A 115,343-nucleotide genomic window follows, 5' to 3' on the forward strand; every position below is an offset into this window, starting at 1 on the left:
GAACTCAGAAGTGAAACGCCGTAGCGCCGATGGTAGTGTGGGGTCTCCCCATGCGAGAGTAGGGAACTGCCAGGCATTATATAAGTGAAGAAGCCCCGCACGGAAGTGCGGGGCTTTTTTACGTCTGGATTTTGCTGTATTTAGCAGAAATGTTTATCATTTGTCCGCTTACTGCAACCCTGTCACCCCCGGATTCTTCCTCATAATCGCCAGCAACCCGCTGATTTTTCGATAATTAGCGACATGGCTCACAATAATAATCTCGGATTACCCCGCCTTTACCTCCAGTAGACTTAAATGCTTTACTCACTCCTTTAAACGCTGTTGATCAGCAAGGAACAGAGGTAAAGCATGACACCCAATAATAAAACTCAGACGGATGATACAAAGAAACGTATCTGGGCTATCGTCGGCGCGTCATCGGGCAACCTGGTTGAGTGGTTCGACTTCTATGTCTATTCATTCTTCTCGCTCTACTTTGCGCACATTTTCTTCCCGCAGGGCGACACCACAACGCAGTTGTTACAGACGGCGGGCGTTTTTGCGGCAGGATTTCTGATGCGTCCGATTGGCGGCTGGCTATTCGGCTATATCGGCGACAAACATGGCCGAAAAAATTCGATGCTGGTTTCGGTCTGTATGATGTGCTTTGGTTCGCTGGTGATCGCCTGCCTGCCCGGTTATGCAACGATCGGCGTGGCGGCTCCCGTTATTCTGCTGCTGGCGCGTATGTTTCAGGGATTATCGGTGGGCGGGGAATATGGGACCAGCGCAACCTACATGAGCGAAGTGGCTCTGGAAGGACGCAAAGGATTTTACGCCTCTTTCCAGTATGTCACGCTGATTGGCGGTCAGTTAGCGGCGGTACTGACCGTGGTGGTTCTGCAATTTCTGCTTACTGATGCAGAGCTGCGCAACTGGGGCTGGCGCATTCCGTTCTTCCTCGGCGCATTGCTCGCCGTTGTCGCATTATGGTTACGACGCTCTCTGGAGGAAACGTCAGATAAGGCCAGCCGTGAACATCGCGATGCAGGTAGCGTAATCGGATTACTGCGCAATCATCCCCGTCCCTTCCTGATGGTGCTGGGTTTCACCGCGGGTGGCTCCCTGAGTTTTTACACCTTCACCACCTACATGCAGAAGTATCTGGTTAACACATCAGGCATGGATCCAAAAACGGCCAGCGGGCTGATGACCGGGGCGCTGCTGGTCTTTATGCTGATTCAGCCAATAATCGGTGCGCTGTCAGATAAAATCGGTCGTCGCACTTCGATGATGATCTTTGGTGCGGGTGCGGCAATCTGTACAGTACCCATTCTGACCTTGCTGCAAAACGTGCAAAGTCCCGGCGTAGCTTTCCTGTTAATCATGCTGGCCTTGCTGATTACCAGCTTCTACACCGCCATCAGCGGCATTCTTAAAGCCGAAATGTTTCCGCCGCAGGTGCGTGCTCTGGGTGTAGGGCTATCTTACGCAGTAGCGAATGCGCTGTTCGGTGGGTCGGCGGAGTATGTGGCGTTGCTGATGAAGCAGCAGGGAATCGAGACCACTTTCTTCTGGTATGTCTCAGCAATGGGCGCAGTGGCGTTTCTGGTGTCGCTGCTGCTGCACAAGCGCGGTAAGGGGATTAAGCTTTAACAGGGCTACTGGCTCAGATTCCACAGGGCAATGCTGCTGGCTGCACCGGCGGCATCCCACGCGGAATCTTTACAGCTCCAGCCATTCGGACGGCTGTCATACCACTCTTTCCCCGCCCCAGGACTTAATGAAAACAGGATGCCAATAGTCTGGCTTTTCCGGCCAGAAAGAGGCTGGCGCTGACCATATTCATTGCCTTCAGCGGCCAGCGCGGTAGAAGCGAAAAGTGTTCCGCGTTATCCCGTCCGGTCCACTAATCTTCCGCCATATGGACGCATCCACTACACAACAGCACAGCAAGCAGTACAATTCGCATAATGGATGCCTTCATGGCCTCAGCGATTAAAGAATACGGCTGATCAGGCGATCGATACGTATCCGGCGCAGCCGGCGAATCAGTTTCCGCACTTTAGCGGGGTAATCGGCAATACTCTCAAGCTCACGGAAATGCGTCACTACCGTCGTGTTCTGTCGGATTAACGTCAACTCCTTCTCACGCTGAGCCGCTAATTCCTGATGAGGATCGTGGATCAGCACCGCATTTTCCAGATCGAGCCGCCAGGCACGCGGATTAAGGTTATTACCGGTAATCAGCTGCCATTCATCATCAACCCACATCCCTTTAAGGTGATAACTGTTATCGCCATCCTTCCACAGTCTCACAACCAGCTGATCGGTCGTAACGTAGTAGTGCAAACGGCTCATAAAGCGACGCAGGTTGATTTCATACAGGTATGGCAGCGCGCCAATAATTTTAAACGGCTGATCGGGCGCGATGTAGAAATCATTGGCTGTTTTATCACCGACGATGATCTCGACCTTTTTCCCCTGGCGCAGCAGGTGAATGATATTACGCACCAGCAGGGCGGGCATGTTGAAATAGGGGGTACAGATGATCAGCTTCTGTTCCGCACAGGGCATCAGGTGGAAAATGGTTTTATTGAGCAGGCTATGCTTACCCAGACCAACTAACGGCGTGACCGCCAGTTCATCGTTGCCGGCATTCCCTTCAAACTGATAATTGAAGCCGCGCAGATCCTGACGGAACTGACGTGTCTCATTTTTAATTTCAGGGCTTGAGGGGCGCTCAGCAAAATCGAGTCGGTTGACCGCTTCCGCCGACTTCAGATTGAGCGTGATCCAGTCATACATCGTATCGGTCAGCTGGGCATTACGGATAACCTGGTAGCGATCATAGCGATACTTATCATGCTGATGCAGGTAGACATCATTGATGCTGGCTCCGCTGTAGAGCAGCATATCATCAATAATAAACCCTTTTAGATGGAGCACGCCCAGCGCTTCACGGGTATTAACCGGGATACCATAAACCGGGATGGCGATATCCGGATAGCGGGTCGCCATCTCGCAATACCAGTCGGCATTGGTTACGCCTCGCGCTGCGCCAATCCGGCCACGCTGCGCACGGTGCCAGTCAACCAGAATCGAGATATCCAGCTCCGGCCGCGCCTGCTTCGCACTATAAAGCGCATCCATGACGGCACGCCCGGCGTCATCATTTTCCAGATAGAGCGCAACAATACAGATGCGTGACTGCGCTGCTGCAATCTTCTCCAGCAACGTCTGGCGGAATTCGGCAGGCGAGTAAAGTGTCGACACATCCGCAACGGATTGTGACAGTTTCGGCAGCTGTGCGAGGTGTTGTTGGTGTTTGTTACGTTTAAATTTAGACAACATCACAGTGCACTTCTTCTCTGTTCATTGCATGGCCTTTTGCCATCAAATCAGGGTTATAACCACAAATAATAACATCAACTCCGTCGATTCGAACGTTTTTTACCTTTCTCTACAAGGTTAGTTGATCTCATTCTGTAAAGGCAATTTCAGGCCGACAATACCGTCATCCAGTTGAATATCAACATGAAAATTGAGTTTTCGGGCCAGTGTAATCATGCCGCGGTTATGGGGCATGGTGATACCGTTCAATTGTTGCAAGCCGTGATGTCGGGTGTAACGAATCATTTTTTCCAGCAGACGACGGCCCATGCCTAATCCTTTCAGGTCGGAACGGACCAGCACCGAAAATTCCGCATCAATGTTATCCGCATCAGAAATAGCGCGGGTGACACCAATGATCTCAGGGCGTCCCTGATGCTGACGCACCGCCACAATCGCCATCTCGCGGTCATAATCGATCTGGGTCATATTGGCGAGGTCATCATGTGTAAACTCATTGATCTCACTGAAGTAGCGGTAGTAAAGATCCTCTTTAGTGACCTGACTGATGAAATCGCGCAGCAGAGGTTCATCTTCAGGCAGGATAGGGCGGAACAGGCAGAATTGCCCATCCTTTAACTCCACTTCTTCTTCCAGATGCTGCGGATAGGGGCGTATTGCCAGTCGTGCTTCGTTATCGCCGTGGAACGGAGCCAGCGTCAGAGTGACATCCAGCAGAGTAAAATCATTGCCCGCCGCCAGCAGCGGATGAATATCCAGTCGCTGGATCTCCGGGCAATCCACCACGAGGTTTGAGACCTGCACCAGCAACTGACTTAGACCGGGGATATCGAGCGGATTCAGGGCGCTGCGGCTGCGGATTTTGCCGCTCTTGATCGCCTGAATCACCAGATAGCGTGCCAGCGTCATATTCAACGGAGGCAGGGCAACGGCAGCCTGTTTATCGGCCTGCCATTCAACACCGCCTTCACCCAGCATAATGATCGGGCCAAACAGAGCGTCCTGTTCGACCACGACCCGCAGTTCCTGCGCGCCCGCACGGCTGGCCATGCTCTGAACCAGCAGCCCTTCGATACGTGCCTGCGGTAGTGTCTGTTTGACACGATCAAAAATAGCCTCGGCGGCATGCTCTACTTCGCTGGCATTGCGCAGGTAGAGCATTACGCCCTGAACCTCCGATTTATGGGCGATATCAGGCGAGCGCAGTTTCAGCGCCACCGGATAGCCAATCTGATCGGCAATCGCCACGGCCGCCGCACTGTCGCTGGCGATCCAGGTGGGCAGCGTCGCCAGCCCATACGCCTGCAGCACCGGCTGCACTTCGTGGGTATCCAGCGCGGTGATACCACGCGCCAGCGCCTGTGAAAGCAACTGGTGAGCATGGGCACTGTCCTGGTTTAGCGTGGCTGGCAGGGCAGGGGTTTCACGCAGCTGCTTCTGGTTACGCCGGTACTCAACCTGATGCATAAAGGCGGTGACAGTACCTTCCGGCGTGCGCCAGGTCGGTATACCCGCCTGCGTAAAGGCTCGACGCGCAGCCTGAGAAGAGAACTCGCCGCTCCAGTTTGTCAGCAGCGTCACCCGCTTTCCGCGCGGGTGACGGCCAATGGTGTCGATCAGATGTGTGGCCGTCTCAGTCGCAGGCGCGACCGCGCTTGGCGCATGAATAATCATTAATGCATCAAGTTCATGGCTGTTGAGCAGGATCTCCACACAGGCAGCGTAGCGCTCGGCGGTAGCATCATCTTTTAAATCCAGCGGATTACCGCGACCCGCACCCGCAGGCAACAGCGCCTCCAGCTGCTGACGCGTCTCATCGCTGAGCTGCGCCAGTTTGCCGTTACGGGCATAGAGCTCATCCAGCGCCAGCGCGGCAGGTGCGGCACCATTACTGATGATCATCAGCCTGTCGCCACGCAGCGGTCGCATATGACTTAGCGACTCAACGGCGGAGAACAGCTCATGGGTATCCTGGACCCGCAGCAACCCGGCGCGCTGAATGGCCGCATCCCAGGCGGCGTCGAGTCCGCTGTGAGTACCAAGCAGCGCCTGCGCTTCACGGCTGCGACCACTCTTGATAATCAATATCGGTTTATTACGCGAGGCACTGCGTGAGGCGGAAACAAAACGACGCGCATCACTGAGGTGTTCGAGATAGAGCAGGATGGCACTGGTCTTCCCGTCGCGAGCCAGAAAGTCGAGCAGGTCATCGACATCGGTATCCAGACTGTCACCCAGCGCGATAAACCAGGAGAAACCGAGATTACGCTGCTGTGCCCAGTCGAGAATGGTATTAGAAACGGCGGCAGACTGGGAGATAAACGCGATACGGCCTTTCTCTATTGGCACCGGCGAGAAGCTGGCATTCAGGCCCTGCCAGGGTGCCAGCAGGCCAAGACTGTTCGGTCCCAGCAAACGAATCTGCCACCGGCTGGCGCAGGCTTTGAGTTCCGCCGACTGGCTGGCGGGCGCAGAGAGAATAATACAGGCTTTGCAGCCTTTCTCGCCGAGCTGTTGCAGCAATTCGAGGTTTCGTTTTGAGTGAGTGCAGATCACCGCCAGGTCTGGCGCGAAAGGTAAGCTGTCGATGGTGGGCCAGGCCAGCACGCCACTGACCGCTTTATATTTTGGCGTCACCGGCAATACCGGCCCGCTAAAACCGCCCGCCAGCAGGTTACGCATCATAAAGTATCCGGCACGCCCTGGCGTTACCGAGGCACCAATCACCGCAATTGATTTAGGTCGTAACAGCGCTTCCAGTCCGCGTTGGCTCATCTCGCCCTCCAGAGATTGGGATTTGCGTGATTGTAAACGGTTTTTGCTGGCAGTGCTTCCGGGCAGATCGCAGGCTGAACATCCGAATCCTGGCATCTGTCAGAGCAGGCTTTCGCCTGCCAGGAGAAGAAGGATGAGGCTAAGCCTGTCCGGGATGATGCGGTTTTCCTGCCAGGTAGGCTGCGCGGAACTGATCGAAATGGTGAGATAGCGCCTCTGCCGCCAGCCCATCGCCCGCCTGCGCCAGCAGCGCCGCGGCGACTTCAGCGGTGCAGTGTTGACCTTCGCCGTGTGCCTCACGCAGCGTATAGCGCGAAGGCGTGCTGACATCCAGCGACATTACCGGCAGGGCATCGAGCCAGGGGCTTTTGCGGAACATTTTGCGTGCTTCGGTCCAGGTACCATCAAGCATAATAAACAGCGGTGGCTTGCCGCTGGTGGGTGGCGTTGTCAGCACCTCGCGACCGGGATCGGCATAGGATGCCGGGAAGACGACAAGCGGCTGATAATCGGGATTGCGCACGGCCGCCAGCAGCAGCGGATCCGGCTCGGTGCGTGACCAGCCAAAAGCCTGAGTATCCGGCAGAATATCGGCAATCAGACGGCCGGTATTGCTCGGCTTCATCGGCTCGGTATCAAACATCACCAGGCAGAAGCGGCTACGTGCAGACTGAGGCACGATATGACCGCAGAGACAGTTGGCCTCTGGCAGCAGACAGCCCTGGCAGCGAATGACCCGATTTCCGCGCGCGAGGAAAGGACGGGTGGCACGGGCCAGGCGTTGGGTGCGCAAGCGCAAAACAGCATTATCAGACATGAGTATTCAGGGCAGGAAAAACGTCAGTGTAATCGAAGCGCAGATGAAAAGGAAAAGGCCAGACTGGCTGGCCTCTTGAGATTAAAGTGATTCATCCAGCCATTCGTTAAACGGCGCTTTGGGCATGGCACCGTTCAGCATGTCCACCCGCTCGCCGTTCTTAAACAGCATGATGGTCGGAATACTGCGAATGTTGAAACGGGCGCTCAGGGCGGGTTCCGCTTCGGTGTTCACTTTAATGAATCGAACTTTTCCGCTGCGCTCACTGGCGACATCTTTAAACACCGGCGCAAAATTGACGCAGGGACCGCACCAGGGCGCCCAGAAATCGATCACCACCGGCAGATCGTCCTGCAGATATTTATCAAAGTTAGCGCTGGTGGCATTGACCACTTCGCCATCAAACAACGCATTTCCGCAGCGGCCACATTTCGCCGCGTCGGCAAGGCGTTCTTCAGGAACGCGATTGGTTGCCTGACAGGAAGCGCATACCGTATTCATAGGAACCTCTGGGGTTGAAAAGTGTCAGTCTGGTAATAGTTGTCCATTATGAAAGGGGGCGGATTTTCGCTCAATCTGGATTGCTCTATAGGTTCAATAGTTGATAGCTAAGCGCCAGCACATCAGGTAATCTGCGCGCTCTAAATGCAGGAGGAAGACATGAACGACGAATTTAAAGGCAAGAGCGGCAAGGTTAAGGTGATGTACGTGCGTGGCGAGGACGATAAAAGCGCGCGTGCGCCGAATCCTCGTACAGGCAAAGGTGGTCACTCTGCTGCCCGCCCGGATGATAATCGTCGTTCGTCTGGCCCCCGTACTGAACGCGGTCAGGAAGGCGGTCGCTCCGCTGGCCGTCGCAGCGACGACACCGGTCGCAGCAGTTCACCACGTCGTGACGAAGGCGGACGTGGCGCACCACGCCGTTCAGACGATGGCGCAGGTCGCCGCAACGATCGTGGCGATGATAGCCGTGGTGCCTATGGCAACAGCGATTCCCCGTGGCGTACCGTGTCACGCGCGCCATCAGCCGATCGTGCAGCATCGCCTGAGAGCGATAAGCCCGATCACGGCGGCATCAGCGGCAAGAGCTTTGTCGATCCTGAGCAGATCCGTCGTCAGCGTAACGAAGAAACCCGCGTTTATGGTGAGAACGCCTGTCAGGCGCTGTTTCAGAGCCGTCCGGAAGCGATTGTTCGCGCCTGGTTCATTCAGGAAGTGACCCCGCGTTTCCGCGAATCGCTGCGCTGGCTGGCGGCTAACCGCAAAGCCTATCACGTGGTAGAAGATGCAGAGATCACCAAGGCTTCAGGTACAGAGCATCATGGCGGCGTCTGCTTCCTGATCAAAAAGCGCATGGGTATGGCGGTTTCTGAATGGCTGAGTCAGGCAACGACCAAAGATTGCGTACTGGCGCTGGAAGATGTCAGCAACCCGCACAACCTCGGCGCGATTATGCGCAGCTGCGCGCACTTCGGCGTAAAAGGTTTGCTGATAAACGATGCCTCACTGCTGGAGTCAGGCGCAGCCGTGCGAACTGCAGAAGGCGGAGCTGAGCATGTGCAGGCTATCAGCGGTGCAACCTTCAGCGAAGGTCTGGAAGCATTCCGTAAAGCGGGTTACACCATCGTGACTACCTCCAGCCATCAGGGCACGCCGCTGGCGCAGGCTCAGCTGCCGGAGAAAATGGTGCTGGTGTTAGGTCAGGAGCGTGAGGGTCTTTCTGACACCGCGTTCAAACAGGGTGACATGAGCCTGTCGATTGGCGGCACCGGCAACGTTGAAAGCCTCAACGTCTCTGTTGCAACCGGCGTACTGCTCGCCGAATGGTGGCGTCAGAACGCATAAAAAAACGGGCCGAAAGGCCCGTTTTGCTGTGTGACATCAGTGCGCGCCACCCCCACCACCGCCTGCACCAAACGGCGGACGTGCAAACCAGATCAGGACCAGCAGGATCAGGAACACTCCCGCCGACGCCCAGAAGATTTCATTTGCTGAAATAATCAGTCCCTGATTGGTAATCTGCTGCGCGATATAGGCGGACGCCTGCTGCTGCGTCATCCCCAGGCTCTCCAGCTGGCTATACATCTGTTGCGAATTGACGTTGTACGGGGTGATCGACTCCGTCAGGTAGCTATGATGCATCGACTCGCGGTTAGTCCACATGGTGGTGGTAATCGACGTTCCCACCGAGCCAGCAAATGTACGCATAAAGTTCGACAGGCTGGAGGCGGCGGCCATACGCTCCGGCGGGAGTCCCGATAGCGTTATGGTGGTCAGCGGCATAAAGAAGCAGGCCACGGCAAAGCCCTGGATAAACTGCGGCCAGGCTGAGGCACCAAAGTCCATCCCCGGTTCAAACGTATACGCGCGCCAGTAGAAGCAGACGGCATACATAATGAAGCTGAACGTGACCAGCCGTCGCATGTCGAGCTTATGGGCAAAGCGACCAATGATCGGCGACAGAATCACCGGCAAAATCCCCACCGGCGCAGACGCCAGACCGGCCCAGGTTGCGGTATAACCGTAGACCTCCTGCAGCAGCTGCGGCAACAGCACTATCGAGCCGAAGTAGAGCATGTAAGCCAGACTGATAGACAGACAGCCGATGGTAAAGTTGCGCGACTTAAACAGCGACAGGTCAATGATCGGGTGATCGTCCGTCAGCTCCCAGACCAGCAGGACTGACAGCGCAATCACGGCCACTACCCCGAGCACGATGATCTCGGACGAGTTAAACCAGTCAAGCTCCTTTCCGCGATCCAGCATCACCTGCAGACAGCCGATCCCCACCACCAGCAGTACCAGCCCGACCATATCGATCCGCCGGATTTCGGTTTTAGTTTCCCGGCCACGCAGGGTTTGCAGCGTCAGTATCACCACCGCCACACCAATCGGCACGTTGATAAAGAAGATCCAGCCCCAGTGATAGTTATCGCTGATCCAGCCGCCCAGTATCGGGCCACAGATCGGTGCCACAATCACCGTCATCGCCCACAGCGATAGCGCAACACTGCGCTTGGCGGGCGGATAGTTGTTGAGCAGCAGACTTTGCGACAGCGGGATCAAGGGACCCGCGACGATCCCCTGAATGACGCGGAAGAAGATCAGCATCTCCAGGCTGTCTGACATGCCACACGCCCATGAGGCGATGGCAAACAGAATGGTTGACCAGGTAAAGAGCTTTACTTCACCGATGCGTTTTGCCAGCCAGCCGGTCAGCGGGATCGAGATCGCATTCGCCACACCAAACGAGGTGATCACCCAGGTGCCCTGAGAGTTCGACGCTCCCAGGTTCCCGGCAATGGTGGGGATAGCCACGTTAGCGATGGTCGAGTCCAGAACCTGCATGAACGTCGCCAGCGACAGCGCAATGGTCATCAGGACCAGCGGCATCCCTTCAAGCGGTTTTTGTGCCATTACAGCCTCCGCGTCATCATCCGGCGTTGGCGCGGACGATATCGGTGATCAGCTGATTGACCGGCGCAAGGTCAATCGCCAGTGCGTTGCTGCTGTAAGCGGCCTGCTGACGGGCGCTGGTGGCGAGTGCGCTACCTTCTTTGCTGGTGGTATCGATTTTAACCAGCGTGGAGAGGCCGATGCGCAGCGGATGTCTGGCGATATCTTCCTGATTCAGTTCGATACGAACCGGCAGGCGCTGAACCACTTTGATCCAGTTGCCGGTGGCATTCTGTGCTGGCAGCAGAGAGAAGGCGCTGCCGGTGCCCATATCCAGTCCGGCGACTTTGCCCTGATAAACCACTTCGTCACCGTAGATATCGGCAACTACGGTGGCAGGCTGACCAATACGCACGCCAGCCAGCTGGGTCTCTTTGAAGTTGGCATCGACCCACAGATTGGTGGCAGGGACGACAGCCAGCAGCGGGGTGCTGGTGGAGATTTGCGAACCGACCTGCACGCTACGACGGGAGATAAAACCATCCATCGGGCTGCGGATTTCAGTGCGCTGCAGCGCCAGCCAGGCGTCACGCAACTCAGCCGCGCTCTGTTGAACGGCTGGCTGATTCTCCAGCGAGGTATTGAGGATCATCGCCTGATTGGCATTGTATTGCTGAATCGCTACGTCCAGCTGCGCTTTGGCGGTGGCCACGGCATCACGGGCGTGCTGCAGCTCTTCACGGCCAATCAGATTAGCCGCACCTAATGGCTCGCGACGTTTCAGGTCGGCTTCGGCCTGTGCCAGCGCGGTCTGCTGCAGGGTAATGCTGGCCTGATACTGTTTGCCATTAATCATCAGCTGATGCGTCTGACGCACGCTGGTGGCGAGCGCCGTCTGCGCTTTTTCAAACGCCTGCTCCGCATCCGTTTTATCCAGTGAAACCAGCACATCGCCTTTTTTGACGAAATCGGTATCTTCAAACCAGACTTTATTCACGCTACCGGACACCTGTGCCATCACCTGCACCTGGTTACCCGCAACGTAGGCGTCATCCGTTTCCTGAAAATGGCGCAGGACCAGGAACCAGTAAACTCCCCAGGCAATACCAATCAGCACAAAGATCAGCGCCAGCACGATGAGCACACTTTTGCGCTTCTTCTTTTTACTGGCTGACGGTTGCGGGCTTTGTGCTTCTGCCGTTGCACTCATGTCTTTCTCCACGTTTTCCATTTAGTCGGGCGGCAGCAATCCATTTCCGCCTGCGCCCAAGTCGAAAAAGCCAGCGACTGAGCGCTGGCCAGATAAAAAGGGAATTAAAATAACGATTTCGACAGGTGATTGTGTCGCACTTATTGCTATTAGCGGGACAGCGAGGCGATCAGCTGATCTTCATCCATTTTATCAAGACGATTAAGCAGCTTACGAGTGATGCCTTCCAGCTGAGATTTCTCATCGACCGACAGCGACGACCAGAGATACTGCAGGCTCTGATGCTGGGGGGGCAGCAGCTGACGCAGGAAATCCATGCCTTTATCGGTCAGATGCAGGTGCAGGCAGCGACGGTCGTGATCGCTTTCGCGACGCTCAATCCAGCCGCGCTTTTCCAGCTCATCCGCAATGCGCGTCGCATTGGTGCGAGAAGAGCCAAGAGCAGAACTAAGCTCAGAAGGCTGAATGCTGTGGTTTTCCTGTGCATCCAGCGTAATCAACGCCATGAACAGGGTTTCATTAATACCCTGTGCTTTCAGCATCTTATTGCGGTTGTCCAGCAGTTTACCCTGCATATGCATACAGAGACGCGTCAGAATAATTTCCTGTAACGGAAAATCCTTATGGCGATTGGCACGGATGTTTAGCATCTGCTCAATGGGAGTAAACGAACTTTCCATTAAAAAAACCTCACTAATTGCAACTTGTATAATAACTATGGTGACAGGATAAGCGTAGTCACTTTTTGGCAGGTGATCGCTGACAGACTCACTATTCACCATCAAAGGTATTCCAGGCCATTCCGTGGCCCTGGGTCAAAAACCCGTACGTCCGGCGGCAGCCGCTGTGCCGGAACGTGATCAAAAAGGGGGCAAATTTAATAATATCGCGGGGAAAAATAACTGAAGTGAATAGGTTTGCTACTAACCATAACAAGCCTAATCATTTGTGACCAGACGCAATGCGCTGTCCGGGCAGGCTTCTGTTAATTTTTTCCGGCTCAAAGCGCGATCCAGTAGCCCAAATCAGCAGATTAACCATAGTCAGCAGCGCGCCAGCGCCACAGACGCCATACCAGCCCCAAAGATGGTAAGCGGTCGCGGAGAGCAGTGAGCCGGCCGCGCCACCCATAAAGTAGCTGGTCATGTAACCGGCATTAAGTCGGTTCCGCGCCTCCGGCATCTGCGCGTAGATTACGCTTTGATTGGTGATATGGACGGCCTGCACCGCCAGATCCAGCAAGAGGATGCCAACGATCAGCGGCGCCAGATGCTCCGCGCCCCAGGCAATGGCGGCCCACGACAGCAGCATAAGCAGCAGGCCCAGACGGGTGGTCAGCTTCGCTTTTCCCATGTCAGCCAGCGCGCCCGCCTGACGTGCGGCCAGCGCACCTGCGGCACCGACCAGCCCCAGCAAGCCAATCTCGCCTTCAGAGAAGTGATAAGGCGCGCCGGACAGCAGAAACGCCATTGAGGTCCACAGCAGGCTGAAATTGGCAAAGGAAAGACAGCCGGTCCAGGCACGGGTACGAATCACACGGTTGCCTGCATACAGGCGAAAGATGGAGGCCAGCAGTTGCGGATAGCTCATGGGCACGGACTGTTTTACGCGCGGCAGCGATCGCCATAGCGCCAGGGCCATCACCACCATTAGCAGGCTGGCAGTCCAGTAGACGGTACGCCAGCCGCCGAGTTGCGCCAGGCCGCCTGCCACGGTTCGCGCCAGCAGAATCCCCAGCAGCAGACCGCTCATGACCGTCCCCACGATTTTACCGCGCCGCTCCGGCTCGGCCAGCGTGGCGGCCAGCGGCACCAGGATTTGTGCGGCGACCGAGAACAGGCCGGTCATCACCGTGCCCAGCAGTAAAAAAGCAAAGGAGTGCGACAGGGCGATAATCACCATGCCCGCAGCAGCCAGCAGAATCATCGTCACAATCAGGCTGCGTCGTTCAAAACGATCGCCCAGCGGCACCAGCAGCAACAAACCGCAGGCGTAGCCGAGTTGCGCCGTGGTGACAATAAACCCGGCGAGGCTCACAGAGAGATCAAACTGTTGGGCGATGGTATTGAGCAGTGGCTGAACGTAGTAGTTACTGGCTACGCAGAGGCCGGTTGCTACCGACATCAGGACCACTAAAGCAGGCGTCAGCCCCTGACGAGTCGCATTCATAAACAGCATCGGTCGCTAATAATCATTTGAGGTTAATAATAACTCAAAAAACTATTTCACACGCATGTTTATTAACAGGCCATACCAGTCATAACAAGAGGTATAAACAATGGTAGATGATTTAAGCGGGGAGGGGAACGCGAGCGGGTTCAGGGAGCATACGCCCTTCGCAAAAAACGCAAAAGTTGCGCGATTACGCACCTCATCCCTGAGGTGCGCCCGTAGCCGGGCCAACGCTTTGCGCTGTTCAAAAACGCTTCCGGCGTTTTTGTCTATGGCCCGCGATGCTTTGCTACAGCCGTATGCTTTCTGAGCAAACACCTTTATTATCCGTAGCAGGTCATCCCGACCATCAGAAATTCCAGTCTTCATCTTCGGTTTCGACCGCTTTACCCATCACATAGGACGAGCCTGAACCGGAGAAGAAGTCGTGGTTCTCGTCTGCGTTGGGCGACAGCGCCGACAGAATAGCCGGATTCACCGCCGTCAGCTCCGCCGGGAACAGCGCCTCGTAGCCCAGGTTCATCAGCGCTTTATTGGCGTTGTAGTGCAGGAAGGTTTTCACTTCTTCTACCCAGCCGACATCGGCATAAAGCGCCTCGGTGTAAGCCACTTCATTCTCATACAGCGCCAGCAGTAGATCATAGGCGAACTGCTGCAGCTCTTCGCGACGCAGATCGTCAGCCGTGGCCAGCGCCAGCTGATATTTGTAGCCGATGTAGTAACCGTGCACCGCTTCATCGCGAATAATCAGGCGAATCAGGTCTGCAGTGTTGGTCAGCTTGCCACGGCTCGACCAGTACATCGGCAGCCAGAAGCCGGAATAGAACAGGAACGACTCCAGGAAGACGCTGGCGATCTTCTTCTTCAGCGGATCGTCGGCGCGGTAATGTTCCAGGATAATGCGCGCCTTGTTCTGCAGCGGCACATTCTCTTCGCTCCACTGATAGGCGGCATCCACATCCTGCGTGTTACACAGGGTGGAAAAGATCGAGCTGTAGGAGCGAGCATGCACGGCTTCCATAAAGCTGATATTCGACAGCACCGCCTCTTCGTGCGGGGTAATGGCATCGTCCATCAGTCCCGGTGCGCCGATTACGTTCTGGATGGTGTCGAGCAGCGTCAGGCCGGTGAAAACCCGGATGGTCAGCTGCTGCTGCTGTTTATCCAGCGACTGCCAGCCGGGCAGATCGTTGGAGAGCGGCACTTTCTCCGGTAGCCAGAAGTTGCTGGTGAGACGGTTCCACACCTCAAGATCTTTATCATCCTGAATGCGGTTCCAGTTAATTGCCTGAATCTGTTTGAGTTTCATCATTTTCATCACAGGGAGCAAGAGACGCAGCCCTGAACCTCCGTGCCCTGAAGCGCCATCTGACGCAGTCGAATGTAATAGAGCGTTTTGATGCCTTTTTTCCACGCGTAAATCTGCGCTTTGTTGATGTCACGGGTTGTGACGTCATCGCGGAAGAACAGCGTCAGCGACAGGCCCTGATCGACATGCTGAGTCGCTTCTGCGTAAGTATCAATAATCGCCTCCGGCCCAATCTGATACGCATCCTGATAGAGGTGGAGATTCTCATTAGTCATAAACGGCGCGGGATAGTAAACGCGGCCGGTTTTGCCCTCTTTGCGGATCTCGATAGGAGAGACAATCGGATGGATGCTGGAGGTGGCATGATTGATGTAGGAGATCGAACCGGTCGGCGGGATCGCCTGAAGGTTCTGATTAAACAGCCCGTGCTGCATAACCGCGTCACGTAGCGCCTGCCAGTCCGCCTGCGTCGGCAGAGTCAGTCCGGCATCGGCAAACAGCGTCGCAACGCGTTCCGTGCGCGGCAGCCATTCCCGCTGCAGATATTTATCAAAGTAGACGCCGCTGGCGTACTGCGAATCCGCAAAGCCGTCGAAGGTCTGCTGATGCTCCCGCGCCAGCTGATTTGAGGTGCGCAGCGCAAAGTAAGTAATGCAATAGAAGTAGAGATTGGTGAAATCCAGCGCTTCCGGTGAACCGTAGGCGATGCCTTCCCGCGCCAGATAGCCGTGCAGGTTCATCTGACCCAGGCCAATGGCGTGCGAACGGCGATTGCCTTCGGCGACTGAGGGTACGGAACCGATTTCGCTCATCATCGATACCGATGTCAGAGCGCGGATCGCCACATCCACGGTGTGCGCCAGATCGCGTGAATCCATGGCGTGCGCAATATTCAGTGAACCGAGATTACAGGAGATATCTTTGCCGATCCGACGATAGCTCAGGTCGTCATGGTACTCGCTGGCGCTGTTGACCTGCAGGATCTCAGAGCAGAGGTTGCTCATGTTGATGCGACCAGCAATAGGATTACTGCGGTTCACGCTGTCCTCATACATGATATAGGGATAGCCCGACTCAAACTGAATCTCGGCCAGCGTCTGGAAGAAGTCGCGTGGCTGAATATAGGTTTTACGGATGCGATCGTCTGCCAGCATCTCGTCATACTTCTCGCTGATGCTGATATCACCAAACGCCTGGCCGTAGATCCGCTCAACGTCATAGGGAGAAAACAGCGCCATTTGCCTGTTCTCTTTCGCCAGCTGGAAGGTGATATCAGGGATCACTACGCCTAGCGACAGGGTTTTGATGCGGATCTTCTCGTCGGCGTTTTCGCGTTTGGTATCCAGAAAGCGGAAAATATCAGGATGATGCGCATTGAGCCACACCGCGCCAGCACCCTGACGCGCGCCAAGCTGATTCGCATAGGAGAAAGCATCTTCCAGCATTTTCATTACCGGGATAACGCCCGACGACTGATTTTCAATACGCTTGATCGGCGCGCCAGACTCACGCAGATTCGACAGCAAAAAGGCGACGCCGCCGCCGCGTTTTGACAGTTGCAGTGCCGAGTTCACGGCGCGACCAATCGACTCCATATTGTCTTCGATGCGCAGCAGGAAGCAGGAGACCAGCTCACCGCGCTGCTGTTTGCCACAGTTCAGAAAAGTCGGCGTGGCGGGCTGGAATCGGCCGCTGAGGATCTCCTCCAGCAGCGCCCGTGCCAGCGTTTCATCGCCCTGAGCCAGCGTCAGTGCCACCATGCAGGCGCGCTGCTCAAAGGTTTCAAGATAGCGTTTGCCGTCAAAGGTCTTCAGGGTGTAGCTGGTGTAGTACTTCCAGGCACCCAGAAAGGTTTTGAACTCAAATCCCCAGTTCTCCGCCACCTCATGCAGCTCAAGCAGGAAGTCAAAGTCGTATTGATTAAGCATGTCCGCTTCGTAATAGCTCTCTGCTACCAGATAGCGTAAACGCTCGGCGCTGCTGGAGAAGGGGACGGTATTGGGTTGCACATGCTGCAGATAAAACTGACGTGTCGCTTCGCGATCCTTGTCGAACTGGATGCGGCCGTCAGCATCGTAGAGGTTCAGCATGGCATTGAGGGCGTGATAATCGAGCGTCACGCCGTTGAGGGTATCTGTTGTTGCCAAAATTGGGTTACTCCCGCTTTAACTTTCGCAATATCGTCAGGCGTTCCCATCAGCTCGAAGCGGTAGAGACAAGGAACCTGACATTTTTTTGCAATGATGCTGCCCGCCAGGCAGTAACCGGCACCGAAGTTACGGTTGCCCGCCGCGATCACGCCACGAATACCGCGTCGGTTCGCCTCATCATTAAGAAACTGAATCACCTGACCGGGCACTGCACCACGACTGCTACCACCGCCATAACTGGGCACTACCAGAATATAGGGCTGGTTGATATGCAGTTGCTCACGGGCATCAAGCGGGATGCGCCGGACGGGCAGGCCGAGGCGCGTCACAAACCGATGGGTGTTTTCCGACTGGCTGGAAAAATAGACCAGCGGGAACATGTGCTTAACCCCCGACGGCAGAAAGGGAGCGCAGAGTGGCGATCTTGTCCGGACGGAAACCGCTCCAGTGATCGTTATCTGCCATCACCACCGGCACCTGGCGGTAACCCAGTGATTTCAGGTTATCGATCGCTTCCGGCTGGCTGTCGAGATTGATCAGCTGATAGGCGATACCCTGACGGTCCATCGCATTTTTGGTCGCCGTGCACTGGACACAGTTATCTTTAGTGTAAATAATAATGCGCATGATTCGTATTTCCCTTTGTATGCGGTTCTGATGGCCGGGAACAAAGCGGACGCGGCAGGTTGCGGGCTTTATTGTGGCGAACATCGGATGTTGTGCTGATGAGGTAAATACTAGATGTAGTGGTTTTGGTGGTCAAGCCCACCAGATATAGGGTTTTATGATTTGCATTTGCGCAACAGAAGAAAAGCCAGCAGGGATGCGCCCTGCAGCCTGCAAAAATATTTTGTAAATGTCGCTGGCCAGAAAAAGGGCATAAAAAAGCCCTGCACAGGGCAGGGCTCAGGGAATTTTCTGGAGCTTAGCTTAGCGGCGTGAAGCCAGCAGCACACCCACGACGATACCGAACGCGGCACCGATACCGACACCGTGCCATGGCTTGTCATGGACATAGGTATCAACCTGCGCAGTGGCATCACGTGCAACCTGTGAAACACGGTTGCTGCCGCCATTCAGTCTTGAGCGGGTCTGTTTCAGCAGCTTTTCTGCCTGACTGCGGGCTGAATCCACTTCGTCTTTGGCGTCACTGCCGTAAGATTTCAACAGCGCTTCCAGTGAATCGGCCAGTTCGTTAACGTCCTGATTGATATCAATGTCATCGTTTTTTACAGTGCGATTAAACATTTTTTAGCTCCCTTTGATTTAAAAACGTAATACTAGTGTAGACGACCTTTTGATAAACGAGACGCGGGAGTGTTCTTTAGGGAAAATTCCGAATGCCCACTCTGTCATGCTGTTGTAAGGTTGCGAAGCTTTTGAAAGAGGAGAGGATCGAGCATGTATTTACGACCGGATGAGGTAGCGCGCGTACTGGAAAAAGCGGGTTTCGAAGTCGATGAAATTACCCCACGGGCCTATGGCTATCGCCGTGGAGAGAACTATGTATATGTGAATCGCGAAGCGCGCATGGGGCGCATGGCTTTAGTGATTCACCCGACACTGAAAGAGAAGAGCCAGCCGTTCGCTGAACCTGCTTCAGAAATGAAGACCTGCGATCACTACACCCAATTCCCTCTCTACCTGGCGGGTGATTCACAGGAACATTACGGCATCCCGCACGGATTCAGTTCTCGCATGGCGCTGGAACGTTATATTCAAAGCGTTTTCGGCTAACGCATCAGGCCCCGCCGCGACGGGGCACTGAACCGCCTCACCTTCCTCCCTGATTCCCCGCCGTTGCAATTACCGGCTGTGACGCGTATAAAATTGTCCCCTATAGATGTTTAGACGTCCATACGGATAAAAGTGATGAGCGAACAGCCAACTCCCTCGCAGGAACAATTTAAACGCACCATGAAAGTGCGCCATCTGGTGATGTTATCGCTGGGCGGCGTGATCGGCACCGGCCTGTTTTTTAACACCGGCTATATCATTTCAACCACCGGAGCGGCGGGTACGCTGCTCGCCTATCTGATTGGCGCGCTGGTGGTCTGGCTGGTAATGGTGTGTCTGGGCGAACTCTCCGTAGCGATGCCGGAAACCGGCGCGTTTCATGTTTACGCCGCGCGTTATCTTAGTCCGGCAACCGGCTACACCGTGGCCTGGCTCTACTGGCTGACCTGGACCGTCGCCCTCGGCTCCAGCCTGACGGCGGCGGGCTTCTGCATGCAGTACTGGTTTCCGCAAATCCCGGTGTGGATCTGGTGCCTGGTCTTCTGCTGCGCCATCTATCTGCTGAACGTTATCTCAACCCGCTTCTTTGCCGAAGGGGAGTTCTGGTTCTCACTGATTAAGGTGGTGACGATCGTCGCCTTTATCGTGCTGGGCGGCGCAGCGATGTTTGGCTTTATCCCGATGAAAGATGGCACGCCCGCACCGGGCCTGAGCAATCTCACGGCACATGGCTGGCTGCCCAACGGCGTACTGCCGATTCTGATGACCATGGTGGCGGTGAACTTCGCCTTTTCCGGCACCGAGCTAATTGGTATTGCGGCCGGTGAAACTCAGCAGCCGGAGAAAGTGCTGCCGCTGGCGATCCGCACCACCGTGGCCCGGCTGATTATCTTCTTCATCGGCACAGTATTTGTGCTGGCGGCGCTGATTCCGATGGATCAGGCTGGCATTGTGAAAAGCCCGTTTGTGCTGGTGTTTGAAAAGATCGGTATCCCGTATGCCGCTGACATTATTAACTTTGTGATCCTGACCGCTATCCTGTCCGCGGCCAACTCCGGCCTCTATGCATCCGGGCGTATGCTCTGGTCGCTGGCCAATGAAAATACGCTGCCGCGCGCCTTTGCCCGGGTGAATAAGCGCGGCGTGCCGATGCTGGCGATCACCGTCAGCATGGTGGGTGGTTTGCTGGCGCTGGTCTCCAGCGTGGTCGCGCCAGACACGGTGTTTGTGGCGCTGTCGGCTATTTCCGGTTTTGCGGTGGTCGCGGTCTGGCTCAGTATCTGCGCCTCGCATTTCGTTTTCCGTCGCCGTCATCTTCAGCAGGGCAAATCGCTAGCCGAGTTAGGCTACCGTGCGCCGCTCTATCCGCTGACGCCGATTCTGGGCTTTTTGCTCTGCCTGCTGGCCTGCGTCGGTTTGGCGTTCGATCCGACCCAGCGCATCGCGCTATGGTGTGGCATCCCGTTTGTTCTGTTTTGCTACGCCGCTTACCATCTGACCCACAAATCATCCCCGAAGCCTGAGGAGGCCAATGATGTCGCATAACCCTGTCGCGCAGGCTTTAACAGAGTCGCCATTGCTGATTCTGGATGGCGCGCTGGCTACCGAACTGGAAGCCCGCGGCTGCCATCTGGCCGATGCGCTCTGGTCAGCAAAGGTGCTGATGGAAAATCCTGAGCTGATCTATCAGGTTCACTACGACTATTTTGTCGCCGGAGCCCGCTGTGCCATCACTGCCAGCTATCAGGCGACGCCACAGGGGTTTGCCACGCGCGGTCTCGATGAAGCGCAGTCACTGGCGTTGATCGCCCAGAGCGTGGAACTGGCGCGACGCGCCCGTCACGACTATCTGGCGGTGCGGCCCGATGCGAAAACGCTGCTGGTGGCAGGTTCAGTGGGTCCGTACGGCGCTTTCCTGGCGGATGGTTCGGAATATCGCGGCGACTATGCGTTGCCGGAAGCGGAGATGATGGCGTTTCACCGCCCGCGCGTGCAGGCGCTGCTGGCGGCGGGAGCCGATCTGCTGGCCTGCGAAACCCTGCCTTCCTTTGCGGAAGCGCAGGCGCTGGTGAAGCTGCTGGCAGAATTCCCTGAAGGCCGTGCCTGGTTTACGTTTACCCTGCGCGACGCTGAACACATCAGCGACGGCACGCCGCTGTCAGAGGTGGTGAGCTGGCTGAATCAGCAGCCGCAGGTGGTAGCGCTGGGAATCAACTGCGTGGCACTTGAGAGCGTGACGCCTGCGCTGCAACAGTTGCAGAAGCTGACCGACAAGCCGCTGGTGGTCTACCCCAACTCCGGCGAGCAGTATGATGCCAGCAGCAAAAGCTGGCACTCCGCGCCGTCGGGCTGCACGCTGCACGACAAGCTGGACGAGTGGCAACAGGCGGGCGCGAAGCTGATTGGCGGCTGCTGTCGCACCTCACCCAACGACATCGCGGCTATCGCCCGCGCTTGTCAACCGCAATAAGCTGGCTGAATCGGGCGATGATAGCCCGATTGAGTCTGAGAGGGCGGTCTACACTCTGATCATTGATCACTCTGTGGACCCCTTCATGAAACAGCGAATTCTGGCTCTGGCCGCCGCGCTGCTGCTTAGCGGCTGTGCCACCATTGTTGGCACTGAAACCCAAATGGTACGCATCGACTCTCTGCCGCAGGGGGCGCGCTTTACCGTGCAGGACGAGCGTGGCTACGCCGTTGCGCAGGGTTTCACGCCGCAGACTGTTGAGCTGGCAAAATCCACCGGCCGCTATTTCGGCAAAAAGCACTACCTGCTGATGCTGGAAAGTCCGGGCTATGTGCCAGTTACGGTGCCGATCGAGGCACGCGCTAACCTCTGGTACCTGCTGGGCAACATTCCGCTGGGTGGATTCCCCGGATGGCTGCTGGTCGATCCCTTCTATGGAGGCATGTACGACCTCAAGCCGGAACATCCACGTCCCTTTATGAACCCGGTTGGCGCGCGCGGCTGATTACTGTGCGGTCGGCTTCACCATTCCGCCTGGCGTTTTATGGCGTTCCAGATACTGATGCTGGAAAATGCACATGCGGATGGTGTTGCGGTACTCCCCATTGATGAAAAACTCATGTTTAAGCACGCCTTCAATCTCGAAGCCGAGCTTGGTGTAGATGTGGATCGCTTTTTCGTTCTCCTGATCCACGATCAGGTAGAGTTTATAGAGATTCAGCACGGAAAAGCCGTAATCCATCGCCAGCTTTGCCGCCTGGGTTGCCAGCCCTTTGCCCTGATGCGCAGGATCGATAATGATCTGAAACTCGGCGCGGCGGTGCACATGGTTAATCTCGACCAGTTCCACTAATCCCGCTTTCTGCCCGCTGTGCTCCACCACAAAGCGACGTTCGGTCTGATCGTGAATGTGCTTGTTGTAGAGATCGGACAGCTCGACAAACGCCTCATACGGCTCCTCAAACCAGTAGCGCATTACGCTGGCGTTGTTATCCAGCTGATGGACAAAGTGCAGATCTTCCCGCTCCAGCGGACGCAGTTTTACCGTCATAGCCTTTTCCTCTCATGAAATAATGGCCGCGAGTATACCGCATCAGCCTGTCGCTGCGTTTTGCGTAGTTGCATATGGGTGCTGCTTTAGCGTGCAACCGTCAATAGCGTAGCGTGGCAATCAAAGCAGGCCGTGAGCGAACCGCGTACCGTCCGGCAGGTGAAAAGAGGCGTTAAAGGCCGATAAAGAGGGAAGTTAAGAAATGCGCGACGAGTGAAGCAGCGCCGGAAGGCAGATGAACGCCGTCCGGCCTGGGTTCAGGCAGAGATCTGCTCAATGATGCGGCCCTGCGCCATGCGCACCGCGCGATCGCACATGTGATCAATAACATCGGGATCGTGGCTGACCAGCACCATAGTCAGGCCATCCTGCTGTTTCAGATCGTTGAGCAGATTGAGGATCTCCGCCTGCACCGACATATCCAGTGCCGACGTCGGCTCATCCAGCAGCAGGATCTTCGGTTGCAGCAGCAGGGCGCGCACGATGGCGACGCGCTGACGCTGACCGCCGGAGAGCTGATGCGGATAACGATCTGCCAGAGCGGGGTCCAGTCCGACGTGACGGAAGCCCTGATCGATTCGATCGTTGATATTGTCGTGTTTCAGCAGCTTCAGCGGCTCCGACAGCGTGCGACGCAGCCGGTGACGCGGATGCAGCGAGGCATAAGGATCCTGGAACACCATCTGCACTTCCTGACGCAGCGCGCCGGTGAAGGCTTTGCCCGGTTGAACCTCGTGACCGGCAAGCTGCATCTGGCCCTGCCAGTGTGGGTTCAATCCCGCCAGCACCCACAGCAGCGACGACTTGCCGCAGCCCGATGGACCCACCAGACCAAAACACTCGCCAGCGTTAACTTCCAGATTAACCTCGTGCACCACGGTGCGCAGGTCATAACCCTGTTTGTGGGCGACACTAAGATTGTGTAACTCAATCATAATTCGCCTCCAGCGCAGCGCGATCCAGCACCGGTAAAGTCTGTCCGTGGGTCGCTTTGCCCGGACGGCAGGCCCACAGCGTGCGGGTGTAAGGGTGGGTCGCATGGGGCAGATCGGCAGCGGGCAGCGTATCCAGCAGCCTGCCTTTGTACATCACCATCACCCGCTCACAATGTTCCGAAACCTGCTGCAAATCATGGCTGATCAGCAGCAGTCCCATGTTGCGCGCTTCCACCAGACCGCGAATCAGCGCCAGCACCTGATCGCGCATGGCATGATCCAGCGCTGAGGTCGGTTCATCGGCGATCAGGAAGTCAGGATCGGTGATCAGGGCGATGGCCAGCATCGCGCGCTGGCCCATACCGCCAGAAAGCTGATGCGGATACTGCTGCATCAGACGACGCGGATCGGGCAGGCCGACCGCATCCAGCATTTCACACACTTTCTCTTTACGCTCGGCACGGCTCAGACGGCGATGCAGGATCAGCGGCTCTTCTACCTGCCAGCCTATGGTGCGCGTCGGGTTAAGGGCATATTTTGGGTCCTGCATCACCATCGCCACGCGGTTACCGCGCAGCTGGTTCCAGTGACGTTCACTCAGCGTGAGCGCATTCTCACCAGCGACCTGAAGCTGGCTTGCCTGCAGATGCAGCGCGGGTGAGAGTAAGCCCATCAGGCTGCGGGCAGTCAGTGACTTGCCTGAACCGGATTCACCGACCAGCGCCACACGCTCGCGGCCCACGGAAAAGCTGATGTTATCGACCAGCAGGGCTTCATCGCTGCGAATGGTCAGCCCTTCGGCATGGAGCAGATTATTTTGCATGACGGGTATCCAGTCGGTCGCGCAGGCCATCGCCTGTCAGGTTAAAGGCCAGGCTGGCAAACAGAATGGCCGCGCCCGGAGCGGCAGCAACCCACCATTGATCGAAGATCACTTTACTGCCTTCGGCGACCATCGAACCCCATTCTGCCGTCGGCGGCTGAACGCCCATACCGAGGAAGCCGAGGCCAGCTGCGGCCAGGATAATCCCGCCCAGGCTCAGCGCGGCGCGGACTACCGCAGTCGGCATGCAGAGCGGCAGGATATGACCGAACATCAGGCGAAAGCCGGTAATGCCCTGCATCCGCGCGGCGGCAAGGTAGTCGCTGCGGCGCAGTGCGAGTGTTTCAGCGCGGGCCTGGCGGGCAAACGGCGGCCAGCTGGTCAGTGCCAGTGCCAGCGCACCGTTCATCAGGCCAGGGCCGAGAACCGCCACCAGCGCCAGCGCGATCACCAGGTTCGGCAGCGACAGGAAGATATCGGTAATGCGCATCAGCAGGCGCTCAGTCCAGCCGCCAACGTAACCGGCGGTGATGCCGATCAGCAGTCCGGCCGGAATGGTCAGCACCAGGATCAGCGACACCAGCAGCAATGTCGGACGTGCGCCGTAAATCACGCGCGACAGCAGGTCACGACCAAAGCCATCGGTGCCGAACCAGTGCTGTGCCGACGGTGCCAGCAGGCGGCTCGACATGGTCTGCACATTCGGGTCGAACGGTGCAATCAGCGGTGCCAGCAGCGCCATCAGGATAAGAATCGCGACCAGCGTCAGCCCAACGGTTAACGACGTCACGCGTTGACGGCGACGGCGTGGCCGCAGCGTTTCGAGTTCAGAGAGTTGTTGCGTCATCGGGTTCTCGGATCGGTTAACCAGGTTAAAACATCCGCCAGGGTGTTAATCAGGATAAAGCAGCTGCCGATCAACAGGGTTGAGCCCAGAATTGCCGGTACATCACCGGAGAACAGTGCATTGGTCATGTAGCGACCCACACCTGGCCAGGCGAAGACGGTTTCGGTCAATACTGAGCCTTCCAGCAGGGTGGCGTAGGAGAGGGCGATCACTGTGACCAGCGTGCCCAGCACGTTAGGGAAGATATGGCGCAGCAGGATGCGTACCCGACCCGCGCCTTTTGCACGCGCCAGCACCACATACTCTTTGCTGCTCTCTTCCAGCAGGGCAGCACGCAGCAGGCGGGTAATGCCCGCCATCGCCAGCAGGCCAAGGATCACCACCGGCAGCCAGAGGTGCGCAATCGCGTTACGGAACATCTCCGGTTCACCCGACAGCCAGCTGTCGATCAGCACAAAGCCGGTCTTCGGCTCCAGGGTATAGACCCAGATATCATCCAGCCGTCCCGGTCCGGCGGACCAGTGCAGCACCGCATAAAACAGCAGCAGGCCCAGCAGGCCGAGCCAGAAAACCGGCACCGAGTAGCCCAGCAGCGAGATAAAGCGGGCAAGGTTATCGATCCAACTGCCCGGTTTCCAGGCTGCCAGCAGCGCCAGTGAGACGCCGAACAGCACCGCGAAGATCATCGCACAGGTTGCCAGCTCAATGGTGGCGGGGAAGGTGGTCATCAGGTCGCCGCTCACCGACTGATTGGTCAGACGGGAGACACCCAGATCGCCCTGCGCCAGATGTTCAACGTAGCGCCAGAACTGCATCAGCACCGGCTCGTCGAGTCCCAGGTCATGACGCACCTGCGCATAAGTCGCTTCACTGGCATGATCGCCGGCGATCTGCTGCACCGGATCAATCGGCGACAGATGCGACAGCATAAAGGTGAAGGCAAGCAGGCCAAGCAGCGTGACCAGCAGCGACAATACGCTACCGATCAGCCGTCCGCCACGCTGCCAAAAAAGCCGGGCGAACCCGGCTGAAGGAACAGACTGTGCCATTACTTAGTGACCTGCGAGTAATACACCATGTCAGGGTTAATGCCCTGTACATAGCCTTTCAGGTTGTCGCGCAGGGCGATCAGGTTCTTCGCCTGCATCCCAATCACATACGGTGAATTCTTCATCACTTCACGCTGCATCGCTTCATACAATGCCACGCGTTTCTTCGGATCGCTTTCCGCCGTCGCCGCAATGACCTGCTTGTTCAGCTCAGGAATGTGCCAGTCTGAACGGAAGGCGATAGTTTTGCTGCCATCTTCGGGGTTGTAAGCAAACGAGGCGGCATTGGTGTTCGGATCGAAATAGTCGGAGCCCCAGGCGTTCAGCGTCGCTTCATATTTATGTGCTTTCACGTTGGTCGAGACTTCTGAACTCAGGCCCGGCACCACTTCCACTTTCACGCCAGCTTTAGCGAAACTGCCCTGCAGCGCCTGCGCGATATCGAGATAAGGCGGCTGGTTGCTGGTGGAGAGCTTGAAGGTGACGTTGCTCAGGCCCGCTTTCTTCAGAATCGCTTTGGCTTTTTCCGGATCGTAGCTGTATGGCGTGTCGTTGATTGCGCCCAGGAAGCCCTTCGGCAGGAAGCTCTGATGCACGTCGAACTGGCCTTTCAGCAACTCACTGGCGATGCCTTTGTAATCCCACAGGTAACGTGCCGCTTCCCAGAAGGCCGGGTTCTTCATCGTCTCGTTCGCGCCGATGTTGAACTGGATGTAGTAGAGCGATGCCATTGGAATCGCTTCCGTCTTCACGCCTTTCTTGCCGTTCAGCGCAGCAATCTGATCGGCACCCAGGTTACGGGCGATATCGGCATCGCCCTGTTCCAGCAGCAGACGACGCGCAGCCGGTTCCGGTACGTTTTTGATCAGGATGTTCTTCATTTTTGGCGCGCCCGCTGGTGAGGTCGGGTTGGCGCTGAGCAGCACTACCTGATGCATCACCACTTTACGGATCTGGTACGGACCGCTGCCCGCTGAGTGGGTTGCCAGCCATGCGTTACCGAAATCGCCGTTCTTCGCGTTCGCCATCGCGGTTTTTTCATCAATGATGGAAGAAACCGGAGCAGAAAGCAGGCTCAATACGTAGGTCGGGCTGACGTTGGCAGTCCAGCTGATCTGCACATGATTGTCGTCGACCTTCTTCAGGAAGCCGTCGACGTTATCTTTGGTCCAGCCAAGCTGAGTCAGGATGAAAGAGGGATCGAGATTCAGCTTCACCACGCGGCCCAGTGAGAAGATCACATCTTCCGGACGCAGCGGGTTGCCGGTGGAAAATTTCGCATCTTTGCGCAGTTCAAAGGTCAGGCTGCGGTTGTCGCTGCCGGGCTGCCATGACGTCGCAAGCACAGGCTTCAGGTCCACCGGATTCTGCGGATCAGACTGCACCAGACGCTGATAGATGTTAGTAAAAGCCTGAACGCTGGTCAGCTCAAACCCTTTAGCCGGGTCGAAGCTGTCGGCGTCGTCAGTAGATTGTGCAATCACCAGCGTATCTTTCGGTGTTGCGGCCTGGGTTGTGAAGGCGGCAGCCAGCGTCAGAGCCAGCAATGATGGAATTATAGTTTTCATGAAATTTCCTTGCCTCTAAAAAGTTACGCGAGTTTACGAAAGGGCCGATGCGAAGAATAGTCGAATATGGGCTAATCATATGCAAAAAGGTTATAAGGATTGCCAGCCGGTTATAAGAATATCGCCATGCTGTTACCGAAGCGGCAACCTGAGCAGAAACAAATCCTCAACGAAACCATTATTCAATACGTTATTGCTTTACCGTGGCCTGGCTCTCTTTATAATGGCGGCAGATAACTTCAGGAGAATTCAGTTGGACAGTCACCCGAGATTAACCTTTATTCTGGCAAGCTGAATTTCCTCTGCTGCTTGCCAACCGGCGAGCAGCGATCCCCGCTTTAATTAACGATCGCGCTCCTTATTTTTAATCCTGTCATCACCAGGAGTGCGCGTTATGCTGCTGTTTATATTCGCTCTTTTTCCTCCGCCCCGTCTGGCGTAGCCCAGGCTGCGCCCAATCGCTGATATCAGACTTTTAAAACGCCGCGTATAACCGGCGTCAGGTAATCCTGCGCGCATCATTATTTTTTACGCAGGTGCAATAACCTGACTGTTTCTGAAAGTCACCCCATTAAATAACCCGGCCACGCCAGGTTTTATCCATGCACGTTTTTTCCCGTGCAGGACAACTATTGCTTTAAATCAGGGAGATGTCGAAATGAGCGACATGAAACTGGAACAGGTTGCGATCACTTCCACCGGCAACCGTAATGATAAAAAAAGTAAAAAAATGTTTGCCGTGGCGCAGCAGGCAGGCCAGCACGTTGAGATGACGCTGAACAACCTGCGCAGCCATCGTCAGGGGCTGACTCAGGCTGAAGCAGCGAAAAGATTGGCTTTGTATGGCCGTAATGAAGTGGCGCATGAGAAAGCACCTCCTGCGCTGATTCAACTGCTGATGGCGTTTAACAACCCGTTTATTTACGTATTACTGGTCCTGGCGCTGGTGAGTTTTGTAACCGACTACTGGCTGCCGCTGCGCACTGGCCAGGAGACCGATCTCTCCGGGGTGATCATTATCTGCACCATGGTGATGCTGAGCGGGCTGCTGCGCTTCTGGCAGGAGTTTCGTACCAACCGTGCGGCGCAGGCGCTGAAGTCAATGGTTCGCAGCCAGGTCACCGTGCTTCGGCGTGAGGCGGACAGCGAAACTGCGCAGCGCCAGGATGTAGATATGAGTGAACTGGTGCCGGGCGATATCATTCTGCTCAGTACCGGCGATCAGGTGCCTGCCGATGTGCGCCTGCTGAGTTCACGTAACCTTTTTATCAGTGAAGCGGTGCTGACCGGCGAGTCGCTGCCGGTTGAGAAACACAGCAGTGATGAGGGCATCCAGGGCGAAGGTCAGACCGCTAAGGAGCTGCTGGCGTCTCTGAATATCTGCCTGATGGGCACCAGCGTGGCTAGCGGCACAGCCAGTGCAGTGGTGGTGGCGACCGGTGGTGAAACCTGGTTTGGCTCACTGGCCTCGTCGCTGACCGGCAGCCGTCCGCAGACCGCGTTTGATCGCGGGGTGAACAGTGTCAGTAAGCTTCTAATCCGCTTCATGCTGGTGATGGTGCCGGTGGTGCTGCTGATCAATGGCTTCACCAAAGGCGACTGGATGGATGCGACGCTGTTTGCCCTGGCGGTCGCGGTCGGGCTGACGCCGGAAATGCTGCCGATGATTGTCAGCGCCAACCTGGCTAAAGGCGCGATTGCGATGTCACGTCGCAAAGTGATCGTTAAAAAGCTCAACGCCATTCAGAACCTCGGCGCGATGGATGTGCTCTGTACCGATAAAACCGGCACGCTGACCCAGGACACCATCCTGTTAGCGCATCATCTGGACGCGCGGGGCAATGAAGATGCAGAGGTGCTATTGCTGGCATGGCTTAACAGCGGCAGCCAGAGTGGTGTTAAAAACCTGATGGACCGCGCCGTGCTCAGCGTGGGCGATAGAATCATTTCACAGTCTCAGCGCAGCCAGTTTCAGCTGGTCGATGAGCTGCCGTTTGATTTTACCCGCCGTCGGGTGTCGGTGCTGGTGGAAGATCTGGCTCAGCATCGTTCACAACTGATCTGCAAAGGCGCAGTGGAAGAGATGCTGGCGGTGAGCACTGCCGTGCGGCAGGGCGACACGGTGGTTGCACTGGATGCGGCACAGCGTGCGGCGCTGCTGGCGCAGACCGAACACTATCATCAGCAGGGTTATCGTGTGCTGCTGGTGGCGACCCGTGATGGCGAATTGCGCGCGCCGCTCAGCGACAGTGATGAGCGCGATCTGGTTATCCAGGGGATGCTGACCTTCCGCGATCCGCCGAAAGCCAGCGCGGGTAAGGCGATTAAAGCCCTGCGCGACAGCGGCGTAACGGTGAAAGTGCTGACCGGCGACAATCCGCTGGTGACGCTGCGAGTCTGTGCCGATGTCGGGCTGACCGATCCGGCCATGCTGACCGGCGATCAGATTGAGGCGATGAACGATGATGAACTGGCGCAGGAAGCAGAGCGCTGCACCCTGTTTGCCCAGCTGACGCCGCTGCAGAAATCACGGCTGGTGCGTCTGATGCAGCAGAACGGTCACACCGTCGGCTTCCTTGGGGATGGCATTAATGACGCGCCAGCACTGCGCGCGGCCGACACCGGGATTTCCGTGGATAGCGCGGCAGATGTGGCGAAAGCCTCATCGGACATCATCCTGCTGGAGAAAGATCTGCAGGTGCTGAATGAGGGGGTACTCAAAGGACGCGAGACCTTTGGCAACATCATCAAGTATCTCAACATGACTGCCAGCTCGAACTTCGGCAACGTTTTCTCGTTGCTGGTGGCCAGTGCCTTTATTCCGTTTCTGCCGATGCTGTCGATTCATCTGCTGATTCAGAACCTGATGTATGACCTCTCCCAGTTGGCGTTGCCGTGGGACAAGGTTGACCGTGAGTTTCTGAATAAGCCGCGCAAATGGGATGCCGGCAACATCAAACGCTTCATGCTGTGGATGGGGCCGACGTCGTCAATTTTTGATGTCACCACCTTTGCGCTGATGTGGTTCGTATTCGGCGCTAACCATGCAGGCGTGCAGTCGCTTTTCCAGTCCGGCTGGTTTATCGAGGGACTGCTTTCTCAGACGCTGGTGGTGCATATGCTGCGTACCCGGAAGATTCCGTTTATCCAGAGTCGCGCCACCTTACCGGTGATGCTGACCACGCTGGCGGTGATGGCGTTGGGCATCCTGATTCCGTTCTCACCGCTGGGTGCGATGGTCGGACTGGTGCCACTGCCATGGCAATACTTCCCATGGCTGGTCCTGACGCTGTTCAGCTACTGCCTGGTGGCGCAGGGCATGAAACGTTTCTACATCCGTCGTTTTGGTCAGTGGTTCTAAGGAGGCGAAGATGAAAAAAAGCAGGCTCGATAAGGTATTTGTCGGCGTGATGATCATCGGCATAACTCTGATTGCGCTGACTGTCATCGTGCGGTGAGGGCGTTATGATAGTGCGATAGTTAAAAGGCAGCGAGTTTACTCGCTGCCTTTTTATTGATGCAATGACTACTCTTCGTCGCGATCACGGCTGGCACGCTGACGCTCGTAATATTCATCTTCTGCGGTGATGATCTCATCCATCAGAGAATCCATATCCACCACGCGTTCTTCTTCCACGAACTCGCCGGTAAGCGGGGTTTCCGGGGTCAGCTTGCCATCTTCATACAGCAGCCAGATCTCTTTGGCATAGCGCGTCTTCAGCAGCTGCGGAGCGAACTGGCCGTAGTAGGACGTGATGTTGTCTACGTCACGTTCGAACATTGACTCGGCATGGTTATTGGCCGCCGCATCAACCGCCTGTGGCAGGTCGATAATCACCGGACCCTGTTCATCCAGCAGCACGTTGAACTCGGACAGGTCGCCATGAACAATACCGGCACAGAGCATGCGCACGATGTTGCGAATCATGGTGTGGAAATCGGTGACCGCCTGCTCTTCGGAGAGCGTGACATCGCTGAGGCGCGGCGCAACGGAGCCATTGGCGTCGGTCACCAGCTCCATCAGTAACACACCGTCAATGCAGAGATAAGGCTGGGGCACGCGAACACCGGCGTTAGCCAGACGGAACAGGGCATCGACTTCTGCTGTCTGCCAGGACTCTTCCTGTTGCTTGCGGCCGAACTTCGTGCCTTTCTGCATGGCGCGCGCGTTACGGCTGTTACGGGTTTTACGTCCTTCCTGATACTGCACCGCCTGCTTGAAGCTACGCTGGGTCGCTTCTTTATAGACTTTGGCGCACTGCACCTTGCCGCCGCATAGCACGGTATAGACGTCTGCTTCTTTGCCGCTTTTCAGCCGCTGCAGGACATCGTCAATCAGGCCGTCATCGACCAGGGGCTGGATTCTGTTTGGGATTTTCATGCGGCTTTATACCTTATTTCACCCGCTTTTCGTATCACTTTGCGATGATGGAAAACATTGGCAGTGACTGAACAAAGTATCCGATTCTACCCTGGAAAGTCGCTTTGTGGGGATGAACCTTGATGACCTGCGCTTTTGACCTTTGTTTTATCATAAACAATGGATTAGGGGGGAGAGCAGGGCAGTTTTAACTGCCAGAGAGACGCTTTGTCGTTTATCAGCCCGGCGGGCGCGGATTTCGTGTCAAAAAATGTGCCTGAATACAGGCTGGTGGGGGCTTCATGGCCGAAATCCTGCAAACAGAATGTCGGCCTGCCTGCGGAATTACTTCAGGCCTTTAAGCACTTTAACCGTGCTTTCAATGTCGATTTCATCTTCGGAGAAGATCAGTGTCGTTCCCTGGAAGGTGGTGACCGCCAGCTTTTTCAGTGAGCGCATCTCACTGGCGTTCGGGTCAGACTTCGGACGGATATTATTCAGCAACAGACCCACTGACAGCACAGCGTTCTCTTTGTCCACACCGGCATCGACCGGGACTTCTTCGTTGTAGACCAGGTACGATTTAATCGAGGTGATCTTCAGCCGCTCGCCTGCGATATAGATATATTTGCTGGTTGGCGCGACTTTCACCGCATAGGCGGATAAGCCTTTGTTGTTGGTGGTGGGTTCAAACGTCACCGTTGCATCTTTCTTTATCAGATCAGGATTGGCGACCTTAATCACATGAAAATAGCGGTTATCACCGTTTTCATCTTTGATAAAGCCAAAACCTTTATCTTCAAACCAGGTTGTGATCGTTCCGTTCATCGCCATTTTTGCCTGCTCAATCTACTCAGTTTTTTACAGCGCGTAGTGTAAATCACAATGCCTGCGCAGACTATGCCTTTGGGGACAGCCCGGAGAATAATTTCAGCTCTTCAAAACACGCCTAAGGCAGTGCACAGCACTCTTTTGAGTGGTGCTCTGCTTATGTTACTCGTTGCCCCACTGGTTCAGGAACGAAGCGATCTCATCGATGCGTGCTTCATCGATCGCGGCTTCGCGTGCCATTTCCTGTTGCGACTCCTCACTGATCTCTTCGTTGTTAGTCAGACAGGTAATCAGTAGCTGAAAATAGCGTGCCAGGGCATCACGCTCGGTCTCACTGACCGGTTTGGTCGTTTCGGTCGCATATTCATCAGCAATGTCATAATACTTAAGGGGAATATCGTTATTCATTTGGTAACTCTCTGAGTAATCGCCTGTGATCGCGGTAGCCTGTCTCATCAGGCCTGATAAGCGGATGATTATTTCTTTTTTTGCTCTTCTTTGCAAAGGTCGGTTAAAGCAGGAAACTATCCTGTGCCATCTGATGCAATTGTGTTCTGAACAGTGGAATATCGTGCGGTTGTGCACGATAAAATGCTGACTCACTCCGGGAAGCAGGGTGAAGACATCTCGCAGTTTAGAGGAGATGGCATATCGACAAAGCACAGTATTTAGCTCTTCTTTATAACCATCGCTAAACAACCAGAATGTAATAGAGAATAGCCATCTTTTGCAGGGTTGATAATTTTAAAAATAAAAAATGCTTATATTATACATGCAGATACTTTTCCTCTACGCATATTGATATGTGGACAACGGTACGGACATGGGACGGAAAGCACTGTTTATAGATTAGGGTTCTTCGGGTAAAACGATGTTAGTCGTGGTCAGGAATCGTACTGGAACAGTTTGGGCGCTTCGTATTTTGTATATCGTAATCGAACGCTGTCCGAAAAATGGAGAAGATAGAAGTTCCTCCTCCCTGGTCGGGCAAGCTGGAGAGGGGAGGATGATTTTGTTGCTGTCTCTACGCGAGAGTGGCAAGTTTACCCGGATACGTCTTTTACAATATTTCCGTTTTCTTTCATACGATATATGCCACCGCTATTAATAAATGAAATCCCCATGTTTTTGCTGTGATTAACTGAAAAAACCCGGTGTTTATCAATGCAGTTTAGCGGTGGCGGCATATCGTCAAAGCATAATCTGTCGTATCCATCCGTTTCTTTGTAGCCATCGCCGAATAGCCAGAAAATCACAGTAAAATCACCATCTTTTTCTGGTCGGGGGACGTCATATATTTCTTTCAACATATTCCTGTTTTTCAGCCACCAGCTGATTTTACCTTTATCAGTAAATGGAAAGTTTCTTACCAAAACAGCACTGGAACCATGGCCTCTATGATGTACCGCGATAATCTCTACCGGACGCAGCGATAACCAGAGGCAGTAGCCGAAAATCCCCACCGCAACCAATAGAAGGGCGTAAAGCGTTTTCTTACTTTTTGCTTTCATTGCGGTTTCCCGTAATCTCTACAGTGGCTTCCATATTGGTCATGTATGGCTTAAAGCCAAACTGATTGTATCGCTGGAGCACAAAGCAGAGCCGAAAAAAGCGGAATTGGTTGAACCTGAATTTGAAATATCACCAACATCCACGCCAAAGTGATCCTGGACTTCATAATGCACCACCGCCCGGTAACGGTCATTATGAACCTGTAACGATTCTATAGTGATCTGTGTTGCCCAGGTGTCGTGGACAGTTATACGCATGCTATTAAACTTGTCGCTGGAAGCGGTCTGATTTTGGCAAGGTTTTTCGCATGGCTGGTGCAAGCCGTGGAAAAGGGATGATGTTACTACTACTTCCAGACGAGGGGAGTAATTATTTATATCTGGTTTTAAACATCTCGCCACTTTCTTTCACCCGATATATTCCATCATCGACCCAAAAAGCCGTTCCACTTTTTTTTCCATGTTTAACAAACATAAAAGAGTTTTTATCAATACAGTTTATTGGTGGTTTCATATCTTTAAAACAAAGCCTGTCGTAACCATCATCTTCTTTGTAACCATCTCCGAAATCCCAAAAAATGACAGTATAGGAGCCGTCTGAATCGGATTTTGGGATGCCGTATTTTTCTTTCAACATATCTTTGTTTTGGAACCACCAGTTTATTTTCTGTTTATCAGTGAAAGGGAATGTTTTAACTAAAACAGAACTAAAAGTGCCATTGTCATGCACAGCAATAATTTTAACCGGGCGTAGGTATATCCGGGTAGCGTAAGCAACTAATGCGCAGGCAGCTAAAAATAGTATTAATAATTTTTTTTTATTCTTGACCATCATTACGTTCCCCGGAAATTTCAATAGTAGCCTCAATGTTCGTCATGAAAGGCTTGAAATCAAACTGATTATAACGCTGGAGCACAAACCAGATACGGAATAAACGAAACTGGTTGAATCTGAATTTTGAAATATCGTCTATATCAAGCCCAAAGTGATCCTGCATTTTGTAATGTAGAACTGCACGGTAGCCATCATTATTAATCAGTAAGGATTTTATAGTAATATGTGTTGACCAGATGTCGTGAACGGTAATCCCCATACCATTAAAGTTATCCTGGAATCTGTCGAATTTTGGTAATTTACCCTGGAGGATAGCCGCTCTTAGAGCCTCTTTTTTATCCGTCGGAATGCAGTGTTGTTTCCAGTTAATGCTGTTTTTAAGTACATTTTTCAACAAAATAAGAGTGCTGTTTCTTGTCCTGTCATTGAGAATATGCTCCTTCAAAGCATTGTTCAGGTACATATTGCTGAAGCACGAACCATTGCCATGTTGCATATGGGTGATCATCTTTTCGATCAGGTGCTTGTACGGACCATAAACCGAGAACAAGCGCGATAACTCGCGGAATTCATCAAATAGGAGTGCAGCGCACTGCTGGCGGGTAATTTTCTCACCCTCTCCACGGGCGCCATAAAACATAGACTGTGGCTGAGTGAACGGGGTGATTTTCGCCAGGGTGTAAGGATTGGCTCTGGTGGAGATATCCAGCAAATGAAAATGCGCTTTTAACTGTGATTCTGATAAATCACCGCAGCGCATATCTTTAGCGTAGTAGTCGTCCATCCAGTTTTGCGTGGTAAATATCGTGCAGGGAAATTGTAATGCGGCCATTGGTATACATTCCTTGTAAGTAATCCCTTTGGGTATTCACAGGAATGATACGCTGACAGGCTGACATGTAAACACTGAGCTTTCTATTTTGCTCAAATTAGAGAACCAGCGGCGGTAGCTGTTTGAAGGTGCTGACTAATCCTTCTCCCCAGCCTTTACGGATAGTCGTAAAGTACGGGTGGTCTTCGGTAATGCGGTATTGCCGGGCATCGCTATAGCTATCAGAAGGGTAGATCATGACGTCGAGCGGCAGGCCAACGGACAGATTGCTGCGCAGAGTCGAATCCAGTGAAATCAGTGCGCACTGCATCGCTTGCTCCAGAGACATGTCGTAGTGCAGCACCCGGTCAATGATCGGTTTGCCGTACTTGCTTTCACCAATCTGGAAATAGGGCGTATCGCGGGTTGCTTCGATGAAATTACCCTGTGGGTAAATATGGAACAGACCAATATCATCCCCGTTGATTTGCCCGCCGAGCAGCAGGTTGCAACTGAAGTCTGTCGTGCTGCCATTCTGTTGTGCTTCACTGTCGCGCTGGATCACCTCACGAACCGTCTCGCCTATCAGAGAAGCGGCCTCATAGAGGCTGGAGGCATTCAGCAGATTGGGACAGTCGGCATTTCTGCTGCGGTGTCGCAGCAGACTGATAATACTTTGAGTGGTCGCCAGATTACCGGCAGTCTGAAGCACCAGCGTACGATCGCCGTCCTGATGAAACACATGCAGTTTTCGGAAGGTGGAAATATGATCCACGCCAGCATTGGTACGTGAATCGGATGCAAAGACCAGCCCGGATGACAGGCGCATGGCCACACAATAGGTCATACCACACTTCCCTTAAAAAATGATTTGCACGCCATAAGCGTGCATGAAGTTTTCACCATCAGCAAGTCGCTACAGGTCAATTTACATCATTTGTACGGCGGCAATCGCGCACATATCTTCGTATCCCCCGCCAATCCGTAAACCGCGTACCGGACAGGCATCCAGGTAATCAATCCCGACGGCAAGCTTAAGATGTTGATCAGGCATACGGGTATTGTTGGTGATATCAAAGCAGTGCCAGCGGTCTTCCATCCAGACTTCGGCCCAGGCATGGGTCGCGACATGGAGAGAATCTTTGCTGTGCAGGTAACCGCTGACATAGCGTGCCGGTATATTCAGGCTACGACAGCAGCTCAGAAAGACATGAGTATGATCCTGGCATACTCCGCTCCCCGCGGCGAAAGCCTCTGCGGCACTGTCGGTCACAAGGGTAGAGCCGGGGGTATATGGCATCCTGAGTAGCAGGTCCGCCATCAGGTTTTCCAGGGCGGCCAGAATCGCCTGGGGCTGATAATAGCGCAGGGCAAAAGCCTGAATCGCCGCATCGGGCTGGGTCAGCGGACTGTGGCGCAGGAAGACCAGCGGTGATAAATGCCCCTGAGCCTGATCTTCAATGCCGTGTTCAATCTCCACCACGCCGTGTGCCTGAATAGTGATGGACTCATGCGGTTCATCGAGTGTCAGCACATGCATGATGTTGCCGAAGGCATCGGTGGTGCACACCGCCTTATCCGGCAAGGTCAGTTTCCAGGAGAGTATGCGTTGATGAGGTGATTCCTGAGGCGTCAGTCGCAGGTACTGGATACTCCGTTGCACCGCCTGGTCGTAGCGGTAGTGCGTGTTGTGCTCAATGCTAAGTTTCATTGCGCCTCCAGATACGTGTGATGAATACTTTCGGCGATCTCGGTTACCTGGGCGAGAAAGGTTTCCAGCCAGTTGTTCAGCCCGATTCTGCTCAGGTCTTTCATGGAACTGAAGCGCAGTTCGGCGTGCAGGATATGCGCCAGCCGGCGTGGCTGGTTTGCACGGCCACCAATCAGCTCCAGTTGCTGAACCATATCGTTGATACACGCCAGCAACGAACGCGGCAGCTCGTTGCGCAGGATCATCAGCTCGGCGATGGTCTCCCGGCTCAGGGGCTGCTTGTAAATACTATGGTAGGCTTCGCGCGCGCTTACCGCCTGCAGCAGTGTGTCCATGCGGTAATATTCGCGCACCGGGTCGTCATCAATATCCATCAGTCTGTTTTTCACTTCCAGCAGACGGGCGGTGCCATCAGCCCGTTCCAGCAGCGTCCCGAGACGGATAAAGTGCATCGCGTCGCTGCGGAGCAGGGTACCGAACATGGCACCGCGGAACAGATGAGAGCGCTCTTTCAACCAGTCAAAGAAGGCGTCCGCACCGTCTGAACCGATGCCCTGACGGCGTAACGATTTCATCCCGATCCAGGTGGCATTGATACATTCCCAGACTTCGGATGAGAGGCTGCCACGTACAGCATGCGCGTTGTTCCAGCCCATCTGCAGGCAACTGAAGATGCTGCTGTCATTCCGGTTATCAAGAGCGAAAAAACTGACCAGATTGGGCATCGTCAGTGTCGGGTAGGTTTCAGCATACAGCTCGCTGGTGCTGGTCAGGTTGAGCGGTACCAGCAGATCATGCGTACCCCCGTTGCGGATGGGCATCATCGACAATTTGTTGGTGACGTCCAGCACCCGGGCGATATTTTCTGCCCGCTCCAGATAGCGGGCCATCCAATAGAGTTCACTGGCTGTCCGGCTCAGCATATATCATCCTCCAGTACCCAGGTGTCCTTGGTTCCGCCGCCCTGTGACGAATTGACGACCAGCGATCCTTCCGTCAACGCGACGCGGGTCAGCCCGCCGGGCACCAGTCGAATCTCCGCGCCACTGAGCACAAAGGGTCGGAGGTCGATATGACGTGGTGCCAGGCCGTCGTTGACGAACGTGGGGCAGGTAGACAACGCCAGTGTGTTTTGCGCGATGTAATTTTGCGGACGCGCCAGCAACAGGTCACGGAAGTGGGCGAGCTCAGCTTTGCTGGCGGCGGGGCCGATCAACATGCCGTAACCGCCAGCGCCGTGAACCTCTTTCACGACCATTTTTTCGAGGTTGGCCAGCACATACGACAGCTCATTTTTATGCCTGCATTGCCAGGTTGGCACGTTGTTGAGGATCGGTTCTTCATGCAGATAAAAGCGCACCATATCCGGAACATAGGGATAGATAGATTTGTCATCAGCCACGCCCGTGCCGATAGCATTGGCCAGGACGACATTGCCAGCCCGGTAAACTGACAGCAGTCCCGGTACGCCGAGCATGGAGTCCGGGCGGAACGCCAGCGGATCGAGGAAGGCGTCGTCAACCCGACGATAGATCACATGTATTCTGCATGGCCCGGCAGTCGTGCGCATGAACAGCATGCCATCCTTAACGAACAGATCGGCACTTTCAACCAGCTCAACGCCCATTTGCTGAGCCAGGAAACTGTGTTCGAAGTAAGCGCTGTTAAAGCGGCCAGGGGTCAATACCACCACGGTGGGATCGTTGATGGGTGAGCTTTCGCGAAGCGTCTGTAGCAGATGCGATGGATAGCGTTCTACAGGGGCAATGCGTTGCTGTCCAAACAGTTCCGGATAGAGCCGCATCATCATCTTACGGTTCTCCAGCATATAGGAGACGCCAGAGGGGGTACGCAAATTATCTTCCAGAACGTAATAGTCGCCATCACTGTTGCGCACCATATCCACACCGACAATATGTGCATAGATATCACGATGGAGATCAACGCCCTGCATACAGGGTTGATACTGTTCGTTGGCCAGAACCTGTTCTGCCGGAATGATGCCCGCCTTCAGAATATGTTGTTCATGGTAGATATCGTAGAGGAAGGCATTGAGCGCCTGCACACGCTGGCGAATACCGGCATCGAGCATGGCCCACTCGGCGGCCGGGATAATACGTGGCACGCTGTCGAACGGGATCAACCGTTCTGCACCACTATCGTCATCGTAGACATTGAACGTAATCCCTACCCGGTGAAACAGGAGGGCGGCTTCTTCCCGCTTGCGCTGGACAGCCTGATGATCAGCCTGTTGCAGCCATTGCCAGTAGGCAGCGTAGTGGTCACGGTGTTCACCTTCAGCCAGAAGCATCTCATCAAAAAAGGGTGAAGCGGAGAGATTGATATTCAGCATCGTCACCTCGCAGACGTTAAAGGCTGTCAATCAATCCAAGCATAAACTGTGCCAGCATCAGAAGAAGCGAAACGGTGCAAAGCCGTCATATTGCCAGGTCAGATGCCCCGTTTTGGTGCAGACTCAGTGCGGGCGTGTCTTAATTTGGCGCTTAGTATGTCGCGATGAACAAAAAAACGGTTCACGGCCCACGGCCACCTGGCGGGCGAAGTTACCGCAAATAAGTGCTGACGATGAATCCACTGGGCGTAGATATATCCAGGTTGCGTAAGCGAGTAATGCGCAAACAGCCAAAAAGAGGATTTTGAATATCGTGCAGGGTAATTGTAATGGAGCCATTGGTATACATTCCTTGTATAAACTTCCGTCGTGGTTTTCACGGGGGATAGCCTCAGTGTTATTTTGCCACGTTCCGGACAGGGGGGTAGTAAGATATGCTGTTACTTTGATTCATTTTTTACAATTATACCGTTTTTATTGATGGTGTATTCGCTACCGTCAACGCCAAATGAAATGTTACTATTTCGGGTATTCCATATGGAAAAAATTCTGTTCTTATCAATGCAATTCAACGGTGGTTGTATATCATCAAAGCATCGCCTGTCGTATTTACCTTGCTCTTTATAGCCATCTGCAAAATCCCAGAAAACTATAGAGAAAAAACCATTTTTCCCAGGTTGCGGAATATCATATTTTTCTTTTAACATGTTCTTATTTTTCAGCCACCAGCTAATTTTCCCTCTATCAGTAAACGGGAAGTTTCTTACCAGGACAGAGCTAAACTCTCCATCTTTATGTACTGCGACAACCTCTGCAGGACGCAGCGACAGCCAAAGCCAGTAGCCCAAAAGAACACAGCCAGCCAGAAAGAACAGCGCAATAGCTTTCTTGTTTTTTATTCTCACTTGCGGTCTCCAGTGATTTCTATGGTGGCTTCCAGGTTGGTCATAAATGTCCTGAAACCAAATTGGTTATACCGCTGTAATGCGTCCATTGGTATACATTCATTGTATAATCTTCCGTCGTGGTCTTCACTGGGGATAATACGCAATGACGTGCGCAAATGTTAATCATAGTTTGTCCTCTCCCGGACATCGATTGCTGATTCAGGACCGGGAGATAGTGGATACTTTGTACCAATAACTCATTTAATCGGATTCGACTTTTATAATGTCGCCATTCTGGACTAATCGGTAATTATCACCATCATATATAGTAAAAAAAACACCTCTATTTTTGCTATTAGTTACAGTGAATACAGCATCTTTTTCAATACAGTTTTTTTCGCTTTTAATATCATTGAAACAGAATCTGTCATATTTTCCCTCCTCTTTATACCCCTCTCCAAACAACCAGACGGTAACTGAAAAAGAACCATCCTCCGCTGGGTTAGGAACATTATACTTTTCTTTAAAAATAGCTTTGTTTTCCATCCACCAATTTATTTTACCCTTATCTGTAAATGGAGTGTTTTTAACCAAAATAGCACTAAAATTACTTTCTCTATGATGAACCGCAATAATCTCTACAGGACGCAGCGACAGCCAAAGCCAGTAGCCCAGAAACACACAGCCAGCCAGAAAGAACAGCGCAATAGCTTTCTTGTTTTTCATTCTAATTTACGGGTTCCGGTGATTTCTATGGTGGCTTCCATATTGGTCATAAATGGCCTGAAACCAAATTGGTTGTACCGCTGTAGTACAAACCAGATACGGAAAAATCGGAACTGGTTAAATCTGAATTTTGAAATATCGTTAACATCAAGGCCAAAGTGATCCTGGATTTTGTAATGCACCACCGCGCCGTAACGGTCATTATCAACCTGTAGCGATTTTATAGTGATGTGTGTTGTCCACGTGTCGTGGACAGCTATACCCATGCCGTTAAAGTTATCCTGGAATCTGTCGAATTTAGGCAATTTACTGTCCAGGATTACTTTTCTTAGTTTATCTGTTTCTTTTACTGGTAAATATCTATTTTCCCAATCTATAAAAGTATTAAAAGCTTTCTCTAACCGTAAGCGTGTACTGTTCTCTGTTGAATAATCTTTGAGAATATGCTCCTTCAAAGCACTGTCCAGATGCATACTGGTGAACGTTTTGCCATCACCGTACTGCATATGAGTGATCATCTGTTCGATCAGATATTTGTACGGGCCATAAACCGAGAACAGGCGAGATAAGTCGCGGAACTCATCGAACAGGATATTAGCGCATTGATGACGGGTGATCTTTTCCCCTATTCCATGGGAGCCATGAAACATTGACTGTGGCTGAGTGAATGGCGTAATTTTGGTCAGGGTGTAAGGGTGGGCTCTGGTGGAAACATCCACCAGTTGGTAATCAGATTTTAACTGTGCTTCGGTCAGATCGCCGCAGCACATATCCCTGGCGCTGTAGGCGTCCATAGACTTTTGGGTTTTGAATATCGTGCAGGGAAATTGTAATGCGTCCATCGATATACATTCCTTGTATAATCTTCCGTCGTGGTCTTAACAGGGGATAGTACGCAATCATGTGCGCAAATGTTAATCATATTGTGTCCTCTCCCGGACATCGATTGCTGATTCAGGCCAGGGAGAGAGTGGATGCTTTACTGCAATAACCTGTCATTAAAAAAGGTTCAGATGTTCTTGTAATGAATCAATATAGTATAGCCTTCTTAACATTTTGCTACTTCTGCATAGCGGGTGCAAAATTGGGAAGACGGATAATTTTATTGCTGTCCTTACGCGAGGGAAGCGACGTTAATGAGATTCGACTTTAATAATTTCACCTTTCTGGCCTAAGCGATAATTATCACCATCGTACGCTGAGAAAGTTACACCAAAATCCCAAAAAATAATAGTAAAATAACCAGAGGGTGATGGCTTAGGGATATCATATTTTTCTTTAAGCATATCTTTATTTTTTAGCCACCAGTTTATTTTCCCCTTATCTGTCAACGGGAAATGCCTGACTAAGACATAGCTATGATTACCATTGTCATGAACTGCAACAACCTCAACCGGACGAAGTGATAGCCAAAGCCAGTAACCAGATAATATGCAAACAGTTAATGTTAATAAGGCAATTTTTTTTATATTTTACTCTCACTTACGGTCTCCCGTAATTTCTATTGTGGCTTCCAGGTTGGTCATATAGGGCTTCAAACCAAATTAGTTGTAACGCTGTAGTACAAACCAGATACGAAAAAATCGGAACTGATTGAATCTGAATTTTGAAATATCGTCAACATCAAGGCCAAAGTGATCCTGGACTGCACAACGATCTCCTCAGAGGACATAATCAGTATGTCGGAAGATCTCTAAAAGTGAAGGCTTCGTTTTGTCAGGGTTTTTACAAAATCAAAGACACAAAAAATCCCGCATGGCTCGCACCGTACGGACTTTCAGAACTTCGTTGAGAATTCTCTTTATCCTATTTTCGTACAGTTTTATCCACTCAGTTTTTCCTCTCTATCTTGAAATGTAAATCGAATTGATAGTTGTTATCGTTTTCATTATCATTTTTGCTTCTTCAGGGAAACGTAAAGGAATCGGAAGAAGATGAATCATCAGCAAAGAATATTTAAAGCGCTTTCCGGCAAAAAGATGTCTGTCGGATTAGCGGGTCTCGCGTTGGGTTTGATCAGTGTCACGGCAGAGGCGGTTACCGTCACAGACGTGGCGGGGCGTACGGTCACCGTGCCGGATGATGTTCAGCGTGTGGTGCTTGGAGAGGGCCGGTTGTTCTTCGCCCTTTCGCTGCTTGAAGGCCAGAAACCGTTTGATCGAATCGTCGGCTGGCAGGGCGATTTCCGTAAGCTTGACCCACAAACCTACGCCACGTATCGGGCGAAATTCCCGCAAATCGACAACATCCCGCTGATTGGCTCGACCAGTGCTGACACCATCAGCCCGGAAAAAGTGCTGACGCTGAATCCGCAGGTGGCGATTTTCGGTTTGTCGGGTCACGGGCCAGGCAAAGGCAGTGAGCTGGTGAAACAACTGCAAAACGCCGGTGTGCCCGTGGTGTTTGTCGATTTCCGTACTTCTCCGCTCAAAAACACCGTGCCGAGTATGGCACTGCTGGGCAAAGTCCTGAACCGCGAGAAGCAGGCGCAGGACTATATCCGCTTCTATCAGGACAATATCAAGCGCGTCACCGACGTAACTAATGAGATTCCTCAGCAGGATAAACCGAAAGTTTTTATCGAACTGCGCGCCTCGACAGCGGATGAATGTTGCCGCTCAGCCGGTAACGGCAATATGGGTGATTTTATCGATCTGGCGGGCGGCGTGAATATCGCCAGACCGCTGCTGCCGGGGGCGCTCGGTCAGGTGAATCTGGAAAAAGTCATCGCGATGCAGCCGGATGTGTATCTGGTCAGCGGGGGAGCCAGACCGCCGAAAGCGGGCGATCCGCTACCCGCCGGTTTAGTGCTGGGTGCGCAGACTACACCAGAACAGGCGAGCACCAGCCTGAAGCCGCTACTGGGGCGTAAAGGCATCAGCACGCTGAAAGCGGTGGAAGATGGCCGCAGTTTTGGCATCTGGCACAACTATTACAACTCCCCCTATAACGTGCTGGCCGTACAGTTCTTTGCCAAAGCGTTTTATCCGCAGAAGTTTGCCGATCTCGATCTACAGCAAATGCAAAAACAACTCTATAAACAGTTCCTCGCCGTCGAACCGACCGGCACTTACTGGACCGAGTAAAAGGGACTTTGCCCCGGCTGACGGGGCGTTTTACCTCACGGAGAGAAGAGATGGTTAAGATTAAATTTACACCGGCCGTTAAAGCCGGGCTGTTCGCACAACTGATTGCTGCCGCGATGCCGGTGATGGCGGAAGACGCCAGCGAAGTGAAAGAGAATGAAGATCAGATGGTGGTCACTGCCTCCTCGATTGAACAGAATCTTAAAGATGCACCAGCCAGTATCAGCGTAATAACCCGCGACGATCTGCAAAAGAAACCGGTACAAAACCTCAAAGATGTGCTGAAAGATGTTCCCGGCGTACAGATCACCAATGAAAGCGACAACCGTCAGGGCGTCAGCATCCGCGGACTGGGCAGCGGCTATACGCTGATTCTGGTGGATGGCAAACGCGTGAACTCCCGCAACGCCGTATTCCGCCATAACGATTTCGATCTGAGCTGGATCCCTGCGGAATCGATCGAACGTATTGAAGTGGTGCGCGGGCCAATGTCGTCCCTGTACGGCTCCGATGCGCTGGGCGGGGTGGTCAACATCATCACCCGTAAAGTCGGCACGCAATGGCACGGCACCCTGAGCGCCGATACCACCGTTCAGGAACATCGCGATCGTGGCGATAGCGGTAACGGTAACGTCTTTGCCAGCGGCCCGCTGGTTGACGATTTACTGGGCGTGAAAGTTTACGGTGCGCTGGGTAAACGCGAGAAAGATCAGGCCAGTTCCGCCAGCGGCAGTACCGGACAGCCGCGTATCGAAGGCTATACATCGCGTAACGCCAATGTCGAATTTTCCCTGACGCCGGATAAAGATCAGGACATCACCTTCGGTTACGGGATGGACCGTCAGGATCGTGATTCCGACACGCTGGATAAAAACCGCATTGAGCGCGAAAACTACTCGCTCGCCCATAATGGCCGCTGGGGAGGGGCGAATACCGAACTGCGATTCTACGGTGAAAAAATCGAAAACAAAAATGCCCAAACCATCACTTCGAAAAACAACTCTCTCGACGGCAAAGTCGTGATCCCGCTGGGCGATTACGCCCAGTTCCTGACATTCGGCGGCGAATACCGCAACGATAAACTGGAAGACGCGGTAAACATGAAAAACGGCGGCAACACACAGGCGAATCAGTACGCGTTGTTCCTGGAAGATGAGTGGCACATCTTCGAAAACCTGGCACTGACCGGCGGCGTGCGTATGGATGACCACGAAAACTACGGCGTCAACTGGAGTCCGCGTGCTTATCTGGTTTACAACGCCACCGATACAGTCACGATGAAAGGCGGCTGGGCATCCGCGTTCAAAGCACCTTCTCTGCTGCAGCTTAGCCCGGACTGGCAAAGCGCCTCCTGCCGTGGCAGTTGTAATGTTGTGGGTAGTAAGGATCTGAAAGCAGAAACCAGCGAAAGCGTGGAGTTCGGCCTCTATTACGCTGGTCAGGAAGGTCTGCTTGAAGATGTGACCGCCAGCGCGACGGTTTTCCAGAACGACATCGATGACATGATTACGGTTATCCGCACCGCTAACCGCAGTCTGGCGCAGACCTATCAGAACTTTGCCGGATTTGATGCCAGCGGCAATCCGATCTTCCGCTATTACAACGTGAATAAAGCACGTATCCGCGGGCTGGAAACCGAACTCGGTCTGCCGGTCTCCGATACGCTGAACCTTAAACTGAACTACACCTATAACGACGCTCGCGACCGGAGTAACGGCGGCAACAAACCGTTGTCCGAACTGCCGTTCCATACCAGTAATGCGACACTCGAATGGAAACCGCTGGAGGACTGGAGCTTCTATCTTTCCGCAAATTACAAAGGCAAAAGCCGCACCGTGACCGACGGCAACGCTACGCCGGGTGGATATACCGTCTGGAATACCGGCGGGTCGTATAAGGTAAATAAAGCGGTGAAGATCCGGGCCGGCGTTCTGAACCTGACCGATAAAGATCTCAACCGCGACGACTACAGCTATAACGAAGATGGCCGCAGGTACTTTGCGGCTGTGGATTATAGTTTCTAGTGTTAGCCTTTTGGCCGGGATGCTTGAGATCCCGGCTGTTTTAAGACTTCGTGGGATAGTTTGAAGAAACAAAAAAGCCCGCAAGACTTTACCCTTGCGGGCTTTAAGGACTTCGATGATGGTTCTGGTTACCGTCCACCAGTAATTTGGTGGGCTGGTGGAAGTTGAATTCTTGGTTAACTTTATGTTTTTATTTAATTTTTATGAACTCAAATTTGTTTGGTGTACGCTTGCGTCTACCAGTGCAGTATAGTCGTGCAGTTTTATCGCCTGTTCTGGCGATATAGATAAAGGATATAACCTGACTTATCGGCTACCGTCAGCCCTGGCCGGAGCAGGGTTAGCGGAGATATCAATGTATTTCCTTAATCCTGCTCGACGGCTTACGCCGCGAGGATCGGAGAACGGCAATTTAAGCGTGAGAGATTCCGATACTTTTACAGTCCAGGTAGTATCGCCAACAAAGCTGAAGCTTGCGGAGCGGGGCGAAACCTCCAAATCTTCAAAATGACCTGAGGTATAAGCGCCTCCAATAGTCAGTTCTTCTACTATGCCTTGAGAAAGCTCCAATAACAGGATTGTAAGCATTTCTTCAAAGATGACGTCATCCGTCACGAATAAAAGATAACGACGCGCATCGACTTTTATTGCAGCCTCAAGCACTTTTCCGGGAATAATAATCCCTGTTGCGTTGCCGTCAATCAGCACTTCAGACCGGGCCTGGGCGGCATCTGTTGCTTCATTTACTTCCGATAACAATAGTGTCTTAACTTCTTCCATCTCTATTTCCACCAGTTGCCTATTTCCCATGCCGCTATAGCGCCGCCAGCCCAACCTCCGCAGAAAACTCCCGTGCAACGTCAGGTTGAAAGCCATTATCCGGGGCTAGCCAGCGGCCTGCACCTGCCTAAAATGGCGCGCGTTTTTGCCCCAGTTGAGGCGGTTAAAAGCGGAAACTTTGCTGACCCCTTCAGGCCGCGCTATGCCGTTAATCTGCAATTACTTGATGCTGACGGCAATCCGGACGGCAGTACGCCGGTTTATGCTGTCGTGCTGTTACCCGTGCCGATAGCAGGTAATGATTCAGGCATGTTTCAGTTTCCGCCAGAGGGAACGCTGGTTGAGGTGGGTTTTACCAGCGAAAGCACAGACAAGCCGTTTGTGCGCCAGACGATGCCGGGAGGGACCAGCCTGCCGGACGTGAAGCCGGGCGAACAACTGCAGCAGCGCAAGGAAGTATCACAGTGGGTAACGCAGGCGGGAGACCGGGAGCGCCAGACCGCGCCGGTGCTGAGTTTCTGCCAAAGTTCGACAACTGAAAAGAGTGAAAAGAATTTCAGGAATTTTTAGTAATAGTATTTCCAAAAGGAGCTAAGGAAAAAAATAACTTATTGTTATAGCTTAAAATAATTCTTTTTATGTGCATTTAAATGGATCGTATCTCAGATAACATTTTTATAATTCTAATCGTAAAATAAGTATATAAATCAATTTTTTAACATCTTGTCTAATCAGTAGTCGCACTGGAATATAGTGCCAATGGAAATTCTGCGTCAGATTAGATATTCTCAACCTTGGACATTATTTGCTTATAAGGAAAAGTATGGACGCTAAGCAAATTGTTTATGGAATTGTGGATGGTATGTCATCGATTCCTTCGGGCATGTATCAGGGAGTTATAAGAACGTGGCAGGGTAGCGGCCTTGCCGGGAGCGATCTTAAGAACCGGAATCAAAGGGAAACAGAACGATTTATGCAGTTGGTTAAGGCCACTGCAGACAGGCATGAACCAATCCGACAACTGATTACTATTGTGATTTACGATTTTTATGCAAAGCTCGATAATGAGAGTAAGCAAGCTATTGATGGTAAGCTGGGTTATGGTGCTGGCAGGCTGGCAGGCTGGCAGGCTGGCAGGCTGGGGGGAAGGGTAGGTTCACAATTTATTCTGGCCCAGTTTATAGCTAAAAAAATATTAACTCGTATCGTTACTGCTGAGACCTTTAAGCGGTTTGTGAGAGTTGGTTCGTCGCTATCGTTGAACCTTCTCATGATTCAGGGGTTAATCGAAGAGGCTTCACTCGCATCAAGACGGATGCAAAGCAGATTCCCAATGACTTATTCTAAGGTTTCCCGACTGAATTTGGATATGGTCTATTTTCTTGTTGAGAAGCCACTTGACCCCTATCTTATGTACATCAACAGCCATACATTAATGTGTAAAGGTATACAGAATGAACTCTGCAAAATCATTTCTACTAAAATTCGGTAAGTTCATAGGTATACAAACTACTAATGTGGTTGAAGCTTTCTCCACGGGGATCTGCTCCTTTGCAGCATTTTTCTCGTTGTTTATATTTGAAGGCTGGCCATTAAAAATTGTTGGTTTTTTTGGTTTTTTCATACTGGCCTATTTTATCGCTTATCTAATGGATAAGCTAAAAGGGGAAGCATGATTACTGAGTCATATAATCTGTAAATTATGATATTAAACGCTAAAGCCATGACACTAATCGTGGCCTTTTTTATTGCGTACTTTTTCTTATCGTAAACAGCCCCTCTCAGGGATGTGCTTTATGAAGTAATTGCTGGTGACGCTTTAACCAATATGTGATCTGGCTGTGTGGTGAATGCTGGAATGTAAGGTTAAAAAGAAGTAGAGCACCGCAAACTTGAACAGTTGTTTGTGGTAGATAAATCGTTTTCAGATCGTTATGAAGCATGCCAGGCACCTTACTCACACTGGGAAAAGTAGCAAGAGCACAGGCATCCTAACAATTATTGAGCCATTGGTGGCGGATGACTTTCGCTGTCGCCAATTTGCCGCCACAGAAAAAGAAAAAGGGTTGCGCTGAAACGTAACCTTTTAATTTGTTTGGGCTGGCGGAATCTGAACCAAGCTCGCAAGGTTATGTATTTAATTGTTTTTATCTAATTCAACTTTGTTCTGTGTACCTAAGCGTGTACCAATTATTGGATCTCATACCCCGGAACGGCTTTACTGGGGTAACCTACGGTCAGTGTATAATCTAAATAAAATGATTTTAGGAAAAAGTGTTCACACTGTTCACTATTGTTTTTTGTTTATTAAATTGAATTGATTAGACAGTGAAGTGTTTAAGGCTGGATGTACACTGGTGTGCACTAGGGGTGATCACTCTGTACAAATTTATAAAAAAACCGGCATAAGCCGGTTGATGTAGGGTGAGTGCTCGCTTCTAATGACAACTTGGGCATGTTTAAGGCTGACGGTCCGTCAACATGATGGAGTAATGAATATGCTGCGGTAGTTCAATTGATACTGGCTTGTTGAGTGTCAACGGAACTGTCTGCTGTGCAAAATGTATTGTTTTGACACTATCTCCTACCAAGCGGGCATTTTCATATCGCTCATGATCATAGTAATTTACCTCACCACTAATCTCGGCAGTTCTGTTTATTGTGCCAGGGGACAAATTGATATACATCGTCACTGCTGTAAATTTCCTTTCCAGCTCGGAGCTGAATTTTTTCCCAGGCAATGGACGGAGCGCATACAGTACAAAGTTGCGAGTATTTTCTTGTTTGAGAAAGTTATCTGCAGCTACGGTTGCACCATTTTGTCCTGACACTGATGATTGCATTTCCGTCTTCAGGTAAAGCGTTCTGTTTTCTGAAGGTACAGAACTGCATCCCAGCAGCGACAGACATAAAACAGCGATTCCTGTGATTTTTTTCAACTCAAATTTCCTTTTTCAAAACCAAATTTTATTTCCTCTCGGTCAGTATCGGCATGCATACGAAATAGTTTAATTACTAATCACCGAAGTACATTAAAAATAAAGTTATGTATGCTCCTTGCTCTAAGCTGAGCTTTGTCGTCATACGTAATTGCATCTTTTATTTAGAATCTAATGTAAAAAACCGGCCTAAGCCGGTTGGGGTTTGTATAATCTACTGACTGCAAGCAGGCAGCCAATCTGCCTCGCAGTCCTCATGCAACGTTAAGTTAGTTTGTATGCCGTTATTCGTACGGCGCTTAAGCAGCACGCGCTCATATTCTTTTAGGGTCTGCGGCACCGCCTGCCCGAAAGCCGTCAGGCTGAGCGGGTGCTGATGCCCCCGCGATTCCATAAATGACAGATACGCATGATAGAGATAGCACTTAGGGTTAATCGGGCGAATGTTGGCGTTACCGATAAACAGTCCGTTCGGCGTGCTCAGCGGCATCAGGTAGCCGCAGAAATCGACCAGCGGATCGGCCTGTCGCTTAATCTCCAGCGCTTCGCCGGATGATTGTTGCGCTTGCAACAGCTCGCGCGCTTCGTCAGGTGAAGCAAAGCGCTGCATCAGGTGACGAACGATGACGGCCAGCTCGGTGCTGATTTTGTCCAGCAACTGCGGGTCACGCTCTTTTGCCGGTATTACTTCCGGGAACGTCAGGATAACCCGGCGGCGTGACACGCCGCCGCTGCGATCGCTGAAGCGCATTGGGTTGTTGTTTACTGCCAGAATCACCGCCGGGATGAGTGTGGAGTAGGCATCGCGATATTTCGGGCCGATTGCCACCGCATCGCCGCCGGTTATCGCCTTGATGCCCGCGCCATCGCCGCTCCATTTCTCCTGGTCAGGCAGGATAATGAGCGAGAAACCCACCACGCTAGCGCGCTCGCGCGAGGATTCCAGCGTGTCGATGGTGGCGGAGGTAGTATTGTCTTTTCCAGCAAGCAGAGTGGCAATCGAGGCCATGACGCTTTTACCGCTGCCGCCGGGGCCGGTCACCTCAAGAAACATCTGCCAGTCGTAGCGGTTTGCCAGCACCATAAATAACGCCGCGAGGATGCGCTCCTGCTTGTCGTTATTATGCCCGGCGGCCCGCGTTAACCAGCGCCAGAAGGCCGGGGCGTGGTCTGCGAGGTTTTCACCCGGACGCGGGGCGGTGTAGTCCACGCTGTTAACGGTGCGCAGCCAGTGTTCGCGGCGGTGCGGGCTGAAGGTGCCTGTCGTGGTGTCATATACGCCATTACGGAAACCAATCAGGCGGCGGGACGGTTCACCCATCTGCGGCACCATCAGCTTGAGCGTATCCAGCACGCTGCCGATAACGGCTGCCGAGAACGGGGCGCGCACCTTCTGAAACAGTGCGGCGATTTCCCGGCGCAGCGTCTTCGCCTCCATCACTTGCCATGCGCCGTTCTCATAGCGGCAGATTTCCTCCCCGACCGGCGGCACGGCCAGCGCCTCACCGTAATGGGCGACCAGCAACTCGGCTTTCTGGCTGGCGCTCATGGCCTTCAGGTCGGCCTCGCTGACGGATTCAAACGGGCTGAGTGGCTGCGACTGCGTTGCGATATCGCCCAGTGCCTGTTACACAGCCAGAGTCCGCACCCGTGCTAATTATCAAAACGGAAGCGGTCTTTACCTTTACATGCTAGGTAGGCCGTGTCGCCCCGTTATGCACGCTGAAGGTGAGAGGGGGGAGAAACTGCAGCCAGAATCTTTTGAGGCTTAGCTCTAAGGATTTCGTTATTGGTGAGGGGGCGTGTAATCCGCGCCATGACTGGTTTCCATCCATAATGGGTACACGTTTTTGGCCCCCATTATAGCGTGTACCTAAACGTGTACCAATTATCACTGGATTCAGGCGGATCGTCTCGAAAGGTTACAAACACAAAAAAGCCCGCAAGGCTTTCACCTTGCGGGCTCTCAGGACTTCGATGATGGTTCTGGTAACCATCAACCAAGAATTTTGGTGGAGCTGGCGGGAGTTGAACCCGCGTCCGAAATTACTACACCGTCGGCACTACATGCTTAGTCAGTTTTTACATTCGCCGGTTAGCTGCGAACAGACACGCCACTAACAGACTAGCCTGATTGGATTTAACGCTTCAACCCCAGGCAAGGTATTCACGCGATCTCTTTTGGGTTTGACTTCTCTTGATCCCCGTCTTAAGAGCGGAAGCTAGGGAGAGAAGGCTCTAAGCAGGTTATTAAGCTGCTAGTGCGTAGTTTTCGTCGTTTGCGACTATTTTTTTGCGGCTTTTTACGAGGCAAACCGCCCCTCGGCATGCTCCTAAGGCTTCACAATCCCGTCGAGTCCAGAATCAGCCCCAGAACTTCAAATACTAGCAACAAAACAAATGAAAATCCAGTGCTTAACGCTTTGAATTCTTCATGATACGTGCTTTGTCTAACTGCCATTCGCGGTCTTTGATGTCGTCGCGCTTGTCGTGCTCTTTCTTACCGCGTGCAACACCAATCTTCAGTTTGCACCAGGCGTTCTTCCAGTACAGCGACAGCGCCACGATGGTGTAACCTTCGCGGTTGACGCGGCCATACAGGGAATCGAGTTCACGTTGCTTCAACAGCAGCTTACGGCTGCGCGTCGGGTCACAGACCACATGGCTGGAGGCAACGGCTAAGGGTTGAAAGGTTGAACCGAACAGAAAGGCTTCGCCATCGCGCAGCAGAATATAGCTGTCGCTGATGTTGGCTTTACCGGCACGAAGTGACTTAACTTCCCATCCTTGTAACGACAATCCCGCTTCATACTCCTCTTCAATGAAGTACTCGTGGCGGGCGCGTTTGTTCATGGCAACAGTGGCAGAACCGGGTTTGTGTGCTTTTTTCTTTGTCATAGTGCGGCGTATTTTACATCACTTAGTCGGTTATCGCATCCCCAGTCCAGCGGGGCGGCAGGAAACGGGATATTCTAGCACACCCTCACTCGGGGACATTTTTGTTTAATCGCTGAAAATGCTATTATTCAGCGGTTTTGTGATGAACAGGAACCATTATGGCTCAGATTAGTCGTTCGGCGCTGGTCCCGTTTAGTGCCGGGCAGATGTACAAACTTGTAAATGATGTGGATGCCTATCCGCAATTCCTGCCGGGTTGTACCGGAAGCCGCGTGCTGGATGCGTCTGATAATCAGATGACGGCGTCCGTGGATGTGTCGAAAGCGGGCATCAGCAAAACGTTTACTACCCGCAATACCCTGACAGATAACCAGAGCATCCATATGCAACTGGTTGATGGGCCGTTCCGCAAGCTGACTGGCGGCTGGACGTTCGTCTCGCTGGGTGATGACGCCTGCAAGGTTGAGTTAAGCCTGGAGTTCGAATTTACCAACATGCTGGTCGAAATGGCCTTTGGACGTATCTTTAAAGAGCTGGCCAACAGCATGGTGCAGGCCTTCACCCAGCGGGCCAAAGAGGTTTATCGTGCCTGATATCTCCGTCGAGGTGGTCTATGCCTTGCCTGAAAAGCAGTACCAGCTTTACGTGAAAGTGGAGCAGGGCAGCACGGTAGAGCAGGCCATCCTGAAATCAGGGTTACTTGAACTGCGTCGGGAGATTGATCTCGCCAGCAATAAAGTCGGTATTTATAGCCGGCCCGTGAAGCTGGAGGATGTGGTGAATGAGGGTGATCGTATCGAAGTCTATCGTCCGCTGATTGCCGATCCGAAAGAGTTACGCAGGCAGCGTGCAGAGCGAGCGGCAGAAAGCAAAAAATAAGCCGTTATCCCGTCAGACTCAGCGGATAACAGGCATAAAAAAAGGCGCTCAGTGCGCCTTTTTTACTGTCTGACTTTCAACGGTCTTTCGTTCGTTCAATCAGTCGCTGTTCGGTGACAGATTCTGCTTGTTGTCGATGTTAGTCAGAACACCGTTGCCATCGAAGTTCAGCGTCAGCGTCTGCTGCTTCACGCGCTCATGGCCCGGCTCCTGACGGAAAACGTAATACCAGACATTGCTGCCAAACGGGTCTTTCATCATCGGCGTACCGAGGGTGTAAGCCACCTGCTGCTGTGTCATACCGGTATGGATCTTGGCCACATCGTTGGCAACCAGATAGTTACCCTGGTTGATATCAGGACGATAGACCACGCGCTCTAAGGTGGAACATCCGGCGGTCATCATCAACATTACTACTGCCGCGGCAGTCAGCGTTTTACAGCGCATCTATACATTCCTTTTCCGGGGCCAAACGCCTTTTACAGGCGGCTTTCTTGCCATCAAAATCTGAACTCTGCCTGCGGCAGGCTTTATTACTCTGGCGACATAAGTGCCGATGATAATAAACCTTTTCGCTGTTGGAAACCTCTACAGAGCAAGCATATGACCACGGGGGGTTAAAAAAGTGCGCTGCTATGCGGCTAAAAGTTCTTTTGCGTTGGCAAGGGTGTTGCGTGTGACCTCGCTGCCGCCCAGCAGTCGCGCCAGTTCCTGCAGACGCGCCCGCTTGTCCAGCGGCTGCATATGAGTTTCGGTCATTGCGCCATCAGTCTCTTTGCTGACATAAAAATGCTGATGACCACAACCAGCCACCTGCGGCAGGTGAGTCACGCACATCACCTGAGTCGATTCACCCAGCTGACGCAGCAGTTTGCCGACGACGGCAGCAGTCGGGCCGCTGATCCCGACATCCACTTCATCGAAAATCATCGCCGGTGTTTCCATTTTCTTCGCGGTAATCACCTGAATCGCCAGCGCGATACGTGACAGTTCACCGCCCGAAGCAACTTTGCCCAGCGGCTGCAATGGCTGGCCTGGGTTGGTCGTTACCTGAAAATCGACGCGGCTCGCGCCATCTGCCGTCAGCTGATCCGGATTAAAGGTCAGCGCGATTTTAAACTGGCCATGCGGCATTGAGAGCAGATGCATACTCTGGGTAATCAGCTGCTGCAATTCATCGGCATAGTGGCTGCGCTGCTGATGCAGCTGCTCTGCGCTTTGCAGCGCGGCCTGATAGTGTTCACCCACCAGTGACTGCAGGCTCTCCTGATCGCTCTCATGCTGTGACAGCAGCTCCGCTTCCGCCAGCAACTGCTGATGCAGTTCGGGCAGTGCTTCTGGTGTGACGTGATGCTTACGCGCCAGAGCGATCTGGCGTGAAATACGCTGTTCCAGTTCATACAGGCGGTTAGGGTCCAGATCCATGCTATCGCAGTAGTGGCGCAGCTCGTCGCTGGCTTCGGTCAGCTGAATCGCCGCCTCTTCCAGCAGATTGTGAACGCCGTTCAGCTTCTCATCCAGAGAAGTGAGTTCTGAGATCATTTCACGCGCGCGGTAGAGCAGGCTGTTGAGATTATTGTCATCGCTGTCGGCTAACAGTTGCAGCGCCTGCTGACTGGTCGACAGCAGCTGTCCGCTGTTGGCCAGACGCTTGTACTCTTCGTCGATCTGCTCATATTCACCCTGTTGCGGCGCGAAGTCGTTCAGCTCTTTCAGCTGATACTGCAACAGCTCGCGACGTGATTCGCGCTCCTGCGCCTGCTGCTGATGCAGCGCCAGGGTGCGGCAGCTCTGATGCCAGGTCTGATAGCTGGCGCGCATTTGCTGCAGCAGATCGTCATGATCGGCATAGGCATCCAGCAGATGTTTCTGGTGGTCGGGTTTGAGCAGAAGCTGATGGGCATGCTGCCCGTGGATCTGAATCAGCAACTGGCCGAGATCGCGCAGCTGAGAGAGCGGCACCGCTGTGCCATTGATAAAGCCGCGCGAACGTCCGTCAGCGCTGATCACCCGGCGCAGCAGACACTCGTTGCCCTCATCAAGATGATTATCGGTCAGCCAGCGCTGGGCAGAAGGGGAAGACTTTAGCTGGAAGCGGGCGCAGAGGTCAGCCCGGCTGGCACCCTGACGCACCATGTCGGCATCAGCACGACCGCCCAGACATAATCCCAGCGCATCAATTGCGATAGACTTGCCGGCACCGGTCTCACCAGTGATTGCTGTCATGCCGCGTTGGAAATCAATGTCGAGCTCACGAACGATAGCGAAATTACTGATGATCAGTTGGGCCAGCATAGGTTCACCTGTATGAATAAACACATATGGTTTTTCATACAGTATAAACTGGTTTTTTATCCAGTAAAGAGGCGAGGCGGGTTTTCAGAATAATTTTTTTGACCAGCCCAGTTTTGAACTCAGCGTGTTGAAATAGCTGTAGTTTTTAGGATGGATCAAATCCAGATGACCGGCACTGCGTCGAATGAGTACATCCTCGCCTTCCTGGATGGGCAGCGCAATCTGGCTATCACAGCTGATTTCCAGGTCGCTGCGACGTGAAGAAAAGCGCAGACGGATGGTACTGCTGCTGTTGATCACCAGTGGCCGCGCCGACAGCGTATGCGGGAACATGGGCACCAGCACGATTGCTTCGAGTGACGGCGTCAGAATCGGGCCACCCGCAGAGAGTGAATAGGCGGTCGAGCCGGTGGGCGTCGAGATAATCAGCCCATCAGAGCGCTGGGAAAAGGCAAACACTTCATCGATGTAGACTTCAAATTCGATCATGTGCGCGACTTTGCCGGGATGCAGCACTACTTCGTTGATAGCAGAGCCAATACGCGGCGAGCAGTCAGATTTACACACCTGCGCCTCCAGCAGAAAGCGGCTCTCGACGAAATAGTTGCCCTGCAGCACCTCATCCAGCTGTTGCTGCGCATTATCCGGATCTAGGTCGGTGAGAAAACCGAGATTGCCACGGTTAATCCCAATCACTTTAATGTCGTAGCGCGCCAGCACCCGCGCTGCGCCCAGCATATTGCCGTCACCGCCCACCACGACAGCTAAATCAGCCTGCTGACCAATCTCCGCCAGCGTGCCTGTCTGTACGTCGTGAAGCGACAGCTCCTGCGCAATTTGCTTCTCAACGATCACTTGATAACCTTTGGCTGTCAGCCAGCGCCAGAGCATCTCATGCGTGGTTAACGCGGTGGGATGGCGCGGATGACCCACAATACCAATGCAGTTAAAGTGTTTGTTCATCTGGTCGGTGTTCCTTATAAGCCAAAACGGTAAGGCAATGTGATAGGTTCCCTTGAATCCGTCATACCAATCCCCATAATAAGCCAACCAGCGAAATGAATGTGCAAAACGCGGAGAAATTCATGAGTAGTAAAGAACAGAACACCCCAAACGAGCAAGTCTCAGACGAAATTCAGCAGGATCAGCAGCAACCTCAGGAAGCGGAGACAGCGGCAGAGGTGGATCCGCGCGATGAGCGTATCGCTCAGCTCGAAGCTGACCTAGCGCAGTCGCAGACCGGTGTGCGCGATGCACAGCTGCGTGCGCAGGCAGAGATTGAGAACATTCGTCGTCGTGCCGAGATGGACGTTGAGAAGGCGCACAAATTTGCGCTGGAGAAGTTTGCCAACGAACTGCTGCCGGTGATCGATAGCCTGGAACGTGCGCTGGAAGTGGCAAACAAAGAAGATCCACAGCTGGCATCGATGATCGAAGGGATTGAACTGACCCTGAAAGGCCTGCTGGGTGCCGTGCGTAAATTCGGTGTTGAAGTGGTCGGCGAAACCGGCGTGCCATTTAACCCGGAAGTGCATCAGGCGATGTCGATGATGGAGTCTGAAGAGTTTGAACCTAACCATGTCATGCTGGTGATGCAGCGTGGCTATACGCTTAATGGTCGCCTGCTGCGCCCGGCGATGGTTGCGGTTTCTAAAGCGAAAAGCTGATTCAACGCCTGAATCCCATTACACGGCCGCGCACTGACGCGGCCGTGTGCTTTCTGGCGTCAAGCCGGTAAGACCGGCGTCCAGTCCACCGGCTTTTTACCGGCAGCGCTCAGCAGTTCATTGGTCGTTGAAAAGTGTTTACAACCGAAAAAGCCTCGGTGCGCGGAGAGCGGCGAGGGATGCGGCGCCTGCAACACATGATGGCGCTGCCGATCGATAATGTTGCCTTTCTTCTGCGCATGTGAACCCCACAGCAGAAAAATCACCCCCTCACAGTGCTGGTTAATCGCCGCAATCACGTTATCCGTAAAGGTCTCCCAGCCGAATCGCGCATGGGAATGGGCTTTGCCTGCTTCAACCGTCAATACCGTATTCAGCAGCATCACACCCTGTTTCGCCCAGCTTTCAAGAAAACCGTGGTCAGGCTTCTGAAAACCGGGAATATCCTGCACCAGCTCTTTGTAGATATTCTGCAGTGAGGGCGGCACCTGAACGCCAGGCAGCACTGAGAAGGCCAGTCCGTGCGCCTGATTCGGCCCGTGATAGGGATCCTGACCCAGGATTACAACGTTAACGTCCCCCAGCTCCGTCAGGCGAAAAGCGTTGAACACATCTTTCTGCGGCGGATAGACCGTGACCCCCTCAGCGCGCCGATCGGCGACCTGCTTCAGCGTCTCAATAAAATAGGGTTTCTCTTTCTCTTCAGCCAGCACGTCGTGCCAGGTCAGCTTTTCAGCCATGTTAAACTCCCTTAACGTTAGTGCCTTAAGCTTAGCTGTTCCAGCCGCCGACCTGAAGGCAAAAATAATTTGAATAATACAAATTATTTTTAAAGTGCAGGGATTTTGAGATCAACGGCTTAGCGGAAAAGCCGCCAGAACGTCCGATTAATATTGATACAGGTCAAAGATGGTCGTAATGAAGGGTGGTATACCGGGGGCCTCAAATTTGATTTATTCACGTATCATCCGGGAGACGCAATCATGATTACTGGTATCCAGATCACTCAATCAAACAATTCACAACTACTGAACTCCTTCTGGCTGCTGGACGAAGAGAAAGCCGAAGCGCGTTGTCTGTGTGCAAAAGCGGGCTACGAAGAAGATCAGGTTGTCGCTATCAGCGAACTGGGCGAGTTCGCTTACCGTGAAGTGCCGGTTGAAATCAAACCGCAGGTGCGTGTTGAAGGCGGACAGCATCTGAACGTCAATGTTCTGCGTCGCGAAACGCTGGAAGATGCGGTTAAACATCCTGAAAACTATCCGCAGCTGACCATTCGTGTTTCTGGCTATGCTGTGCGTTTTAACTCACTGACGCCTGAGCAGCAGCGTGACGTGATTACCCGTACCTTTACTGAAAGTCTTTGATCAGCCCTGAGTTAGCAGGTGAAGAAAATAAGCGCAAAGCGCACACAGCAATTTTTATCAATAGTATGAATGAGATAAAAAGGTAATAGCTTGGCTTCGACAGGCCAGTGTCGCGAAGAAAGCGCTCTGGCAGTAAAAATATTGTGAAAGGGCTGTTACTGATTATCAGATAAAAAAAATCGCCTCTTGTGAGGCGATTTTTTTAACCCTGTGATGATTTATTCCGCATTCTCGTTAGCTGGCGTACTGCCGCTTGCCTTACGGCGTTTGCCGACATTTTTGGCGTCACGATGGCGTTTTTTCACGCGTGGTTTTTCAGTTTCGCTGGCTTTCTGCTCGGCACGCTTCGCCAGAACCTTTTTCGACGGTTTACCCGTGGTTTTGGCACTTGGCGCACGCGTCTCAGGACGCAGCTCATCAATCACACGCGCTTTGATCGGCTCGTTCACATAGCGGGTGATTTTGCCCAGCAACACGAAATCGTGCGCTTCAACCAGTGAGATAGCGATACCTTTACGGCCCGCACGACCGGTACGACCGATGCGGTGCAGATAGGTATCAGCGGTGCGCGTCATATCATAGTTGAAGACGTGACTGACATCCTCAACATCGATGCCGCGCGCGGCGATATCTGTCGCAACCAGAACGTTAACACGGCCTTCACTCAGACGCTTAATCGCTTCGTTACGCTTGGCCTGCACCATTTCGCCTTCAAGGTAGCTGCTACGAATCCCCGCTTCGTGCAACCAGCTTACCAGCTCATGCAGACGTTCACGCTTACGCACGAACACGATGCTGCGCGTCACATCCGGCTGTTTCAGCAGATGGATCAGTAATTTGGTCTTGTGCTGCAGATCATCAGCGCGGTAGTACCACTGCTGGATCTTTTTGCGCTCACGACGACTTGGATCCGCTTCCAGCTCAACCGGATCGTTCAGCAGACGCTCGGCGAAGTCACGGATGTTGTCACCTTCCAGCGTGGCGGAGAACAGCAGAGTTTGCTTGCGCCAGCGCGTTTCAGCCGCGATGGTTTCGATATCCTGGGCAAAGCCCATATCAAGCATACGGTCCGCTTCATCCAGCACCAGGGTTTCTACTGCGCGGCAGTCAAAGTTCTCTTCTTTGATGTACTGCAGCAGACGGCCGGTGGTCGCGACCACGATGTCCTGGTTTTCGCTGAACACTTCGGCATGGTTCATGTAAGCCACGCCGCCGGTGATGGTGGCGATGTCCAGATGGGTATGTTTCGCCAGCTCACGCGCATGGTCGGCAACCTGCATCGCCAGTTCGCGGGTTGGAGTTACAATCAGGATGCGGGGTGGCCCGGATTTCTTGCGCGGAAAATCAAGCAGGTGCTGCAACGCCGGTAACAGATACGCGGCGGTTTTCCCGGTCCCTGTAGGTGCCGAACCCAGAACGTCACGGCCCTCCAGCGCGGGCGGAATTGCAGCGGCCTGGATCACTGTTGGGCGCGTAAAGCCTTTTTCCTGCAACGCTTGTAGCAGGCTTTCGTCGAGTTCGAGTTCGGAAAATGTGGTTACTGTCATGGTCTACCTCAGTTTGGGGCGCTGATTATAGACAGATCAGACTGAATCTTCATCTGTTAATCCGTTTCGGCTGCGCCTGGGGTTGTCTGCCGCGTGAATTCCCTCTGTCGTCACGTTACACTCATGCGCTGCAGTACGGCAGGAAAAAAACGATGGTAGTGACGAATGATGCAGGATAAGCCGCGTGAACGGCCACAGTTAAACAAGAACGGATTTACCTTTAAACAATTTTTTGTCGCGCACGATCGCTGTGCGATGAAAGTGGGTACCGATGCCATCCTGCTCGGAGCCTGGGCGCCAGTTGCCGGGGTAAGACGCGTTCTGGACATTGGCAGCGGCAGCGGGCTGATCGCGCTAATGCTGGCACAGCGCACGCCATCGCCGGTCCGAATCGATGCGGTTGAGTTAGAACCGGAAGCCGCAGGGCAGGTGCAGGAAAACGCGCAGCAGTCGCCGTGGCCTGAACGTATTCAGGTTCATCAGCAGGATATCGCCGACTGGGCTGAGCAGTGCGATAAACGCTACTCGCTGATCGTCAGCAATCCCCCTTATTTTGCGCCAGGCGTGGCCTGTTCTACCGCCGCCCGGGACAGCGCACGCGCAACGACCTCGCTCGATCATCAGACGCTGTTACGCAGTGCCGCGTTACTGATTGAAGAAGAGGGGATGTTCTGTGTGGTGCTGCCTACCGCCACCGGTCAGGAATTTATCGAGCTGGCACAGGCGGATGGCTGGCATCTGCGTTTCCGGCTGGACGTGGCGGAATATGCCCATCGTCCGCCGCACCGTGTTGTGCTGGGCCTGTCGCCGAAGGCCGGTGAGACGCTGCTGGAGCGTCTGGCTATCCGCGCTCCAGACACCCGCTATTCCGATGAGTGGTGCAGCCTGACGCGGGAGTTTTATCTCTTTATGTAGCCTGGCGGCGTCAGAATGGTCGGCAGCGCCTCTGGCAGTAAATCCGGATAGTCGCGGATATAGTGCAGACCGCGGCTTTCTTTCCGCTCCAGCGCACAGCGCACCATCAGGTCAGCGACCTGCACCAGATTCCGTAGCTCCAGCAGATTATTAGAGAGGCGGAAATGGTGATAATACTCATCGATCTCCTGCTGAAGCAGGTTGATGCGGCGCAACGCCCGTTCAAGCCGCCGGGTGGTGCGCACGATTCCCATGTAATCCCACATGAATAACCGCAGCTCGTGCCAGTTATGCTGGATCACCACACGCTCATCGGCGTCATCGACCTGACTTTCATCCCATGCAGGCAACGCAGTGACGGCTTCGATGGCGGGCAGGGTGCGGATCAGCTCTTCTGCGGCGGACCAGCCATAGACCAGACACTCCAGCAGCGAATTGGATGCCATGCGGTTAGCGCCGTGCAGGCCGGTGTAACTCACCTCACCAATGGCGTAGAGGCCACTGACGTCTGTCTGTCCATGCTGATCCACCACCACGCCGCCACAGGTGTAATGCGCGGCGGGCACAATTGGGATCGGCTCTTTGGTGAGGTCAAAGCCAAAGGTCAGCAACTTCTCATAGATCATCGGGAAGTGCGCGCGAACAAAGCCTTCAGGCTGGTGGCTGATATCCAGATACATACAGTCGACGCCCAGGCGCTTCATTTCATGATCGATGGCCCGGGCGACGATATCACGCGGAGCCAGTTCGGCTCGCTCATCAAAATCGGGCATGAAGCGGCTGCCATCGGGACGCAACAGCCAGGCACCTTCTCCACGTAACGCTTCGGTTAACAGGAAATTCTGCGCCTGCGGATGGAACAGGCAGGTCGGATGGAACTGGTTGAATTCCAGATTGGCGACCCGGCAGCCTGCGCGCCAGGCCATTGCGATACCATCACCGGAGGCGATGTCGGGGTTGGTGGTATATTGATAGACTTTAGCGGCACCGCCCGTTGCGACCACTACGGCTCGCGCCCGACAGGTTTCAACCTGCTCGCGATTACGGTTCCAGATCCATGCACCGACCACCCGGCGTGGGCCAGGCAGGCCGATTTTATCTGAAAGAATCAGATCGACCGCGTTGGTGCGCTCCAGAATACGGATGTTGGGATGGCTCAACGCCTGGCTCACCAGCGTAGTTTCAACCGCGTGCCCAGTCGCGTCTGCGCTGTGCAGGATACGGCGATGACTGTGACCGCCTTCGCGGGTCAGGTGATAGCGCATATCGCCAGCTGCCTGTGGATCGAGATCAAAGGCGACGCCATTGTCGATCAGCCACTGCACGCAATGTCGGGCATTGCTGGCAATGAATGAGACCGCTTCACGGTCGCATAATCCTGCGCCAGCAATCAGCGTATCTTCGATGTGCGACTCGATGCTGTCCGTCTCATCAAACACCGCCGCAATACCGCCCTGCGCATACAGCGTTGAACCCTCATTGACCTGCGCTTTACTGAGAACGGTCACCTGATACTGTTTTGCCAGCCGTAACGCCAGCGACAGGCCGGCGGCGCCGCTGCCAACAATTAATACATCACACTCATAATCCGGGGTCACATTCATCATAATGTTTAATTTACTAAACAAGAATGCGTCTGAGCATAAGCGCAATGGGGGTTGCTGTGAAGTATTTTAAACATCAGTCGCCGCTATTCGTCAGGTGATTTCTCAAAGTTACCTATAATCAGTGAGTTAAAATCGGGTCTCATCAGACAGGGTTTTTTATAGCAAACTTATTAAACCTAAAGGATTTAATGATGAAAAAGCTGTTGTCATAGGTTACTCTGCCTGCGATTTACGCTCCTTACACTGAACGAAAACGAACAACCTGTGTAATGTCCACTGGAGCGGTAAATATCAGGGCGAGAAGTGAACTTCGCACCACATCACAACTCTAAGCGCATGCTTGCTCAGAACATGAGATGTGCTGGCAGTTACTTTTGCATATGAAAAATTTGGGGAGACATTACCTCGGATGAGCGAGCAGTTAACGGATCAGGTCCTTGTCGAGCGGGTACAGAAGGGAGATCAAAAAGCGTTCAACTTACTGGTGATTCGTTACCAGCATAAAGTGGCGAGTTTGGTTTCACGCTATGTCCCCTCGGGCGACGTGCCTGATGTAGTACAGGAATCGTTTATTAAAGCGTATCGCGCACTGGACTCTTTCCGGGGCGATAGCGCGTTTTATACCTGGCTGTACCGCATTGCGGTAAACACAGCGAAAAATTACCTGGTTGCTCAGGGGCGCCGTCCGCCATCCAGCGATGTGGATGCGATTGACGCAGAAAATTTCGAAAGTGCGGGTGCATTAAAAGAAATTTCGAACCCTGAGAACTTAATGTTGTCTGACGAATTGAAACAAATTGTCTTTCGTACCATCGAGGCGCTACCCGAGGACTTGCGTATGGCAATCACCCTCAGGGAACTGGACGGTCTGAGTTATGAAGAGATCGCCGTCATTATGGATTGCCCGGTAGGCACTGTTCGATCACGTATCTTTCGTGCGCGAGAGGCCATTGATAACAAAGTTCAACCGCTTATCCAACGTTAGTGATAACGGCTACTGGAAGGGTACATAGGCATGCAGAAAGAAAAACTTTCCGCTTTAATGGATGGTGAGACCTTAGATAACGAGCTGTTTTCCACCTTGTCTAAGGACGCAGTATTGCAGAAAAGCTGGGCGAGCTATCATCTCATCCGCGACACCATGCGTGGTGATGTAGGCGATGTCCTGCATTTTGATATCTCTGCGCGCGTCGCTGCTGCCATCGAAAAAGAACCGCTGCGTACGGTCACCACGCTGATCCCTGAAGCTCAGCCAGAACCTTCCCGCTGGGAAAAAATGCCGTTCTGGAAAAAAGCGCGCCCGTGGGCTGCGCAACTGACTCAGGTTGGTGTAGCTGCCTGTGTTTCACTGGCAGTGATCGTGGGCGTTCAGCACTACAATCAGCCTGCGGGCAGCGCCACGCAGACTTCTGATTCGCCGGTGTTCAATACCATGCCGATGATGGGCAAAGCCTCACCAGTGAGCCTGGGCGTGCCGTCTGATGCCTTTGACACTAACAGCTCCAATCAGCAGGTTCAGGATCAGCGTCGTCGCGTGAATGCCATGCTGCAGGACTATGAACTGCAACGTCGCCTGCACGCTGACCAGCTGCAGTTCGAAACCGACGCGCCTAAACAGGCACAGGTTGATGTTCCCGGTAACCAGTCATTAGGACAGCAACAGCAGTAATGAAGCCGCTTTGGTATGCTGTTAGCCTGCTGACAGGCAGCCTGTTGTGGTCATCTGCCGCCCCGGCGCAAACCAGTGCGTCCGGGGCGCTATTGCAGCAGATGGAGCAGGCAAGTCAGAACCTCAACTACGAATTCGCCTATATCAACGTCTCGCGCATCGGCATTGAATCGCTGCGTTATCGTCACGCTGTGATTGATAACCGGATATTCGCGCAGTTGTTGCAGATGGACGGGCCGCGTCGGGAAGTGATCCAACGCGACAACGATATCAGCTACTTCGAACCCGGCCTGGATCCTTTCTCGCTCCCCGGCAATCACATTATTGATGCCTTGCCATCGGTAATTTTTGCTGACTTCACTAAGCTCGCCACAGCCTACGATTTTATTACCGTTGGCCGCTCGCGCATTGCCGATCAGATGTGTGATGTGTTGCGCATCGTTTCACGCGATGGCACCCGTTACAGCTATGTGGTCTGGCTGGATGTGGACACCAAGCTGCCGCTGCGCATCGACCTGCTCGATCGTGACGGCGAAACGCTGGAGCAGTTCCGCGTCATCAGCTTTGCGGTGGATGAAGGGGTGCGTAACCTGATGCAGGGGCTGGAGAAAGCCAATTTGCCGCCGTCGCTCTCCGTGCCGAAAGGCGATCCGGTTACGCTCACCTGGCAGCCTGGCTGGATACCTGCCGGGATGTCACTGGTGTCGCAGAACCGTCGCACGCTGCCGGGGCTGGACAAAAATATGGAGTCGAAGCTCTACAGCGATGGTCTGTTTAGTTTCGCGATCAACGTGACGCCAGCCGATAAAACCAGCACAACGCAGACATTGCGCACTGGACGTCGTACGGTTCAGACCGTTGTGCGCAATAATAACGAAATTGCGGTGATCGGCGAGTTACCGCCGGCAACCGCAAAACGTATTGCGGATAGCATCGACCTGGGGTCACAAAAATGATGAGAGAATGGGCCACCGTGGTGGCATGGCAGGATGGCATCGCTACGCTTCACACCGAAGCAAAAACCTCCTGCAACAGCTGCCAGGCGCGAAAAGGCTGTGGCAGCCATATGCTGAATAAACTCGGTCCGAAGAATGCCCACGTGATGCAAATCGCCAGCAGCAAGCCGCTGCAGCCGGGACAGCGCATCGAGTTAGGCATCAAAGAGAGCAGCCTGCTCGGTTCGGCACTGCTGGTCTACATGACGCCGCTGTTTGGCCTGTTCGTGGTGGCTGGCCTGTTTCAGTCGCTGTTCAATAGCGATCTGGCTGCGGCCTGCGGTGCGCTGCTGGGTGGCATCGGCGGTTTTATTGTCGCTAAAGGCGTTTCAATGAAATTCGGCGATCGTGAAGCTTTTCAGCCCGTCATTCTGAGCATTGCTTTGCCCCCTGATGCGCTGCGTGTTGAAAGCGAAGCGTAACGTACGTCCAGGCCGCGCATCCCGCGGCCTTTGTCCATTCTGCCTTGCGCAGATATCTGTTTCGCTTCCACCACGTTCCATTCTTTTATGCGCGGCGTTAACAGTGTAATATGCGTCGTCATTAATGAGGCTGACAGGATTGTGGGTAAAGAGCGATCTTCCTGAATGTGTCTGTGCTCAGGTTTTCAACTGAATTTTAAGCGAAGATATCCCAATAAATGAAGCACATAAGAAATTTCTCCATCATCGCTCATATCGACCATGGTAAATCTACGCTCTCTGACCGTCTGATTCAGATCTGTGGCGGCCTCACCGCTCGTGAAATGGCTGCACAGGTTCTTGACTCTATGGATCTGGAGCGCGAGCGTGGCATCACTATCAAAGCCCAGAGCGTGACACTCGATTACCACGCGAAAGACGGCCAAACTTACCAGCTCAATTTCATCGATACCCCAGGCCACGTAGACTTCTCATATGAAGTTTCCCGCTCACTGGCCGCCTGTGAAGGCGCATTGCTGGTGGTGGATGCTGGTCAGGGTGTTGAAGCGCAGACACTGGCGAACTGCTATACCGCGATGGAGATGGATCTGGAAGTGGTGCCGGTTCTGAATAAAATTGATCTGCCAGCAGCCGATCCCGATCGTGTCGCGCAGGAAATTGAAGATATCGTCGGCATTGATGCAACGGACGCTGTGCGCTGCTCAGCCAAAACCGGCGTCGGCGTACCGGAAGTGCTGGAACGTTTAGTGCGCGATATTCCGCCGCCAGAAGGCGATCCGGAAGGCCCGCTGCAGGCACTGATTATCGATTCCTGGTTTGATAACTACCTAGGCGTTGTCTCTCTGGTGCGTGTGAAAAATGGCACCATGCGCAAAGGCGACAAGATCAAAGTCCTGAGCACCGGTCAGGTTTATAACGCTGACCGTCTGGGTATCTTCACCCCGAAACGTGTCGATCGTAATGAACTGAACTGCGGTGAAGTCGGCTGGCTGGTCTGCGCCATCAAAGATATCCTCGGCGCGCCAGTAGGCGATACCCTGACCACCGCTCGTAACCCGGCAGACAAAGCGCTGCCAGGCTTCAAAAAAGTGAAGCCACAGGTTTACGCCGGTCTGTTCCCAATCAGCTCTGACGACTATGAAGCCTTCCGTGATGCGCTCGGCAAGCTGAGCCTGAATGATGCCTCGCTGTTCTATGAGCCAGAAAGCTCAACGGCATTAGGCTTTGGTTTCCGCTGCGGCTTCCTCGGTCTGCTGCACATGGAGATCATCCAGGAGCGTCTGGAGCGCGAATACGATCTCGATCTGATCACCACCGCTCCGACGGTGGTGTATGAGGTTGTGACAACCAGTGGTGATATCGTTCATGTCGACAGCCCATCCAAGCTGCCTGCCCTGAACAATATCGAAGAGCTGCGTGAACCGATTGCGGAATGTCACATGCTGCTGCCGCAGGAATATCTGGGCAACGTCATCACGCTCTGTATTGAGAAGCGTGGTGTGCAGACCAACATGGTTTATCACGGCAATCAGGTTGCACTGACTTACGAAATTCCGATGGCAGAAGTGGTCCTCGACTTCTTCGACCGTCTGAAATCAACCTCGCGCGGTTATGCCTCGCTGGATTACAACTTTAAACGTTTCCAGCCTTCAGACATGGTGCGCGTCGACGTACTGATTAACTCTGAACGTGTGGATGCGCTGGCGCTAATTACCCACCGCGACAACGCGCCTTATCGCGGACGCGATCTGGTTGAGAAAATGAAAGAGCTCATCCCGCGCCAGCAGTTTGACATTGCGATTCAGGCTGCCATCGGTAACCACATTATCGCGCGTTCAACAGTTAAACAGCTGCGTAAAAACGTTCTCGCCAAGTGTTATGGCGGTGACGTGAGCCGTAAAAAGAAACTGTTGCAGAAACAGAAAGATGGTAAGAAGCGAATGAAGCAGGTTGGAAACGTTGAGCTGCCACAGGAAGCGTTCCTCGCCATTCTGCATGTCGGTAAGGACAGCAAATAAGGATTTCTAATGGCTAATATGTTCGCCCTGATTCTGGCGATAGCGACGCTGATTACTGGCATCGTATGGGTAATTGATCGTTTTAAATGGGCACCCGCGCGTCGCGCGAAACAGGCTGAGGTGCAGGCCCAGACCGGTAACTCGCTCGACAGCAAAACGCTAGCTAAGGTTGCTGCAAAGCCAGGCTGGGTTGAGACCACCGCGTCTGTATTCCCGGTGCTGGCTGTGGTTTTCATCGTGCGTTCGTTTATCTACGAACCGTTCCAGATTCCCTCTGGCTCGATGATGCCTACGCTGCTGATTGGTGACTTTATCCTGGTGGAGAAATTCGCTTACGGTATCAAAGATCCGATTACCCAGACGACGCTGATCCCAACCGGTCAGCCGAAGCGCGGCGACATTGCGGTATTTAAATACCCGAAAGATCCGAGCCTGGATTACATTAAGCGCGTTATCGGCCTGCCGGGCGACAAAGTCATCTATGATCCTTACAGCAAAACGTTGACGGTGAAACCGACCTGTAGCGACGATAAAGCCTGTGACACAGCCTTAGCGGTGACTTACACCGACGTTGAGCCAAGTAACTTTATTCAGACCTTTAGCGGCTTTGATGGCAACGAAACCGGCAACGGTTTCTATCAGGTGCCGCAGGGCGATACCCTGCGCGGTGGTCTGCGCCTGGCCACCCGCAAAGAGACGATTGGTAACGTAACGCATGACATTCTGCTGGTAAATGAAGCGCAGAGTCAGGCAGGCATGTATTATCAGCAGCCGGGCCAGCCGCAGTCGAGCTGGGTCGTGCCGAAAGGGCAATACTTCATGATGGGCGACAACCGTGATAACAGCGCCGACAGCCGCTACTGGGGCTTTGTCCCGGAGCGTAATCTGGTCGGTAAAGCGGTCGCTATCTGGATGAGCTTTGAGAAACAAGAAGGCCAGTGGCCAACCGGCGTGCGATTCAGTCGCATCGGCGGTATCCACTAACAATATTGTCTGATTAACAGGCAAATCGGGTGGCCTCCTAAGGGAGGCCACTGCACACCAAACGGAACGTGTTGGATTGCCAGCCCCGTTTGGTATGCAGAGTCACAGACGCAACAAAGAACTGGAATCGCATGAACCCCATCCTGATTAACAAGCTTCAGCGCAAACTGGGCTACACTTTTACTCATTCGGAACTGTTACAGCAGGCCCTGACTCACCGCAGCGCCAGCAGTAAGCACAACGAACGCCTGGAATTTCTTGGCGATTCAATTCTTAGCTATGTGATCGCGAATGCCCTTTATCACCGCTTCCCGCGGGTGGATGAAGGTGACATGAGCCGCATGCGTGCCACGCTGGTGCGCGGCAATACGCTGGCTGAAATGGCCCGCGAATTTGATATTGGCGAGTGCCTGCGCTTAGGGCCAGGCGAGCTTAAAAGCGGCGGTTTCCGTCGTGAATCGATTCTTGCAGATACGGTGGAAGCGCTGATTGGCGGTATCTTCCTTGACAGCGGTATTGAGCGAGTAGAGCAGCTGATCCTCGACTGGTATCAGAGCCGTCTGGACGAAATCAGTCCTGGCGACAAACAAAAAGATCCCAAAACGCGCCTGCAGGAGTATCTGCAGGGACGTCATCTGCCGCTGCCAAGTTATTTGGTGGTGCAGGTGCGTGGCGAAGCCCACGATCAGGAATTCACCATTCACTGTCAGGTGAGTGGTATGGCCGAACCGGTCGTCGGCGTCGGCTCCAGCCGTCGTAAAGCTGAGCAGGCAGCGGCTGAACAGGCACTGATAAAATTAGGTCTCGAATAGATCTGTCGGGGTGACAGGTGCTGCAACCGGCGCTGAATCAATCACCCTCAGATAGCTCTATCACGGCGTCAGAAGACGCTGAATGACACATGACTCAAATAGCACTCTTTCAGCGCCGCATCAGGCGCTGAACAATTCAGGACTCGAATGAGCGAAAACGTTACTTATTGCGGCTTTGTCGCGATTGTTGGCCGACCAAACGTCGGTAAATCCACCTTACTGAACCAGTTGCTGGGGCAGAAAGTGTCGATCACCTCGCGTAAGCCGCAAACCACGCGCCACCGCATCATGGGCATTCACACCGAGGGCGAATATCAGGCGATCTACGTCGATACCCCGGGTCTGCACATGGAAGAGAAGCGCGCCATTAACCGTCTGATGAACCGCGCAGCCAGCAGTTCGATTGGCGACGTAGAACTGGTGATCTTCGTGGTTGAAGGCACCCGCTGGACGCCAGATGATGAGATGGTGTTGGGCAAACTGCGCGACAACAAAGTGCCGGTTGTACTGGCGATCAATAAGGTCGACAACATTCAGGATAAAAGCATTCTGCTGCCGCATCTGCAGTTCCTTAGCCAGCAGATGAATTTCCTCGATATCGTGCCTATCTCTGCTGAGAGCGGCAAAAACGTCGATACCATTGCGGCGATTACCCGCAAGCATCTGCCGCAGGCCGATCATCACTTCCCGGAAGATTATATCACCGACCGCTCACAGCGTTTCATGGCGTCAGAGATGATCCGTGAAAAACTGATGCGCTTCCTGGGTGCTGAACTGCCTTACTCAGTCACGGTTGAGATTGAGCGCTTCGTCACCAACGAACGCGGCGGTTACGACATCCATGGTCTGATCCTGGTTGAGCGTGAAGGGCAGAAGAAGATGGTGATTGGCAACAAAGGTGCCAAAATCAAAGTTATCGGAACAGAAGCGCGCAGGGACATGGAAGAGATGTTCGAAGCGAAAGTGCATCTCGAACTGTGGGTAAAAGTGAAATCCGGCTGGGCAGATGACGAACGTGCACTGCGCAGTCTGGGTTATACAGACGATCTCTGATTCAATGGAAGGCTGGCAACGCGCCTTTGTGCTGCATAGTCGTCCCTTCAGCGAAACCAGCCTGCTGCTCGATCTGTTCAGCGAAAGTGAAGGTCGGGTGCGGGTACTGGCTAAGGGCGCACGTTCGCGGCGCTCGCACCTGAAAGGCGCGTTACAACCTTTTACCCCGCTGCTGGTTCGCTGGAGCGGGCGCGGGGAAGTCAAAACCCTGCGTAATGCCGAAGCGGTGTCGCTGGCCTTACCGCTTAGCGGCATCACGCTTTACTGCGGTCTCTACGTTAATGAGCTGGTCTCACGCGTATTGCAGCAGGAATCTCCCTTCCCGGAACTCTTCTTTGACTATCTCAACTGTCTTCAGGCGTTAGCCTCAACGCACGGTAAGCCCGAACCGGCACTGCGACGGTTTGAACTGGCGCTGCTCGGACACCTGGGTTACGGCGTCGACTTCCTGCATTGCGCCGGCAGCGGCGAGCCGGTCAGTGACGACATGACGTACAGCTATCGTGAAGAGCGCGGTTTTATCGCCAGTCTGGTGGTGAACAATCGCAGCTTTACTGGCCGCGAGTTGCAGGCCCTTTGCGAGCGAGAGTTTCCCGATGCCGACACCCTTCGCGCTGCGAAGCGCTTTACCCGCATCGCCCTGAAGCCGTATCTTGGCGGCAAGCCGCTGAAAAGTCAGGAGCTGTTCCGCCAGTTTATCCCGAAGAAAAAGCCCGAACAGGCAGAAGAATAGCGCTGGTCGTACCGCCTGTTTAAATTTGCGCGGTACACTCAACATCACGATGGAAAAGAAGTGAGGATGGTCATGGCTGAGTTGCTGTTAGGCGTCAATATCGATCACATTGCCACGGTGCGTAACGCCCGTGGGACAAACTATCCTGATCCTGTGCAGGCAGCGTTTATCGCCGAGCAGGCGGGCGCAGACGGCATTACCGTGCACCTGCGCGAAGATCGCCGTCACATCACCGATCGCGACGTGCGTATTCTGCGTGACACGATCCAGACGCGCATGAATCTGGAGATGGCGGTCACCGATGAGATGATCGGCATCGCCTGTGATATTCAGCCCCATTTCTGCTGCCTGGTGCCGGAAAAGCGTCAGGAAGTGACTACGGAAGGTGGACTGGATGTGGCGGGACAGCAGGAGAAGATGAACGCGGCCGTCCGACTGCTAAAGGATGCCGGCATTCTGGTTTCGCTGTTTATCGATGCCGACCACCGCCAGATCGAAGCCGCCGTTGCCACCGGTGCGCCTTATATCGAAATCCACACTGGCGCTTACGCTGAGGCACCAGAGGGCCTGGCACGTGACGCAGAGCTGGCACGCATTCGCCATGCCGCGACCTTTGCCGCCAGCCTGGGGCTCAAGGTCAACGCCGGTCACGGTCTGACCTATCACAACGTACTGCCGATTGCGGCGCTACCGGAAATGCATGAGCTGAATATCGGCCATGCAATTATCGGTCGTGCGGTAATGAGTGGCCTGCCGGACGCAGTCAAAGAGATGAAGCAACTGCTGCGTGAAGCACGTCGATAATGGCTATTCTCGGACTGGGTACGGACATCGTTGAGATTGAACGCATCGCTGGGGTAATAGAGCGCTCCGGCGACCGGCTGGCGCGTCGGGTGCTGAGCGAAGCCGAATGGCAGCAGTATCAGGCGCACCAGCAGCCGGTGCGCTTTCTCTCCAAACGCTTTGCGGTTAAAGAGGCGGCAGCAAAAGCCTTTGGCACCGGCATTCGCGGTGGTCTGGCGTTTAATCAGTTTGAAGTTTACAACGATGCGCTGGGAAAACCGGGGTTACGCTTCTTTCAGCATGCCGCTGACGTGGCGGAGAGGCTGGGCGTTAAACATGTTCACGTGACGCTGGCCGATGAGCGTCATTACGCCTGCGCCACGGTGATCATTGAAAGCTAGCCGTGCAGCAGCACAAACTTCTCCCACAGCGCATCGCGTGATTCGGTGTGCTGTGGGTCAATGATGATGGTGTTGTCGATGGGGCACACCCGCTGACAGGTTGGCACCTCATAATGCCCGACACATTCCGTGCAGCGGCTGACATCAATCTCATAGATCGCATCGCCCAGTGAAATAGCCTGGTTCGGGCACTCCGGTTCACACATATCGCAGTTAATGCATCTGGACGTAATCAACAGCGCCATTTTACCCACCTGATAACAACAGAAAAAGCGCGGGTATTATACGCGCTGCCGCTGATCAGACCAGCTTTTTCACCAACGCTTCGCTGTGACGGATATGGCTCGACGCGCGCTCCGGATCATTTTGCACCAGTGCCATAAATAGCAGATCGGTCAGCGCCAGCTGTGCCGTGGTTGAGGAGATCGCCGCGCTGCGGGTACTTTGCTCTTCCGCTACCGTATAGAGACAGTAACCGGCGCTCTGCTGCAGCGTATTCGGCGTAAAGCCGGTAAACGCCACGACATCCGCGCCCACCTGAACCGCTTCCTGCGCCGCCAGATTGATCTCACGCCGCTCCCCGGTATAAGAGATGGCGAGCAGCACATCGCCTGGTCCCATTGCCTGCACGCTGGCCAGCAGGGCGTGCATATCCTGTTCCGCCACCGCATTAATGCCGATCTTCATCAGCTTCCAGGAGAAGTCCTTCGCCACCAGACCCGAGGCACCGATGCCCACCAGTAAAATGCGCCGGGCATTTTTCAGCAGCTGTAACACGTCGTTGAGTTTCTCTTCGCTATTAATATCCAGCGTGGCGCGGATTGCCGAGAGCTTTTCTGTCAGTAGCTTTTCACCCACCATTTTAAGCGGGTCGTCGCTGAGAATATGGTTATGCACGGTAATGGCATCCTTGTCCGCCAGTGACTCACTCAGGGCCAGCTTAAGCGCCGGAAATCCTTTATATCCCAGCTTCTGAGCAAACTTCACCACACTCGACTGGCTGACGCCGGACTCTTCCGCCAGTTTCTGTGAACTCAGATGACGCGCCCGATCGGGTTGCGACAGTAAAAAATCCGCCAGCCGACGCTCGTTCAATGCCAGACGTGGATAAAGCTGGCGAATGCGCAGCAATGAACTCATGCCCAATCCTCGTAATTCAGGGATAATCAGTGAAGAATAAACTATTCATCAGGCATTGTAGTCATCGGAATTAAAAATGACAGTCATCGCCGTACCGCCTGATGATGGCTACACTACTCTTTATTATCCCAGAATCAGCCGTAAAGGAGAGTTGTTTGACCAGGGGAACACAACGTCGCATCGTATTTTTTGACCTGGATGGTACTTTGCATCAGCAGGACATGTTTGGCACCTTTATGCGCTACCTGCTGCGTCGCCGGCCGCTGAATTTGCTGCTGGTGGTACCACTATTGCCGGTGGTGGGCATCGGCCTGCTGTTTAAAGGACGCGCGGCACGCTGGCCCATGAGCCTGCTGCTCTGGTCAATCACCTTTGGCCGCTCTGAGCGGACACTGCTACGCCTCGAAGCGGAGTTTGCGCAGTGGTTCCGCCTGCGCGTCAAAGCGTTTCCGGTCGTGCAGCAGCGCCTGACGGATTACCTCGGCAGTGATGACGCTGACGTCTGGCTGATCACCGGATCGCCACAGTCGCTGGTGGAGCAGGTCTATTACGACTCCGCGTTTCTGCCACGCGTGAAGCTGATTGCCAGCCAGATGGAGCGCGGCTGGGGCGGAAGGGTGCTGGCGATGCGCTGTCTCGGCCATGAGAAAGTGGCGCAGCTGGAAGAGAAAATCGGCACGCCACTACAGCTCTACAGCGGCTACAGCGACAGTAAACAGGACAACCCATTGCTGTTCTTCTGTCAGCATCGCTGGCGCGTGACCCCGGCGGGTGAGCTGCAACAGCTGGAATAAGTTTCTAAAGGATCGGTGAGACCGCTATAATGCGCCGCTATTCAGTCGCCCGGAGTGGTCAGCGTGAAACAACAAGATGAATACTGGATGCGCCATGCGCTTGGCCTGGCGCGCCGGGCCTGGGAGCAGGGCGAAGTGCCCGTCGGTGCGGTGCTGGTTCAGAACGATCGGGTGATTGGTGAAGGCTGGAACCGGCCCATCGGCCAGCATGACCCGACGGCGCATGCCGAGATCATGGCTCTGCGCCAGGGCGGTAAAGTGCTGGAAAATTACCGTCTGCTGGATACCACGCTTTACGTGACGCTGGAGCCGTGCGTCATGTGCGCCGGTGCTATGGTTCACAGCCGCATTACGCGACTGGTTTATGGTGCGCACGATGTTAAAAGTGGAGCGGCGGGATCGCTGCTGGATGTGCTGGGCCATCCCGGCATGAATCATCAGGTTGAACTGCAAAGCGATGTGCTGGCTGAAGAGTGCGCCGCCATGCTGAGCGACTTCTTCCGTATGCGTCGTGAGCAGAAAAAAGCGCTGCGTCAGGCGCAGCGCCAGGGTTAGTTCATCGCAATCTTCGGTTCAACTGCCGGATAGCCCTTCGCCAGTTCGGCCTGGGCTTCGGCCTGCTGCGTCAGACGCTTCTCCTGCTCCTGCAGGTACCCCACCAGACTGATCTGATATTTGCGAATATTCTCCACGTAGTTATAGGCTTCATGCCCACGGGCGTAGCCATACGTCGTCTGGGTGTAGTAGCGCTTCTGACTCAGCATTGGCAGACGCAGCTTCACATCAGCCCAGCTGTCCGGATCACCGCCCTGGCGCGCCGTCAGCTTGCGGACGTCGAGCATATGGGCATAGCCCATGTTATAAGCCGCCAGCGCAAACCAGATGCGCTCATCTTCCGGGATGGTCTGTGGCACCTTCGCCATCATATCCTGCAGATACTGACTGCCGCCGCGAATGCTCTGTTCAGGATCGGTCCGATCGCCCACATCCAGGCTCTCAGCAGTGTTACGCGTCAGCATCATCATGCCGCGCACGCCAGTAGGGGAGGTGGCCTGCGGGTTCCAGTGCGACTCCTGATAGGAGATTGCGGCCAGCAGTCGCCAGTCAATGCTGGTGGCGTACTTCTCAAACAGCGGTTTGATGTCGGGCAGCGTATTGTCGATGGCGCGCAGGAAAGTGCGGGTATCGACATAATCAAAGGTGCCGACGTGGCCGAGATATTTCTCCTCCAGCCTCGCCATTGCGCCTTCTTCACCCATCCCGTTAAAGAAGTCGAGCATCGCCGCATTCAGGCTGTCATCATCGCTGTGCCGCACATACCAGGTCACCGGCTCTTCATCCGTGACGTCGAAGGCCACCGCCAGCTGCGGATAGATGCGCTGCAACAAGGCGATGGTCACGGAATCGCCAATGGTGTAGTCGAGCTTGCCGTCGGCCACCGCTTCCAGCAGGGCTTTAGGACTCTGATCGGTGGAGATCGCCCAGTCCAGATCGGGGAACTGATTGGAACGTGCGCTCTTCAACGTGGACAGATAAGCCGATCCGGACGCAACCGTCAGACGCCCCTTTAAGTCACCGAGGTTTTTAGGGCGTGGCTTATCCACGCGATAGACCAGCTGCTGCGAAACGTTGTAGTAGCCTGGCCCGGTCTGATAGCGCGTCAGGCGTTCATTGTTGTAGTTCAGGCCAGCGGCCAGCAAATCGGCTTTGCCATCGTCCAGGTCATCAAACAGATCGCTCAGGTTAGGACGAACCGTCACCTTAAGTTTGACGCCCAGATAATCGGCGAAGCGTTTTGCCAGCTCATAATCCATACCGGCCGGAGATTGGTTCACTGTGTAGTAAGTCAATGGGGAGTTGATGGTACTGACGCGCAGCACTCCCCGCGATTTGATCTGTGAAATCTGGTCCTGCCCACCCCCATACCAGGGGATGGAGGGCCACAGCGCTAACGCTAATAGCACGGCAACCAGACCGATAAACAGATAATTAAATTTTAGGCGTTTCAAATAGTTATCTCTCGCTGGCTCTAAGGCCTCTGTCTTTTAAAGGCAGTATTTATCTTCTTTGAACTCCCAGAGCGAGGGGCATTTTGCGCAACTAAATCACGCTGAGCAACTTTTATAGCAGCTTTTGCGCAAATTTCAGGCAAATCCGGGTCGCCAAAAATTGTGCGCAAACGGTTTCGTCGAGAGGTCGCTTTCTCTATAATACGCCCCGTTTTCCCTGTTGCGCCCAATTTGCGTCGCCCGGCGCCCTGACGAGAGACTTATTAATGGAAATTCTGCGTGGTTCGCCCGCTCTGTCGGCATTTCGTGTAAACAAACTGCTGACCCGCTTTCAGGACGCTCATCTGCCGGTGAGTGATATTTACGCTGAGTACATCCATTTTGCTGATGTCAGCGCACCCTTAAGCGATGACGAACAGAGCCGTCTGCAACGCCTGCTGAAATATGGTCCCTCTCTCGCTGAACATGCCCCACAGGGGCGTCTGCTGCTGGTGACGCCACGTCCCGGCACCATTTCACCCTGGTCATCCAAAGCTACCGATATCGCCCACAACTGTGGCCTGCCGCAGGTGCGTCGTCTGGAACGTGGCCTGGCCTTCTATGTACAGGCTCCCCAACTGACCGAAGCGCAGTGGCAAACGCTGGGCACACTGCTGCACGATCGGATGATGGAAACGGTCTACAGCGATCTGGCGGAGGCTGAGCAGTTGTTCGCGCACCACAAGCCGCAGCCGGTGAAAAGTGTCGATTTGCTGGGTGAGGGCCGTCAGGCGCTGGTTCAGGCCAATATCTCTCTGGGTCTGGCGTTGGCAGACGATGAAATTGACTACCTGGTGGCGGCATTTACCGCTCTGGGCCGTAATCCCAACGACATTGAACTCTATATGTTTGCGCAGGCGAACTCTGAGCACTGTCGTCACAAGATCTTCAACGCCGACTGGATTATCGACGGCGAGAAACAGCCGAAGTCGCTGTTTAAAATGATCAAAAACACCATGGAGCAAACACCGGACTTCGTGCTGTCTGCTTATAAAGATAACGCTGCCGTGATGGAAGGTTCAGAGGTTGGTCGCTTCTTTGCTGATGCCGGAGAGAGCGAATACCGCTGGCATCAGGAAGCGGCGCACATCCTGATGAAGGTGGAAACCCACAACCACCCAACGGCGATTTCGCCGTGGCCGGGTGCCGCGACGGGTTCCGGTGGTGAAATCCGTGATGAAGGCGCAACCGGACGTGGCTCCAAGCCAAAAGCGGGCCTGGTCGGATTCTCGGTCTCAAACCTGCGTATCCCGGGATTTGAACAGCCGTGGGAAGAGGACTTCGGCAAACCAGCCCGCATCGTCAGCGCGCTGGAGATCATGACCGACGGACCCCTGGGCGGTGCTGCCTTTAACAATGAATTTGGCCGTCCGGCACTGAATGGCTACTTCCGTACCTATGAAGAGCAGGTCACCAGCCACAACGGCACCGAGCTGCGCGGCTACCACAAGCCGATTATGCTGGCGGGCGGCATCGGTAACATCCGTGCCGACCACGTGCAGAAAGGCGAAATCACCGTAGGCGCGAAGCTGGTGGTGCTGGGCGGTCCGGCCATGAACATCGGCCTGGGCGGCGGCGCGGCCTCATCCATGGCTTCGGGCCAGTCTGATGCTGATCTCGACTTCGCCTCAGTACAGCGTGATAACCCGGAGATGGAACGCCGTTGCCAGGAGGTGATTGACCGCTGCTGGCAACTGGGTGATGAGAACCCGATTCTGTTTATCCACGACGTGGGCGCGGGCGGCCTCTCCAATGCCATGCCGGAGCTGGTTAGCGATGGCGGCCGTGGTGGCCGATTTAACCTGCGTGACATCCTTAGTGATGAGCCAGGTATGAGCCCGCTGGAAGTCTGGTGTAACGAATCACAGGAACGTTATGTGATGGCCGTGGCACCCGATCAGCTGGCGCAGTTTGAAGCGATTTGCCAGCGCGAACGCGCACCGTTTGCGGTGATTGGTGAAGCAACCGAAGAATTGCACCTGAGCCTGGAAGACAGCCATTTCGATAATAAGCCGATCGACATGCCGCTTGACGTGCTGCTGGGCAAAACGCCGAAGATGACGCGGGATGTGGTGACGCAGCAGGCGCAGGGCACCGCCCTGCAGCGCGACGGCATTACGCTGGTCGATGCGGTGAATCGTGTACTGCATTTGCCTGCCGTGGCGGAAAAAACCTTCCTGATCACCATCGGTGACCGCAGCGTGACCGGCATGGTGGCGCGCGACCAGATGGTAGGGCCGTGGCAGATACCGGTGGCTAACTGTGCGGTGACTACCGCCAGCCTCGACAGTTACCACGGTGAAGCCTTTGCCCTGGGCGAGCGTTCACCGGTTGCGCTGCTGGACTTCGCAGCGTCGGGTCGTCTGGCTGTGGGTGAAGCACTGACTAACCTGGCCGCAACGCAGATTGGTTCACTGAAGCGCGTAAAACTCTCGGCTAACTGGATGTCTGCAGCCGGTCATCCGGGTGAAGATGCCGGTTTATATGCGGCGGTGAAAGCGGTCGGCGAAGAGCTTTGCCCGGCGCTGGGGATTACCATCCCGGTCGGTAAAGATTCCATGTCGATGAAAACCCGCTGGCAGGAAGGCACCGAACAGCGCGAGATGACCTCGCCGCTGTCGCTAGTGATTACCGCCTTTGCCCGCGTCGAAGATGTGCGTCGTACCGTCACGCCACAGCTGCAGGCCGATCAGGACAACCTGCTGCTGCTGATTGACCTGGGCAACGGCGCAAATACGCTGGGCGCAACCGCGCTGTCGCAGGTCTATCGTCAGCTCGGCGACAAACCTGCTGACGTGCGTGATGCCACACAGCTGGCTGGCTTCTTCAATGCGATTCAGGCGCTGGTGGCTGAGCAGAAACTGTTGGCTTACCACGATCGCTCCGACGGTGGTCTGCTGGTGACGCTGGCCGAGATGGCCTTTGCCGGTCACTGCGGCATCGACGTTGATATCGCTTCACTGGGTAACGATGCGCTGGCCGCCCTGTTTACCGAAGAGCTGGGCGCGGTCATTCAGATCAACACCGCCGATCGCGGCGCGGTTGAGCAGATCCTGGCGGATCATGGCCTTGCCGCCTCAACGCATCTGCTGGGCAGCGCGCAGCCGGGCGATCGCTTTGTGATCCGTTCCGGTGACAGCGCGGTCTACAGTGAAAGCCGCAACACGCTGCGCACCTGGTGGGCGGAAACCACCTGGCAGATGCAGCGCCTGCGCGACAACCCGGCGTGTGCCGATCAGGAGCATGAAGCGAAGAAAAACGACAGCGATCCTGGCCTGAACGTTAACCTGACCTTTAATCCGCAGGAAGATGTGGCGGCGCCGATGATCGCAACTGGCGCACGTCCACGCGTCGCCGTGCTGCGTGAGCAGGGCGTCAACTCGCATGTGGAGATGGCCGCCGCCTTTGATCGGGCCGGTTTCACCGCCATTGATGTTCACATGAGCGATCTGCTGGCAGGACGTCGCGGTCTGGAAGAGTTCCAGGCGCTGGTCGCCTGTGGCGGCTTCTCTTACGGTGATGTGCTGGGTGCCGGTGAAGGCTGGGCCAAATCAATTCTGTTCAACCCGCGCGTGCGTGACGAGTTCGAAACCTTCTTCCACCGTCCGCAAACCCTGGCGCTGGGGGTCTGCAACGGTTGCCAGATGATGTCGAATCTGCGTGAATTGATTCCTGGCAGCGATCTCTGGCCGCGCTTTGTACGTAACCAGTCTGAGCGCTTTGAAGCACGCTTCAGCCTGGTCGAAGTGGCCGCTAGTCCCTCACTGCTGCTGGACGGTATGAGCGGTTCGCATATGCCTATCGCGGTTTCACACGGTGAAGGTTTTGTTGAAGTGCGTGATGCGACGCATCTGGCGGCGCTGGAGTCGAAAGGTCTGGTGGCACTGCGCTTTGTCGATAACTTCGGCAAGGTGACAGAAGCCTATCCGGCTAACCCGAATGGCTCACCAAACGGTATCACCGCCGTGACCAACGAAAGTGGTCGTGTCACCATCATGATGCCGCATCCGGAGCGTGTGTTCCGCACCGTCAGCAACTCCTGGCATCCGGCAGAGTGGGGCGAAGACAGCCCGTGGATGCGTATTTTCCGCAACGCACGCAGACAGCTGGGTTAATTTAATCCGCTGAACTGAACAGGAGGCCAGTGTGCCTCCTGTTCTTTTTTACGCCGTTGTTGGCAAATGGCGACAACAGGGATGCTGCACCGTCTCTTTATGGCGACATCTATCTCGTTGATTTTAAATGAGCCTGTTTCTGGCGTGATTTAATGTCGTCTTGCGGAGACAGATTGCGCCTGTTCATATCGAAATTTTCGCAAGAGCGATCGGGCTGGCTTATTCAATCTGCTGAAAAATATAATGATTTATTTTTTGGCATGGAACTTGCTATACTCCTGCAGCTGCTCATTCACCTGTTTATGATTGCCCCGCTTAGTGGTGAGCTCATAAAGCCCGAATGACGCACCAAACGGAGCCTGCCGTCCACCTGACCGATAATCGCTTGCGTTATCAAACACCGGACGTAACGTTGAGTAAGGCTCCACCCATTCTTACGCGATGCACTTTGCGTCGTGCCAGCGGCAGGCCATTGAGCCTGCCGTTTTCTTTTGTTCCCCTTTCTATTCCCGACACCTTTCTTCCGCTGATACCTTTCTTCCACTGAAAGAGTCCGCTAGCATCCAGACAGCGATTTTCTAAGGAAGCAGCTGCGTGAAAAAATGGCGTTTATTTCCCCGTTCTCTGCGTCAGCTGGTGCTGATGGCGTTTGTACTGGTGCTGCTGCCCTTGCTGGTGCTGGCCTGGCAGGCGTGGGAAAGTCTCTCAGCGTTAAGCGAACAGGCTGCGGACACCAACCGCAATACCTTCACCGACGTGCGCAGAAGTGAGGCGATGGCGCGAACGGCAGTTGAGCTGGAGCGCAGCTATCGCCAGTACTGCGTGCTGGATGATGCCTCGCTGGCGCGTCTCTATCAGACTCAGCACACCCGCTACAGTCAGATGCTGAGCTCGCACAGCGCCAGCCTGCCCGAACTGCCCGCCTTCCAGATCCTACAGGCGACTTTGCCGCTGCTGACGCCACTGAAATGTGATAACGGCAATCCGGTTCCGCCTGCAGCAGAGGCACTGGATCGTTTTTCTGCCACCAACGCGCAGATGGTGCAGGACACGCGCGAAGTGGTCTTTTCGCGTGGTTTACAGCTGCAGCGTGAAATCGCCGATCGCGGCCAGTTTTTTGGCTGGCAAGCGCTGATTCTGTTTATCATCAGTCTGGCGCTGATGACGCTGTTTACCGGCATGATTATCGGACCGGTCAAGCGCATTGAGCGGATGATCAACCGGCTTGGCGAAGGGCGGGAGCTGGGTAACAGCGTGACCTTTCGCGGCCCGCGCGAGTTACGCTCGCTGGGACAGCGTATCGTCTGGCTCAGTGAACGGCTTGCATGGCTGGAATCGCAGCGTCATGAATTTCTGCGCCATCTCTCTCACGAACTGAAAACACCGCTGGCCAGCCTGCGTGAAGGCACCGAGTTGCTGGCGGATGAAGTCGCCGGATCGCTGAACGCCGATCAAAAAGAGGTGGTGACTATCCTCGACGGCAGCAGCCGTCATCTGCAGCGTCTGATTGAACAGCTTCTCGATTACAACCGTAAACTGGCGGATGGCCCGATTGAGCTGAAGCCGGTCAGCGTGGCAGAGATCGTGGAGAGCGTAGTCAATGCACATGCACTCTCGGCGCGTGCCAAACTGATGCAGACGGTGGTCAATCTTGAGGTCAGCGACTGCCTTGCCGAACCGACGTTACTGATGCGGGTCATCGATAACCTCTATTCGAACGCCGTGAACTACGGCAGCGAATCCGGTACCATCTGGCTTCGCAGTCAGCAGCAGGGCAATCGAATCTGGATTGAGGTCGCGAATAGCGGTACGCCGATTCCGCCGGAAGAGCAGGCGATGATTTTCGAACCGTTCTTCCAGGGCAGCCAGCAGCGCAAAGGGCCGGTAAAAGGCAGCGGGCTGGGATTGAGTATTGCCAAAGATTGCCTGCGCCGGATGCACGGCGACCTGACGCTGGTATCCTGCGAGCAGGCTGACGTCTGTTTTCGAATTGAACTGAACACCACTGCCGGGAAAGTCTGACTGATGAAATATTTACCCGCTTTGCTGTTGAGCACGCTGACTACGCTGCTCCTCAGCGGATGTACGACCTCCCCGGGCACCTCATCTTTGCCGTCAGGCCATCATGTGGCGGAACCCGAGGTCAGAATTGCTGATTATCTGGCGACTCGCTGCAGTGATCTGTGGCCGATAGAGAATAGTGCGGCGCTGGATAATACCCTTTACTGGATGCGGGCGATCGACTGTGCTGAACGTCTTTCTCCCGCCGAGGCACGAGCCGAAGCTCATCGCTGGCCGGCTGAGAACTGGTCGCGCGCCTTCAAGCAGGGCGTGCTGATGTCCAACGGCAACGTGACGCCCGTGGAGCGTCGTCGCTATGTTGAAACCCTGGATCGCTACAGCAGCGATTTCCCACAGTCTGTGCGCCCGCTGATCCAGCTGTGGCGCAGCAACCAGACCGCGCAGCTCGACCTCAGCGAAGCGCGCACCCGTTATGTCCATCTGCAGCAGAGCAGCGATACGCAGCTGGAGGCGATACGCCAGCAGATGGTGAAACAGCAGCAGCAGCTCAGCGATACGCAGTATAAGCTGGAGCGGCTGACTGACATTGAGCGCCAGCTTTCATCACGTAAAGCCCCGGATGTGTCTGACAGCAGTCATGGCACTGCGCTGCCGCAGGATGAGGAGCAATAATGGTGAGACAAGCGGCAAAATTGCTGCTGGTGGATGACGATCCCAGTCTGCTGAAGCTGCTGGGCATGCGTCTTCGCAGCGAAGGTTATCAGGTCACCACTGCGGGCAGCGGACCCGAAGCGTTGCGTCTGTTGCAGAAAGAGAAGATCGAACTCGTGATCAGCGATCTGCGGATGGATGAGATGGATGGTCTGGCGCTGTTTGGCGAGATCCAGAAACGCCACACCGGTCTGCCGGTGATTATCCTGACTGCACATGGCTCAATCCCGGACGCCGTATCCGCCACGCAGCAGGGCGTCTTCAGCTTCCTGACCAAGCCGGTGGACAAAGATGCGCTCTATAAAGCCATTGATGAGGCGCTGGCACAGCAGGCACCGGTCAGCGATGATCGCTGGCGTGAAGCAATTGTTACCCGCAGCCCGCTGATGTTAAGACTGCTGGAGCAGGCGCACATGGTGGCGCAGTCGGACGTCAGCGTGCTGATTAACGGTCAGAGTGGCACCGGTAAGGAGATGCTGGCGCAGGCGATTCACGCCGCCAGCCCGCGTAACGGCAAGCCTTTTGTCGCCATTAACTGTGGCGCACTGCCGGAGCAGTTGCTGGAGTCAGAGCTGTTCGGCCATGCCAAAGGCGCCTTTACTGGCGCGGTCAGTGCCCGCGATGGTTTGTTTAAGACCGCTGGCGGTGGCACGCTGTTTCTGGATGAGATTGGAGATATGCCGCAGCCGTTGCAGGTTAAGTTGTTGCGGGTGTTGCAGGAGCGTAAGGTCAGACCGCTGGGCAGCGATCATGATATTGAGATCGACGTGCGAATCATTTCAGCCACGCATCGCGATTTGCCCAAGGCGATGGAGAAAAAGGAGTTTCGCGAGGATCTCTTCTATCGTCTGAATGTGGTGAATCTGAAGATTCCGGCGCTGCATCAGCGTACGGAAGATATCCCGCTGCTGGCTAATCATCTGTTACGTCAGGCGGCGGAACGCCATAAACCGCAGATTCGCAGTTTTTCGGTCGATGCGATGAAGCGTCTGATGGCGGCCAGCTGGCCGGGCAACGTGCGTCAGCTGGTTAACGTGATTGAGCAGTGTGTCGCGCTGAGTTCATCGCCGGTGATCAGCGATGCGCTGGTGGAGCAGGCGTTGAGCGGCGAGAACAGCGCGTTGCCGACTTTTGCAGAGGCGCGCAATCAGTTTGAGCTTAACTATCTGCGTAAGCTGTTGCAGATGACTAAAGGCAATGTGACCAACGCAGCACGTCTGGCTGGACGCAACCGCACGGAGTTCTATAAGCTGCTCTCTCGTCATGAACTGGATGCCAGTGATTTCAAAGAGTAGCGAAGGCTGTGAAGTGATACCGGCAGGTTGCCTGCTCAGGCCCAAATCAAAATGGGTGCGGTCAGCATAATCTGACAGCGCTTGCGGCAACCTGAAGAATCCCGGATATTACCGCCCGACAGCGCCAGCAACATTTATACTTGATAAACCCTCTGACCATGGAGGGAGTGAAAAAGGGTCTGACATGAAAAAGATTGATGCGATTATCAAACCATTCAAACTCGATGATGTCCGTGAAGCCTTGGCGGAAGTGGGCATCACCGGCATGACCGTGAGTGAAGTGAAGGGCTTTGGTCGCCAGAAAGGGCACACCGAGCTGTACCGCGGCGCAGAGTATATGGTCGACTTTTTACCTAAAGTAAAAATCGAGATGGTGGTGGGCGACGATATCGTTGATACCTGCGTCGAGACCATTATGCGCACTGCGCAGACCGGCAAAATCGGTGACGGTAAGATCTTTGTCTTCGACGTGGCGCGCGTCGTGCGTATCCGTACTGGCGAAGAGGATGAAGAGGCGATCTGATAGTCTTTTTATCAGCGCTTTATCAGCATAAAGAAGCCCGCGCTGCGGGCTTTTTTTATGCCTCAATTACATGCCTTTATGCGGGCCAAAGAGTTCGTAATGAATGCGTGCGTCTGCCACACCAGCATCACGCAGTTGCGCCACCACATGCTGCATAAAGGGCAGCGGGCCACAGAGGTAGAAGTGGGTGTCGGGTGAGGTGAGACGTGCGGCGAGCACGCTGATATCCATCAGGCCCTGTGCGTCATAGCGACCGGCATCCACAGCGGCGGGATCGCGATACCAGACCTGACTGACGAAATCGTTGAGCTGCGCGCCAGTAGCATTAACTTCATCGCCAAACGCATGCTGCTTGCCATTCTCTGCGGCGTGCAGCCAGCTGACTGGCGCGCGGTGCTGGCGAGCCGCCAGTGCATGCAGCATCGCCAGCATCGGCGTCTGACCCACGCCCGCGGAAATCAGCGCTACTGGTGTGGCAGGATCGACTTCCAGGAAAAAGTCGCCATGCGGTGCGGCGAGCATCAGCTCATCACCCACGTTGCCATTCTGATGCAGCCAGCCGGAGACGGTGCCCTGCGCCTCGCGTTTCACTGCAATCCGATACTCTTTGCCGTTGCTGAGATGCGTCAACGAGTACTGACGAATCTGGTGGTGTTCGAAACTGGCGGGTTGCAGATGTACTGTCAGATACTGACCCGGCTTAAAGGCGGCTACCGGGCCGCCATCTACCGGACTGAAGGTAAAGCTTTTAATCACCTCGCTCTGCTGCTCAATCGCGCTGATGCGAAACGCACGTTTGCCACGCCAGCCGCCGGTTTGCTGCTCAGTCGCCTGATAAATTTCCTCTTCACGATTGATGAAGACATCTGCCAGGACTCCATAGGCCCGGCCCCAGGCAGCCAGTGCCTCTTCGCCTGGATTCAGCAACTCTTTGATGGTTGCCAGCAGATTTTCACCCACGATGGCGTACTGCGCAGGCTGAATATTCAGGCTGGTATGTTTCTGCGCAATCTTTTCCACCGCCGGCAGTAGCACCGCCAGATTTTCCAGATTTGCGCCATAGGCGCAGATGGCATTGAATAGCGCTTCGCGCTGATTGCCATTGCGCTGGTTGTTCATATTGAAAACATTTTTGAGTTCAGGATGGTGCGACAGCATGCGGTCATAGAAATGTGCGGTAAGCGCAGGGCCACAGGCGGCGATGGCAGGTAGGGTCGATTTAACCGTGGCGATAGTGTGTGCATCAAGCATAAAAGCGGCCTCTTATTTAAAGTTGTATTTTAAATGTATCTTATAGTCGTCTCGTCTGCGATGTAAATAACCCGAGGAAATTTCTGGCTGTTTGAGTGGCAACTTTTAGGTGCATCCTGAGAAATTGCCGTCACATTCTGAAGAAAAATTGTGGCGTTCGAACAGGGTGAAAAGGTGTAAAAAAGCCCTGCCAGCAGCCAGCCAATCGTTTGCGTAAAAAGAGGCGGTTCACCCTACCTTCACCTGTTAAAACGGTTTACACTGTGGGCCTTCGCCCCTGAAGGGGGGTAAATACCGTCAGAAAGTTAGCTGAGTCAGGAGATCCGGATGTTAAAGCGTGATATGAACATTGCCGATTACGATGCCGAGTTGTGGCAGGCGATGGAGCAGGAGACAGTGCGTCAGGAAGAGCACATTGAACTGATTGCTTCTGAAAACTACACCAGCCCGCGTGTTATGCAGGCACAAGGTTCTCAGCTCACCAATAAATACGCTGAAGGCTATCCGGGCAAACGCTACTACGGCGGCTGTGAGTACGTTGATATCGTTGAGCAGCTGGCCATCGATCGCGCAAAAGAACTGTTTGGTGCCGATTACGCTAACGTGCAGCCACATTCAGGTTCACAGGCTAACTTCGCGGTTTACACCGCGCTACTGCAGCCGGGCGATACTATCCTGGGGATGAACCTGGCGCACGGTGGACACCTGACTCACGGCTCACCGGTTAACCTGTCCGGCAAACTCTATAACGTGGTTGCTTACGGTATCGATGAGACCGGTAAAATTGACTACGACGAACTGGCTGAACTGGCGAAAACCCACAAACCAAAAATGATCGTTGGCGGATTCTCAGCTTACTCCGGCGTCTGCGACTGGGCGAAAATGCGCGAAATCGCGGATAGCGTCGGTGCATGGCTGTTTGTGGATATGGCGCACGTTGCTGGCCTGATTGCTGCAGATGTTTACCCAAGCCCAATCCCGCATGCACACGTCGTGACTTCTACCACCCACAAAACGCTGGCTGGCCCACGCGGTGGCATCATTCTGGCGAAAAACGGCGACGAAGATTTCTATAAGAAACTGAACTCTGCTGTCTTCCCTGGCGGTCAGGGCGGTCCTCTGATGCACGTTATCGCCGGTAAAGCGGTTGCTTTCAAAGAGGCGATGGAGCCGGAATTCAAAACCTACCAGCAGCAGGTGGCAAAAAATGCCAAAGCGATGGTTGAGGTGTTGATTGAGCGTGGCTATGACATCGTTTCTGGCGGCACCCATAATCATCTGTTCCTGATCGATCTGGTGAGCAAAAACCTGACCGGTAAAGAAGCCGATGCGGCGCTGGGCCGTGCCAACATCACGGTTAACAAGAACAGCGTACCTAACGATCCGAAAAGCCCATTTGTCACTTCCGGTATCCGTATTGGTACACCTGCTGTTACGCGTCGTGGTTTCAACGAAGCGGACGTGCGCGAACTGGCTGGCTGGATCGCCGATGTGCTGGATAACGTCAATGACGAAGCGACCATTGAGCGCACCAAAAAGAAAGTGCTGGAAATCTGCAGCCGTCTGCCGGTCTACGCTTAATCGTTAACCTGTTGTGAGACAGCATAAAAAGGATGGCAGTTGCCATCCTTTTTTATTGCCTGTCGCGCAGGGCTCTGCCAGAGTAGCGCCCACTCATGCTGCCAGGCAGCAAACCTGCTGGAGGGAATATGGCAATCGGCTCCGCCAGATGGCTCGGATTGGGCTACTTCACGTACTTCTTCTGTTACGGCATCTATCTGCCATTCTGGGGCGTGTGGCTGAAAGGCACCGGCCTGGATGCTGAAAAGATTGGCCTCCTGCTCGGTTGTGGCATGGTGGCACGCTTTGTCGGCAGTCTGCTTATCGCTTCTCAGGTCAAAAATCCTTCACGGTTGATTATGGCGCTGCGTCTGCTGGCGCTGATGACCTGCCTGTTCGCCGCCGGTTTTTGGGTGGGTGAGCAGTGGATGTGGCTGCTGACGGTCATGATCGGCTTTAACCTCTTTTTCTCGCCGCTGGTCCCGCTCAGCGATGCGCTGGCCGCTACCTGGACACAGCAGATTGGGCTGGCGTACGGGCCGGTCAGGCTGTGGGGATCGCTGGCCTTTGTGATCAGCTCCGCGTTAACTGGCGTGCTGGTCAGTGCTTACTCCTCTAACGCCATTCTGCTGCTGCTTTCCGTCGGTGTCATTTCTATGCTGGCGGGCATGATGCTGACACCCGCCATTCAGCCGCAGGGCAATGAGCGGCAGGGCGCGGCGGGCGGCGGCTGGCAGGTATGGCGTGCGTTACTGCGTGAGAATGCGGTATGGCGATTCATGCTCTGCGTGACGCTGCTGCAGGGCGCGCATGCCGCCTATTATGGCTTCAGCGCTATCTGGTGGCAGGAGAGCGGCTATTCCGCCTCGACGGTGGGCTATCTCTGGTCGCTGGGCGTGGTGGCGGAGATTGTGGTGTTTGCCATGAGCAACCGGCTGTTCCGCCGCTGGAGCGCGCGCGAGCTGCTGCTGCTTTCGGGCATCTGTGCGCTAATTCGCTGGAGCCTGATGGGTGCCACGACCGCGCTGCCGCTGCTGATTGTGGCGCAAATCCTCCACTGTGGCAGTTTCACCGTCTGTCATCTGGCGGCGATGCGCTTTATCGCGGCGCGTCAGGGCGCGGAAGTGATCCGGCTGCAGTCGCTCTATTCCGCGCTGGCGATGGGCGGCGGTATTGCGATAATGACGATGATTTGCGGCGTGCTGTTCGCCCATCTGCAGGGGCATCTGTTCTGGGTGATGGCGCTGGTCGCGCTGCCCGCGCTATTCCTGCGTCCGGGCTACGACTCCAGTAAATAACGAATGCGCTGCTGATGGTGTAACGTCAGCGGCAGTTCCGCATGCACCAGCGGCGGAGAGAACAAGGGCAGCGAGGTAGGGTAGGGCGAAATGATGATGTCGACATCCCGTGGCGCGCCATCCTGCTGAAACTGCTTAACGTCCTGATAGGTGATATTGATCGGCAGCAGCGTGATCTCCCGGATCTGCTGCTCCACATCCTGCTCCAGATCGGCGTCGTCGCCGGTCAGGATCAGCACCTGCTTCTCCTGCAGCGCGCTCTCCTGCATCAGCCACGCACCAAAAATAATGGTGATTAAGCTCACCTCTTCCGGCGTAAAAGCGATGTTGTAGTGCTGCTCAAAAGCCTGAAGTGCCTCATGCGTCGTGCGCAGCAGGCGAGGATAGAGGCGGCTGACATCCAGTGCCACGCTATTGTCGATACCGATATTGAAGTGAGTACGATCCAGCGCCTGCGCCAGATGCGGATAGAGCTGGTGCAGCAGTTCATCGCGGTCAGCAAAGGTGATCCCGGCACAGGCTTCAAAATCATTAATCAGCTGCTGGGTGGCGTTCATTAACTGCTGCTCAGCAGGATGCGCAATCGCGTCCACAACCGGCGTATGGATCTGGCTGAACAGCAGCGTCCAGAAGTCGGCTTCGCTGACGGGCGGGGCAATATGGCAACGTTTGCGCCAGTGGTAAATCACATCCTCGGCGGCCTGCCGCTCAGGTTTCTGTTGCAGCCAGAGACACTGCGCCTCGCTGAACAGCACTGGCTGGCGCTGGCACAACCCGTACTTCATAAAAATCTGCAGAAACAGCCGGTCTCGTTCGCTGAAGTCACGCTTCAGACGCAGACTGCAGTGCTGTATCAGTGCCTGTAAATTGGTCTCATCCCACAGCGCTTTCTCAATCTTCATGACTTTCAGGCGCTGACGCAGAGGAGCGGCAAAATGCTCACAGACGAAGTCTTGCGATAAACGCAGACTGCGACGCAGGTTGTGCAACAGACAGAGGCGCCGATTCAACTCAGTTCCATGAAGACGAAAGCTGCCATCCACCATCTGGTGCAATTCCAGCTGGTGATATCGCTGTATCTCAAGGCCCACATCCGCGATATCCTGCCGGGCAACGGCAGGATCGACGCCATTCAGCTGGCAGACTTTTTCAAGCGTAAGCAAAGGTGTCGGCAGAAACAGCAGCAATAAAAGATGGCACTGACGCTGTGAACGGGAGAAGAGTGGTGCCAAAGGGGTAGCAGAACTCATCAATCAGATTTCCAGCAGGCTATTTTGAGCTAAGAATAGTCAACCCGGTCAGCGCCTGCGCGGTTTACGCGGTTTATTTGCCGGAGGTTTAAGGCGGGTCACATAATTTTGTTACTTATAGATCCTTTTAATCGGAAACGTTACTTTATAACATTATGAAAAGCGCACTCTTTGCTCTGTTAATGGTATTAAGTCCGGCTGTGCTGGCACATCCTCACAGCTTCATCGATATGAAAACGGAACTGGTGGTGCAGGGCGATACCTTTACCGGATTAAAGATGACCTGGACGATGGATGAGATTACCTCCGCCGATCTGCTGTATGACGCGGGTGACGCAAAACCAGGCAGCGTGGTGTGGAAAAAACTGGCGGCGGGCGTGATGGCGAACGTGCTGGGCCAGCACTACTTTTCTGAAATCTGGCACAACCAACAGCGGGTAAAGTTTTTGAATCTGCCAACGGAATACAATCTGTCACGTAACGGCCACAAAGCGGTGCTGGAATTTATTCTGCCGCTGGCGGAACCCCCAAAGCTCACTGGCCAGCGCTTTGAAATCCTGACCTTTGATCCCACCTACTTCGTCGATATGTTCTATGACAATCCCGGCGCGTTGACGCTGCCACCGCCGCTGCAGGCGCGCTGCCAGTTTGCCCTTAATACGCCAAAGCCCAACGACTCACTGAAGCAATATGCCCTGTCGCTGGATAAAGCGGATGCCCCGGCCGAAGAGATGGATCTGGGCCGCCAGTTCGCACAAACGGTGGTGCTGACATGTCAGTGATCTTCACACCCTTACGGGCCACCCGACTCTGGCCACTCTGGCTAATAGCAGGGCTCTTCCTCGGCGGCGCGCTGCTGGTCTGGCTTTACTGGTCGCAGATTCTGCTGCAGAGCGTGCTGTGGCAGAAAGACCTGCACCGGCAGATGACCCAGCTGTTACAGCAGGTGTCGGAGCAGCCACACAAGGCTGGCCTCTCGCTGGTGATATTCAGTCTGCTCTATGGCGTGCTGCACGCGCTGGGTCCGGGCCATGGCAAAGTCGTGATCTCAACTTTTCTGGCGACCCATCCGAGCCGCGTCAGAACCAGTATCAGGCTGACGCTGCTCGCCTCACTGCTGCAGGGCTCGGTCGCGATTGTGCTGGTGACGATGATGCTGGTTGTACTGAAAACGTCGTCGCGGCAGCTGCATCTCAGTAGTTTCTGGCTGGAGAAGGGCAGTTATCTGCTGGTAATTGGGTTGGGTGTGATGATCGGGTATCGGGCGCTGCGTTCACTGTGGCTGACATTACGTCCACGGCCCGCTCCGGTATTTCGCGCCTTCCAGCCTCATACCCATGACGGGCAGTGTGGCTGTGGACATGCGCATCTCCCGACGCCGCAGCAGATGAGCGGCAACGTCAGCTGGAAAACCCAGCTGCTGGTAGTGGTGTCGATGGGATTACGTCCCTGTTCCGGCGCGATTATGATGCTGCTGTTTGCCAAAGTCATTGGTGTTTATGGCTGGGGGATTCTCTCTGCGGCGGTAATGGCGCTGGGAACGGCACTGACCATTTCGGCGATTGGCTTGCTGGTGCAGCAGGCGCGTTCGGTGGCGCAACGGCTGGCACAGCCTGGTGCTGCCCCAGGCATGACGCGATTGCTTATCCCCGTGCTGGCCTTAACCGGCAGCCTGATTTTAATCGTGGCGGGTATCGCATTATGGCAGTCAGCGCAGCTGACGCTCGGCGGCGGAATTCGACCTTTCTGAAAACAAGCGCAGCGGAAATAAAATGGCCGCTGCGTTCTTCTCTTCGTTAATTATCTTTAAATTCACCTCTTTAATTTTTTCTCTGGGTTGTTTAGTGGAGAAATAACACTTCCCTGTCTACGCTGTTAATACCAAAACGGCATTTTCGCCGTCGGAATGATAAAAGACCAGAACAGCTTTCTGTTTATTGCGAGGAGTATATTTCATGGCTGATACCCGTATTAATAATGGCTACACCGAAACGCTGGCGACAGGGCCCGCTGGATTACCGTTAAAGCGTATTTCCTGGAGCGCCGTGTTTGCAGGTGTCATATGTGCGTTAATCGTTCATATCATTCTGACGCTTCTGGGAACAGCCATTGGTGCAACGACCATTGATCCGATGAAAGAGCAGAACCCTCTTGACAGTATTGGTACAGGCGCGCTGGTCTGGACAGCCATTGAAATGCTGGTCGCGATGGCGGCAGGTAGTTATGTTGCCGGTCGGCTGGCTCAGCGAGAAGGCGCACTGCACGGCTTACTGATGTTTGGCCTTAGCACAATCTTCACTATTTACCTGGCTATTATGCTGGCAACCAGTGTATTAGGTGGCGCGATGAATATTGTGGGTTCAGGTTTCCAGGCGCTGGGTAGTGGTATTTCCGCGGCTGCGCCATCGGTTACTCAAATGGCAAAACAAAAACTGCAAGAGAATAATATTAATTTAGATAACCTGCAGAGCGAACTGGAAACGACATTACGTCAGACCGGTAAACCGGAATTACAGCCAGAGAATTTGAAGCAGGATGCAAATAAAGAAGCGCAGAGTGCAGAAAACCAGGCTAACAATACTGCGAACCATCCGCAGACAGCCGATACTGATCTGACGAACTGGGTGAAAGGGGTAATGGATCGTCATTCAGATACCCTGCAGGCAGCCGATCGTGATGCGCTGAAAAATATTATCAAAGCGCGTACCGGTAAAAACGATCAGGAAGTGGATCAGATCGTCGCCAAAACTGAGCAGAGCTATCAGCAGGCCGTTCAGAAGTATCAGGAACTGAAACAGCAGGCTGAACAGAAAGCGCGTGAAGCCGGTGAGAAAGCTGCTGCTGCAACCGCTAAAGCAAGCTGGTATGCCCTGATTCTGCTGATCATCGAAGCCGTACTGGCCGGTGTAATGGGTATGGTAGGTCGTCGTACTCAGCCGCGTCAGGTGCTGACACACGAACGTCGTTAATCATCACTTAATGACAGGCAACAAAAAAGGCGGCTGATAAGCCGCCTTTTTCTGCACTAAACCTTAGCGTTTTAAGGCTTCGCTCAGCTCATCACGCATGTTCGACAGCATCGATTTCACTACGCGTGGGTTACCCGCGACCAGGTTACCTGACAGCAGATAGCCGTGGTTACCGGTAAAGTCAGTGACCAGACCGCCCGCTTCGCGGACCAGCAGTTCACCCGCCGCAAAATCCCATGGCTTCAGGCCAATCTCAAAATAGCCATCTACGCGACCAGCAGCCACATAGGCCAGATCCAGCGCAGCAGAACCGGTGCGACGGAAATCAGCACACTGGGTAAAGAGTTTGGTCATGATATTCATGTAAGCAGGTGCGTGCTGCTTCATTTTGAACGGGAAGCCGGTCGCCAGAACGGTGCCATCAAGATCGCGGGCCGTGCTGCCACGCAGACGATAGCCATTCAGCTGAGCACCCTGACCACGTGAAGAGGTGAACAGTTCATTGCGCATGGGATCGTAAACGACGGCGACTTCAGTGCGGCCTTTAATGCGCACAGCGATTGAAACAGCAAAGTGAGGTAAGCGTTTGATGAAGTTGGAAGTGCCATCCAGCGGATCGATAACCCATTGTACGTCCTGATCTTCGCCCGCCAGTTCACCGCTTTCTTCAGTGATGATGGTGTGTTTCGGGTAAGATTTACGAATGATTTCGATAATCAGGCGTTCTGCTTCGCGGTCAACATTAGTTACGAAGTCGTTGCTGCCTTTCTGGCTGGCTTCGACGGCGTCCGGGGTTTCATAATATTTGGCAATTAAATTTCCGGCCTTGCGCGCTGCGCGCACGGCAATGTTGAGCATTGGATGCATCGGTATCTCTCGCTGGATGTTAAAGAACGGGGAAAACGGCGCGGAGTATAGCAGCGTGTTCGGTAAATGTCCTGCTTTATGTTAAGATTCTCTCTACTGATTTTTACTGACCCGTTTCTGAGTATCCCTAATCATGTTGCAAAATATTCGTATCGTGCTGGTCGAGACTTCTCATACCGGTAACATGGGCTCCGTTGCGCGCGCCATGAAAACTATGGGCTTAACCAACCTCTATCTTGTTAATCCGCTGGTCAAGCCTGACTCACAGGCGATCTCCCTGGCTGCCGGAGCCAGTGACGTTATCGGCAACGCAAAAATCGTCGACTCGCTGGATGAGGCGATTGCCGGATGCAGTCTGGTGGTCGGCACCAGTGCTCGTTCCCGTTCGTTGCCCTGGCCGATGCTGGATGCGCGTGAATGCGGCGTGAAAAGCGTGGAAGAGGGCCAGCAGGCTCCGGTCGCGCTGGTCTTTGGTCGTGAACGCGTCGGCCTGACCAACGAAGAGTTGCAGAAATGTCACTATCACGTCGCGATTCAGGCCAATCCGGAATACAGCTCGCTGAACCTGGCGATGGCGGTTCAGATTATTGCCTATGAAGTGCGCATGGCGTGGTTACAGTCGCAGGAACAGGCCAGCACGGCACCGAAGTATGAAGAGTCCCCTTATCCGCTGGTAGATGACCTTGAACGCTTCTATCAGCATATGGAGCAGATGATGCTGAACAGCGGCTTTATCCGTGAAGCCAATCCAGGCCAGGTGATGAGCAAACTGCGTCGTCTTTATACCCGCGCGCGTCCGGAACGAGATGAACTCAACATCCTGCGCGGCATGCTTTCGTCGTTTGAAAAGCGTAAAAACGAGAAAAAAGAAGCAGATAATAGTTGAGTAAATTACCAGGTTAAATACCTGACTAATTTACCAGGTTAAATAGTTGACCAAATTACTCGGGAATGGCAGACTTCAAAGCATCTGTTGCTAATCCTCCGATAACCGGACGCTATTGAGGTCGTACGCTATGAGACTGACATCCAAAGGACGTTATGCCGTTACTGCAATGCTGGACGTTGCCCTTCACTCCCATGAAGGTCCGGTCCCGCTGGCGGATATTTCCGAGCGTCAGGGCATTTCGCTCTCCTACCTGGAGCAGTTATTCTCCCGACTGCGTAAAAATGGTCTGGTTTCCAGCGTACGTGGCCCAGGCGGCGGTTATCTGTTGGGTAAAGAGTCAAACACCATCTCTGTCGGTGAAGTGATCACCGCCGTGGATGAGTCTGTTGATGCGACCAAATGCCAGGGCAAAGAAGGCTGCCAGGGCGGCGAGCGTTGCCTGACTCACGTGCTGTGGCGCGATCTGAGCGTGCGCATCAGTGACTTCCTGAACAATATTACGCTGGCTGAACTGGTGAATAATCAGGAGATCCTGGATGTGGCGGATCGTCAGAATGCGATCGATAATCGTCGCTTCCAGAGCCCGCGTTCGCAGGAAATTAACGTCAACCAACGCGCCTCGTAATCCCCGCTGTTCCGGCCCTTACTGCTAACGCGGACAGGGCCGAATCTGCTATAAAGACGTATGATTTTTTATACGGAGCTGTAGCGCAATGAAATTACCGATTTACCTGGATTACGCCGCCACCACGCCGGCCGATCCGCGTGTGGCCAGCAAAATGATGCAGTTTCTGACGCTGGATGGCACGTTCGGTAATCCGGCCTCGCGATCGCACCGTTTTGGCTGGCAGTCTGAAGAAGCGGTTGATGTTGCGCGTAATCAGATCGCCGAACTGGTCAATGCCGATCCGCGCGAAATCGTTTTTACCTCTGGCGCCACTGAATCCGATAACCTCGCGATTAAAGGTGCAGCTCACGCTCATCAGGCGCGCGGCAAACATATCATTACCAGCCAGACAGAACACAAAGCGGTGCTTGATAGCTGCCAGCAGCTTGAGCGTGAAGGCTTTGCTGTCACGTATCTTACCCCGGCGGCTAACGGCATTATCTCGCCTGACAAGCTGCGTGCGGCGCTGCGCGACGACACGATTCTGGTCACTCTGATGCACGTGAATAATGAAACCGGGGTGATTCAGGATATCGCCGCCTTTGGTGAAATTTGCCGCGAACGTGAAATTCTGTTCCATGTGGATGCCACTCAGAGCGTCGGCAAGTTGCCTATCGATCTCAGCCAGTTGCCGGTCGATTTAATGTCCTTTTCTGCCCACAAACTTTATGGCCCGAAAGGCATCGGCGCACTCTATGTCCGGCGTAAGCCGCGTGTGCTGATCGCCGCGCAGATCCACGGCGGCGGACATGAACGCGGAATGCGCTCCGGAACATTGCCGGTGCATCAGATTGTCGGCATGGGCGAAGCCTATCGCATCGCAGCTGAAGAGCGCGAAACCGAGATGGCACGTCTGCAGGCTCTGAGCGATCGTCTGTGGCAGGGTATCAGTACACTGCCTGGCGTCACCCTTAATGGCGATCATAACCTGCGCGCGCCGAACATTCTTAACCTCAGTTTCGCTGACGTTGAGGGCGAATCATTGATTATGGCGCTGAAAGATCTGGCCCTCTCTTCCGGCTCGGCCTGTACGTCCGCCAGCCTGGAACCTTCCTATGTTTTGCGCGCGCTGGGCCTGAGTGAAGAGCTGGCGCACAGTTCGCTGCGCTTCTCGCTGGGACGTTTCACTACCGAAGAAGAGGTCGACTACGCCATTGCCCTGGTGCAGAAATCGGTGACCCGTCTGCGGGCCTTAATGAAATCCTGATACCCGACGATAGTCCGGAAACTGCGCCAATATGGGCACTTCGCTGGCAACGCCCGGCGGAATCTGTTATCAGGTCTCTCTGCGAATTACATTTAACATCTTATTAAAGCCGTTATAACAATCAGGCTGGATGAAACAGATAACGATTACGGAGCTTTTCGATGACCACACAACCCATGAATATTACGCTTAGCAGCCAGCCCGCCGATGCGCGCTGGGGCGAGAAAGCGATTCTTAGCAGCAACGACAGCGGCATGACACTGCATCTGACCGGCGAGGATGCGCTGAATACCATTCAGCGTGCGGCGCACAAAATCGACGGCCAGGGTATCCGCCATGTGGCGCTGACCGGCGAAGGCTGGCACCTTGAGCAGTGCTGGGCATTCTGGCAGGGCTTCCGTGGCCCGAAAGGCCAGCGTCAGGTTGAATGGCCAGAGCTGGGCGAACATGAGCAGGCGGAGTTTGATCGCCGACTGAAAATTATCGACTGGGTGCGCAACGTCATTAACCTGCCTGCAGAAGATCTGGGGCCGGAGCAGCTGGCGCACAATGCCGTCGACCTGATCAGTGAAGTAGGTGGTGACGCCGTCAGCTACCGCATTACCAAAGGCGATGAACTGCGGGTGCAGGGTTATATGGGTCTGCACACAGTGGGACGCGGTTCAAATCGTCCGCCGGTCTATCTGGCGCTCGACTACAACCCGACCGGCGACGAGAATGCGCCGGTTTACGCCTGCCTGGTCGGTAAAGGCATCACCTTTGATACCGGCGGCTACAGCCTGAAGCAGAGCAGCTTCATGGACTCGATGAAGTCTGACATGGGCGGCGCGGCGACCGTTACTGGTGCACTGGCCATGGCGATTTCGCGGGGTCTTAACAAGCGCGTCAAACTCTATCTCTGCTGTGCCGATAACATGGTCAGCAGCAATGCCTTTAAACTGGGCGACATCATTCGCTATCGCAACGGTAAATCGGTGGAAGTGATGAACACCGACGCGGAAGGGCGCCTGGTCCTGGCTGACGGTTTAATCGACGCCAGCGAGCAGAATCCGACGATGATCATCGACGCCGCAACGCTGACCGGCGCGGCAAAAACGGCGCTGGGCAACGATTACCATGCGCTGTTTACTTTTGATGATGTAATGGCGCAGTCGCTGATGGGTAGCGCGGTGAGTGAGAATGAACCTTTCTGGCGTCTCCCGCTGGCTGAATTCCATCGCAGCCATCTGCCGTCTAACTTTGCCGATCTCAATAATATCGCCAGTCCATCTCATGCGGCAGGTGCCAGCAGCGCGGCAGCGTTCCTGTCACACTTTGTCAGCAACTATCAGCAGGGCTGGCTGCACATCGACTGCTCCGCGACCTATCGCAAAGGCGCCGTTGACCAGTGGGCGGCGGGCGCAACAGGTCTTGGCGTGCGTACCCTCGCCAATCTGTTACTGAAATAAGCCGATCTCAGCGGTGGCTGATGCTGCCGCTGTTCAGAGGGAAACTATGAACCGTCTTGAAGAGGTGCTGAAGCTGGCGGCCACTGAGCCTGCCCATCGGCCCGAATTTTTCCAACTGCTGCTGGAATCTGACGTCTTTGTTCCAGGCGAAAGCACCACGCAACAGCTTGATGCCAGCACGCCCGTTGATCTGCAGCACTGGGAAAAAGAGGATGGCAGCAGCATCATTCCTTTTTTCACGTCAGAAGAGGCGATGAGTGAAGCGGTGAGTGATGAACAGTCCTGGCTGCGTCTGCCGGTACGGACGCTGTTTGAGATTACGCGCGGCGAGACGCTGTTTCTCAATCCTAAACTGCCTTCCGGCAAAGAGTTTACTGCGGCCGAGATCACCCATCTGCTGGCTGAAGAGGGCAGTGCGCTAAGCCAGCAAACTGTGCTCGAAGGCGGACAGTCACTGCTGCTTTCTGAGGTCGCTGAACCGCCTGCGCAGATGATCGACTCGCTGACTCAGCTGTTCAGTAAGCATAAGCAGGTGCGGCGGGCCTTTATCGCCAGCATTCGTGAGCGGGCCGACGAAGCGCCTAATCTGCTGATTGGTATTGAAGCGGACAGCAACATCGAGGCGATCATTCATGCGGCGGGCAGTGTGGCAACGGATACGTTGCCGGACGATGCGCCGGTGGATATCTGTGAAGTGACGCTGAACGATCGTGGCATCAGCCATTTCTTTACCGCCCACATCACACCCTTCTACGAACGTCGCTGGGGCAGTTTCCTGCGTGACTTCAAGGGCAGTGAGCGGATTATCTGATTATCTGACGCACTAAAAAAACAGGCGGCTCATAGGCCGCCTGTTTGTTATTTTGCAATGGGCAAGTCGTCGCGACTGCCCCATTCGCCCCAGGACCCGTCATACAGCGTGGCATCCCGTGCGCCCAGCGCGGTCAGCGCCAGAATCAACACCACCGCCGTCACGCCTGAGCCACAGCTGGCGACCACCGGCTGGGCAATATCGACCCCCGCATCGGCAAACAGCCTGCGCAGTTCTGCTTCCTGCTTGAGTTTTCCCTGCTCAACCAGCGTATTCCACGGCACGTTCAGACTGTTGGGAATATGTCCGCGATGCAGTCCGGGACGCGGCTCGTCCACTTCAGCGTTAAAGCGATTAGCGGCACGCGCATCAACAATCTGTGCGCCGCCTTCATGGCTGATCAGCAGCACATCCGTCAGGCGTTTCACCCGGCTTTCATCCGCGTGCGCCTCAAACTCACCTTCCGGCAGATTCACTTCGCCCGTTGCCAGCGCAAAACCGGCTTCTTTCCAGCCCTGCAAACCTCCGCTAAGAATCGACACCTGAGCCACACCAAAAGTCTTCAGCATCCACCAGGCGCGCGGCGCGGAAAAGAGGTTGCCCTCATCATAGACGACCAGGTGCTTATCACTGCTGACGCCCAGCTCTCGCATCGCGACGGCAAAGGTCTCGGCGCGCGGCAGCATATGTGGATAGGGGCTGGTGTGATCGGAAAGCGCTTCAATATCGAAGTAAGGGGCGTCGGGTAAATGACCCGCCAGATATTCAGCCTGGATATCGCGAACCGCTTCCATCCCGGGTGGCAACAAACGTGCATCCAGCACCTGAAGCCGCTCATCGTTGTAGTGCTCTTGTAACCAGTCGGCGGACACAAACAGTGGCGTCGTCATAACAACCTCATCTCAGCAATCTGTCATACCAGTGTCAGGGAATGTGCGCACCATCTCAAGAGAAGCGTTGATTAAATGCGAGCATTGATATGAAATTGCGCGGCGTAATCAAATGACACTCCCTGCGTCCCGGTGAAGGAACTACCATGAAGAAACGCACTACCCGGCTGCTGCTCAGTATGCTGATCGGGGGCTCGCTGCTCTCAGCGGCCCTGTTACCTGTTCTGCCTCTCCATGCGGCAGAGGCACCCGCAACCGCTCAGGTCAGCAAACCGCTGACGATTATCGATCTCTCGGAACTGCAGATCGATGGTGCCGCTGCGCTGGTCTTAAGCTTCAGTCAGCCGCTGGATGACAAACAGGATATCGCGCAAAAAGTCAGGCTGACCGACGATAAACAGGGCCGGGTGGATGGCGGCTGGGAGCTATCCGCTAACCGCAAAACGTTGCGCTTCCGTCATCCTGAACCATCGCGTCACTTCACCGTCACAGTGGATGCGGGACTGCGCGCGGCCAGCGGTGAGACGCTCGCCGACGATTACAGCCAGAAAATTGCCACCAGTGATATCCAGCCGATGGTGGGGTTTGCCAGTCGCGGCTCACTGCTGCCGCTGCGTATCACGCAGGGACTGCCGGTGCTGGCGCTGAATGTTGACCAGGTCGATGTCGATTTCTTCCGGGTAAAGAATGCCGGTCTTGCAGAATTTCTCTCGCAGTGGAATTACGGCAACAACCTCTCCAGCTGGCAGTCACAGGATCTGCTGAAAAGCAGCCAGCTGGTCTATTCCGGTCGCTTTGAGCTTAACCCGGCGCGTAACACCCGCGAAAAATTGCAGCTTCCGATGAGTGACATTACCGCTCTGCAGGAGCCGGGCGTCTATCTGGCGGTGATGAAGCAGGCCGGAACTTATCGCTACAGCCAGCCCGCCACGCTTTTCACCCTGAGTGACATTGGCCTCTCTTTGCATCGCTTCCCGACGCAGTTCGAACTGTTCGCCCAGAGCCTGGCAAATGGCCAGCCACTTTCCGGCGTCAGCGTCAGGTTGCTGGATGCGAAAGGGCAGGTGCTGCAGAGCGGGACCACTGACAACACCGGTCATCTGCGTCTCAGGGCGGATGAAAAAGGCAAGATCCTGCTGGCCGTGCAGGGTGAACAGACCTCAATGATCGACCTGGCGCGTCCGGCGCTGGATCTCGCTGAGTTTCCGGTTGCCGGACCGCAGGGCTATGACAAACAGCTGTTTGTCTTTGGGCCGCGCGATATCTATCGTCCAGGCGAAATCGTTATCGTCAATGCGCTGCTTCGTGATGCCGACGGACACCCGTTGCCCGTCCAGCCGATAAAAGCGGAACTGGTGCAGCCCGATGGCCAGGTGATGCGAACCTTTGTCTGGCAGCCTGAATCTGGACTTTACCAGCAGCGACTGGCACTGCCAGAGTCCGCCATGACCGGCGACTGGATGCTGCGACTCAATACCGGCGATAACCTCAAGCGCGAATGGAAGTTTCACGTCGAAGATTTTCTGCCGGAACGCATGGCATTAACCCTGAAAAACGATCCTCAGCCGCAGCCTGCTGATGCCAGCGTTGAGTTCGGTATTGAGGGGCGCTACCTCTATGGCGCACCCGCGGCGGGTAATACGCTACAAGGGCAACTCTATCTGCGACCGGCACGCGAAGCGGTGGCTTCACTGCCGGGCTACCAGTTTGGTGACATCACCGAAGAGGGATTAAAACGCACGCTGGATGAGGTGGACCTCAAGCTCGATACCAGCGGTAAAGCGCAGATCTCGGTAGAGAGTCAGTGGGATCAGCTGCATTCTCCGCTCAACCTGATCCTGCAGGCCAGCCTGCTGGAGACCGGCGGTCGACCGGTCACCCGTCGCGCTACCCAGGCCATCTGGCCCGCTGAAGCCCTGCCGGGTATCCGGCCGCTGTTCGGTAACAAGGCCGTTTATGACTACCGCAGTGACAGCTATCACGACGAGCCTACCGTGCCGGAAGAGAGCCTGGCCGAATTCGACATTGTCTATGCCAATAGTCAGGGCAAAAAACTGGCGGCAGACAAACTGGATGTGCGTCTGATCCGTGAACGCCGTGATTACTACTGGAGCTTCTCTGACAGCGAAGGCTGGCAGTCGCAGTATGGCGATAAGGATCTGCAGGAAGATGAACGCGCCATCTCTGTCCCGGCTGACGGCAGCACCAAAGTCAGCTTCCCGGTCGAGTGGGGCCACTACCGGCTGGAAGTGCAGGCGGGCGAGAAGATCGTCAGCAGCGTGCGGTTCCAGGCCGGTTATGACTGGCAGGACAATACCAACGGCACGGGCGCATTGCGCCCGGATCAGGTCAGACTGAAGCTGGACAAAGCCGCTTACCAGCCGGGCGATACCGTGCATCTGCAGGTTGAGTCACCGGCAGCCGGTAAAGGTTACCTGATGGTGGAGTCGAGCAGCGGCACGCTCTGGTGGCAGCCACTGACCGTACCAAAGGGCGGCACAACGGTGGATGTCCCTGTTGCTGAGAGCTGGCAGCGTCACGATCTCTACTTCAGCGCCATCGTGGTGCGTGACGGCGATAAGGTCAGTGGCGCAACGCCAAAACGCGCGGTGGGGCTGTTGCATCTGCCGATGGCGACGGAGGCGCGCCGCTTAAATCTGACGCTGGATGCGCCCGATAAAACCCGTCCTGAGCAACGCCTGACGGTAAAAGTCCACGCCAGTCGTGACGGCGGCCCGCTGCCTGAAAAAGTGAATGTACTGCTGTCAGCAGTGGACAGCGGCGTTCTGAGCGTGACGGATTATAAAACCCCCGATCCGTGGCAGGCGTTCTTTGGCCGTAAACGCTACAACGTCGATCAGTACGACGTCTTTGGCCAGCTGATCGAAGGCGGTGGCCGGCTCGCGGCGCTGCGTTTTGGTGGTGATGGCGAGGATGAATCGATGACGCGCGGCGGTAAAAAGCCGGTGACGCACGTCAATATCGTGGCGCAGCAGTTACAGGCGGTGACACTGGATAAAGAGGGCAACGGATCGATTACGCTGCCGATCCCGGCCTTTAACGGTGAGCTGCGGCTGATGACCCAGGCATGGAGCGATGACAGCTTCGGCGCGGCAGAGCGCAAACTGGTGGTCGCGGCGCCGCTGATCAGCGAACTGGCCACCCCGCGCTTCCTTGCCAGCGGTGATACAGCCTCACTAGCGCTGGATCTCACTAACCTGACCGATCTGCCGCAAACCCTGAACGTGGATCTGAGCAGTAGTGGCTTAGTGGATCTGGCCGGGGCTGCCAGCCAGAGTGTGACGCTGGCCAAAGGTGCACGCACCACACTGCAGATTCCGGTCACGGCGAAAACCGGCTTTGGTGATGGCGAGATTGCGGTGCAGATTTCCGGTCTTAACCTGCCGGGTGAGCAGGTTAAGCCCAGCAAACAGCAGTGGAAAATCGGCGTCAGGCCACCTTATCCTGCCCTGACGCTGAACTTTGATGCTGTCATCAATCCCGATCAGCCCTGGCAGGTCGCGGCAGCTTCCCTGACGGGCCTGGATGCGCAGACTCTGAGTGGACAGCTGACGCTGAGCAATCGCCCGCCGCTGAACATCGCCAGCTATATCAGTGCGCTTTACGCCTATCCCTACGGCTGTCTGGAACAGACTACCAGCGGGCTCTGGCCTTCGCTCTATACCAGCCATGCTGAGCTGACCGCCATGGGCATTAAAACCAGCAGCGATGAAGCGCGTCGGGCAGCCGTCGATACCGGCATCGCCCGTCTGGCAGGCATGCAGCGAGCCAACGGCAGCTTTGGACTGTGGGATAAACAGAGTGAAGAGGAGTTCTGGCTGACGCCATACGTGACGGACTTCCTGCTGCGTGCCAGTGAGGCGGGCTATGCACTGCCGGATAATGTGGTTGAGCGCGCTAACGCACGGCTACTGCGCTACCTGCAGGATCCAACGCAGATTAGCGGCGGCGGCAGTGACGACAATGCCGCGCTGCAGTTCAGCGTGCAGGCTTACGCCGGACTGGTGCTGGCGCGTCAGCAGCGCGCGCCACTGGGTGCACTGCGTGCATTGTATGAAAAACGTGAGAAAGCCCGCTCTGGCCTGGCGCTTATGCAGCTGGGTGTTGCGCTGAAGATGATGGGTGACGGGCAGCGCACATCGCTTGCGATCATGCAGGGTGCCACGCTGACGCGTTCAGACAAAGAGTGGTACGGCGACTATGGCAGCACGGTGCGCGATGAGGGAATGATGATTGCCCTGTTAACCGAGAATAAGCTGCAGCCTGATTTGCAGAATAGCCTGCTGCTGTCGCTGTCCAAAGAGGTCAGGGGCAAACGCTGGTTCTCGACCCAGGAAAATAACGCGCTTTATCTGGCTGCTCATACCCTGCAACGTGCGCAGGGCGGAAGCTGGCAGGCGCTGCTTTCGGGCAATCCACAGCCTCTGCAAGGCGATGCACCGCTGAATAAAGGGTTGGGGGCTGAGCGACTGTTGCAGGGCTTAGCCATCCGTAATCCGGGCAGTGCGCCGCTGTATGGTCGTCTGTACGTCACCGGTTATCCGCTGGCCGCGCCTCAGCCTGAGAGCAATGTGCTCGGCATAAAACGTGAATACTTCACTTTGGATGGCAAAGCCGCCGATCTTAATAATCTGCGCAGCGGTGAGTTGCTGGTGGTCCGTCTGACCGTTTCCTCGAAACGCAGTATCAGCGATGCGCTGGTGGTGGATCTGCTGCCTGCCGGTCTGGAGCTGGAAAACCAGAATCTGGCCGACAGCAGCGCCAGCCTCGGTGACAGTGCGGATGCGCTGAAGGAAAGCATGGGTGACATGCAACAGGCTGACATCAGGCACATTGAGTTCCGTGACGATCGCTTTGTCGCGGCGCTGGCGGTAGATACTTATCGTCCCGCAACGCTGGTCTATCTGGCGCGGGCGGTCACGCCGGGTCGCTACCTGATGCCGCCGCCGCAGGTGGAATCAATGTATGTGCCGGAGTGGCGTGCTACCGGCAGTACGCCGCCGCTGCTGCATATCCAGTAAGTGACGCAGGGCGTGGTAAAGATCAGCACCATTAAAAAGCGGTGGCTCGCGCTGCCGCTTTTTTTTCTGGCTTTATGGCTGGCGACGTGGGGACTGGATCGCCTGTTCCCGCTGCCGCTTAAACAGGTGCAGCCTGCGCGGGTGATTGTGGCCAGCGACGGAACGCCGCTGTGGCGCTTTGCTGACAGCAAGGGTATCTGGCGCTATCCCGTCACGCCTGAGGAGGTGGCTCCGGCCTATCTGCAGGCGCTTCTGACCTACGAAGATCGCTGGTTCTGGTATCACCCCGGCATCAATCCTCTGGCTCTCGTGCGTGCAGCCTGGCAGGATTTGCGCCATCAGAGCGTCATTTCCGGCGGCAGCACCCTGACCATGCAGGTGGCTCGCCTTATCGACCCGCAACCCCGCACGCTGCGGGGCAAACTGATTCAGGCGTGGCGAGCGCTGCAGCTGGAGTGGCATCTTTCCAAACGTGACATCCTGACGCTCTACCTTAACCGTGCGCCCTTTGGCGGCACGCTTGAAGGGGTGGGCGCAGCAAGCTGGAGCTGGCTGGGAAAAGCCCCGTCGCAGCTGACGCCGGGCGAGGCAGCGCTGCTTGCCGTTTTGCCGCAGGCACCCAGCCGACTGCGGCCCGATCGCTGGCCGGAGCGGGCGGAAGCCGCACGCAATAAAGTGCTGGATCGGCTGACGGAATATCGTATCTGGTCCGCTGAACAGGTGGCGGAAATCCGTCAGGAGCCGGTCTGGCTGCCGCCACGACAGATGCCGCAGATGGCGCCGCTGCTGGCCCGGCGGCTGCTGTCGATCAACGCCAGCGACAAGATTGTCTCCACGCTCGATCCTTCACTGCAGCGCGAACTGGAAAGCCTGGCGCTGAACGTTAAAAACCAGCTTCCGCCGCGCACTTCGCTGGCGATGCTGGTGGTGGATCACACCACCATGGCAGTTCGGGGGTACGTCGGCTCGGCTGACTTTACCGATGACAGCCGTTTTGGGCATGTGGATATGATCGCCAGCGTGCGCTCGCCAGGCTCGGTGTTAAAACCCTTTATTTACGGCATGGCGCTGGATGAGGGACTGATTCATGCCGAATCGTTGCTGCAGGATGTGCCGCGTCGCTTTGGCGATTACAGGCCAGGCAACTTCGACACCGGCTTTCACGGGCCGGTCAGCGCCAGCGAAGCGCTGGTGCGATCCCTGAATCTGCCTGCCGTGCAGGTGCTGGAGGCGCTGGGACCGAAAAACGTTGCGGCGCGTCTGCGCAATGTGGGTCTGAATTTACGTTTCCCGCCCGGCGCAGAACCTAATCTTTCGTTGATTCTTGGCGGTACCGGGGCGCGCATGGATGAAATTGTGGCGGCTTATAGCGCCTTTGCCCGTCACGGTAATGCCGCTGCGTTGCGCTGGACGCCCGATCAACCCTTGCAGCAGCGACCGCTGCTATCAAAGGAATCGGCGTGGATCATCCGGCGTATCCTGGCGGGTGAAGCGCAACCTGCCGGCGATGGCAGCGTACCCGACGTGGTGCCGCTGGCCTGGAAGACCGGCACCAGCTACGGCTATCGCGATGCCTGGTCGGTGGGCATCAATCCCCGTTATCTGATTGGCGTCTGGGTCGGGCGACCGGATGCGACCCCGGTTGCCGGGCAGTTTGGTTTTGCCTCTGCCGTACCGATCATGAATCAGATTAACAGCGTGCTGATGAGCCGCCTCGGCAGGCGTGACGTGCCGGTCGATCCGCGACCGGCCTCGGTGACGGTCGCGACCCTCTGCTGGCCTGGTGGTCAGCCGCTGCCTGCCGGAGATGAAAACTGTCGCCAGCGTCGACAAAGCTGGGTCGCCTCGGATACGCTGCCGCCAACCCTGCTGGCGCCGGGGCAGGAGAGCCTCAGTGGATTACGCCTGGGCTACTGGCAGAATGCGCAGGGACTGCGGGTTGCAGCAGATTGCCCTGGCGCTACCCGTCATGAACGACTGGTCTGGCCGCTACCGCTGGAGGCCTGGCTGCCACCTCAGGAGCGTCGGGCGCAGCGCTTACCGCCCATTGATGTCCATTGTCCGCCACTACAGCAGGGCAGCAGCGCACCACTGATCGTCACTGGCATCGTTGAGGGGCAAATTGTTAAGCCGCTGCCGGGCAATAGCGCACTGACGATCCCGGTTGCGGTGCAGGGTGGGCAGGGCGCGCAGCGCTGGTGGTTCCTGAATGGTGAGCCGTTGATGACGCAAAACGCAGCGGATAGTCTGTCGCTGCACCTTAATCATCCGGGAGAGTATCAGTTAGTGGTGATGGATGAAGAGGGGCAGCTTATCTCGGTCACTTTTAGCCGGGGTTGACGCTTTTCTGCGCTAAATCATAACCGTTGCGCGTCTGCTTAGACTCAGATCAAGAATTTTCAACAAATTAGGGATCTCTGATAGGCAATGCCGGACTCAGCCCCTATAATCGGCGCCGTTTCTTAACCGGGGCGGACGCCACCGGTTTCTTCAGAACGTCAAGACAGAGGTCATCATGGCAATCGAACGTACTTTTTCTATCATCAAGCCAAACGCCGTCGCTAAAAATGTGATTGGTGCTATCTACAACCGTTTTGAAAGCGCAGGCTTCAAAATTGTTGGCGCAAAAATGCTGCAGCTGAGCAAAGAGCAGGCTGAAGGTTTTTATGCTGAGCACCAGGGCAAGCCATTCTTCGATGGTCTGGTTGAATTCATGACCTCTGGCCCGGTTGTTGTTTCCGTGCTGGAAGGTGAAAATGCGGTTCAGCGTCACCGTGACCTGATGGGTGCGACTAACCCGGCAAACGCACTGGCTGGCACACTGCGTGCTGACTACGCTGACAGCTTCACCGAAAACGCGACCCACGGTTCAGATTCTGCTGAATCCGCTGCCCGCGAAATCGCCTATTTCTTCGGCGAAAACGAAATCTGCCCACGTACCCGTTAATCGTCCGGCGATAAACGTTACAGCGGCTTTACAAAAATCTGCGTAGGGGAGGTCACTCCCGCCTGTTATCAGGCCGCAGATGTTGTACAATATTGCGCCTTCATTGACATCGCTTAATGAAGGCGCAATTTTTTCATCTATCCCTGAACAGCGCCATAACGTGTAACAACGAGGCCAGAGAATATTATGTCCGAACAGATTGAGACGTCCGCGTCCGCATCCCCCATTGTCGTTTCCCCTAAAAGTCAGAAAATAAACCTGCTGGATCTTAACCGTCAGCAGATGCGCGAATTCTTCCTGTCGCTGGGCGAAAAGCCGTTCCGCGCCGATCAGGTCATGAAGTGGATTTATCACTACTGCTGCGATGACTTCGAGCAGATGACCGACATCAACAAAAAGCTGCGTAACCGGCTGATGGAGTTGACGGAAATCCGCGCGCCAGAAGTGGCGGAAGAGATGCGCTCCACCGACGGCACCATTAAATGGGCCATTCGCGTGGGTGACCAGCTGGTGGAAACGGTCTATATCCCGGAAGGGGACCGCGCCACGCTCTGTGTCTCTTCACAGGTGGGTTGTGCGCTGGAGTGTAAATTCTGTTCGACCGCACAGCAGGGCTTTAACCGTAACCTGCGGGTGTCAGAAATTATTGGTCAGGTGTGGCGTGCGGCGAAAATTGTCGGCGCAGCAAAAATCACCGGCCAGCGTCCTATCACCAACGTAGTGATGATGGGCATGGGCGAGCCACTGCTCAACCTCAACAACGTGGTCCCGGCAATGGAGATCATGCTGGATGACTTCGGTTTTGGTCTGTCGAAGCGTCGCGTGACCCTGTCCACGTCAGGTGTGGTGCCCGCGCTGGATAAACTGGGCGATATGATAGACGTCGCGCTGGCGATTTCCCTGCATGCAGCAAACGACAAGCTGCGTGATGACATCGTGCCGATCAACAAAAAGTACAATATCGAAACCTTCCTGGCGGCGGTGAAACGCTATATTGCGAAATCCAACGCCAATCAGGGACGTGTGACCATTGAGTACGTCCTGCTGGATCACGTCAATGACAGCACTGATGATGCGCATGAACTTGCCGCATTGCTGAAAGAAACGCCGTGTAAAATCAACCTGATTCCGTGGAACCCCTTCCCGGGTGCGCCGTATGGCCGTAGCTCAAACAGCCGTATCGATCGTTTCTCCAAAGTCCTGATGGACTATGGTTTTACCACTATCGTGCGTAAAACCCGTGGTGACGACATTGATGCCGCCTGTGGTCAGTTAGCTGGAGAAGTTATTGACCGTACCAAGCGGACGATGCGCATCAAAATGGCAGGTGAAGCCATCTCTGTGAAGCCTCTCTAGAAGGCTGACACAGAGCGTTTCCTTAAGTCATGACGCATGGCAGGCTGCAGCCTGTCAACGTCAACCGGATGGAAGCGATTATGCGTAATGGATTACCTGCAGTTTCACTGGCGCTGTTTGTTGTAAGCGGGTGTGTCAGTCAGCCACACCAACCTGGTGCTGAAGAGGTGCGTCTGCAGTTAGGGATGCACTACCTGGCGGGTGGCGATTATGCCGCGGCTGAGCGAAACTTTCTGCGTGCACAGGCCGCCGCGCCAGACGATTACCGGGTCTCGCTTGCGCTGGCACGACTGGCGCAGAAGCAGGGTAATCAGACAGCGGCGCAGGCACGGTTTATACTGGCACAGCAGCAGGCTCCGGATAATGGTTTTGTTGCTAACAATTACGGTGCGTTTCTCTGCGCTTTAAGGCAGTATGACGAAGCGCATCAACAGTTTAGTCGGGCAGGCGCAGCACAGCAGTTTGATGCACGCAATGACGCGCTTGAACTGGCAGGGTTTTGTTATCTGCAGGCTGGCGATGTTGCTGCTGCACGCAGGACGTTACGTCAGGCCACTGAGGCTGACAGACGCAAAGCTGACTCGCTGCTGTCGGAAGCTGAAAAGCAGATGGCAGATAACCATCTGGCTGAAGCGCAGGTTTTGCTCGACGTTTACCAGCAACTGCTGCCCGAAACGGCACGAAGTCTGGCGTTACACTTACGTTTCGCCGCGCTACAGGGAAATGCCGCTGACGTTTCACGTTATGGCGACCGGTTAGCGCGACGTTTTCCGCAATCGATACAGTACCAGCGTTATGTAGCTAATGAATACTGAAGCCACTCAAGAAAACTCTGCAATACAATCAACAGGCGAACGTCTGCGTCTGGCCCGTGAGCAGATGGGGCTGACGCAGCAGAACGTCGCTGAACGCCTGTGCCTGAAACTCTCTACCGTGCGTGATATCGAAGAAGACAAATCGCCCGCCGATTTAGCGACCACGTTCCTGCGCGGATATATTCGCTCTTACGCGCGTCTGGTGCACATTCCTGAAGAGGAACTGCTGCCGATGATGGCGAAACAGACGCCGATTCGTTCTTCAAAGATCGAGCCGATGCAAAGTTTCTCTCTGGGCAAACGCCGCAAGAAACGCGACGGCTGGCTGATGATTTTCACCTGGCTGGTGGTGTTTGTGGTGGTGGGTCTGACTGGCGCCTGGTGGTGGCAGAATCATAAAGCATCGCAGGATGATCTGGTGCCGATGACCGATCAGAGTAGCAGCGGCGGTGATAACGGACAGTCGATTCCGCTGGGTGAGTCCAGTGGTGACAGCGCGGCACCTGCCGCGCCTGACGAAAGCAATACCACCACCAGCAATAACAGCACGACCAGCGCGCCAGCGAGTGCAGCTCCGGCCGTCAGCGCCAGCAATAACGCGACCACTGCACAGCCGGATAACACCAGCAATGCCGTGGTTTCGCCGAGCCAGGCGCCAGTAGAGAACTCAGCGGCTGCACCTGCAGCCACGAATTCCAGTACCAGCGCGGCACCACAGATGCCAGTGGGAGCCGCCGCGGTCAGTGAACCGGCTGCTGACCCTAACGCGGTGGTCATGACCTTTAACGCTGACTGCTGGCTGGAAGTGAGCGATGCTACCGGCAAAAAACTGTTCAGCGGCATCCAGCGCAGTGGTGGTAAACTCAGCCTCGCAGGAACGCCTCCGTATCGTCTGAAAATTGGCGCGCCTTCCGCGGTTCAGGTGCAATATCAGAATCAGCCCGTTGATTTAAGTCGTTTTATCCGTAATAACCAGGTTGCTCGCCTGACGTTGGGTGCGCAATAACAGCGTATCGTGTACCGGGCAATTGTGGAGAAGAAATAATATGCATAACGAAGCACCCATTATCCGCCGTAAATCCAAACGCATTTACGTCGGCAAGGTGCCGGTCGGTGACGGCGCTCCAATCGCCGTTCAGTCGATGACCAACACCCGCACCACTGACGTGGAAGCGACGGTAAATCAGATCAGAGCCCTTGAACGCGTCGGTGTCGACATCGTCCGTATCTCGGTGCCTACCATGGATGCCGCAGAAGCATTCAGACTGATCAAACAGCAGGTGAATGTACCGCTGGTTGCAGATATTCATTTTGACTACCGCATCGCCCTGAAAGTCGCCGAGTATGGCGTCGACTGCCTGCGCATCAATCCCGGTAATATCGGGAACAATGAGCGCATCCGTATGGTGGTTGACTGCGCACGCGACAACAATATTCCGATTCGAATTGGCGTGAACGCCGGTTCGCTTGAAAAAGATCTGCAGGAAAAGTATGGCGAGCCAACGCCTCAGGCGTTGCTGGAATCTGCCATGCGCCATGTCGATCATCTCGACCGTCTTAACTTCGATCAATTCAAAGTCAGCGTAAAAGCTTCTGACGTCTTCCTCGCTGTTGAATCTTATCGCCTGCTGGCGAAACAGATCGAACAGCCTCTGCACCTCGGTATCACCGAAGCGGGCGGCGCGCGCGCAGGCGCAGTGAAATCTGCGATTGGACTGGGTCTGCTGCTGTCAGAAGGGATCGGCGATACGCTGCGCATCTCGCTGGCGGCCGATCCGGTTGAAGAAGTCAAAGTCGGTTTCGATATCCTGAAATCACTGCGCATTCGCTCTCGTGGTATTAACTTCATCGCCTGTCCAACCTGTTCACGTCAGGAATTTGACGTGATCGGTACGGTCAACGCGCTGGAGCAGCGTCTGGAAGACCTGATCACCCCGATGGATGTCTCCATTATCGGCTGTGTGGTCAACGGACCGGGTGAAGCGACCCTCTCTACGCTGGGCGTAACCGGCGGCAGCAAGAAGAGTGGTTTCTACGAAGATGGTGTGCGTCAGCGCGATCGTCTCGACAACAATGACATGATCGATCAGCTGGAAGCGCGTATTCGTGCCAAAGCGTCGATGCTGGATGCCAGCCGCCGTATTGATGTGCAGCATCTGGAAAAATAATGGCGCGCGCGGTCTGCGTGCGTGACTTTTTTGACTGAACCTGTGCGGTTTCATCCTCATAAGGTATGATGCCGGACAGGTTTTTTTGCATTAAGAGATTCTAACGTGGCGAAGAATATTCAGGCGATTCGCGGGATGAACGACTACCTGCCTGCCGATACTGCCCTCTGGCAACGGATTGAAGGCGTTCTCAAGCAGACGCTGGCGAGCTACGGTTACAGCGAAATTCGCTTACCGCTGGTGGAGCAAACCCCACTGTTTAAACGCGCCATCGGTGAAGTCACCGACGTGGTTGAAAAAGAGATGTATACCTTCGAAGACCGCAACGGTGAAAGCCTGACGCTGCGTCCGGAAGGCACGGCTGGCTGCGTGCGAGCCGGTATCGAACACGGTTTACTCTACAACCAGGAACAGCGTCTGTGGTACATGGGACCGATGTTCCGCTATGAGCGTCCGCAGAAAGGCCGCTATCGTCAGTTCTATCAGATTGGCGTGGAAGTGTTTGGTCTGCAGGGGCCGGATATTGATGCTGAACTGATCATGCTGAATGCCCGCTGGTGGAAAGCCCTGGGTATCTCTGAGCACGTTCGCCTGGAACTTAACTCTATTGGTTCGCTGGAAGCGCGTGCTCATTACCGCGACGCGCTGGTCGCCTTCCTTGAACAGCACAAAGAGGTGCTGGACGAGGATTGCAAACGCCGCATGTACAGCAACCCGATGCGCGTTCTCGACAGTAAAAATCCCGATGTTCAGCAGCTGCTGAATGATGCGCCACAGCTTGGCGACTATCTGGATGAGGAATCACGCGAACATTTCAGCGGCCTGTGTGCCCTGCTGGATGACGCCGGAATCAGCTACACGGTCAATCAGCGTCTGGTGCGCGGTCTGGATTACTACAATCGCACCGTGATTGAGTGGGTCACCGATAGCCTGGGTTCACAGGGCACGGTTTGCGGCGGCGGTCGCTACGATGGCCTGGTTGAGCAGCTCGGTGGTCGCGCAACGCCAGCCGTAGGCTTTGCCATGGGCATGGAGCGCCTGGTGCTGCTGGTTCAGGCGGTTAATCCTGAATTTGAACCGACGAGCAATGTGGATGTCTATGTTATCGCTTCAGGTCAGGGCGTGCAGTCTGCTGCAATGCAGCTGGCTGAAAAATTGCGTGATGAAGCGCCAGAACTGAGGCTGATGACCAACTTTGGCGGCGGCAACTTCAAGAAGCAATTTGCCCGTGCTGACAAGTGGGGCGCTCGTGTTGCCCTGGTGTTAGGCGAGGATGAAGTCAAAGCCGGTCAGGTCGTGATTAAAGATCTGCGCCGTGGCGAGCAGCAAACGCTGGATCAGGCAGAGGCTGCTGCTGTATTGCGCACGCTGCTACAGTAAGCGTGACACAGCACCAACCATAGAAAGGAGAGGGATTGCGTGGAAGTGTATAGCAATGAGAACGAGCAGACCGACGCGCTGCGCAACTTTTTTGCCAACAATGGCAAAGCGTTAGCCATTGGCGTAGTGATCGGCATTGCTGCGCTGGGCGGCTGGCGTTACTGGAGCAGTCATCAGGACGATACGGCGAAGTCAGTTTCTGCGCAGTATCAGCAACTGACCAGCGCCATGCAGGCGGGCAAACCGGAGACGCTGGAAGCGGTAAACCGTTTTGCCAGTGAAAACAGCAATACCTATGGTGCGCTGGCTGCGATGGATCTGGCTAAGCAGTATGTT

Annotated in this window: 103 protein-coding genes, 1 rRNA gene, 1 other RNA gene and 5 pseudogenes (1 of these 110 running past the window's edge); 56 read left to right on the forward strand and 54 right to left on the reverse strand. The window is 54.6% G+C overall.

Going from position 1 to position 115,343, the window contains the following annotated elements; genetic code table 11:
* A 5S ribosomal RNA gene (gene rrf / locus AC2LB6_RS09115) occupies positions 1-75 on the forward strand; the annotation flags it as partial.
* 276 nt (positions 76-351) lie between these two features.
* Positions 352-1,638 carry an MFS family transporter gene (locus AC2LB6_RS09120; protein WP_490093263.1) on the forward strand — a complete coding sequence of 429 codons (1,287 nt, stop codon included), beginning with the start codon at positions 352-354 and terminating at the stop codon, positions 1,636-1,638.
* A gap of 342 nt (positions 1,639-1,980) precedes the next feature.
* Here the strand turns inward: AC2LB6_RS09120 and pssA are convergent, their stop codons facing one another.
* The 4 genes from pssA to trxC all read right to left on the reverse strand — a co-directional run bounded on the left by pssA (position 1,981) and on the right by trxC (position 7,429).
* Positions 1,981-3,336, reverse strand: coding sequence for a CDP-diacylglycerol--serine O-phosphatidyltransferase (gene pssA / locus AC2LB6_RS09125; RefSeq protein WP_490093264.1), 1,356 nt, complete (start codon positions 3,334-3,336; stop codon positions 1,981-1,983).
* Positions 3,337-3,453: 117 nt separating this feature from the next.
* Positions 3,454-6,111 carry a bifunctional acetate--CoA ligase family protein/GNAT family N-acetyltransferase gene (locus AC2LB6_RS09130; protein WP_490093265.1) on the reverse strand — a complete coding sequence of 886 codons (2,658 nt, stop codon included), beginning with the start codon at positions 6,109-6,111 and terminating at the stop codon, positions 3,454-3,456.
* Between the two features lie 139 nt (positions 6,112-6,250).
* Positions 6,251-6,928 carry a tRNA-uridine aminocarboxypropyltransferase gene (locus AC2LB6_RS09135; RefSeq protein ID WP_490093266.1) on the reverse strand — a complete coding sequence of 226 codons (678 nt, stop codon included), beginning with the start codon at positions 6,926-6,928 and terminating at the stop codon, positions 6,251-6,253.
* 81 nt (positions 6,929-7,009) lie between these two features.
* The gene (gene trxC / locus AC2LB6_RS09140; RefSeq protein WP_008926766.1) at positions 7,010-7,429 is read right to left on the reverse strand and encodes a thioredoxin TrxC; all 420 of its coding nucleotides are present in this window, start codon (positions 7,427-7,429) and stop codon (positions 7,010-7,012) included.
* Positions 7,430-7,588: 159 nt separating this feature from the next.
* On the opposite strand from trxC, the gene AC2LB6_RS09145 reads away from it, so the two are divergent.
* Complete coding sequence (locus tag AC2LB6_RS09145; protein ID WP_490093267.1) at positions 7,589-8,773, forward strand: tRNA/rRNA methyltransferase; 1,185 nt, start codon at positions 7,589-7,591, stop codon at positions 8,771-8,773.
* Between the two features lie 36 nt (positions 8,774-8,809).
* On the opposite strand, the gene emrB is transcribed toward AC2LB6_RS09145, so the two are convergent.
* The 9 genes from emrB to AC2LB6_RS09190 all read right to left on the reverse strand — a co-directional run bounded on the left by emrB (position 8,810) and on the right by AC2LB6_RS09190 (position 18,413).
* The gene (emrB, locus tag AC2LB6_RS09150; protein WP_283547243.1) at positions 8,810-10,345 is read right to left on the reverse strand and encodes a multidrug efflux MFS transporter permease subunit EmrB; all 1,536 of its coding nucleotides are present in this window, start codon (positions 10,343-10,345) and stop codon (positions 8,810-8,812) included.
* 16 nt (positions 10,346-10,361) lie between these two features.
* The gene (emrA, locus tag AC2LB6_RS09155) at positions 10,362-11,534 is read right to left on the reverse strand and encodes a multidrug efflux MFS transporter periplasmic adaptor subunit EmrA (RefSeq protein WP_490093268.1); all 1,173 of its coding nucleotides are present in this window, start codon (positions 11,532-11,534) and stop codon (positions 10,362-10,364) included.
* 149 nt (positions 11,535-11,683) lie between these two features.
* Positions 11,684-12,214, reverse strand: coding sequence for a transcriptional repressor MprA (gene mprA / locus AC2LB6_RS09160; protein ID WP_490093269.1), 531 nt, complete (start codon positions 12,212-12,214; stop codon positions 11,684-11,686).
* A gap of 262 nt (positions 12,215-12,476) precedes the next feature.
* Positions 12,477-13,703, reverse strand: coding sequence for an MFS transporter (locus AC2LB6_RS09165; protein ID WP_490093270.1), 1,227 nt, complete (start codon positions 13,701-13,703; stop codon positions 12,477-12,479).
* A gap of 352 nt (positions 13,704-14,055) precedes the next feature.
* Positions 14,056-15,015: a class 1b ribonucleoside-diphosphate reductase subunit beta gene (gene nrdF, locus AC2LB6_RS09170; RefSeq protein WP_490093366.1), complete on the reverse strand. Its 960-nt coding sequence runs from the start codon at positions 15,013-15,015 to the stop codon at positions 14,056-14,058.
* An 8-nt stretch (positions 15,016-15,023) separates the two neighbouring features.
* The gene (gene nrdE, locus AC2LB6_RS09175) at positions 15,024-17,162 is read right to left on the reverse strand and encodes a class 1b ribonucleoside-diphosphate reductase subunit alpha (protein WP_490093271.1); all 2,139 of its coding nucleotides are present in this window, start codon (positions 17,160-17,162) and stop codon (positions 15,024-15,026) included.
* A complete protein-coding gene (gene nrdI / locus AC2LB6_RS09180) occupies positions 17,132-17,545 on the reverse strand; it encodes a class Ib ribonucleoside-diphosphate reductase assembly flavoprotein NrdI (protein WP_490093272.1) in 414 nt (137 codons plus the stop codon). The genes nrdE and nrdI overlap by 31 nt, the downstream gene beginning before the upstream one ends.
* A gap of 4 nt (positions 17,546-17,549) precedes the next feature.
* Positions 17,550-17,792, reverse strand: a complete 243-nt coding sequence (locus tag AC2LB6_RS09185; protein ID WP_136197494.1) for a redoxin NrdH — start codon at positions 17,790-17,792, stop codon at positions 17,550-17,552.
* Between the two features lie 303 nt (positions 17,793-18,095).
* Positions 18,096-18,413 carry a DUF883 family protein gene (locus AC2LB6_RS09190; RefSeq protein WP_136197493.1) on the reverse strand — a complete coding sequence of 106 codons (318 nt, stop codon included), beginning with the start codon at positions 18,411-18,413 and terminating at the stop codon, positions 18,096-18,098.
* 153 nt (positions 18,414-18,566) lie between these two features.
* Here AC2LB6_RS09190 and AC2LB6_RS09195 point away from each other — a divergent pair, with 153 nt between their 5' ends.
* From AC2LB6_RS09195 to AC2LB6_RS09210, 4 genes are all read left to right on the forward strand, one after another.
* Positions 18,567-18,902 (forward strand): DUF2002 family protein, encoded by a 336-nt coding sequence (locus tag AC2LB6_RS09195; RefSeq protein ID WP_003850360.1) that lies wholly within the window; start codon positions 18,567-18,569, stop codon positions 18,900-18,902.
* 135 nt (positions 18,903-19,037) lie between these two features.
* Positions 19,038-20,447 carry an S-methylmethionine permease gene (gene mmuP, locus AC2LB6_RS09200; protein WP_490093273.1) on the forward strand — a complete coding sequence of 470 codons (1,410 nt, stop codon included), beginning with the start codon at positions 19,038-19,040 and terminating at the stop codon, positions 20,445-20,447.
* The gene (gene mmuM / locus AC2LB6_RS09205; protein WP_490093367.1) at positions 20,437-21,372 is read left to right on the forward strand and encodes a homocysteine S-methyltransferase; all 936 of its coding nucleotides are present in this window, start codon (positions 20,437-20,439) and stop codon (positions 21,370-21,372) included. Before mmuP ends, mmuM begins: the two co-directional genes overlap by 11 nt.
* A gap of 85 nt (positions 21,373-21,457) precedes the next feature.
* Positions 21,458-21,877, forward strand: coding sequence for a hypothetical protein (locus tag AC2LB6_RS09210; RefSeq protein WP_003850357.1), 420 nt, complete (start codon positions 21,458-21,460; stop codon positions 21,875-21,877).
* On the opposite strand, the gene speG is transcribed toward AC2LB6_RS09210, so the two are convergent.
* From speG to AC2LB6_RS09240, 6 genes are all read right to left on the reverse strand, one after another.
* A complete protein-coding gene (speG, locus tag AC2LB6_RS09215; RefSeq protein WP_003850356.1) occupies positions 21,878-22,423 on the reverse strand; it encodes a spermidine N1-acetyltransferase in 546 nt (181 codons plus the stop codon). It lies immediately after the preceding gene.
* A gap of 257 nt (positions 22,424-22,680) precedes the next feature.
* Positions 22,681-23,358: an ABC transporter ATP-binding protein gene (locus AC2LB6_RS09220; protein WP_490093274.1), complete on the reverse strand. Its 678-nt coding sequence runs from the start codon at positions 23,356-23,358 to the stop codon at positions 22,681-22,683.
* Positions 23,351-24,181 carry an ABC transporter ATP-binding protein gene (locus AC2LB6_RS09225; protein WP_490093275.1) on the reverse strand — a complete coding sequence of 277 codons (831 nt, stop codon included), beginning with the start codon at positions 24,179-24,181 and terminating at the stop codon, positions 23,351-23,353. The genes AC2LB6_RS09220 and AC2LB6_RS09225 overlap by 8 nt, the downstream gene beginning before the upstream one ends.
* Entirely contained in the window at positions 24,171-25,028 is an 858-nt protein-coding gene (locus AC2LB6_RS09230) for an ABC transporter permease (RefSeq protein ID WP_490093276.1), read from the reverse strand. The genes AC2LB6_RS09225 and AC2LB6_RS09230 overlap by 11 nt, the downstream gene beginning before the upstream one ends.
* Positions 25,025-26,077, reverse strand: a complete 1,053-nt coding sequence (locus AC2LB6_RS09235) for an ABC transporter permease (RefSeq protein ID WP_490093277.1) — start codon at positions 26,075-26,077, stop codon at positions 25,025-25,027. The genes AC2LB6_RS09230 and AC2LB6_RS09235 overlap by 4 nt, the downstream gene beginning before the upstream one ends.
* Complete coding sequence (locus AC2LB6_RS09240; protein WP_490093278.1) at positions 26,077-27,645, reverse strand: ABC transporter substrate-binding protein; 1,569 nt, start codon at positions 27,643-27,645, stop codon at positions 26,077-26,079. The genes AC2LB6_RS09235 and AC2LB6_RS09240 overlap by 1 nt, the downstream gene beginning before the upstream one ends.
* Before the next feature lie 658 nt (positions 27,646-28,303).
* Between AC2LB6_RS09240 and mgtA the strand changes: the two genes are divergently transcribed.
* Both mgtA and mgtU read left to right on the forward strand, forming a co-directional pair.
* Positions 28,304-31,006, forward strand: a complete 2,703-nt coding sequence (gene mgtA, locus AC2LB6_RS09245; RefSeq protein ID WP_490093279.1) for a magnesium-translocating P-type ATPase — start codon at positions 28,304-28,306, stop codon at positions 31,004-31,006.
* A gap of 10 nt (positions 31,007-31,016) precedes the next feature.
* The gene (gene mgtU, locus AC2LB6_RS09250; protein ID WP_369690077.1) at positions 31,017-31,103 is read left to right on the forward strand and encodes a magnesium transporter protection protein MgtU; all 87 of its coding nucleotides are present in this window, start codon (positions 31,017-31,019) and stop codon (positions 31,101-31,103) included.
* Between the two features lie 68 nt (positions 31,104-31,171).
* On the opposite strand, the gene AC2LB6_RS09255 is transcribed toward mgtU, so the two are convergent.
* The 17 genes and pseudogenes from AC2LB6_RS09255 to AC2LB6_RS09335 form a co-directional block, all read right to left on the reverse strand.
* The gene (locus AC2LB6_RS09255; protein ID WP_490093280.1) at positions 31,172-32,026 is read right to left on the reverse strand and encodes a PA4780 family RIO1-like protein kinase; all 855 of its coding nucleotides are present in this window, start codon (positions 32,024-32,026) and stop codon (positions 31,172-31,174) included.
* Between the two features lie 324 nt (positions 32,027-32,350).
* Positions 32,351-32,839: a cold shock domain-containing protein gene (locus AC2LB6_RS09260; RefSeq protein WP_490093281.1), complete on the reverse strand. Its 489-nt coding sequence runs from the start codon at positions 32,837-32,839 to the stop codon at positions 32,351-32,353.
* A gap of 159 nt (positions 32,840-32,998) precedes the next feature.
* The gene (locus tag AC2LB6_RS09265; protein ID WP_490093282.1) at positions 32,999-33,244 is read right to left on the reverse strand and encodes a DUF2543 family protein; all 246 of its coding nucleotides are present in this window, start codon (positions 33,242-33,244) and stop codon (positions 32,999-33,001) included.
* A 635-nt stretch (positions 33,245-33,879) separates the two neighbouring features.
* Positions 33,880-34,347, reverse strand: coding sequence for a DUF943 family protein (locus AC2LB6_RS09270; RefSeq protein ID WP_490093283.1), 468 nt, complete (start codon positions 34,345-34,347; stop codon positions 33,880-33,882).
* Positions 34,331-34,605 (reverse strand): annotated as a pseudogene (locus AC2LB6_RS09275) (DUF3289 family protein). Before AC2LB6_RS09275 ends, AC2LB6_RS09270 begins: the two are co-directional and overlap by 17 nt.
* A gap of 112 nt (positions 34,606-34,717) precedes the next feature.
* Complete coding sequence (locus AC2LB6_RS09280; RefSeq protein WP_490093284.1) at positions 34,718-35,182, reverse strand: DUF943 family protein; 465 nt, start codon at positions 35,180-35,182, stop codon at positions 34,718-34,720.
* Complete coding sequence (locus AC2LB6_RS09285; protein ID WP_490093285.1) at positions 35,166-36,014, reverse strand: YPO3983 family protein; 849 nt, start codon at positions 36,012-36,014, stop codon at positions 35,166-35,168. The genes AC2LB6_RS09280 and AC2LB6_RS09285 overlap by 17 nt, the downstream gene beginning before the upstream one ends.
* Positions 36,015-36,111: 97 nt before the next feature.
* Positions 36,112-36,840, reverse strand: coding sequence for a proteasome-type protease (locus tag AC2LB6_RS09290; RefSeq protein WP_490093286.1), 729 nt, complete (start codon positions 36,838-36,840; stop codon positions 36,112-36,114).
* A gap of 81 nt (positions 36,841-36,921) precedes the next feature.
* A complete protein-coding gene (locus tag AC2LB6_RS09295; protein ID WP_490093287.1) occupies positions 36,922-37,704 on the reverse strand; it encodes a transglutaminase family protein in 783 nt (260 codons plus the stop codon).
* A complete protein-coding gene (locus AC2LB6_RS09300; RefSeq protein WP_490093288.1) occupies positions 37,701-38,627 on the reverse strand; it encodes an alpha-E domain-containing protein in 927 nt (308 codons plus the stop codon). The genes AC2LB6_RS09295 and AC2LB6_RS09300 overlap by 4 nt, the downstream gene beginning before the upstream one ends.
* Entirely contained in the window at positions 38,621-40,057 is a 1,437-nt protein-coding gene (locus tag AC2LB6_RS09305) for a circularly permuted type 2 ATP-grasp protein (RefSeq protein WP_490093289.1), read from the reverse strand. The genes AC2LB6_RS09300 and AC2LB6_RS09305 overlap by 7 nt, the downstream gene beginning before the upstream one ends.
* Positions 40,058-40,497: 440 nt before the next feature.
* On the reverse strand, positions 40,498-40,962 hold the full coding sequence (locus AC2LB6_RS09310) for a DUF943 family protein (RefSeq protein ID WP_490093290.1): 465 nt from the start codon (positions 40,960-40,962) through the stop codon (positions 40,498-40,500).
* A pseudogene (locus AC2LB6_RS09315) lies at positions 40,959-41,042 on the reverse strand (DUF3289 family protein); the annotation flags it as partial. The pseudogene AC2LB6_RS09315 and the gene AC2LB6_RS09310, both read right to left, overlap by 4 nt.
* A gap of 163 nt (positions 41,043-41,205) precedes the next feature.
* Positions 41,206-41,676: a DUF943 family protein gene (locus AC2LB6_RS09320; protein WP_490093368.1), complete on the reverse strand. Its 471-nt coding sequence runs from the start codon at positions 41,674-41,676 to the stop codon at positions 41,206-41,208.
* Positions 41,667-42,512, reverse strand: a complete 846-nt coding sequence (locus AC2LB6_RS09325) for a YPO3983 family protein (RefSeq protein WP_490093291.1) — start codon at positions 42,510-42,512, stop codon at positions 41,667-41,669. Before AC2LB6_RS09325 ends, AC2LB6_RS09320 begins: the two co-directional genes overlap by 10 nt.
* 291 nt (positions 42,513-42,803) lie before the next feature.
* Positions 42,804-43,139, reverse strand: coding sequence for a DUF943 family protein (locus AC2LB6_RS09330; protein ID WP_490093369.1), 336 nt, complete (start codon positions 43,137-43,139; stop codon positions 42,804-42,806).
* Between the two features lie 9 nt (positions 43,140-43,148).
* Positions 43,149-43,316 (reverse strand): annotated as a pseudogene (locus AC2LB6_RS09335) (DUF3289 family protein); the annotation flags it as partial.
* Between the two features lie 288 nt (positions 43,317-43,604).
* Between AC2LB6_RS09335 and AC2LB6_RS09340 the strand changes: the two are divergent.
* Positions 43,605-44,756, forward strand: coding sequence for an ABC transporter substrate-binding protein (locus AC2LB6_RS09340; RefSeq protein ID WP_490093292.1), 1,152 nt, complete (start codon positions 43,605-43,607; stop codon positions 44,754-44,756).
* Positions 44,757-44,806: 50 nt separating this feature from the next.
* On the forward strand, positions 44,807-46,780 hold the full coding sequence (gene cirA, locus AC2LB6_RS09345; RefSeq protein WP_490093293.1) for a catecholate siderophore receptor CirA: 1,974 nt from the start codon (positions 44,807-44,809) through the stop codon (positions 46,778-46,780).
* Between the two features lie 306 nt (positions 46,781-47,086).
* Here the strand turns inward: cirA and AC2LB6_RS09350 are convergent, their stop codons facing one another.
* Positions 47,087-47,560 carry a hypothetical protein gene (locus AC2LB6_RS09350; RefSeq protein ID WP_490093294.1) on the reverse strand — a complete coding sequence of 158 codons (474 nt, stop codon included), beginning with the start codon at positions 47,558-47,560 and terminating at the stop codon, positions 47,087-47,089.
* A gap of 51 nt (positions 47,561-47,611) precedes the next feature.
* On the opposite strand from AC2LB6_RS09350, the pseudogene AC2LB6_RS09355 reads away from it, so the two are divergent.
* The 3 genes and pseudogenes from AC2LB6_RS09355 to AC2LB6_RS09365 all read left to right on the forward strand — a co-directional run.
* Positions 47,612-48,130 (forward strand): annotated as a pseudogene (locus AC2LB6_RS09355) (hypothetical protein); the annotation flags it as partial.
* Positions 48,131-48,383: 253 nt separating this feature from the next.
* Positions 48,384-49,052 carry a hypothetical protein gene (locus AC2LB6_RS09360; protein ID WP_490093295.1) on the forward strand — a complete coding sequence of 223 codons (669 nt, stop codon included), beginning with the start codon at positions 48,384-48,386 and terminating at the stop codon, positions 49,050-49,052.
* Positions 49,015-49,236, forward strand: a complete 222-nt coding sequence (locus AC2LB6_RS09365; RefSeq protein WP_490093296.1) for a hypothetical protein — start codon at positions 49,015-49,017, stop codon at positions 49,234-49,236. Before AC2LB6_RS09360 ends, AC2LB6_RS09365 begins: the two co-directional genes overlap by 38 nt.
* 783 nt (positions 49,237-50,019) lie before the next feature.
* On the opposite strand, the gene AC2LB6_RS09370 is transcribed toward AC2LB6_RS09365, so the two are convergent.
* The 4 genes and pseudogenes from AC2LB6_RS09370 to smpB all read right to left on the reverse strand — a co-directional run bounded on the left by AC2LB6_RS09370 (position 50,020) and on the right by smpB (position 53,397).
* Entirely contained in the window at positions 50,020-50,499 is a 480-nt protein-coding gene (locus AC2LB6_RS09370) for a hypothetical protein (RefSeq protein ID WP_490093297.1), read from the reverse strand.
* A 214-nt stretch (positions 50,500-50,713) separates the two neighbouring features.
* Positions 50,714-52,102: pseudogene (locus AC2LB6_RS09375) on the reverse strand (DNA primase family protein); the annotation flags it as partial.
* A 407-nt stretch (positions 52,103-52,509) separates the two neighbouring features.
* Positions 52,510-52,871, reverse strand: a transfer-messenger RNA (tmRNA) gene (gene ssrA, locus AC2LB6_RS09380).
* A gap of 43 nt (positions 52,872-52,914) precedes the next feature.
* Positions 52,915-53,397 carry an SsrA-binding protein SmpB gene (smpB, locus tag AC2LB6_RS09385; protein ID WP_010257694.1) on the reverse strand — a complete coding sequence of 161 codons (483 nt, stop codon included), beginning with the start codon at positions 53,395-53,397 and terminating at the stop codon, positions 52,915-52,917.
* A gap of 158 nt (positions 53,398-53,555) precedes the next feature.
* Here smpB and AC2LB6_RS09390 point away from each other — a divergent pair, with 158 nt between their 5' ends.
* A complete protein-coding gene (locus AC2LB6_RS09390; protein ID WP_090958545.1) occupies positions 53,556-53,990 on the forward strand; it encodes a type II toxin-antitoxin system RatA family toxin in 435 nt (144 codons plus the stop codon).
* On the forward strand, positions 53,983-54,276 hold the full coding sequence (locus AC2LB6_RS09395; RefSeq protein WP_490093298.1) for an RnfH family protein: 294 nt from the start codon (positions 53,983-53,985) through the stop codon (positions 54,274-54,276). Before AC2LB6_RS09390 ends, AC2LB6_RS09395 begins: the two co-directional genes overlap by 8 nt.
* 99 nt (positions 54,277-54,375) lie before the next feature.
* Here the strand turns inward: AC2LB6_RS09395 and bamE are convergent, their stop codons facing one another.
* The 3 genes from bamE to nadK form a co-directional block, all read right to left on the reverse strand.
* Positions 54,376-54,723 carry an outer membrane protein assembly factor BamE gene (gene bamE, locus AC2LB6_RS09400; RefSeq protein WP_490093299.1) on the reverse strand — a complete coding sequence of 116 codons (348 nt, stop codon included), beginning with the start codon at positions 54,721-54,723 and terminating at the stop codon, positions 54,376-54,378.
* A gap of 186 nt (positions 54,724-54,909) precedes the next feature.
* Positions 54,910-56,571 carry a DNA repair protein RecN gene (gene recN, locus AC2LB6_RS09405; RefSeq protein WP_490093300.1) on the reverse strand — a complete coding sequence of 554 codons (1,662 nt, stop codon included), beginning with the start codon at positions 56,569-56,571 and terminating at the stop codon, positions 54,910-54,912.
* A gap of 84 nt (positions 56,572-56,655) precedes the next feature.
* Entirely contained in the window at positions 56,656-57,534 is an 879-nt protein-coding gene (gene nadK, locus AC2LB6_RS09410; RefSeq protein WP_003848582.1) for an NAD(+) kinase, read from the reverse strand.
* Positions 57,535-57,656: 122 nt separating this feature from the next.
* Between nadK and grpE the strand changes: the two genes are divergently transcribed.
* Positions 57,657-58,238: a nucleotide exchange factor GrpE gene (grpE, locus tag AC2LB6_RS09415; protein ID WP_490093301.1), complete on the forward strand. Its 582-nt coding sequence runs from the start codon at positions 57,657-57,659 to the stop codon at positions 58,236-58,238.
* Between the two features lie 59 nt (positions 58,239-58,297).
* Here the strand turns inward: grpE and ung are convergent, their stop codons facing one another.
* The gene (gene ung / locus AC2LB6_RS09420) at positions 58,298-58,978 is read right to left on the reverse strand and encodes a uracil-DNA glycosylase (protein WP_490093302.1); all 681 of its coding nucleotides are present in this window, start codon (positions 58,976-58,978) and stop codon (positions 58,298-58,300) included.
* Positions 58,979-59,221: 243 nt separating this feature from the next.
* On the opposite strand from ung, the gene grcA reads away from it, so the two are divergent.
* Positions 59,222-59,605 (forward strand): autonomous glycyl radical cofactor GrcA, encoded by a 384-nt coding sequence (grcA, locus tag AC2LB6_RS09425; RefSeq protein WP_010672180.1) that lies wholly within the window; start codon positions 59,222-59,224, stop codon positions 59,603-59,605.
* 218 nt (positions 59,606-59,823) lie between these two features.
* Here grcA and srmB read toward each other — a convergent pair whose 3' ends face one another.
* Positions 59,824-61,152 carry an ATP-dependent RNA helicase SrmB gene (srmB, locus tag AC2LB6_RS09430; RefSeq protein WP_010257676.1) on the reverse strand — a complete coding sequence of 443 codons (1,329 nt, stop codon included), beginning with the start codon at positions 61,150-61,152 and terminating at the stop codon, positions 59,824-59,826.
* A 165-nt stretch (positions 61,153-61,317) separates the two neighbouring features.
* Here srmB and trmN point away from each other — a divergent pair, with 165 nt between their 5' ends.
* A complete protein-coding gene (gene trmN, locus AC2LB6_RS09435; RefSeq protein ID WP_490093303.1) occupies positions 61,318-62,067 on the forward strand; it encodes a tRNA(1)(Val) (adenine(37)-N(6))-methyltransferase TrmN in 750 nt (249 codons plus the stop codon).
* Here the strand turns inward: trmN and nadB are convergent.
* Positions 62,052-63,671, reverse strand: a complete 1,620-nt coding sequence (gene nadB, locus AC2LB6_RS09440; protein ID WP_490093370.1) for an L-aspartate oxidase — start codon at positions 63,669-63,671, stop codon at positions 62,052-62,054. The two genes, trmN and nadB, sit on opposite strands and share 16 nt — an antisense overlap.
* A 412-nt stretch (positions 63,672-64,083) precedes the next feature.
* Here nadB and rpoE point away from each other — a divergent pair, with 412 nt between their 5' ends.
* From rpoE to acpS, 11 genes are all read left to right on the forward strand, one after another.
* Complete coding sequence (gene rpoE / locus AC2LB6_RS09445) at positions 64,084-64,659, forward strand: RNA polymerase sigma factor RpoE (protein ID WP_013358764.1); 576 nt, start codon at positions 64,084-64,086, stop codon at positions 64,657-64,659.
* A gap of 30 nt (positions 64,660-64,689) precedes the next feature.
* Positions 64,690-65,343, forward strand: coding sequence for an anti-sigma-E factor RseA (gene rseA, locus AC2LB6_RS09450; protein ID WP_490093304.1), 654 nt, complete (start codon positions 64,690-64,692; stop codon positions 65,341-65,343).
* Entirely contained in the window at positions 65,343-66,299 is a 957-nt protein-coding gene (rseB, locus tag AC2LB6_RS09455; protein ID WP_490093305.1) for a sigma-E factor regulatory protein RseB, read from the forward strand. Before rseA ends, rseB begins: the two co-directional genes overlap by 1 nt.
* The gene (gene rseC, locus AC2LB6_RS09460) at positions 66,296-66,760 is read left to right on the forward strand and encodes a SoxR-reducing system protein RseC (protein WP_090958571.1); all 465 of its coding nucleotides are present in this window, start codon (positions 66,296-66,298) and stop codon (positions 66,758-66,760) included. The genes rseB and rseC overlap by 4 nt, the downstream gene beginning before the upstream one ends.
* 218 nt (positions 66,761-66,978) lie before the next feature.
* Complete coding sequence (lepA, locus tag AC2LB6_RS09465) at positions 66,979-68,778, forward strand: translation elongation factor 4 (protein WP_490093306.1); 1,800 nt, start codon at positions 66,979-66,981, stop codon at positions 68,776-68,778.
* A gap of 9 nt (positions 68,779-68,787) precedes the next feature.
* A complete protein-coding gene (lepB, locus tag AC2LB6_RS09470; protein ID WP_090958577.1) occupies positions 68,788-69,762 on the forward strand; it encodes a signal peptidase I in 975 nt (324 codons plus the stop codon).
* A 131-nt stretch (positions 69,763-69,893) separates the two neighbouring features.
* Positions 69,894-70,574: a ribonuclease III gene (rnc, locus tag AC2LB6_RS09475; RefSeq protein WP_090958580.1), complete on the forward strand. Its 681-nt coding sequence runs from the start codon at positions 69,894-69,896 to the stop codon at positions 70,572-70,574.
* A gap of 147 nt (positions 70,575-70,721) precedes the next feature.
* Positions 70,722-71,627, forward strand: coding sequence for a GTPase Era (gene era, locus AC2LB6_RS09480; protein WP_010257653.1), 906 nt, complete (start codon positions 70,722-70,724; stop codon positions 71,625-71,627).
* A 4-nt stretch (positions 71,628-71,631) separates the two neighbouring features.
* A complete protein-coding gene (recO, locus tag AC2LB6_RS09485) occupies positions 71,632-72,360 on the forward strand; it encodes a DNA repair protein RecO (RefSeq protein ID WP_090958583.1) in 729 nt (242 codons plus the stop codon).
* A gap of 72 nt (positions 72,361-72,432) precedes the next feature.
* On the forward strand, positions 72,433-73,164 hold the full coding sequence (pdxJ, locus tag AC2LB6_RS09490; RefSeq protein ID WP_003848612.1) for a pyridoxine 5'-phosphate synthase: 732 nt from the start codon (positions 72,433-72,435) through the stop codon (positions 73,162-73,164).
* Positions 73,164-73,544, forward strand: a complete 381-nt coding sequence (gene acpS, locus AC2LB6_RS09495; protein WP_490093307.1) for a holo-ACP synthase — start codon at positions 73,164-73,166, stop codon at positions 73,542-73,544. The genes pdxJ and acpS overlap by 1 nt, the downstream gene beginning before the upstream one ends.
* On the opposite strand, the gene AC2LB6_RS09500 is transcribed toward acpS, so the two are convergent.
* Positions 73,541-73,789 carry a YfhL family 4Fe-4S dicluster ferredoxin gene (locus tag AC2LB6_RS09500; RefSeq protein ID WP_090958589.1) on the reverse strand — a complete coding sequence of 83 codons (249 nt, stop codon included), beginning with the start codon at positions 73,787-73,789 and terminating at the stop codon, positions 73,541-73,543. The genes acpS and AC2LB6_RS09500 overlap by 4 nt on opposite strands.
* A gap of 55 nt (positions 73,790-73,844) precedes the next feature.
* Positions 73,845-74,684 carry a MurR/RpiR family transcriptional regulator gene (locus AC2LB6_RS09505; protein WP_003848617.1) on the reverse strand — a complete coding sequence of 280 codons (840 nt, stop codon included), beginning with the start codon at positions 74,682-74,684 and terminating at the stop codon, positions 73,845-73,847.
* 155 nt (positions 74,685-74,839) lie between these two features.
* Between AC2LB6_RS09505 and yfhb the strand changes: the two genes are divergently transcribed.
* Both yfhb and tadA read left to right on the forward strand, forming a co-directional pair.
* On the forward strand, positions 74,840-75,478 hold the full coding sequence (gene yfhb / locus AC2LB6_RS09510; RefSeq protein WP_090958592.1) for a phosphatidylglycerophosphatase C: 639 nt from the start codon (positions 74,840-74,842) through the stop codon (positions 75,476-75,478).
* A 63-nt stretch (positions 75,479-75,541) separates the two neighbouring features.
* A complete protein-coding gene (gene tadA, locus AC2LB6_RS09515) occupies positions 75,542-76,033 on the forward strand; it encodes a tRNA adenosine(34) deaminase TadA (protein ID WP_490093308.1) in 492 nt (163 codons plus the stop codon).
* On the opposite strand, the gene mltF is transcribed toward tadA, so the two are convergent.
* Positions 76,030-77,487, reverse strand: a complete 1,458-nt coding sequence (mltF, locus tag AC2LB6_RS09520) for a membrane-bound lytic murein transglycosylase MltF (RefSeq protein ID WP_090958598.1) — start codon at positions 77,485-77,487, stop codon at positions 76,030-76,032. The genes tadA and mltF overlap by 4 nt on opposite strands.
* A gap of 266 nt (positions 77,488-77,753) precedes the next feature.
* Between mltF and purL the strand changes: the two genes are divergently transcribed.
* The 5 genes from purL (at position 77,754) to glnB (ending at position 86,192) form a co-directional block, all read left to right on the forward strand.
* Entirely contained in the window at positions 77,754-81,641 is a 3,888-nt protein-coding gene (gene purL, locus AC2LB6_RS09525; protein WP_490093309.1) for a phosphoribosylformylglycinamidine synthase, read from the forward strand.
* A gap of 594 nt (positions 81,642-82,235) precedes the next feature.
* On the forward strand, positions 82,236-83,663 hold the full coding sequence (locus tag AC2LB6_RS09530; RefSeq protein WP_490093310.1) for a sensor histidine kinase: 1,428 nt from the start codon (positions 82,236-82,238) through the stop codon (positions 83,661-83,663).
* A 3-nt stretch (positions 83,664-83,666) separates the two neighbouring features.
* Entirely contained in the window at positions 83,667-84,335 is a 669-nt protein-coding gene (gene qseG, locus AC2LB6_RS09535; RefSeq protein WP_490093311.1) for a two-component system QseEF-associated lipoprotein QseG, read from the forward strand.
* Positions 84,335-85,669 carry a two-component system response regulator GlrR gene (gene glrR / locus AC2LB6_RS09540; RefSeq protein WP_090958614.1) on the forward strand — a complete coding sequence of 445 codons (1,335 nt, stop codon included), beginning with the start codon at positions 84,335-84,337 and terminating at the stop codon, positions 85,667-85,669. The genes qseG and glrR overlap by 1 nt, the downstream gene beginning before the upstream one ends.
* A gap of 184 nt (positions 85,670-85,853) precedes the next feature.
* On the forward strand, positions 85,854-86,192 hold the full coding sequence (glnB, locus tag AC2LB6_RS09545; RefSeq protein WP_003848647.1) for a nitrogen regulatory protein P-II: 339 nt from the start codon (positions 85,854-85,856) through the stop codon (positions 86,190-86,192).
* 66 nt (positions 86,193-86,258) lie between these two features.
* On the opposite strand, the gene hmpA is transcribed toward glnB, so the two are convergent.
* Positions 86,259-87,443 (reverse strand): NO-inducible flavohemoprotein, encoded by a 1,185-nt coding sequence (gene hmpA / locus AC2LB6_RS09550; RefSeq protein WP_490093312.1) that lies wholly within the window; start codon positions 87,441-87,443, stop codon positions 86,259-86,261.
* A 327-nt stretch (positions 87,444-87,770) separates the two neighbouring features.
* Between hmpA and glyA the strand changes: the two genes are divergently transcribed.
* Together glyA and AC2LB6_RS09560 are read left to right on the forward strand one after the other, a co-directional pair.
* Positions 87,771-89,024 (forward strand): serine hydroxymethyltransferase, encoded by a 1,254-nt coding sequence (gene glyA, locus AC2LB6_RS09555; protein WP_090958621.1) that lies wholly within the window; start codon positions 87,771-87,773, stop codon positions 89,022-89,024.
* Between the two features lie 128 nt (positions 89,025-89,152).
* The gene (locus tag AC2LB6_RS09560; RefSeq protein WP_490093313.1) at positions 89,153-90,301 is read left to right on the forward strand and encodes a 3-phenylpropionate MFS transporter; all 1,149 of its coding nucleotides are present in this window, start codon (positions 89,153-89,155) and stop codon (positions 90,299-90,301) included.
* Here AC2LB6_RS09560 and csiE read toward each other — a convergent pair.
* On the reverse strand, positions 90,283-91,551 hold the full coding sequence (gene csiE, locus AC2LB6_RS09565; protein WP_490093314.1) for a stationary phase inducible protein CsiE: 1,269 nt from the start codon (positions 91,549-91,551) through the stop codon (positions 90,283-90,285). The genes AC2LB6_RS09560 and csiE overlap by 19 nt on opposite strands.
* A 155-nt stretch (positions 91,552-91,706) precedes the next feature.
* Between csiE and AC2LB6_RS09570 the strand changes: the two genes are divergently transcribed.
* From AC2LB6_RS09570 to AC2LB6_RS09580, 3 genes are all read left to right on the forward strand, one after another.
* A complete protein-coding gene (locus AC2LB6_RS09570; RefSeq protein WP_490093315.1) occupies positions 91,707-92,333 on the forward strand; it encodes a DUF1007 family protein in 627 nt (208 codons plus the stop codon).
* Positions 92,324-93,301, forward strand: a complete 978-nt coding sequence (locus tag AC2LB6_RS09575; protein WP_490093316.1) for a nickel/cobalt transporter — start codon at positions 92,324-92,326, stop codon at positions 93,299-93,301. Before AC2LB6_RS09570 ends, AC2LB6_RS09575 begins: the two co-directional genes overlap by 10 nt.
* A gap of 205 nt (positions 93,302-93,506) precedes the next feature.
* A complete protein-coding gene (locus tag AC2LB6_RS09580) occupies positions 93,507-94,520 on the forward strand; it encodes a TIGR04086 family membrane protein (protein ID WP_490093317.1) in 1,014 nt (337 codons plus the stop codon).
* Between the two features lie 63 nt (positions 94,521-94,583).
* Here AC2LB6_RS09580 and suhB read toward each other — a convergent pair whose 3' ends face one another.
* Complete coding sequence (gene suhB / locus AC2LB6_RS09585; protein ID WP_008926709.1) at positions 94,584-95,387, reverse strand: inositol-1-monophosphatase; 804 nt, start codon at positions 95,385-95,387, stop codon at positions 94,584-94,586.
* A 133-nt stretch (positions 95,388-95,520) separates the two neighbouring features.
* Here suhB and trmJ point away from each other — a divergent pair, with 133 nt between their 5' ends.
* The 5 genes from trmJ to sseB all read left to right on the forward strand — a co-directional run bounded on the left by trmJ (position 95,521) and on the right by sseB (position 100,409).
* On the forward strand, positions 95,521-96,273 hold the full coding sequence (trmJ, locus tag AC2LB6_RS09590; protein WP_490093318.1) for a tRNA (cytosine(32)/uridine(32)-2'-O)-methyltransferase TrmJ: 753 nt from the start codon (positions 95,521-95,523) through the stop codon (positions 96,271-96,273).
* 130 nt (positions 96,274-96,403) lie between these two features.
* Positions 96,404-96,901: a Fe-S cluster assembly transcriptional regulator IscR gene (iscR, locus tag AC2LB6_RS09595; protein WP_090958642.1), complete on the forward strand. Its 498-nt coding sequence runs from the start codon at positions 96,404-96,406 to the stop codon at positions 96,899-96,901.
* Positions 96,902-96,989: 88 nt separating this feature from the next.
* On the forward strand, positions 96,990-98,150 hold the full coding sequence (locus AC2LB6_RS09600; protein WP_490093319.1) for an IscS subfamily cysteine desulfurase: 1,161 nt from the start codon (positions 96,990-96,992) through the stop codon (positions 98,148-98,150).
* A 161-nt stretch (positions 98,151-98,311) separates the two neighbouring features.
* Positions 98,312-99,598, forward strand: coding sequence for an aminopeptidase PepB (gene pepB, locus AC2LB6_RS09605; protein ID WP_490093320.1), 1,287 nt, complete (start codon positions 98,312-98,314; stop codon positions 99,596-99,598).
* Between the two features lie 46 nt (positions 99,599-99,644).
* A complete protein-coding gene (gene sseB, locus AC2LB6_RS09610) occupies positions 99,645-100,409 on the forward strand; it encodes an enhanced serine sensitivity protein SseB (RefSeq protein ID WP_490093321.1) in 765 nt (254 codons plus the stop codon).
* Between the two features lie 47 nt (positions 100,410-100,456).
* Here the strand turns inward: sseB and sseA are convergent, their stop codons facing one another.
* Positions 100,457-101,299 carry a 3-mercaptopyruvate sulfurtransferase gene (gene sseA, locus AC2LB6_RS09615; RefSeq protein WP_490093322.1) on the reverse strand — a complete coding sequence of 281 codons (843 nt, stop codon included), beginning with the start codon at positions 101,297-101,299 and terminating at the stop codon, positions 100,457-100,459.
* Positions 101,300-101,445: 146 nt separating this feature from the next.
* Between sseA and AC2LB6_RS09620 the strand changes: the two genes are divergently transcribed.
* The 9 genes from AC2LB6_RS09620 to AC2LB6_RS09660 form a co-directional block, all read left to right on the forward strand.
* A complete protein-coding gene (locus AC2LB6_RS09620) occupies positions 101,446-106,341 on the forward strand; it encodes an alpha-2-macroglobulin family protein (protein ID WP_490093323.1) in 4,896 nt (1,631 codons plus the stop codon).
* Positions 106,342-108,681 carry a peptidoglycan glycosyltransferase PbpC gene (pbpC, locus tag AC2LB6_RS09625; RefSeq protein ID WP_490093324.1) on the forward strand — a complete coding sequence of 780 codons (2,340 nt, stop codon included), beginning with the start codon at positions 106,342-106,344 and terminating at the stop codon, positions 108,679-108,681. It begins immediately after the preceding gene.
* Positions 108,682-108,856: 175 nt separating this feature from the next.
* The gene (gene ndk, locus AC2LB6_RS09630; protein WP_003848684.1) at positions 108,857-109,288 is read left to right on the forward strand and encodes a nucleoside-diphosphate kinase; all 432 of its coding nucleotides are present in this window, start codon (positions 108,857-108,859) and stop codon (positions 109,286-109,288) included.
* A gap of 186 nt (positions 109,289-109,474) precedes the next feature.
* A complete protein-coding gene (gene rlmN / locus AC2LB6_RS09635; protein WP_003848686.1) occupies positions 109,475-110,644 on the forward strand; it encodes a dual-specificity RNA methyltransferase RlmN in 1,170 nt (389 codons plus the stop codon).
* An 80-nt stretch (positions 110,645-110,724) separates the two neighbouring features.
* Positions 110,725-111,459 carry a type IV pilus biogenesis/stability protein PilW gene (pilW, locus tag AC2LB6_RS09640; protein ID WP_490093325.1) on the forward strand — a complete coding sequence of 245 codons (735 nt, stop codon included), beginning with the start codon at positions 110,725-110,727 and terminating at the stop codon, positions 111,457-111,459.
* Positions 111,449-112,465, forward strand: coding sequence for a cytoskeleton protein RodZ (rodZ, locus tag AC2LB6_RS09645; RefSeq protein ID WP_490093326.1), 1,017 nt, complete (start codon positions 111,449-111,451; stop codon positions 112,463-112,465). The genes pilW and rodZ overlap by 11 nt, the downstream gene beginning before the upstream one ends.
* 40 nt (positions 112,466-112,505) lie before the next feature.
* Entirely contained in the window at positions 112,506-113,627 is a 1,122-nt protein-coding gene (gene ispG, locus AC2LB6_RS09650) for a flavodoxin-dependent (E)-4-hydroxy-3-methylbut-2-enyl-diphosphate synthase (protein ID WP_090958667.1), read from the forward strand.
* 105 nt (positions 113,628-113,732) lie between these two features.
* Positions 113,733-115,007 carry a histidine--tRNA ligase gene (gene hisS, locus AC2LB6_RS09655; protein ID WP_490093327.1) on the forward strand — a complete coding sequence of 425 codons (1,275 nt, stop codon included), beginning with the start codon at positions 113,733-113,735 and terminating at the stop codon, positions 115,005-115,007.
* Positions 115,008-115,046: 39 nt separating this feature from the next.
* On the forward strand, positions 115,047-115,343 hold the start of the coding sequence (locus AC2LB6_RS09660) for a YfgM family protein (RefSeq protein ID WP_490093328.1). Its footprint extends 321 nt past the window's final position; only the first 297 of its 618 coding nucleotides appear in the window; the start codon lies at positions 115,047-115,049; the stop codon falls past the right edge of the window.

The organism is Pantoea sp. RCC30.1 (assembly GCF_058148845.1).

Coding starts and splice junctions, on each gene's coding strand:
- trxC (WP_008926766.1), bottom strand. CDS start 7,429: ATGAATACGGTATGCGCTTCCTGTCAGGCAACCAATCGCGTTCCTGAA.
- AC2LB6_RS09575 (WP_490093316.1), top strand. CDS start 92,324: ATGTCAGTGATCTTCACACCCTTACGGGCCACCCGACTCTGGCCACTC.
- purL (WP_490093309.1), top strand. CDS start 77,754: ATGGAAATTCTGCGTGGTTCGCCCGCTCTGTCGGCATTTCGTGTAAAC.
- rseC (WP_090958571.1), top strand. CDS start 66,296: ATGATGAGAGAATGGGCCACCGTGGTGGCATGGCAGGATGGCATCGCT.
- AC2LB6_RS09570 (WP_490093315.1), top strand. CDS start 91,707: ATGAAAAGCGCACTCTTTGCTCTGTTAATGGTATTAAGTCCGGCTGTG.
- AC2LB6_RS09280 (WP_490093284.1), bottom strand. CDS start 35,182: ATGATGGTCAAGAATAAAAAAAAATTATTAATACTATTTTTAGCTGCC.
- AC2LB6_RS09130 (WP_490093265.1), bottom strand. CDS start 6,111: ATGAGCCAACGCGGACTGGAAGCGCTGTTACGACCTAAATCAATTGCG.
- AC2LB6_RS09290 (WP_490093286.1), bottom strand. CDS start 36,840: ATGACCTATTGTGTGGCCATGCGCCTGTCATCCGGGCTGGTCTTTGCA.
- sseB (WP_490093321.1), top strand. CDS start 99,645: ATGAACCGTCTTGAAGAGGTGCTGAAGCTGGCGGCCACTGAGCCTGCC.
- emrB (WP_283547243.1), bottom strand. CDS start 10,345: ATGGCACAAAAACCGCTTGAAGGGATGCCGCTGGTCCTGATGACCATT.
- AC2LB6_RS09360 (WP_490093295.1), top strand. CDS start 48,384: ATGGACGCTAAGCAAATTGTTTATGGAATTGTGGATGGTATGTCATCG.
- AC2LB6_RS09600 (WP_490093319.1), top strand. CDS start 96,990: ATGAAATTACCGATTTACCTGGATTACGCCGCCACCACGCCGGCCGAT.
- mgtA (WP_490093279.1), top strand. CDS start 28,304: ATGAGCGACATGAAACTGGAACAGGTTGCGATCACTTCCACCGGCAAC.
- AC2LB6_RS09260 (WP_490093281.1), bottom strand. CDS start 32,839: ATGGCGATGAACGGAACGATCACAACCTGGTTTGAAGATAAAGGTTTT.
- AC2LB6_RS09325 (WP_490093291.1), bottom strand. CDS start 42,512: ATGGACGCATTACAATTTCCCTGCACGATATTCAAAACCCAAAAGTCT.
- hmpA (WP_490093312.1), bottom strand. CDS start 87,443: ATGCTTGATGCACACACTATCGCCACGGTTAAATCGACCCTACCTGCC.
- srmB (WP_010257676.1), bottom strand. CDS start 61,152: ATGACAGTAACCACATTTTCCGAACTCGAACTCGACGAAAGCCTGCTA.
- AC2LB6_RS09340 (WP_490093292.1), top strand. CDS start 43,605: ATGAATCATCAGCAAAGAATATTTAAAGCGCTTTCCGGCAAAAAGATG.
- mgtU (WP_369690077.1), top strand. CDS start 31,017: ATGAAAAAAAGCAGGCTCGATAAGGTATTTGTCGGCGTGATGATCATC.
- pssA (WP_490093264.1), bottom strand. CDS start 3,336: ATGTTGTCTAAATTTAAACGTAACAAACACCAACAACACCTCGCACAG.
- ndk (WP_003848684.1), top strand. CDS start 108,857: ATGGCAATCGAACGTACTTTTTCTATCATCAAGCCAAACGCCGTCGCT.
- AC2LB6_RS09145 (WP_490093267.1), top strand. CDS start 7,589: ATGAACGACGAATTTAAAGGCAAGAGCGGCAAGGTTAAGGTGATGTAC.
- nadK (WP_003848582.1), bottom strand. CDS start 57,534: ATGAACAAACACTTTAACTGCATTGGTATTGTGGGTCATCCGCGCCAT.
- AC2LB6_RS09305 (WP_490093289.1), bottom strand. CDS start 40,057: ATGCTGAATATCAATCTCTCCGCTTCACCCTTTTTTGATGAGATGCTT.
- AC2LB6_RS09390 (WP_090958545.1), top strand. CDS start 53,556: ATGGCTCAGATTAGTCGTTCGGCGCTGGTCCCGTTTAGTGCCGGGCAG.
- lepA (WP_490093306.1), top strand. CDS start 66,979: ATGAAGCACATAAGAAATTTCTCCATCATCGCTCATATCGACCATGGT.
- AC2LB6_RS09220 (WP_490093274.1), bottom strand. CDS start 23,358: ATGATTGAGTTACACAATCTTAGTGTCGCCCACAAACAGGGTTATGAC.
- AC2LB6_RS09120 (WP_490093263.1), top strand. CDS start 352: ATGACACCCAATAATAAAACTCAGACGGATGATACAAAGAAACGTATC.
- rodZ (WP_490093326.1), top strand. CDS start 111,449: ATGAATACTGAAGCCACTCAAGAAAACTCTGCAATACAATCAACAGGC.
- mmuP (WP_490093273.1), top strand. CDS start 19,038: ATGAGCGAACAGCCAACTCCCTCGCAGGAACAATTTAAACGCACCATG.
- AC2LB6_RS09500 (WP_090958589.1), bottom strand. CDS start 73,789: ATGGCGCTGTTGATTACGTCCAGATGCATTAACTGCGATATGTGTGAA.
- rseB (WP_490093305.1), top strand. CDS start 65,343: ATGAAGCCGCTTTGGTATGCTGTTAGCCTGCTGACAGGCAGCCTGTTG.
- AC2LB6_RS09265 (WP_490093282.1), bottom strand. CDS start 33,244: ATGAATAACGATATTCCCCTTAAGTATTATGACATTGCTGATGAATAT.
- csiE (WP_490093314.1), bottom strand. CDS start 91,551: ATGAGTTCTGCTACCCCTTTGGCACCACTCTTCTCCCGTTCACAGCGT.
- mmuM (WP_490093367.1), top strand. CDS start 20,437: ATGTCGCATAACCCTGTCGCGCAGGCTTTAACAGAGTCGCCATTGCTG.
- lepB (WP_090958577.1), top strand. CDS start 68,788: ATGGCTAATATGTTCGCCCTGATTCTGGCGATAGCGACGCTGATTACT.
- AC2LB6_RS09285 (WP_490093285.1), bottom strand. CDS start 36,014: ATGGCCGCATTACAATTTCCCTGCACGATATTTACCACGCAAAACTGG.
- grpE (WP_490093301.1), top strand. CDS start 57,657: ATGAGTAGTAAAGAACAGAACACCCCAAACGAGCAAGTCTCAGACGAA.
- AC2LB6_RS09295 (WP_490093287.1), bottom strand. CDS start 37,704: ATGAAACTTAGCATTGAGCACAACACGCACTACCGCTACGACCAGGCG.
- AC2LB6_RS09580 (WP_490093317.1), top strand. CDS start 93,507: ATGGCTGATACCCGTATTAATAATGGCTACACCGAAACGCTGGCGACA.
- nrdI (WP_490093272.1), bottom strand. CDS start 17,545: ATGTTCCCGCTGGTCTATTTTTCCAGCCAGTCGGAAAACACCCATCGG.
- AC2LB6_RS09185 (WP_136197494.1), bottom strand. CDS start 17,792: ATGCGCATTATTATTTACACTAAAGATAACTGTGTCCAGTGCACGGCG.
- AC2LB6_RS09620 (WP_490093323.1), top strand. CDS start 101,446: ATGAAGAAACGCACTACCCGGCTGCTGCTCAGTATGCTGATCGGGGGC.
- emrA (WP_490093268.1), bottom strand. CDS start 11,534: ATGAGTGCAACGGCAGAAGCACAAAGCCCGCAACCGTCAGCCAGTAAA.
- AC2LB6_RS09210 (WP_003850357.1), top strand. CDS start 21,458: ATGAAACAGCGAATTCTGGCTCTGGCCGCCGCGCTGCTGCTTAGCGGC.
- nadB (WP_490093370.1), bottom strand. CDS start 63,671: ATGAATGTGACCCCGGATTATGAGTGTGATGTATTAATTGTTGGCAGC.
- AC2LB6_RS09240 (WP_490093278.1), bottom strand. CDS start 27,645: ATGAAAACTATAATTCCATCATTGCTGGCTCTGACGCTGGCTGCCGCC.
- recO (WP_090958583.1), top strand. CDS start 71,632: ATGGAAGGCTGGCAACGCGCCTTTGTGCTGCATAGTCGTCCCTTCAGC.
- smpB (WP_010257694.1), bottom strand. CDS start 53,397: ATGACAAAGAAAAAAGCACACAAACCCGGTTCTGCCACTGTTGCCATG.
- AC2LB6_RS09350 (WP_490093294.1), bottom strand. CDS start 47,560: ATGGAAGAAGTTAAGACACTATTGTTATCGGAAGTAAATGAAGCAACA.
- trmN (WP_490093303.1), top strand. CDS start 61,318: ATGATGCAGGATAAGCCGCGTGAACGGCCACAGTTAAACAAGAACGGA.
- suhB (WP_008926709.1), bottom strand. CDS start 95,387: ATGCATCCAATGCTCAACATTGCCGTGCGCGCAGCGCGCAAGGCCGGA.
- glnB (WP_003848647.1), top strand. CDS start 85,854: ATGAAAAAGATTGATGCGATTATCAAACCATTCAAACTCGATGATGTC.
- qseG (WP_490093311.1), top strand. CDS start 83,667: ATGAAATATTTACCCGCTTTGCTGTTGAGCACGCTGACTACGCTGCTC.
- speG (WP_003850356.1), bottom strand. CDS start 22,423: ATGACGGTAAAACTGCGTCCGCTGGAGCGGGAAGATCTGCACTTTGTC.
- mprA (WP_490093269.1), bottom strand. CDS start 12,214: ATGGAAAGTTCGTTTACTCCCATTGAGCAGATGCTAAACATCCGTGCC.
- AC2LB6_RS09195 (WP_003850360.1), top strand. CDS start 18,567: ATGTATTTACGACCGGATGAGGTAGCGCGCGTACTGGAAAAAGCGGGT.
- AC2LB6_RS09300 (WP_490093288.1), bottom strand. CDS start 38,627: ATGCTGAGCCGGACAGCCAGTGAACTCTATTGGATGGCCCGCTATCTG.
- AC2LB6_RS09270 (WP_490093283.1), bottom strand. CDS start 34,347: ATGAAAGCAAAAAGTAAGAAAACGCTTTACGCCCTTCTATTGGTTGCG.
- pepB (WP_490093320.1), top strand. CDS start 98,312: ATGACCACACAACCCATGAATATTACGCTTAGCAGCCAGCCCGCCGAT.
- ispG (WP_090958667.1), top strand. CDS start 112,506: ATGCATAACGAAGCACCCATTATCCGCCGTAAATCCAAACGCATTTAC.
- rlmN (WP_003848686.1), top strand. CDS start 109,475: ATGTCCGAACAGATTGAGACGTCCGCGTCCGCATCCCCCATTGTCGTT.
- pilW (WP_490093325.1), top strand. CDS start 110,725: ATGCGTAATGGATTACCTGCAGTTTCACTGGCGCTGTTTGTTGTAAGC.
- sseA (WP_490093322.1), bottom strand. CDS start 101,299: ATGACGACGCCACTGTTTGTGTCCGCCGACTGGTTACAAGAGCACTAC.
- acpS (WP_490093307.1), top strand. CDS start 73,164: ATGGCTATTCTCGGACTGGGTACGGACATCGTTGAGATTGAACGCATC.
- bamE (WP_490093299.1), bottom strand. CDS start 54,723: ATGCGCTGTAAAACGCTGACTGCCGCGGCAGTAGTAATGTTGATGATG.
- nrdF (WP_490093366.1), bottom strand. CDS start 15,015: ATGAAACTCAAACAGATTCAGGCAATTAACTGGAACCGCATTCAGGAT.
- AC2LB6_RS09365 (WP_490093296.1), top strand. CDS start 49,015: ATGAACTCTGCAAAATCATTTCTACTAAAATTCGGTAAGTTCATAGGT.
- rseA (WP_490093304.1), top strand. CDS start 64,690: ATGCAGAAAGAAAAACTTTCCGCTTTAATGGATGGTGAGACCTTAGAT.
- AC2LB6_RS09505 (WP_003848617.1), bottom strand. CDS start 74,684: ATGAGTTCATTGCTGCGCATTCGCCAGCTTTATCCACGTCTGGCATTG.
- iscR (WP_090958642.1), top strand. CDS start 96,404: ATGAGACTGACATCCAAAGGACGTTATGCCGTTACTGCAATGCTGGAC.
- AC2LB6_RS09165 (WP_490093270.1), bottom strand. CDS start 13,703: ATGAATGCGACTCGTCAGGGGCTGACGCCTGCTTTAGTGGTCCTGATG.
- ung (WP_490093302.1), bottom strand. CDS start 58,978: ATGGCTGAAAAGCTGACCTGGCACGACGTGCTGGCTGAAGAGAAAGAG.
- AC2LB6_RS09230 (WP_490093276.1), bottom strand. CDS start 25,028: ATGACGCAACAACTCTCTGAACTCGAAACGCTGCGGCCACGCCGTCGC.
- AC2LB6_RS09225 (WP_490093275.1), bottom strand. CDS start 24,181: ATGCAAAATAATCTGCTCCATGCCGAAGGGCTGACCATTCGCAGCGAT.
- grcA (WP_010672180.1), top strand. CDS start 59,222: ATGATTACTGGTATCCAGATCACTCAATCAAACAATTCACAACTACTG.
- AC2LB6_RS09135 (WP_490093266.1), bottom strand. CDS start 6,928: ATGTCTGATAATGCTGTTTTGCGCTTGCGCACCCAACGCCTGGCCCGT.
- AC2LB6_RS09560 (WP_490093313.1), top strand. CDS start 89,153: ATGGCAATCGGCTCCGCCAGATGGCTCGGATTGGGCTACTTCACGTAC.
- trmJ (WP_490093318.1), top strand. CDS start 95,521: ATGTTGCAAAATATTCGTATCGTGCTGGTCGAGACTTCTCATACCGGT.
- AC2LB6_RS09235 (WP_490093277.1), bottom strand. CDS start 26,077: ATGGCACAGTCTGTTCCTTCAGCCGGGTTCGCCCGGCTTTTTTGGCAG.
- cirA (WP_490093293.1), top strand. CDS start 44,807: ATGGTTAAGATTAAATTTACACCGGCCGTTAAAGCCGGGCTGTTCGCA.
- glyA (WP_090958621.1), top strand. CDS start 87,771: ATGTTAAAGCGTGATATGAACATTGCCGATTACGATGCCGAGTTGTGG.
- pdxJ (WP_003848612.1), top strand. CDS start 72,433: ATGGCTGAGTTGCTGTTAGGCGTCAATATCGATCACATTGCCACGGTG.
- glrR (WP_090958614.1), top strand. CDS start 84,335: ATGGTGAGACAAGCGGCAAAATTGCTGCTGGTGGATGACGATCCCAGT.
- AC2LB6_RS09255 (WP_490093280.1), bottom strand. CDS start 32,026: ATGAAAATCCCAAACAGAATCCAGCCCCTGGTCGATGACGGCCTGATT.
- recN (WP_490093300.1), bottom strand. CDS start 56,571: ATGCTGGCCCAACTGATCATCAGTAATTTCGCTATCGTTCGTGAGCTC.
- rpoE (WP_013358764.1), top strand. CDS start 64,084: ATGAGCGAGCAGTTAACGGATCAGGTCCTTGTCGAGCGGGTACAGAAG.
- era (WP_010257653.1), top strand. CDS start 70,722: ATGAGCGAAAACGTTACTTATTGCGGCTTTGTCGCGATTGTTGGCCGA.
- rnc (WP_090958580.1), top strand. CDS start 69,894: ATGAACCCCATCCTGATTAACAAGCTTCAGCGCAAACTGGGCTACACT.
- AC2LB6_RS09190 (WP_136197493.1), bottom strand. CDS start 18,413: ATGTTTAATCGCACTGTAAAAAACGATGACATTGATATCAATCAGGAC.